This is a genomic window from Pseudomonas sp. MWU12-2345 (genome assembly GCF_023242385.1).
Lineage (GTDB): Bacteria > Pseudomonadota > Gammaproteobacteria > Pseudomonadales > Pseudomonadaceae > Aquipseudomonas > Aquipseudomonas gingeri_D.
This window is the reverse complement of record NZ_JALLJA010000002.1, coordinates 343505-457811: the sequence shown is the minus strand read 5'-3', so window position 1 is coordinate 457811 and position 114307 is coordinate 343505. Positions and strand designations below refer to the sequence as shown.

Annotated in this window: 101 protein-coding genes and 1 pseudogene (1 of these 102 only partly in view); 51 read left to right on the top strand and 51 right to left on the bottom strand. The window is 61.2% G+C overall.

Annotated features, from left to right (window positions below; genetic code table 11):
• Positions 1-35: 35 nt before the first annotated feature.
• The gene (locus tag M5C71_RS08410) at positions 36-638 is read right to left on the bottom strand and encodes a peroxiredoxin (RefSeq protein WP_103494166.1); all 603 of its coding nucleotides are present in this window, start codon (positions 636-638) and stop codon (positions 36-38) included.
• A 287-nt stretch (positions 639-925) separates the two neighbouring features.
• On the opposite strand from M5C71_RS08410, the gene M5C71_RS08405 reads away from it, so the two are divergent.
• Complete coding sequence (locus tag M5C71_RS08405) at positions 926-1144, top strand: bacterioferritin-associated ferredoxin (protein ID WP_103494167.1); 219 nt, start codon at positions 926-928, stop codon at positions 1142-1144.
• A gap of 200 nt (positions 1145-1344) precedes the next feature.
• A complete protein-coding gene (gene bfr / locus M5C71_RS08400; RefSeq protein ID WP_103494168.1) occupies positions 1345-1815 on the top strand; it encodes a bacterioferritin in 471 nt (156 codons plus the stop codon).
• Between the two features lie 184 nt (positions 1816-1999).
• On the opposite strand, the gene grxD is transcribed toward bfr, so the two are convergent.
• The 3 genes from grxD to M5C71_RS08385 form a co-directional block, all read right to left on the bottom strand.
• Entirely contained in the window at positions 2000-2341 is a 342-nt protein-coding gene (grxD, locus tag M5C71_RS08395) for a Grx4 family monothiol glutaredoxin (protein WP_103494169.1), read from the bottom strand.
• 109 nt (positions 2342-2450) lie between these two features.
• A complete protein-coding gene (locus tag M5C71_RS08390) occupies positions 2451-4556 on the bottom strand; it encodes a molybdopterin oxidoreductase family protein (protein WP_248767610.1) in 2106 nt (701 codons plus the stop codon).
• A 135-nt stretch (positions 4557-4691) separates the two neighbouring features.
• Complete coding sequence (locus M5C71_RS08385) at positions 4692-4982, bottom strand: hypothetical protein (protein WP_248767609.1); 291 nt, start codon at positions 4980-4982, stop codon at positions 4692-4694.
• 419 nt (positions 4983-5401) lie between these two features.
• Between M5C71_RS08385 and argF the strand changes: the two genes are divergently transcribed.
• Together argF and M5C71_RS08375 are read left to right on the top strand one after the other, a co-directional pair.
• A complete protein-coding gene (gene argF / locus M5C71_RS08380) occupies positions 5402-6322 on the top strand; it encodes an ornithine carbamoyltransferase (protein WP_248767608.1) in 921 nt (306 codons plus the stop codon).
• The gene (locus M5C71_RS08375; RefSeq protein WP_248767607.1) at positions 6319-7368 is read left to right on the top strand and encodes an ABC transporter ATP-binding protein; all 1050 of its coding nucleotides are present in this window, start codon (positions 6319-6321) and stop codon (positions 7366-7368) included. Before argF ends, M5C71_RS08375 begins: the two co-directional genes overlap by 4 nt.
• 13 nt (positions 7369-7381) lie before the next feature.
• Here M5C71_RS08375 and ybaK read toward each other — a convergent pair whose 3' ends face one another.
• Entirely contained in the window at positions 7382-7852 is a 471-nt protein-coding gene (ybaK, locus tag M5C71_RS08370; protein WP_103494173.1) for a Cys-tRNA(Pro) deacylase, read from the bottom strand.
• A 372-nt stretch (positions 7853-8224) separates the two neighbouring features.
• Here ybaK and M5C71_RS08365 point away from each other — a divergent pair, with 372 nt between their 5' ends.
• The 13 genes from M5C71_RS08365 to M5C71_RS08305 all read left to right on the top strand — a co-directional run bounded on the left by M5C71_RS08365 (position 8225) and on the right by M5C71_RS08305 (position 21986).
• Complete coding sequence (locus M5C71_RS08365) at positions 8225-9076, top strand: MIP/aquaporin family protein (protein ID WP_248767606.1); 852 nt, start codon at positions 8225-8227, stop codon at positions 9074-9076.
• 94 nt (positions 9077-9170) lie between these two features.
• On the top strand, positions 9171-10676 hold the full coding sequence (glpK, locus tag M5C71_RS08360) for a glycerol kinase GlpK (protein WP_103494175.1): 1506 nt from the start codon (positions 9171-9173) through the stop codon (positions 10674-10676).
• A gap of 289 nt (positions 10677-10965) precedes the next feature.
• The gene (locus M5C71_RS08355; protein ID WP_103494176.1) at positions 10966-11721 is read left to right on the top strand and encodes a DeoR/GlpR family transcriptional regulator; all 756 of its coding nucleotides are present in this window, start codon (positions 10966-10968) and stop codon (positions 11719-11721) included.
• Positions 11722-12020: 299 nt separating this feature from the next.
• A complete protein-coding gene (gene glpD / locus M5C71_RS08350) occupies positions 12021-13559 on the top strand; it encodes a glycerol-3-phosphate dehydrogenase (protein ID WP_103494177.1) in 1539 nt (512 codons plus the stop codon).
• A gap of 442 nt (positions 13560-14001) precedes the next feature.
• A complete protein-coding gene (locus tag M5C71_RS08345; RefSeq protein WP_103494178.1) occupies positions 14002-14916 on the top strand; it encodes a glutamate/aspartate ABC transporter substrate-binding protein in 915 nt (304 codons plus the stop codon).
• Between the two features lie 199 nt (positions 14917-15115).
• Positions 15116-15862, top strand: a complete 747-nt coding sequence (locus M5C71_RS08340) for an amino acid ABC transporter permease (protein ID WP_103494179.1) — start codon at positions 15116-15118, stop codon at positions 15860-15862.
• Complete coding sequence (locus M5C71_RS08335) at positions 15862-16533, top strand: ABC transporter permease subunit (protein ID WP_103494180.1); 672 nt, start codon at positions 15862-15864, stop codon at positions 16531-16533. The genes M5C71_RS08340 and M5C71_RS08335 overlap by 1 nt, the downstream gene beginning before the upstream one ends.
• Complete coding sequence (locus tag M5C71_RS08330; protein WP_103494181.1) at positions 16530-17264, top strand: amino acid ABC transporter ATP-binding protein; 735 nt, start codon at positions 16530-16532, stop codon at positions 17262-17264. The genes M5C71_RS08335 and M5C71_RS08330 overlap by 4 nt, the downstream gene beginning before the upstream one ends.
• A 172-nt stretch (positions 17265-17436) precedes the next feature.
• Positions 17437-19338 (top strand): cache domain-containing protein, encoded by a 1902-nt coding sequence (locus M5C71_RS08325; protein WP_248767605.1) that lies wholly within the window; start codon positions 17437-17439, stop codon positions 19336-19338.
• Positions 19335-20660 carry a sigma-54 dependent transcriptional regulator gene (locus tag M5C71_RS08320; protein WP_283093944.1) on the top strand — a complete coding sequence of 442 codons (1326 nt, stop codon included), beginning with the start codon at positions 19335-19337 and terminating at the stop codon, positions 20658-20660. Before M5C71_RS08325 ends, M5C71_RS08320 begins: the two co-directional genes overlap by 4 nt.
• A 20-nt stretch (positions 20661-20680) precedes the next feature.
• Entirely contained in the window at positions 20681-21010 is a 330-nt protein-coding gene (locus M5C71_RS08315; protein ID WP_177102831.1) for a GlpM family protein, read from the top strand.
• Positions 21011-21178: 168 nt separating this feature from the next.
• Entirely contained in the window at positions 21179-21553 is a 375-nt protein-coding gene (locus M5C71_RS08310; protein ID WP_103494185.1) for an EamA family transporter, read from the top strand.
• Between the two features lie 31 nt (positions 21554-21584).
• Positions 21585-21986 carry an EamA family transporter gene (locus tag M5C71_RS08305; RefSeq protein ID WP_103494186.1) on the top strand — a complete coding sequence of 134 codons (402 nt, stop codon included), beginning with the start codon at positions 21585-21587 and terminating at the stop codon, positions 21984-21986.
• Between the two features lie 178 nt (positions 21987-22164).
• Here M5C71_RS08305 and M5C71_RS08300 read toward each other — a convergent pair whose 3' ends face one another.
• Positions 22165-22938 (bottom strand): MipA/OmpV family protein, encoded by a 774-nt coding sequence (locus tag M5C71_RS08300; RefSeq protein WP_248767604.1) that lies wholly within the window; start codon positions 22936-22938, stop codon positions 22165-22167.
• 225 nt (positions 22939-23163) lie between these two features.
• Between M5C71_RS08300 and M5C71_RS08295 the strand changes: the two genes are divergently transcribed.
• Genes M5C71_RS08295 through M5C71_RS08270 form a run of 6 tightly spaced genes read left to right on the top strand, consistent with a single transcriptional unit; the run spans position 23164 to position 30430 of the window.
• The gene (locus M5C71_RS08295) at positions 23164-23868 is read left to right on the top strand and encodes an HAD-IB family phosphatase (RefSeq protein WP_100944506.1); all 705 of its coding nucleotides are present in this window, start codon (positions 23164-23166) and stop codon (positions 23866-23868) included.
• Positions 23861-25255, top strand: coding sequence for an aminotransferase class III-fold pyridoxal phosphate-dependent enzyme (locus M5C71_RS08290; protein ID WP_152740913.1), 1395 nt, complete (start codon positions 23861-23863; stop codon positions 25253-25255). The genes M5C71_RS08295 and M5C71_RS08290 overlap by 8 nt, the downstream gene beginning before the upstream one ends.
• Positions 25252-26118 (top strand): alpha/beta fold hydrolase, encoded by an 867-nt coding sequence (locus M5C71_RS08285; protein ID WP_177102781.1) that lies wholly within the window; start codon positions 25252-25254, stop codon positions 26116-26118. The genes M5C71_RS08290 and M5C71_RS08285 overlap by 4 nt, the downstream gene beginning before the upstream one ends.
• Positions 26119-26128: 10 nt before the next feature.
• Positions 26129-27253, top strand: a complete 1125-nt coding sequence (locus M5C71_RS08280; RefSeq protein ID WP_103494190.1) for a GNAT family N-acetyltransferase — start codon at positions 26129-26131, stop codon at positions 27251-27253.
• Positions 27253-29043, top strand: coding sequence for an ATP-binding protein (locus M5C71_RS08275; protein WP_247263210.1), 1791 nt, complete (start codon positions 27253-27255; stop codon positions 29041-29043). Before M5C71_RS08280 ends, M5C71_RS08275 begins: the two co-directional genes overlap by 1 nt.
• On the top strand, positions 29033-30430 hold the full coding sequence (locus M5C71_RS08270; protein ID WP_103499705.1) for a sigma-54 dependent transcriptional regulator: 1398 nt from the start codon (positions 29033-29035) through the stop codon (positions 30428-30430). The genes M5C71_RS08275 and M5C71_RS08270 overlap by 11 nt, the downstream gene beginning before the upstream one ends.
• A gap of 134 nt (positions 30431-30564) precedes the next feature.
• Here M5C71_RS08270 and M5C71_RS08265 read toward each other — a convergent pair whose 3' ends face one another.
• Entirely contained in the window at positions 30565-31557 is a 993-nt protein-coding gene (locus tag M5C71_RS08265; RefSeq protein ID WP_103499385.1) for an alpha/beta hydrolase, read from the bottom strand.
• 212 nt (positions 31558-31769) lie between these two features.
• Between M5C71_RS08265 and metR the strand changes: the two genes are divergently transcribed.
• On the top strand, positions 31770-32687 hold the full coding sequence (gene metR, locus M5C71_RS08260) for a transcriptional regulator MetR (RefSeq protein WP_103499384.1): 918 nt from the start codon (positions 31770-31772) through the stop codon (positions 32685-32687).
• A gap of 85 nt (positions 32688-32772) precedes the next feature.
• On the opposite strand, the gene M5C71_RS08255 is transcribed toward metR, so the two are convergent.
• Positions 32773-34128: an HD domain-containing phosphohydrolase gene (locus M5C71_RS08255; protein WP_103499383.1), complete on the bottom strand. Its 1356-nt coding sequence runs from the start codon at positions 34126-34128 to the stop codon at positions 32773-32775.
• 239 nt (positions 34129-34367) lie between these two features.
• Between M5C71_RS08255 and M5C71_RS08250 the strand changes: the two genes are divergently transcribed.
• The 5 genes from M5C71_RS08250 (at position 34368) to M5C71_RS08230 (ending at position 42724) form a co-directional block, all read left to right on the top strand.
• A complete protein-coding gene (locus M5C71_RS08250; protein ID WP_103499382.1) occupies positions 34368-36629 on the top strand; it encodes an EAL domain-containing protein in 2262 nt (753 codons plus the stop codon).
• Positions 36626-38500: a GGDEF and EAL domain-containing protein gene (locus tag M5C71_RS08245; RefSeq protein ID WP_103499381.1), complete on the top strand. Its 1875-nt coding sequence runs from the start codon at positions 36626-36628 to the stop codon at positions 38498-38500. Before M5C71_RS08250 ends, M5C71_RS08245 begins: the two co-directional genes overlap by 4 nt.
• An 89-nt stretch (positions 38501-38589) precedes the next feature.
• A complete protein-coding gene (locus tag M5C71_RS08240) occupies positions 38590-39510 on the top strand; it encodes a cytochrome c peroxidase (protein ID WP_247263219.1) in 921 nt (306 codons plus the stop codon).
• Positions 39507-41321 (top strand): DAHL domain-containing protein, encoded by a 1815-nt coding sequence (locus M5C71_RS08235; protein ID WP_103499380.1) that lies wholly within the window; start codon positions 39507-39509, stop codon positions 41319-41321. Before M5C71_RS08240 ends, M5C71_RS08235 begins: the two co-directional genes overlap by 4 nt.
• Positions 41318-42724, top strand: coding sequence for an ATP-binding protein (locus M5C71_RS08230; RefSeq protein WP_247263211.1), 1407 nt, complete (start codon positions 41318-41320; stop codon positions 42722-42724). Before M5C71_RS08235 ends, M5C71_RS08230 begins: the two co-directional genes overlap by 4 nt.
• 59 nt (positions 42725-42783) lie before the next feature.
• On the opposite strand, the gene M5C71_RS08225 is transcribed toward M5C71_RS08230, so the two are convergent.
• Both M5C71_RS08225 and M5C71_RS08220 read right to left on the bottom strand, forming a co-directional pair.
• Positions 42784-44109 (bottom strand): APC family permease, encoded by a 1326-nt coding sequence (locus tag M5C71_RS08225; protein ID WP_103498361.1) that lies wholly within the window; start codon positions 44107-44109, stop codon positions 42784-42786.
• Between the two features lie 226 nt (positions 44110-44335).
• Positions 44336-45157: a carbon-nitrogen hydrolase family protein gene (locus M5C71_RS08220; protein ID WP_103498362.1), complete on the bottom strand. Its 822-nt coding sequence runs from the start codon at positions 45155-45157 to the stop codon at positions 44336-44338.
• A gap of 152 nt (positions 45158-45309) precedes the next feature.
• On the opposite strand from M5C71_RS08220, the gene M5C71_RS08215 reads away from it, so the two are divergent.
• From M5C71_RS08215 to M5C71_RS08200, 4 genes are all read left to right on the top strand, one after another.
• Positions 45310-46110 (top strand): LuxR C-terminal-related transcriptional regulator, encoded by an 801-nt coding sequence (locus M5C71_RS08215; RefSeq protein WP_103498363.1) that lies wholly within the window; start codon positions 45310-45312, stop codon positions 46108-46110.
• Between the two features lie 356 nt (positions 46111-46466).
• Positions 46467-48026: a glucan biosynthesis protein D gene (locus tag M5C71_RS08210; protein WP_247263220.1), complete on the top strand. Its 1560-nt coding sequence runs from the start codon at positions 46467-46469 to the stop codon at positions 48024-48026.
• A gap of 5 nt (positions 48027-48031) precedes the next feature.
• Entirely contained in the window at positions 48032-50329 is a 2298-nt protein-coding gene (locus M5C71_RS08205) for a glycoside hydrolase family 3 N-terminal domain-containing protein (RefSeq protein ID WP_103498365.1), read from the top strand.
• 88 nt (positions 50330-50417) lie between these two features.
• Complete coding sequence (locus M5C71_RS08200; RefSeq protein ID WP_152740930.1) at positions 50418-52037, top strand: FMN-binding glutamate synthase family protein; 1620 nt, start codon at positions 50418-50420, stop codon at positions 52035-52037.
• A 39-nt stretch (positions 52038-52076) separates the two neighbouring features.
• Here M5C71_RS08200 and M5C71_RS08195 read toward each other — a convergent pair whose 3' ends face one another.
• The 3 genes from M5C71_RS08195 to M5C71_RS08185 are packed head-to-tail and all read right to left on the bottom strand — an operon-like array spanning position 52077 to position 54983.
• On the bottom strand, positions 52077-53642 hold the full coding sequence (locus M5C71_RS08195) for a glycosyltransferase family 39 protein (RefSeq protein ID WP_103498367.1): 1566 nt from the start codon (positions 53640-53642) through the stop codon (positions 52077-52079).
• 28 nt (positions 53643-53670) lie between these two features.
• On the bottom strand, positions 53671-54606 hold the full coding sequence (locus tag M5C71_RS08190; RefSeq protein WP_248767603.1) for a glycosyltransferase family 2 protein: 936 nt from the start codon (positions 54604-54606) through the stop codon (positions 53671-53673).
• A complete protein-coding gene (locus M5C71_RS08185) occupies positions 54603-54983 on the bottom strand; it encodes a GtrA family protein (protein ID WP_248767602.1) in 381 nt (126 codons plus the stop codon). Before M5C71_RS08185 ends, M5C71_RS08190 begins: the two co-directional genes overlap by 4 nt.
• 507 nt (positions 54984-55490) lie before the next feature.
• Here M5C71_RS08185 and M5C71_RS08180 point away from each other — a divergent pair.
• The gene (locus tag M5C71_RS08180; protein ID WP_103498370.1) at positions 55491-56615 is read left to right on the top strand and encodes an OpgC domain-containing protein; all 1125 of its coding nucleotides are present in this window, start codon (positions 55491-55493) and stop codon (positions 56613-56615) included.
• 146 nt (positions 56616-56761) lie between these two features.
• Positions 56762-59863, top strand: coding sequence for a transglycosylase domain-containing protein (locus M5C71_RS08175; protein WP_248767601.1), 3102 nt, complete (start codon positions 56762-56764; stop codon positions 59861-59863).
• A gap of 16 nt (positions 59864-59879) precedes the next feature.
• Here the strand turns inward: M5C71_RS08175 and M5C71_RS08170 are convergent, their stop codons facing one another.
• A complete protein-coding gene (locus M5C71_RS08170; RefSeq protein ID WP_103498372.1) occupies positions 59880-60401 on the bottom strand; it encodes a C40 family peptidase in 522 nt (173 codons plus the stop codon).
• A 233-nt stretch (positions 60402-60634) separates the two neighbouring features.
• On the opposite strand from M5C71_RS08170, the gene M5C71_RS08165 reads away from it, so the two are divergent.
• A complete protein-coding gene (locus tag M5C71_RS08165) occupies positions 60635-61225 on the top strand; it encodes a PadR family transcriptional regulator (protein ID WP_103498373.1) in 591 nt (196 codons plus the stop codon).
• On the top strand, positions 61222-62004 hold the full coding sequence (locus tag M5C71_RS08160) for a siderophore-interacting protein (RefSeq protein ID WP_103498374.1): 783 nt from the start codon (positions 61222-61224) through the stop codon (positions 62002-62004). The genes M5C71_RS08165 and M5C71_RS08160 overlap by 4 nt, the downstream gene beginning before the upstream one ends.
• Before the next feature lie 134 nt (positions 62005-62138).
• Here M5C71_RS08160 and M5C71_RS08155 read toward each other — a convergent pair whose 3' ends face one another.
• Positions 62139-62792 carry a Pr6Pr family membrane protein gene (locus M5C71_RS08155; RefSeq protein WP_103494372.1) on the bottom strand — a complete coding sequence of 218 codons (654 nt, stop codon included), beginning with the start codon at positions 62790-62792 and terminating at the stop codon, positions 62139-62141.
• A 17-nt stretch (positions 62793-62809) separates the two neighbouring features.
• Entirely contained in the window at positions 62810-63040 is a 231-nt protein-coding gene (locus M5C71_RS08150; protein WP_103494373.1) for a VF530 family protein, read from the bottom strand.
• A 321-nt stretch (positions 63041-63361) separates the two neighbouring features.
• On the opposite strand from M5C71_RS08150, the pseudogene M5C71_RS08145 reads away from it, so the two are divergent.
• A pseudogene (locus tag M5C71_RS08145) lies at positions 63362-63757 on the top strand (TonB-dependent receptor); the annotation flags it as partial.
• 80 nt (positions 63758-63837) lie between these two features.
• Here M5C71_RS08145 and M5C71_RS08140 read toward each other — a convergent pair.
• Complete coding sequence (locus M5C71_RS08140; RefSeq protein WP_103494374.1) at positions 63838-64491, bottom strand: Pr6Pr family membrane protein; 654 nt, start codon at positions 64489-64491, stop codon at positions 63838-63840.
• Between the two features lie 152 nt (positions 64492-64643).
• The gene (locus M5C71_RS08135) at positions 64644-65285 is read right to left on the bottom strand and encodes a Pr6Pr family membrane protein (protein WP_248767600.1); all 642 of its coding nucleotides are present in this window, start codon (positions 65283-65285) and stop codon (positions 64644-64646) included.
• 564 nt (positions 65286-65849) lie between these two features.
• On the opposite strand from M5C71_RS08135, the gene M5C71_RS08130 reads away from it, so the two are divergent.
• Entirely contained in the window at positions 65850-66188 is a 339-nt protein-coding gene (locus tag M5C71_RS08130) for a DUF3077 domain-containing protein (RefSeq protein ID WP_103494376.1), read from the top strand.
• Between the two features lie 170 nt (positions 66189-66358).
• Here M5C71_RS08130 and M5C71_RS08125 read toward each other — a convergent pair whose 3' ends face one another.
• Genes M5C71_RS08125 through M5C71_RS08110 form a run of 4 tightly spaced genes read right to left on the bottom strand, consistent with a single transcriptional unit; the run spans position 66359 to position 70677 of the window.
• Entirely contained in the window at positions 66359-66781 is a 423-nt protein-coding gene (locus M5C71_RS08125) for a group 1 truncated hemoglobin (protein WP_103494377.1), read from the bottom strand.
• On the bottom strand, positions 66781-67641 hold the full coding sequence (locus M5C71_RS08120) for a DUF3034 family protein (RefSeq protein ID WP_103494378.1): 861 nt from the start codon (positions 67639-67641) through the stop codon (positions 66781-66783). Before M5C71_RS08120 ends, M5C71_RS08125 begins: the two co-directional genes overlap by 1 nt.
• Positions 67642-67646: 5 nt before the next feature.
• Complete coding sequence (locus M5C71_RS08115) at positions 67647-70004, bottom strand: EAL domain-containing protein (RefSeq protein WP_103494379.1); 2358 nt, start codon at positions 70002-70004, stop codon at positions 67647-67649.
• Positions 69988-70677, bottom strand: a complete 690-nt coding sequence (locus tag M5C71_RS08110) for a methylamine utilization protein (protein WP_247263213.1) — start codon at positions 70675-70677, stop codon at positions 69988-69990. Before M5C71_RS08110 ends, M5C71_RS08115 begins: the two co-directional genes overlap by 17 nt.
• A gap of 297 nt (positions 70678-70974) precedes the next feature.
• Between M5C71_RS08110 and lon the strand changes: the two genes are divergently transcribed.
• The 5 genes from lon (at position 70975) to cmoB (ending at position 76676) form a co-directional block, all read left to right on the top strand.
• The gene (gene lon, locus M5C71_RS08105; protein ID WP_103494380.1) at positions 70975-73407 is read left to right on the top strand and encodes an endopeptidase La; all 2433 of its coding nucleotides are present in this window, start codon (positions 70975-70977) and stop codon (positions 73405-73407) included.
• A gap of 263 nt (positions 73408-73670) precedes the next feature.
• Positions 73671-74063 (top strand): protease inhibitor I42 family protein, encoded by a 393-nt coding sequence (locus M5C71_RS08100; RefSeq protein ID WP_103494381.1) that lies wholly within the window; start codon positions 73671-73673, stop codon positions 74061-74063.
• 1 nt (position 74064) lies between these two features.
• The gene (locus tag M5C71_RS08095) at positions 74065-74700 is read left to right on the top strand and encodes a lysoplasmalogenase (RefSeq protein ID WP_248767599.1); all 636 of its coding nucleotides are present in this window, start codon (positions 74065-74067) and stop codon (positions 74698-74700) included.
• Positions 74701-74946: 246 nt separating this feature from the next.
• Complete coding sequence (gene cmoA / locus M5C71_RS08090) at positions 74947-75723, top strand: carboxy-S-adenosyl-L-methionine synthase CmoA (protein WP_248767615.1); 777 nt, start codon at positions 74947-74949, stop codon at positions 75721-75723.
• Positions 75720-76676, top strand: a complete 957-nt coding sequence (gene cmoB / locus M5C71_RS08085) for a tRNA 5-methoxyuridine(34)/uridine 5-oxyacetic acid(34) synthase CmoB (protein ID WP_103498515.1) — start codon at positions 75720-75722, stop codon at positions 76674-76676. The genes cmoA and cmoB overlap by 4 nt, the downstream gene beginning before the upstream one ends.
• A gap of 12 nt (positions 76677-76688) precedes the next feature.
• Here the strand turns inward: cmoB and tadA are convergent, their stop codons facing one another.
• The 7 genes from tadA to treP form a co-directional block, all read right to left on the bottom strand.
• Positions 76689-77180, bottom strand: a complete 492-nt coding sequence (gene tadA, locus M5C71_RS08080) for a tRNA adenosine(34) deaminase TadA (protein ID WP_103498516.1) — start codon at positions 77178-77180, stop codon at positions 76689-76691.
• Complete coding sequence (locus tag M5C71_RS08075; protein WP_103498517.1) at positions 77180-78556, bottom strand: multicopper oxidase family protein; 1377 nt, start codon at positions 78554-78556, stop codon at positions 77180-77182. The genes tadA and M5C71_RS08075 overlap by 1 nt, the downstream gene beginning before the upstream one ends.
• A gap of 88 nt (positions 78557-78644) precedes the next feature.
• Complete coding sequence (locus tag M5C71_RS08070; RefSeq protein ID WP_152740950.1) at positions 78645-78935, bottom strand: PTS transporter subunit EIIB; 291 nt, start codon at positions 78933-78935, stop codon at positions 78645-78647.
• A 2-nt stretch (positions 78936-78937) separates the two neighbouring features.
• Positions 78938-81475 (bottom strand): phosphoenolpyruvate--protein phosphotransferase, encoded by a 2538-nt coding sequence (gene ptsP, locus M5C71_RS08065; protein WP_248767598.1) that lies wholly within the window; start codon positions 81473-81475, stop codon positions 78938-78940.
• A gap of 63 nt (positions 81476-81538) precedes the next feature.
• A complete protein-coding gene (locus M5C71_RS08060) occupies positions 81539-82762 on the bottom strand; it encodes a carbohydrate porin (protein ID WP_103498520.1) in 1224 nt (407 codons plus the stop codon).
• Between the two features lie 100 nt (positions 82763-82862).
• Complete coding sequence (gene treC / locus M5C71_RS08055; protein WP_248767597.1) at positions 82863-84512, bottom strand: alpha,alpha-phosphotrehalase; 1650 nt, start codon at positions 84510-84512, stop codon at positions 82863-82865.
• Between the two features lie 82 nt (positions 84513-84594).
• Positions 84595-86037, bottom strand: coding sequence for a PTS system trehalose-specific EIIBC component (treP, locus tag M5C71_RS08050; protein ID WP_152740953.1), 1443 nt, complete (start codon positions 86035-86037; stop codon positions 84595-84597).
• A 226-nt stretch (positions 86038-86263) separates the two neighbouring features.
• On the opposite strand from treP, the gene treR reads away from it, so the two are divergent.
• The gene (gene treR / locus M5C71_RS08045; protein ID WP_248767596.1) at positions 86264-86968 is read left to right on the top strand and encodes a trehalose operon repressor; all 705 of its coding nucleotides are present in this window, start codon (positions 86264-86266) and stop codon (positions 86966-86968) included.
• A 19-nt stretch (positions 86969-86987) separates the two neighbouring features.
• Here the strand turns inward: treR and M5C71_RS08040 are convergent, their stop codons facing one another.
• From M5C71_RS08040 to M5C71_RS08030, 3 genes are all read right to left on the bottom strand, one after another.
• Complete coding sequence (locus tag M5C71_RS08040) at positions 86988-87509, bottom strand: DNA-binding protein (RefSeq protein ID WP_248746302.1); 522 nt, start codon at positions 87507-87509, stop codon at positions 86988-86990.
• Positions 87510-87513: 4 nt separating this feature from the next.
• On the bottom strand, positions 87514-87792 hold the full coding sequence (locus tag M5C71_RS08035) for a hypothetical protein (protein ID WP_248746303.1): 279 nt from the start codon (positions 87790-87792) through the stop codon (positions 87514-87516).
• 196 nt (positions 87793-87988) lie between these two features.
• Entirely contained in the window at positions 87989-88954 is a 966-nt protein-coding gene (locus M5C71_RS08030) for a helix-turn-helix domain-containing protein (protein ID WP_248767614.1), read from the bottom strand.
• Between the two features lie 108 nt (positions 88955-89062).
• On the opposite strand from M5C71_RS08030, the gene M5C71_RS08025 reads away from it, so the two are divergent.
• Entirely contained in the window at positions 89063-89356 is a 294-nt protein-coding gene (locus M5C71_RS08025; protein WP_248746305.1) for a hypothetical protein, read from the top strand.
• A 137-nt stretch (positions 89357-89493) separates the two neighbouring features.
• On the top strand, positions 89494-90324 hold the full coding sequence (locus tag M5C71_RS08020; protein WP_248746306.1) for a class I SAM-dependent methyltransferase: 831 nt from the start codon (positions 89494-89496) through the stop codon (positions 90322-90324).
• A gap of 57 nt (positions 90325-90381) precedes the next feature.
• On the opposite strand, the gene M5C71_RS08015 is transcribed toward M5C71_RS08020, so the two are convergent.
• The 5 genes from M5C71_RS08015 to M5C71_RS07995 form a co-directional block, all read right to left on the bottom strand.
• The gene (locus M5C71_RS08015; protein WP_248746307.1) at positions 90382-91329 is read right to left on the bottom strand and encodes a hypothetical protein; all 948 of its coding nucleotides are present in this window, start codon (positions 91327-91329) and stop codon (positions 90382-90384) included.
• Between the two features lie 204 nt (positions 91330-91533).
• On the bottom strand, positions 91534-93111 hold the full coding sequence (guaA, locus tag M5C71_RS08010; protein WP_248767595.1) for a glutamine-hydrolyzing GMP synthase: 1578 nt from the start codon (positions 93109-93111) through the stop codon (positions 91534-91536).
• Positions 93112-93216: 105 nt separating this feature from the next.
• Positions 93217-94686: an IMP dehydrogenase gene (gene guaB / locus M5C71_RS08005; RefSeq protein WP_103498527.1), complete on the bottom strand. Its 1470-nt coding sequence runs from the start codon at positions 94684-94686 to the stop codon at positions 93217-93219.
• Between the two features lie 82 nt (positions 94687-94768).
• Entirely contained in the window at positions 94769-95317 is a 549-nt protein-coding gene (locus M5C71_RS08000; protein ID WP_103498528.1) for a sugar ABC transporter ATPase, read from the bottom strand.
• A gap of 54 nt (positions 95318-95371) precedes the next feature.
• Entirely contained in the window at positions 95372-96139 is a 768-nt protein-coding gene (locus M5C71_RS07995; protein ID WP_248767594.1) for a sulfite exporter TauE/SafE family protein, read from the bottom strand.
• Positions 96140-96239: 100 nt separating this feature from the next.
• On the opposite strand from M5C71_RS07995, the gene M5C71_RS07990 reads away from it, so the two are divergent.
• From M5C71_RS07990 to leuA, 4 genes are all read left to right on the top strand, one after another.
• The gene (locus M5C71_RS07990) at positions 96240-97139 is read left to right on the top strand and encodes a LysR substrate-binding domain-containing protein (protein ID WP_248767593.1); all 900 of its coding nucleotides are present in this window, start codon (positions 96240-96242) and stop codon (positions 97137-97139) included.
• A 187-nt stretch (positions 97140-97326) separates the two neighbouring features.
• The gene (gene xseA / locus M5C71_RS07985) at positions 97327-98706 is read left to right on the top strand and encodes an exodeoxyribonuclease VII large subunit (RefSeq protein ID WP_248767592.1); all 1380 of its coding nucleotides are present in this window, start codon (positions 97327-97329) and stop codon (positions 98704-98706) included.
• Between the two features lie 18 nt (positions 98707-98724).
• Positions 98725-99546, top strand: coding sequence for a peptidoglycan DD-metalloendopeptidase family protein (locus tag M5C71_RS07980; RefSeq protein WP_177099571.1), 822 nt, complete (start codon positions 98725-98727; stop codon positions 99544-99546).
• A gap of 496 nt (positions 99547-100042) precedes the next feature.
• Positions 100043-101725, top strand: coding sequence for a 2-isopropylmalate synthase (leuA, locus tag M5C71_RS07975; protein ID WP_103498533.1), 1683 nt, complete (start codon positions 100043-100045; stop codon positions 101723-101725).
• A gap of 177 nt (positions 101726-101902) precedes the next feature.
• On the opposite strand, the gene M5C71_RS07970 is transcribed toward leuA, so the two are convergent.
• The 14 genes from M5C71_RS07970 to hscA all read right to left on the bottom strand — a co-directional run.
• Complete coding sequence (locus tag M5C71_RS07970) at positions 101903-102697, bottom strand: amidohydrolase (protein WP_248767591.1); 795 nt, start codon at positions 102695-102697, stop codon at positions 101903-101905.
• Positions 102685-103833 (bottom strand): pyridoxal phosphate-dependent aminotransferase, encoded by a 1149-nt coding sequence (locus M5C71_RS07965; RefSeq protein WP_248767590.1) that lies wholly within the window; start codon positions 103831-103833, stop codon positions 102685-102687. Before M5C71_RS07965 ends, M5C71_RS07970 begins: the two co-directional genes overlap by 13 nt.
• A 113-nt stretch (positions 103834-103946) precedes the next feature.
• Positions 103947-105422, bottom strand: coding sequence for a ribosome biogenesis GTPase Der (der, locus tag M5C71_RS07960; RefSeq protein WP_103498536.1), 1476 nt, complete (start codon positions 105420-105422; stop codon positions 103947-103949).
• 267 nt (positions 105423-105689) lie between these two features.
• On the bottom strand, positions 105690-106841 hold the full coding sequence (gene bamB / locus M5C71_RS07955) for an outer membrane protein assembly factor BamB (protein ID WP_248767589.1): 1152 nt from the start codon (positions 106839-106841) through the stop codon (positions 105690-105692).
• Positions 106834-107475: a tetratricopeptide repeat protein gene (locus tag M5C71_RS07950; protein WP_103498538.1), complete on the bottom strand. Its 642-nt coding sequence runs from the start codon at positions 107473-107475 to the stop codon at positions 106834-106836. Before M5C71_RS07950 ends, bamB begins: the two co-directional genes overlap by 8 nt.
• Positions 107476-107515: 40 nt before the next feature.
• Positions 107516-108805 carry a histidine--tRNA ligase gene (gene hisS, locus M5C71_RS07945; RefSeq protein WP_103498539.1) on the bottom strand — a complete coding sequence of 430 codons (1290 nt, stop codon included), beginning with the start codon at positions 108803-108805 and terminating at the stop codon, positions 107516-107518.
• A 22-nt stretch (positions 108806-108827) separates the two neighbouring features.
• Positions 108828-109937, bottom strand: coding sequence for a flavodoxin-dependent (E)-4-hydroxy-3-methylbut-2-enyl-diphosphate synthase (gene ispG / locus M5C71_RS07940; RefSeq protein WP_100943102.1), 1110 nt, complete (start codon positions 109935-109937; stop codon positions 108828-108830).
• A gap of 3 nt (positions 109938-109940) precedes the next feature.
• Positions 109941-110933 (bottom strand): RodZ family helix-turn-helix domain-containing protein, encoded by a 993-nt coding sequence (locus M5C71_RS07935; protein ID WP_248746314.1) that lies wholly within the window; start codon positions 110931-110933, stop codon positions 109941-109943.
• Entirely contained in the window at positions 110930-111691 is a 762-nt protein-coding gene (gene pilW / locus M5C71_RS07930; RefSeq protein ID WP_103498541.1) for a type IV pilus biogenesis/stability protein PilW, read from the bottom strand. The genes M5C71_RS07935 and pilW overlap by 4 nt, the downstream gene beginning before the upstream one ends.
• Positions 111692-111703: 12 nt before the next feature.
• On the bottom strand, positions 111704-112852 hold the full coding sequence (gene rlmN / locus M5C71_RS07925) for a 23S rRNA (adenine(2503)-C(2))-methyltransferase RlmN (RefSeq protein ID WP_103498542.1): 1149 nt from the start codon (positions 112850-112852) through the stop codon (positions 111704-111706).
• Positions 112853-112880: 28 nt separating this feature from the next.
• Positions 112881-113306: a nucleoside-diphosphate kinase gene (ndk, locus tag M5C71_RS07920; protein ID WP_103498543.1), complete on the bottom strand. Its 426-nt coding sequence runs from the start codon at positions 113304-113306 to the stop codon at positions 112881-112883.
• 88 nt (positions 113307-113394) lie between these two features.
• A complete protein-coding gene (gene iscX, locus M5C71_RS07915) occupies positions 113395-113595 on the bottom strand; it encodes a Fe-S cluster assembly protein IscX (protein ID WP_103498544.1) in 201 nt (66 codons plus the stop codon).
• Between the two features lie 14 nt (positions 113596-113609).
• Positions 113610-113951, bottom strand: coding sequence for an ISC system 2Fe-2S type ferredoxin (gene fdx, locus M5C71_RS07910; protein ID WP_103498545.1), 342 nt, complete (start codon positions 113949-113951; stop codon positions 113610-113612).
• Positions 113952-113953: 2 nt separating this feature from the next.
• Positions 113954-114307: the 3' end of a Fe-S protein assembly chaperone HscA gene (gene hscA, locus M5C71_RS07905; protein WP_103498546.1), read on the bottom strand. 1509 nt of this gene lie beyond the right edge of the window; only the last 354 of its 1863 coding nucleotides appear in the window; its start codon lies beyond the right edge, outside the window; its stop codon occupies positions 113954-113956.

The window sequence follows — 114307 nt, the reverse complement described above, 5'->3', positions numbered from 1 at the left end:
ATCAAGACCGGTTTTTTTATGCATGAAGCTGGCGCTTACAGCTTGCCGGCGTTCTCGGTCAGGTACTTGGCAACGCCTTCTGGCGAAGCGTCCATGCCCTTGTCGCCTTTTTTCCAGTTGGCTGGGCAGACTTCGCCGTGCTCTTCGTGGAATTGCAGGGCGTCGACCAGACGAATCAGTTCTTCCATGTTACGGCCCAGCGGCAGGTCGTTGATGATCTGCGAGCGGACAACGCCCTTGTCGTCGATCAGGAACGCGCCACGGAAGGCCACGCCGCCTTCGGACTCAACGTCGTAGGCCTTGGCGATGTCGTGCTTCATGTCGGCAGCCATGGTGTATTTGACTTTGCCGATGCCGCCGTCATTGATGGCGGTGTTGCGCCAGGCGTTGTGGGTGAAGTGCGAGTCGATCGAAACGGCCACGACTTCAACGTTGCGCGCCTTGAAGTCGTCCATGCGGTGGTCCAGGGCGATCAGCTCGGACGGGCAGACGAAGGTGAAGTCCAGCGGGTAGAAGAACACCAGGCCGTATTTGCCTTTGATGGCCGAGGACAGGGTGAAGCTTTCAACGATTTCGCCATTGCCCAGTACGGCAGGGACGGTGAAGTCGGGGGCTTGTTTGCCTACGAGTACGCTCATTGGATATCTCCTGGTGTTGATGCGGTAAAGAACAAGGTCCAGCCCAGCCTGCCATAAGCAGACGACAAGACTGTGACGTGACCTACCTTCCTAAGGACCGACCATCATACACCGCGTTTTTCGACTGTCCCCAACGCTTTTTACAAACTCGCCCGCCAAGGCGGTGACACCGTTCGTCAGACAAGCAGCGCGCTGACAAAAGCTTTACCGAAAGCACTTTGACAATCATTCTCGTTAACATTAAGATCCAGCGCAATCGAGCCTTAATCAGCGATGGTTCTCACCTTATGTATGTCTGCCTCTGCACTGGCGTCACCGATGGGCAAATCCGCGAAGCGATTTATGAAGGTTGCTGCAGCTATCGCGAAGTGCGACAAGCCACCGGCGTGGCCAGCCAATGCGGCAAATGTGCGTGCCTGGCCAAGCAGGTGGTGCGCGAGACCCTGACCGAGCTGCAAAGCCAGCAGGCGGCGATCCCTTACCCGGTAGAATTTTCCGCCGCGTAAAGAACGAACTTTAAAAGAGCCGGACCTCGCGTCCGGTTTTTTTATGCCTGTAATTCAATCGCTTAGGACTAAGACGCGGAACACAAACATTCTTATTCCGATTAATTTTTATATATGATTCAACAACTTAGGTTTGACACTCGAAGTTGCCGGGATCAAACTCTGCCTTATAGTCAGTTATTACAGGACAGGTCCACACCATGAAAGGCGATATCACGGTCATCCAGCATCTCAACAAGATCCTTGCCAATGAGCTGGTCGCGATCAACCAATACTTCCTGCACGCACGCATGTATGAAGACTGGGGCCTGAACAAGCTGGGCAAGCACGAGTACCACGAGTCCATCGACGAGATGAAGCACGCGGACAAGCTGATCAAGCGCATCCTGTTCCTCGAGGGCCTGCCCAACGTGCAGGACCTGGGCAAGCTGCACATCGGCGAACACACCAAGGAAATGCTCGAGTGCGACCTGCGCATCGAACGTAGCGGCCATGCCGACCTGAAAGCGGCCATTGCCCACTGCGAAGCCATGGGCGACTTCGGCAGCCGCGAACTGCTGGAGGATATCCTCGAATCCGAGGAAGAGCATATCGACTGGCTGGAAACCCAACTGGGCCTGATCGACAAAGTCGGTCTCGAGAACTACCTGCAGTCGCAAATGGGCGAATAAACAGCGCCCATTAAAAAGCCCCGCCTTCTTGTTCAGAGTGCGGGGCTTTTTTACAGGTGCCGAATAAACAAACACCTATCCCTGTAGGCACTGGCTTGCCGGCGATGAGGCCCGTAAGTCTTGTATCGATCTTGCGGACGTCATCGCCGGCAAGCCGGCTCCTACAGGATTGCGTGCAATCGACTCAGGCTTCGGTCTTGGCCGCTGCCGCTTTGGTCGCTGCATCCTTGACCAGGGCCTGCAACTCACCGTTGGCGAACATTTCCGCCATGATGTCGCTGCCGCCGACCAGTTCGCCACCGACCCACAGTTGTGGGAACGTCGGCCAGTTGGCGTACTTCGGCAGGTTGGCGCGGATTTCCGGATTCTGCAGGATGTCCACGTAGGCGAACTTCTCGCCACAGCCCATCACGGCCTGCGCGGCCTTGGCGGAAAAGCCGCACTGTGGAGCATTCGGCGAGCCTTTCATGTAAAGCAGAATGGTGTTGTTGGCAATCTGCTCTTTAATCGTTTCGATGATATCCACAAGGCACCTCTTCTGAACTTTCCGACTCTGTTGTCGGCACGGTGAGGCATTGTAACGGAAAGCCGAGCGTGGTGCTCGGTCTGCCCGATATCCGCCACCATGGCCGTTGTCAGGCCGCCGCCACCGTGACTGGCACGCCGTTCAGCGCCGCGTTGCCAGACAAGACGTCCAATTGGCGTTCATCGGTCAGGTCGTTGGCGCTGGAGCCCGGCTGGCCACTGGCAATCGCCATCTTCACCCCGGGCCGCGCATGCCCCCAACCATGGGGCAGGCTCACCACGCCGGGCATCATCTCCAGGCTGGCGAGCACCTCCACCTCGATCATGCCGACCCGCGAGCTGACCTGCACCCGCTGCCCATCCTCGAGACTGCGGCTGGCCAGGTCATCGGGGTGCATCAGCAGTTGATGGCGCGGCTTGCCCTTCACCAGGCGGTGATAGTTGTGCATCCACGAATTATTGCTACGTACATGCCGGCGGCCGATCATCAGCAACTCCCCGACTTGTGGTGCCTGTTGCGCGGCGAAGCGAGCGAGGTCGGCGAGGATCACCGCCGGTGCCGCCTGGACCCGCTGCCCGGGCGTCTTGAGGCGTGGCGCCAGGTTCGGCTTGAGCGCGCCGAGATCGACGCCATGGGGAAAGTCCTCCAGGGTCTTGAGCGACAGCTGGTGCGACGAGGCATCGCCATACAGCCCCATGCGCAAGCCCATGTCGATCATCTGCGCCGGGGCCATGGTCGGCTTGAGCACCTGGCCGGTCAGGCTGGAAAACGCCTTGGCCAGGCCGACAAAAATCTCCCAGTCGTGCAACGCACCGGCAGGCTTGGCCAGGATCGCCTTGTTGAAACGGCTGATGTTACGCACCGCGAACATATTGAAGGTGGTGTCGTAGTGATCGTTTTCCAGGGCCGAGGTCGACGGCAGGATCAGGTCGGCATAACGGGTGGTTTCGTTGATGTACAGGTCGATACTGACCATGAACTCCAGGCCGTCCAGTGCCTGCTCCAGTTGCCGGCCATTGGGCGTGGACAACACCGGGTTGCCGGCGATCGTCACCAGGGCCCGCACCTGCCCTTCCCCTTCGCTGAGCATTTCCTCGGCCAGGGCCGACACCGGCAATTCGCCACTGTACTCCGGCAGCCCGGACACCCGGCTCTGCCAGCGATTGAAGTGGCCGCCGGAGGTCGAGGCCACCAGGTCCACCGCAGGCTCGGTGCACAAGGCCCCGCCGACCCGATCGAGATTGCCGGTCACCAGGTTGATCAACTGCACCAGCCAGTGACACAAGGTGCCGAACGACTGGGTCGAGACGCCCATCCGTCCATAGCAGACCGCCTTGTCCGCCGCGGCGAAGTCCCGGGCCAACTGGCGGATCTGCGCCGCCGGCACCGCACACAGCGGGCTCATGGATTCGGCGCTGAAACCGGCCACGGCCTGGCGCACTTCATCGAGGCCGTCCACCGGCAAATGGCTGGCACGCGTCAGCCCTTCAGCAAACAAGGTATTGAGCAGGCCGAACAGCAAGGCCGCATCCCCGCCCGGACGCACGAACAGGTGCTGGTCGGCCATGGCCGCCGTTTCGCTGCGCCGAGGATCGACCACCACGACTTTGCCGCCCCGGGCCTGGATCGCCTTCAGGCGCTTTTCCACATCCGGCACGGTCATGATGCTGCCGTTGGAAGCCAGTGGATTGCCGCCCAGGATCAACATGAAATCGGTGTGATCGATATCCGGAATCGGCAGCAACAGGCCATGGCCATACATCAGGTGGCTGCTCAGGTGGTGCGGCAATTGATCGACGGAGGTCGCGGAAAAACGATTGCGGGTTTTCAACAGGCCGAGAAAGTAGTTGCCGTGGGTCATCAACCCATAGTTGTGCACACTGGGGTTGCCCTGATAGATCGCCACGGCATTCTGGCCATGCCGGGCCTGGATCGCCGCCAGGCGTTCGGCCACCAGGGAAAAGGCCTCATCCCACTCGATCGGCAACCATTCGCTGCCCACTCGACGCATCGGCTGGCGCAGACGATCCGGATCGTTCTGGATATCCTGCAGCGCCACCGCCTTGGGACAGATATGCCCGCGACTGAAGGTATCGAGCGGATCGCCCTTGATCGAGGTGATCTGCACCGACGCTTCGGTGGTGGTGGTTTCGATGGTCAGGCCGCAGATGGCCTCGCACAGGTGGCAGGCACGGTGGTGGAGAGTCTTGGTCATGGCCAGTCTCTGTCTTGTTCAAGGCAACCCGGATCGGTTGCGAGAACAAAACTATGGCCCTACGCCGGGCAGCATGCCAGCGACGTTCATCTTGTGAATCGGGGGGCATCAGGCCTGCCGATGGCAGCCCTGAAATCAGGCCGAGGGCAGCATGGGAGCAGGTTGCAACTGGATCTCCTCAATCGTCTCGAGCTGCTCCTGGCCCATATGGACCCCGGTCAGCTCGCCGATCAGGCGCCAATGCTCGTCGAGACCGGAACTGATGGTCGCCATGCGATCGATCATCCGACGACCGGCCGCCCGGGTCACGTCATCTTCGCTACGCAACAACTCGAACGACATCGAGGTCACGGAGGCGGTCATATGGGTCAGTGCCTGCGCCGTCAGCTTCAGCAATTCCATCAATTGTTGCTCTTTCGATTCCATTCCAAAGCCTCCATGTGTCCGCGGTGACACATTTTACAACCTAGCAGATTAGTTTAGGAAATGTTTCCACACCTGCCATCTTGCACGCCAATACCCCGCCCGGACAGTCAGAAAGCGACCAGGACCCGCCTGCGCCCGTCGCCCTCGATTGCCAAGGGTTCCGGGCACAGTGTACAAAGACCCGCTGTCGCCAGTGGGCCGGCGTGTATCGGACAGGGAAAAGGTCATGCCCAGCAGGACGATGCAGACCTCAATCGCCCTGAAACCAAGCCTCCTATTGGTAACACGCGACATTTTCTTATACGATCGCGTCTCCCCCTATTTCGTCGCCCCGTGCGGCTTACGCCGCAGGTCTCGCCCGTTTTTCCGTAAAACCCGGCTTTGAGTATCTGCGGTCTGTTGCAAAAAGGTAGTTAATGATGAGCGCAAGGCACTTTCTCTCCCTGATGGATTGCACGCCCGAAGAGCTGGTCAGCGTGATTCGTCGAGGCATCGAGCTGAAGGACCTGCGTGACCGCGGCGTACTCTTCGAGCCACTCAAGGGTCGGATTCTCGGGATGATTTTCGAGAAATCCTCGACGCGCACCCGCGTCTCCTTCGAAGCCGGCATGATCCAGCTGGGCGGCCAGGCGATTTTCCTCTCGCCGCGCGACACCCAACTGGGCCGGGGCGAGCCGATCGGCGACAGCGCCATCGTCCTGTCGCGCATGCTCGATGTGGTCATGCTCCGCACCTTCAAGCACAGCACCCTGACCGAGTTCGCCGCCAACTCCCGGGTCCCGGTGATCAACGGCCTGTCCGATGACCTGCACCCCTGCCAGTTGCTCGCCGACATGCAGACGTTCCTCGAACATCGCGGCTCGATCCAGGGCAAGACCGTGACCTGGATCGGCGACGGCAACAACATGTGCAACAGCTATATCGAGGCGGCCATCCAGTTCGACTTCCAGCTGCGGGTCAGTTGCCCCGAAGGTTATGACCCCAGCCCGGCGCTGCTGGCCCAGGCCGGCGAGCGGGTCCGAATGGTCCGCGATCCACGTGAAGCGGTACGCGGCGCGCACCTGGTGAGCACCGATGTCTGGACCTCCATGGGCCAGGAAGAAGAAACCGCCAAGCGCCTGGCCCTGTTCGCGCCCCTGCAAGTCACCCGCGAACTGCTCGACCTGGCCGCGCCCGAGGTGCTGTTCCTGCACTGCCTGCCGGCCCACCGGGGTGAGGAAATCAGCCTCGACCTGCTCGACGACCCGCGTTCGGTCGCCTGGGACCAGGCCGAGAACCGCCTGCATGCACAAAAGGCCCTGCTTGAATTCCTGGTTGCGCCGGCGTATCGCCCTGCATGAGTCATTCGCCGCTGTTGAACCTGCATGACCTGGCCTGCGGCTATCAAGCGCAACGGGTCGTGCAGAACCTCAACCTGCACCTCAACAGCGGGGACATCGGTTGCCTGCTCGGCGCGTCCGGGTGCGGCAAGACCACCACCCTGCGAGCCATTGCCGGTTTCGAGCCGGTGCACGAGGGCGAAATCCAGCTGGCGGGCGACGTCATCTCCCGCGCCGGTTTCACCCTCGCGCCGGAGAAACGCCGGATCGGCATGGTGTTCCAGGACTACGCGCTGTTTCCGCACCTGAGCGTCGCCGACAACATCGCCTTCGGCATTCGCCTGCACCCGCGCAAGACTCGGATCACCGAGGACATGCTCGAGCTGGTCAACCTCAAGGGACTGGGCAAGCGTTATCCCCATGAACTCTCCGGCGGCCAGCAGCAACGGGTGGCCCTGGCCCGCGCCCTGGCGCCGGAGCCGCAACTGCTGTTGCTCGACGAGCCGTTTTCCAACCTCGACGTCGAGCTGCGGCGCAAGCTCAGCCAGGAAGTCCGGGACATCCTCAAGCAGCGCGGCACCAGCGCGATCCTGGTGACCCACGACCAGGAAGAAGCCTTCGCCGTCAGCGACCAGGTCGGTGTGTTCAAGGAGGGCCGTCTGGAACAGTGGGATACGCCCTACAACCTTTATCACCAACCGCAGACGCCTTTCGTCGCGAGCTTTATCGGCCAGGGCTACTTCATTCGTGGGCAACTGAGCAGCCAGGAGTCAGTGCAGACCGAACTGGGCGTGCTGCGCGGCAATCGGGCCTACGCCTGGCCGCTGGGCGGTGCAGTGGATGTGCTGCTACGACCGGATGACATCGTCCATGCCCCAGACAGCGCGCTGAAGGCCACGGTCCTCGGCAAGACCTTCCTCGGTGCCTCGACCCTGTATCGCCTGCAACTGCCCAGCGGCAGCCAGCTGGAATCGATTTTCCCCAGTCACGTCGATCACCTGCCGGGAACATCGGTAGGTATTCGCGTGACAGCCGAGCATCTGGTGCTGTTCCTGCCCGCCGCGTAGACCGTGAGCGGGATCAGGCGCGGCCGATATCGGCGAACTTCGCCTGGGTATGCTCGGCCAGCACCGCCGGCGCCAACTCCACTTCCAGGCCACGACGGCCGGCACTGACGAAAATACTTGCGAAGGGCTGCGCGCTCTGGTCGATAAACGTGCGCAAGCGCTTCTTCTGCCCGAGCGGGCTGATCCCACCCAGCAGATAGCCGGTGGCCCGCTGGGCCGCCGCCGGATCCGCCATCTCGACCTTCTTGGCCCCCGCCGCCTGGGCCAGTGCCTTCAGGTCCAGACTTCCGACGACCGGCACTACCGCCACCAGCAATTCGGCCTTTTCCGTACTGGCGAGCAGCGTCTTGAACACCTGCGCCGGAGCCAATCCCAGTTTTTCCGCGGCCTCCAGACCATAAGAAGCGGCTTTCGGATCGTGTTCATAACTGTGTACGCGATGTTCGGCACGAACTTTTTTCAGCAGGTCCAATGCGGGGGTCATGGCAGGTCCAGTCGGCTCGAAAGACAGGCGTGGATTTTAGGCTATTCGCAACGAAAAGGCTCTATGACAAGCCAAGCCTCAAGATTTTCCTAGGCTCACCAGAGCCAATAAATGCGTAAAAAACACCTTGATCCTACATACAAATCATCCTCATTTACGCAGCCATTCCCCAAAAAGTGGACTATCGTTCATTTTCGACCTTTGACATCAGCGTTTCTTGTCTATATTTTTTCGAAACTGAAGATTACAGTCCTACACTCAGCAGCAACGAGCGGTAAGCCGAAATCAGAGATGGGGATTCCTGAGCTTCGGTGCAAGTCCACGTCCGTCATTGGGACGGACGTCTAACAACAACAAAAATCGAGGTGTCCAATGAGTACCGCTTTGAAACAACCATCGCTCTCGGGCCAATGCATCGCCGAATTCCTCGGCACCGCGCTGTTGATCTTTTTCGGCACCGGCTGTGTTGCCGCGCTCAAGGTCGCGGGTGCCACCTTTGGTCTGTGGGAAATCAGCATCATCTGGGGCATGGGCGTGAGCATGGCGATCTACCTGACCGCCGGCGTTTCCGGCGCTCACCTGAACCCGGCCGTGAGCATTGCGCTGTGCCTGTTCGCCGATTTCGATAAACGCAAACTGCCGTTCTACATCCTTGCCCAGGTCGCCGGGGCCTTCTGTGCCGCCGCGTTGGTTTACACGCTCTACAGCAACCTGTTCTTCGATTTCGAACAAACCCACCATATGATCCGCGGCTCCCAGGCCAGCCTGGAACTGGCATCGGTGTTTTCCACCTACCCCAACCCGGCCCTGAGCACTGCCCAGGCGTTCCTGGTGGAAGTGGTGATCACCGCGATCCTGATGGGTGTGATCATGTCCCTGACCGACGACAACAACGGCCTGCCCAATGGCCCGCTGGCCCCACTGCTGATCGGCCTGCTGATCGCCGTGATCGGCAGCGCGATGGGTCCGTTGACCGGTTTTGCGATGAACCCTGCGCGGGACTTCGGCCCCAAGCTGATGACCTTCCTCTTCGGCTGGGGTGATATCGCCTTCACCGGCGGACGCGACATTCCGTACTTCCTGATTCCGATTTTTGCACCGATTGTCGGTGCCTGCCTGGGCGCCGTGCTGTATCGCGGGATGATTGCCCGCCATCTGCCCAGCGCCCAACCCGCACTACAGGAAGAAGCCGCGACCGCTGCCAAAAAGGTCCAGGCCTCCTGAAACACCTGCAAGACGCCACTCCCTGTGAGCGCCCTTCTCCCTGAGGGCACTCATCCCGGCACTTTTTTCCCTATATTCATCAAGGCAATCGAAAATGACCGACACTCAGAATAAGAACTACATCATTGCCCTCGATCAGGGTACGACCAGCTCGCGGGCGATCATCTTCGATCGCGACGCCAATGTGGTCGGCACCGCCCAGCGCGAATTCCAGCAGCACTATCCACAAGCCGGCTGGGTCGAACACGACCCGATGGAAATCTTCGCCACCCAGAGCGCGGTCATGGTTGAAGCCCTGGCGCAAGCCGGCCTGCACCACGACCAGGTCGCCGCCATCGGCATCACCAACCAGCGTGAAACCACCGTGGTCTGGGACAAGGTCAGCGGCCGTCCGATCTACAACGCCATCGTCTGGCAGTGCCGCCGCAGCACCGAGATCTGCCAACAGCTCAAGCGCGACGGTCACGAAGAGTACATCCGCGAAACCACCGGCCTGGTCACCGACCCGTACTTCTCCGGCACCAAGCTGAAGTGGATCCTCGACAACGTCGAAGGCAGCCGTGAACGCGCACGCAGCGGCGAGCTGCTGTTCGGCACCATCGACAGCTGGCTGATCTGGAAATTCACCGGCGGCAAGACCCACGTCACCGACTACACCAACGCCTCGCGCACCATGCTCTTCAACATCCACTCCCTGGAATGGGATGCGAAGATGCTGGAGATCCTCGACATTCCCCGGGAAATGCTTCCGGAAGTGAAGTCGTCCTCGGAAATCTACGGCCACACCAAGAGCGGCATCGCCATCGGCGGTATCGCCGGCGACCAGCAAGCGGCCCTGTTCGGCCAGATGTGCGTGGAACCGGGCCAGGCGAAAAACACCTACGGCACTGGCTGCTTCCTGCTGATGAACACCGGCACCAAGGCCGTCCGCTCCAAGCACGGCATGCTCACCACCATCGCCTGCGGCCCTCGCGGCGAAGTCGCTTACGCCCTGGAAGGCGCGGTATTCAACGGTGGCTCGACCATCCAGTGGCTGCGTGACGAACTGAAGCTGATCAACGACGCCTTCGATACCGAATACTTCGCCAGCAAGGTCAAGGACAGCAACGGCGTGTACCTGGTACCAGCCTTCACCGGCCTGGGCGCTCCATACTGGGACCCCTATGCCCGTGGCGCACTGTTCGGCCTGACCCGTGGGGTGAAGGTGGATCACATCATTCGTGCCGCCCTGGAGTCGATCGCCTACCAGACCCGCGACGTGCTGGACGCCATGCAACAGGACTCGGGCGAACGCCTCAAGGCCCTGCGCGTGGACGGCGGCGCGGTGGCCAACAACTTCCTGATGCAGTTCCAGGCCGACATTCTCGGGACCCAGGTCGAGCGCCCGCAAATGCGCGAAACCACGGCACTCGGCGCGGCCTACCTGGCCGGCCTGGCGTGCGGTTTCTGGGGCAGCCTGGAAGAACTGCGGGGCAAGGCGGTGATCGAGCGCGAGTTCGAGCCGCAGCGTCCTGAGGCCGAGAAGGAAAAACTCTACGCCGGCTGGCAGAAAGCGGTTAGCCGTACCCGCGATTGGGAACCGCACGAAGAAAGCAACTAAGCCGAACGCTGTTCATTAGGCTGAACACGGCCCTGTAGGAGCAGGGCTTGCCCGCGAAGGCGTCCTTGAAGACGCCAAAAGCTTCGCTGGCAAGCCAAGCTCCTACAGGTTTTGTGGCGCTCCCGAGATCGGACGACGCTCAACAGGCCGCAGAAACAAGAGCGACCTCAACAGCAACAACGTACGACACCCCCACCGCACATCCGCGATTGATTGGCCCCGCAAGTGGCAGACAGGTCCTTCCTGCGGCATGATGGAAGAATTTGTACGGCAGCCCAAAGGACGCCCAATGAATCTGCCTCCCCGCCAGCAACAAATCCTCGAACTGGTCCGCGAACGCGGTTATGTCAGCATCGAGGAAATGGCCCAGCTTTTTGTCGTGACCCCGCAAACCATCCGCCGCGATATCAACCAACTGGCGGACTCCAATCTGCTCCGTCGCTACCACGGTGGCGCGGCCTACGACTCCAGCGTGGAAAACACCGCCTACGCCATGCGCGCCGACCAGATGCGCGATGAAAAACAACGCATAGCCGAAGCCATCGCCGCCCATATCCCCGATCATGCCTCGCTGTTCATCAATATCGGCACCACCACCGAATCCATCGCCCGGGCGCTGCTCAATCACAACCATTTGAAGATCATCACCAACAACCTGCACGTGGCGTCGATCCTCAGCGCCAAGGATGATTTCGAAGTCCAGCTGGCCGGCGGTAACGTGCGCCGTGACGGCGGTGTAGTGGGCCAGGCCAGCGTCGACTTCATCAACCAGTTCAAGGTCGACTTTGCCCTGGTGGGCATCAGCGGCATCGACGAAGACGGCAGCCTGCTGGACTTCGATTACCAGGAAGTGCGGGTTTCCCAGGCGATCATCGCCAATGCGCGCAAGGTCATCCTGGCCGCGGACTCCAGCAAGTTCGGGCGCAATGCCATGGTTCGCCTGGGGCCCATCACCCTGATCGACGCCCTGGTGACCGACCAGGCGCCCGTACCGGCGCTGGCCCAACTGCTGCAGCAGCACAAGATCCGCCTGGAAGTGGTCTGACCCCCTTGTAGGAGCGAGCTTGCTCGCGATGGACGTAAAGGCACCGCGATTATTCAGATACCCCGCGTTGGCGTTGGCGACCATCACGAGCAATCGAGCGTCGACCGGCTGCTCCTACAGTAACAAGGGCGCACCACCTCTCTCGCCCTACAATGTTCGATAATTTTCCTTTCCACCTATCCTGATGGATTTTTTCAATCAGGGTTGACTGGTCGTGAGCACGTTTATCCGCTACTATTTTCGAAAGTGAACATTAATGTTCGAATTCAAATATAGAGAAGACCCTGCGAGGCTCACCGATGAACCCCAGCACCTTGCCTGCCCCACCCCTTGCCGAGCTCTATGACATCGCCGTGATTGGCGGTGGTATCAATGGTGTCGGGATTGCCGCGGACGCAGCCGGTCGCGGTCTCTCGGTGTTCCTTTGCGAAAAGGACGACCTGGCCAGCCACACCTCCTCGGCCAGCAGCAAGCTGATCCACGGTGGCCTGCGTTACCTGGAACACTACGAATTCCGTCTGGTGCGCGAAGCCCTGGCCGAACGTGAGGTGCTGCTCGCCAAGGCCCCGCATATCGTCAAGCCGATGCGTTTCGTCCTGCCCCATCGTCCGCACCTGCGTCCTGCCTGGATGATTCGTGCCGGCCTGTTCCTGTATGACCACCTAGGCAAGCGCGAGAAGCTCGCCGGTTCGAAAAGCCTGAAGTTCGGCGCCGACAGCGCGCTCAAGGCGGAAATCACCAAGGGTTTCGAATACTCCGATTGCTGGGTCGACGACGCGCGCCTGGTAGTGCTCAATGCCATGGCCGCGCGGGAGAACGGCGCCCATGTACACACCCGCACCCGCTGCGTCAGCGCCCGTCGCGGCAATGGCCTGTGGCATCTGGAGATGGAACACGGCAATGGCGTGCGTTTCTCGATCCAGGCCAAGGCCCTGGTCAACGCGGCCGGCCCCTGGGTCGCCAAGTTCATCAAGGACGACCTGAAGCTGGAATCGCCCTACGGCATCCGCCTGATCCAGGGCAGCCACCTGATCGTGCCCCGGTTGTACGAAGGCGAACACGCGCACATCCTGCAGAACGAGGACCAGCGCATCGTCTTCACCATTCCGTATCTGGACCGTTTCACCCTGATCGGCACCACCGACCGCGAATACCAGGGCGACCCGGCCAAGGTCAGTATCACCGAAGCCGAAACCGACTACCTGCTCAAGGTGGTCAACGCACACTTCAAGAAGCAGCTGGCCCGCAGCGATATCCTGCACAGCTATTCCGGCGTCCGTCCGCTGTGCAACGACGAGTCCGACAACCCTTCGGCGGTGACTCGCGATTACACCCTGGCGCTCTCCGGCGGCAACGATGAAGCCCCGCTGCTGTCGGTGTTCGGCGGCAAGCTGACCACCTACCGCAAGCTCGCCGAATCGGCGCTGGCCCAGCTGGCACCGTTCTTCAAGAACATGAAACCGAGCTGGACCGCCACCTCGACCTTGCCCGGCGGCGAAGACATGACCACGCGCCAGGCCCTGAGCCACGAGATCCGTACCCGCTTCGACTGGATTCCAACCGAGATCGCCCGGCGTTGGGCGAGCACCTACGGCAGCCGCACCTGGCGCCTGCTGGAGGGCGTGCAGAACCTGAGCGACCTGGGCGAACACCTGGGTGGCGGCCTCTATACCCGCGAAGTCGATTACCTGTGCAGCGAAGAGTGGGCCTGCGCGGCCGTGGATATCCTGTGGCGGCGCAGCAAGCTGGGCCTGTTCACCACGGCGGCCGAGCAGCAACAGTTGCAGCACTATCTGGACAAGGTCGAGCAGCACCGCGGCAAGATCGAAGCGGCCTGATTTCGGGCACGTCTCAAAGCCGCCAAGAGCTTCGTCGGAACGCCGCCCGGACCAAGCCCTGCTCCTACAGTTCATCGTCGTTCACCCATTTTGTGTACGACACCACATTGTAGGAGCAGGGCTTGCCCGCGAAGAGGCCCTTGCGATCACCAACCCCCTCAAAAACAAGCCCCTTCCTACAGCCCCTTCCCATTCGGTTTTCCGAACAGCCCTTCGCCAACCATTCGGCAAACCGGACGCCAGACGCTCCGAAACCTCTCGAAACAATCAGATTCCCCTTTAAAATCAATGACTAAAACCTCACCCCCAAGCCTGGCATGAGTCGTGCTCTACACTCGATACCGAATGCTCAGGCCGCCCTTGGGGTCGGATGAGCGCTTCGAAGTACCCGAGAGTCGGCTGACCGACTCCATAAGAAAAACAATCTCGAGGAAACCATCTGATGCGCATCGTTCCCCAGCTTCTGGGCGCAGCTATCGCTGTTGCTCTGATCAGTACTCCAGTTTTCGCCGCTGAACTGACCGGCACCCTGAAGAAGATCAAAGAGTCCGGCACCATCACCCTCGGGCATCGCGACAGCTCCATTCCGTTCTCCTACATCGCGGATGCGTCCGGCAAGCCAGTGGGCTACTCCCACGATATCCAGCTGGCCATCGTCGAAGGCATCAAGAAAGACCTCGACATGCCAGACCTCAAGGTCAAGTACAACCTGGTCACTTCCCAGACCCGTATCCCGCTGGTGCAGAACGGCACCGTCGACGTCGAGTGTGGTTCCACCACCAACAACGCCGAACGCGGCCAGCAAGTGGACTTCTCGGTCGGCATCTTCGAAATCGGCACCCGCCTGCTGTCGAAGAAAGACTCCACCTACAAGGACTTCGCCGACCTCAAGGGCAAGAACGTCGTGACCACCGCCGGCACCACGTCCGAGCGCATCATCAAGGCGATGAACGCCGACAAGCAGATGGGCATGAACGTCATCTCCGCCAAGGACCATGGCGAAGCCTTCAACATGCTCGAAAGCGGCCGCGCCGTAGCCTTCATGATGGACGACGCCCTGCTCGCCGGGGAAATGGCCAAGGCCAAGAAGCCTGATGACTGGGCCGTGACCGGCACCCCGCAATCCTACGAAATCTATGGCTGCATGGTCCGCAAGGACGACCCGGCCTTCAAGAAAGCCGTGGATGACGCCATCGTCGCAACCTACAAGTCCGGCGAGATCAACAAGATCTACGCCAAGTGGTTCACCCAGCCGATTCCACCAAAAGGCCTGAACCTGAACTTCCCGATGAGCGACGAGCTCAAGGCCCTGCTGGCCAATCCGAACGACAAGCCTGCACCGGACAAAAAGATCTGATGCACCTCTGAGCGAACTCCCGGTGGCACGAACGCATATCCGGGAGTTTGTTGATATCTGCTGTACTGGCTTCTTCTATTGAGATGGGAAAGACACTCGGACCGCGAGCGGAACGTGTGTGCCTGACGAAGCACGTCAGGCGGGGCGGAGTCCCGGGAAGCACGTGCGTGACCACTGATTGATCCGAGGGGAGACCCGAATGAATTACAACTGGGACTGGGGCGTGTTCTTCAAGTCCACCGGTGTGGGCAGCGAGACCTATCTCGACTGGTTCATCTCCGGACTGGGCTGGACCATCGCCATCGCCGTGGTGGCCTGGATCGTTGCACTGATCCTCGGCTCGCTGCTGGGCGTGATGCGTACCGTACCGAACCGCGTGGTATCGGGCATTGCCACGATCTACGTGGAAATCTTCCGCAACGTGCCGCTGCTGGTGCAACTGTTCATCTGGTACTTCCTGATACCCGATCTGCTGCCGCAAAACCTGCAGGACTGGTACAAACAGGACCTCAATCCGACCACCTCGGCCTACCTGAGCGTCGTCGTCTGCCTGGGCCTGTTCACCGCCGCCCGGGTCTGCGAACAAGTCCGCACCGGCATCCAGGCGCTGCCCCGCGGCCAGGAATCGGCGGCCCGCGCCATGGGCTTCAAGCTGCCGCAGATCTACTGGAACGTGCTGCTGCCGCAAGCCTACCGGATCATCATTCCGCCGCTGACCTCGGAATTCCTCAACGTCTTCAAGAACTCCTCCGTGGCCTCGCTGATCGGCTTGATGGAACTGCTCGCGCAGACCAAGCAGACCGCCGAGTTCTCCGCCAACCTGTTCGAAGCCTTCACCCTGGCGACGCTGATCTACTTCACCCTGAACATGAGCCTGATGTTGCTGATGCGCCTGGTCGAGAAGAAAGTCGCGGTGCCCGGCCTGATCTCCGTGGGGGGTAAATAATGGACTTCGATTTCAGTGGCATCGTCCCGGCCATTCCGGGTCTCTGGAACGGCATGCTGATGACCCTGCAGCTGATGGTGCTGGGTGTCGTCGGCGGCCTGGTCATCGGTACGCTCCTGGCCTTGATGCGCTTGTCTTCGAACAAACTGCTGGCCAACGTCGCCGGTGCCTACGTCAACTACTTCCGCTCGATCCCGCTGCTGCTGGTGATCACCTGGTTCTACCTGGCGGTACCCTTCGTCCTGCGCTGGATCACCGGAGAAGACACGCCGATCGGCGCGTTCGCCTCCTGCATCGTGGCCTTCATGATGTTCGAAGCGGCGTACTTCTGCGAAATCGTCCGCGCCGGCGTGCAGTCGATCGCCAAGGGCCAGATGGGCGCCGCCCAGGCCCTGGGCATGAGCTATGGCCAGACCATGCGCCTGATCATCCTGCCCCAGGCGTTCCGCAAGATGACCCCGCTGCTGTTGCAGCAGAGCATCATCCTGTTCCAGGACACGTCGCTGGTCTACACCGTGGGCCTGGTGGATTTCCTCAACGCCTCGCGCTCGAGCGGCGACATCATCGGCCGTTCCAATGAATTCCTGATCTTCGCAGGTCTGGTCTACTTCACAATCAGCTTTGCCGCCTCGCTGCTGGTCAAGCGTCTGCAAAAAAGGTTTGCCGTATGATCTCTATCAAGAACATCAACAAGTGGTATGGCGACTTCCAGGTGCTGACCGATTGCAGCACCGAGGTCAGCAAGGGTGAAGTGGTGGTGGTCTGCGGTCCTTCGGGCTCGGGCAAGTCCACCCTGATCAAATGCGTGAACGCCCTGGAACCCTTCCAGAAAGGCGACATCGTGGTCGACGGCACCTCCATCGCCGACCCGAAGACCAACCTGCCGAAGCTGCGTTCGCGGGTCGGCATGGTGTTCCAGCATTTCGAGCTGTTCCCGCACCTGACCATCACCGAAAACCTGACCATCGCGCAGATCAAGGTCCTCGGCCGCAGCAAGGAAGAAGCGACCAGCAAAGGCCTGCAACTGCTGGATCGCGTCGGTCTGTCGGCCCACGCCCACAAGCACCCGGGGCAACTCTCCGGCGGCCAGCAACAGCGTGTGGCGATTGCCCGTGCCCTGGCGATGGACCCGGTGGTGATGCTGTTCGACGAACCGACCTCGGCCCTCGACCCGGAAATGGTCAACGAAGTGCTCGACGTGATGGTGCAACTGGCCCAGGAAGGCATGACCATGATGTGCGTGACCCACGAAATGGGCTTTGCCCGCAAGGTCGCCAGCCGTGTGATCTTCATGGACCAGGGCAAGATCATCGAGGACTGCAACAAGGACGAGTTCTTCGGCGACATCAGTGCCCGTTCGGAACGTGCGCAGCATTTCCTCGAGAAGATCCTGCAGCACTAAAACCCCAGGCTCCCCCTGTAGGAGTCGAGCTTGCTCGCGATGGACGTCAACGATAACACGGGGTACCTGATGCCCCAAGGCGCCTGCTCCACCATCGCGAGCAAGCTCGCTCCTACAGGGTTCAGGTGATGGCCGTGCAGACACGCGGTCTGGTTGACCCAAGGCAAACGTGATGAAATGCGACCCCAACCTCTATCGCGCGACGCCGCCCTCATTCGCCGTGAAACCCCGCCTGATCCGCCAACTGTTCCTGCCGCCCCTGATCATCCTGCTGATGATCGGCCTGGGCTACGCCGGCTATCGCATCAGCGAACACTATGGCATCCGCACCCTCAGCGAAAACGGCGAACGCCAGCTGGAGCTGCACGCCCGCACCGTCGAAAGCGAGATCAGCAAGTACACCTACCTGCCCAGCCTGCTGGAGCTTGAATCCAGCGTCTCGGCCCTGCTCAAGGAGCCCGACGCCGAACACCGCCAGGCGGTCAACGCCTACCTCGAAGGCCTGAACCGGCGCAGCCGCAGTCGGGCCATCTATGTCATGGACACCAGCGGTCGGGTATTGGCCACCAGCAACTGGCGCGATGCCGACAGTTACCTCGGTGAAGACCTGTCCTTTCGCGCCTATTTCCAGGACGCCGTGCGCGGTCTGCCGGGGCGTTTCTACGGGATCGGCAGCACCAGCGGCGAACCCGGCTATTACCTGGCCCACGGCCTGGAAGAACAAGGCAAGATCATCGGCGTAGCCGTGATCAAGGTCCGTCTCGAAGCCCTTGAAGAGCGCTGGCAACGGGCCCGCCTGGAAGCTTTTGTCACGGACGAGAACGGCATCATCATCCTCTCCAGCGACCCGGCCCGACGCCTCAAGTCCGTGCGCCCGCTGACCCCGGAGATCAAGGAACGCCTGGCCCGCAGCCTGCAATATTACTGGTGGCCGCTGAACGAACTGCAACCCCTGGCCCGCGAACGCCTGGCCGAGGGCGTCGAAACCCTGACCTTCCCGGCCAACACCGAGCTGGCCAAGGACGGCGACAGCGTCAGCTACCTGGCCCAGACCCGGCGCCTGAGCGACACGCCCTGGCATCTCACCCTGCTCACCCCCTTGCAGGACCTGCGCCGCGAAGCCGCCAACCAGGGCATGCTGGTGGCCGTGGCCTTTGCCCTGGTGGCCTTCCTGCTGATCGCCTGGAACGAACGGCGCAAGGTCATCGCCACCCGCCTGGCCGCCCGCGAAGCCCTGCAGGAAGCCAACAGCCAGCTGGAACGACGGATCGCCGAGCGCACGGTCGACCTGCGCGCCAGCAATGATCGGCTCAAGGACCAGATCCGCGAACGGCGCCAGGCCGAGGAAACCCTGCGCCGCGCCCAGGACGAACTGGTCCAGGCCGGCAAGCTGGCCGCCATCGGCCAGATGTCCACCAGCATCGCCCATGAACTCAACCAGCCGCTGGCCGCGTTGCGCACCCTGTCCGGCAATACCGTGCGTTTCCTCGAACGCGGCGAACTGGACACCGCCAGCACCAACCTGCGCACCATCAACGACCTGATCGACCGCATGGGCCGGATCACCGCCAGCCTGCGCGCCTTTGCCCGGCGCGGCGACGACAAGGGCGAGTCGAGCCTGGCCAAGGCCATCGACGCCGCCCTGCAGGTCCTCGGCAGCCGGGTCGAAACCCTGCATCTGGAAGTCCATCGCGACTTCGACGACGTGCAACTGGCCATCGACCAGACCCGCCTGGAGCAGATCCTGGTCAACCTGGTCGGCAACGCCCTCGACGCCATGCAGGCCCAACCGCTGCCGGAACTGTGGCTGGAAGGCGACTTCGTCGAAGGCAAATACCGCCTGCTGGTACGCGACAACGGCCACGGCATCGAGCCTAAGGCGCGCAAGCACCTGTTCGAACCCTTCTTCACCACCAAGCCGGGAGAACAGGGCCTGGGCCTCGGCCTGACCCTCTCCGCCAGCCTCGCGGCGGCGGCCGGCGGCCACCTCGGGGTCGAACACCCCCTCACGGGCGGTACCGCCTTCGTCCTCACTTTACCGCGGGTCAACCCTGCCAAGGCCGAGCCGATATGAATAACGACCTCACTGTCCTGATTGTCGAGGACGACCCCCATGTCCTGCTCGGCTGCCAGCAGGCGCTGTCCCTGGAAGATATCCCCAGCGAAGGCGTCGGCAGTGCCGAGGAAGCCCTGGCACGGATCGGCGACAACTTCCCCGGAATCGTCATCAGCGACATCCGCCTGCCGGGCATCGACGGCCTGGAGCTGTTGACCCGGCTCAAGGCTCGCGACAGCAGCCTGCCGGTGGTGCTGATTACCGGCCACGGCGATATCTCCATGGCTGTCGGCGCCATGCGCAACGGCGCCTATGACTTCATGGAAAAGCCCTTTTCCCCCGAGCGCCTGGTGGACGTCGCCCGCCGAGCCCTGGAGCAACGCGGCCTGGCCCGGGAAGTCTGGTCGTTGCGCCGGCAACTGGCCGAGCGCGACTCGCTGGAGGGCCGGATCATCGGCCGCTCGCCGGCCATGCAGAACCTGCGGGAACTGATCGCCAATGTCGCCGATACCTCGGCCAACGTGCTGATCGAAGGCGAGACCGGCACCGGCAAGGAACTGGTCGCCCGCTGCCTGCATGACTTCAGCCGGCGCAAGTCGCAACAGTTCGTCGCGCTCAACTGCGGCGGGCTGCCGGAAAACCTGTTCGAGAGCGAGATCTTCGGCCATGAGGCCAATGCCTTTACCGGCGCCGGCAAACGCCGAATCGGCAAGATCGAACACGCCCACGGCGGTACGCTGTTCCTCGACGAAGTGGAAAGCATGCCGATCCCCATGCAGATCAAACTGCTGCGGGTCTTGCAGGAGCGCACCCTGGAACGCCTGGGCTCGAACCAGAGCGTGGCCGTCGATTGCCGGGTCATCGCCGCCACCAAGTTCGACCTCGATGAAATGGGCCGCGCCGGCGAATTTCGCAGCGACCTCTATTACCGTCTGAACGTGGTGACCCTGGAACTGCCGCCCCTGCGCGAGCGGCGCGAAGACATCCTGCAATTGTTCGAGCACTTCCTGCAGCAGTCCTCCCTGCGCTTCGACCGTATCGCCCCGGAACTGGACAACCAGACCCTGTCCAGTCTCATGAGCCACGACTGGCCGGGCAATGTGCGCGAACTGCGCAACGTCGCCGAGCGCTTCGCCCTGGGCCTGCCACCCTTCAAGAAAGCCGGTGCGCAAAGCGGCGGCGGGCTGGGCTTTGCCGAAGCGGTGGAAGCCTTCGAGCGTAACCTGCTCAACGAGGCCCTGCAGCGCAGCGGCGGCAACCTGAGCCAGGCCAGCCACGAACTCGGCATGGCCAAGACCACCTTGTTCGACAAGGTCAAGAAGTACGGTTTGAGTCACTGACGGCGGGCAAGATGGATTTACTGTTGAAGGCCGCCCTCGGCGCCCTGGTCGTGGTGCTGCTCGCCGCCCTGTCGAAAACCCGCAATTACTACATTGCCGGGCTGGTACCGTTGTTCCCGACCTTTGCCCTGATCGCGCACTACATCGTCGGCAAGGGTCGTTCGATCGATGATCTGAAAACCACCATCCTGTTCGGCATGTGGTCGATCATTCCCTACTTCATCTACCTGGCGACCCTGTATGTGCTGGTGGACCGGCTGCGCCTGGAGACATCGCTGGCCCTGGCGGTACTCGCCTGGTTGCTGGCGGCCAGTGTGCTGGTCAGCCTTTGGCTGCGTTTTCACGGCTGATCCACCACCGTCGCCCGGCGCCCCGTCCGCTTTGTGCTGGCCTGTCCTTTGCATTTGCCGGCAAAGCCCTTACGCTGTGCGCCTTCATGGACGCTGCAGCGAAGCCAAGCGACTGTGCAATCCGGCGCGCGATAAAGCGTTGACCCTGCTGTTCTAGGAGCTGTTTCCGTGACCCTTGGCGTTTTTTTGCTGGTACTTTTTTCCGTTGTCCTGGACGTGATCGGCCAGCTCTGTTTCAAGATGGGCCTGGACCGTCTGCCGGAGCTGGAGGGTGGCTTCAGGCTGAAAGCCTTCTGGGGCCAGGTGTTCAACGCCCCCCTGCTGTGGTGCGGGATCGGTTCTTATGTCATCGAGTTTTTTGTCTGGATCGAAGCCCTGTCCCGGGCACCCTTGAGCCTGGTGTTTCCCATCGGGGCCCTGGCCTATTGCGGCGTGGTGCTGGCCGGCAAGATGGTGCTGGGCGAAACCGTCAGCCGCCGCCGCTGGCTCGGCACGCTGGTGATCACCGCCGGCGTGATGCTGGTGGCCATTTCCGGCGCTTGAGGGCTCCATTCATGTTCGAAGGAAATTGTTGATGAGCGGTTCAAAACACATTGATTGGCTGCACGGGCGCTTCGGCACCATCGTGCTCTGGGCCTTGCTGATCGCTTGCGAAAGCGGCGGACAGATCGCCACCAAAGTCGGCGGCGATCAACTCGGGCAGACCGATTTCAGTTTGCAATGGCTGCACGCGGTACTGCTCAACCCGGGTGTCTGGGTGGCGGTAGCCTGTTATATCGGGGCGTTTTTCGTCTGGATGCTGATTCTGCGACGCAGCACGCTGTCGTTGGCGTTTCCGCTGAGTTCGCTGGTGTTTGTCGCGGTGCTGCTGGCGTCCTGGCTGGGGCTGAACGAGCAGATCAGCCTGCTGCACTGGATCGGTGTGGCGGTGATTATCGGCGGGATTGCGTTGCTGGCAGAAGGCGAGAAGAACTAGCCGGCGATGGCGGTGAATGTCGCAGCGCTATCGCCAGCAAGCTGGCTCCTACAGATCCGAGTCACGCCGCATATTATCGTCGTGCCCAAAACCCTGTAGGAGCCAGCTTGCTGGCGATGGCGTCATTGAATATGACATCGCCATCCCGGCGCCAGTGCCTACAAAAGAAGGTCAGGCCTCAGAACTTGTAGCTGATCGCCGTCTGGATCTGCCCCTGGTCGCTGTCGCCCTTCTGCTTGACGATGCTGCTGTCGGCCGCCGAGCCCACCAGGTGAATCCAGCTGGCACTGGTCATCAGCGACCAGTTACCGCCCAGGGGGATGGCAAAGCTCTGGGTCAGGGTCAGGTTCTGGAAACCACCGCCGGCATGATACTGGCGGATCCCCGAGTCCTGTGCCTCCTGGGCACTCACACCGAAGAACGTCTGTGCCTGGCGCTCATCGGCATAGTGCGCGGTGAAATTGCTCCGGCCGATAATCCCCATGCCCAACGGATAGCCCAGCTCTCCACCCAAACGCCCGAGCAGGCCGCCCTGCCCGCTACCGCCGCCGACGGCACTGCCCAGCTCGGCGAACAACCGCCAGAAGTCGGCCGGCGCGTATTCCACGAAACCACCCACCACGCCCATGTCCGGCACATCGCGCAAACCGCGCAACGAGCCGTTGGAGTTGCGCCCGGGCACATAATTGGCGAAAGGCCCGATGCTGAAACCGTTGGCCTTGAACGCGTCCCAGGTCAGGCCGTCATCGCCACTGAGGCTGACATTGCCCCAGTCCAGGTCCACATAAGGCAGTGGCGTCACTTCATAACGGCTGCCCGACGGATCATAGGGCTGATAGCCCACCCCAGCCCCCACTTGCCCGGTCGGACCTTCATCAGCCAGGGCCGCATGGCTCCAGCCAGCCAGGGAAAAAAGGCCGGCCAGCAGCAATGGGGAGGAGAGACGAATCATGAAAGTGTCCTTGTAGATACATGCCTTCGCGTTCACAAACACGACTTTTTGTAGGCGAGCACTGATGTTTTTTGTAGGAAGCTACAATTTTTGTAGCTCCATGTACGAAACCCGATACATATAACGGATATATTCCACGAGAATACCGGATTTGAGCACTTGGCACACTCCGTGCTCTGCGTAGGGCATGCGCAGTGTGCGCTCTTATTCAACAGGTACAAGCAGATGATGCACTGGCATATCGTGTGTGATTTCGATGGGACCATCTCCCGCACCGACGCGATCGACAACATCCTTGAGCGTTTCGCCGACCCGAGCTGGGAAAGCATCGAGCAAGAGTGGCTGGACGGTCATATCGGTTCGCGTGAATGCCTCAGCCGCCAACTGGCGCTGGTCAAGGCTTCGCCGGCTGACTTGCTGGCTTACTTCGACACCATCGATATCGACCCGGACTTCCCGGACTTCGTCGATCATGTCATGGGCCTGGGCGCTTCCATCGAAGTGGTCAGCGACGGCATCGAACAAGGCATCGCGCGGATCCTCTCGCGCAACTACGTGACCTTGCTGCCGATCCTCGCCAACCGCCTGCGCCAGGTCGACCACAATAGCTGGCGCATCGATTTCCCGTATTCCAGCGACGCCTGCCGCGCCGCCTCCGGCAACTGCAAATGCAAGTCCGCGCCCAAGGGCAAACGCATCCTGGTGATCGGTGACGGTCAATCGGACATGTGCGTGGCCGGCACCGCCGACTTCGTTTTCGCCAAGGGCCGCCTGGCCGAGCATTGCGAACGCAACAACATTCCTTACGCGCGCTTCGACTCCTTCGCCGAGCTGCCGGCCATGCTGGCCCTGCTGCCGAACGACATCGCGGCGAACGCCGGCAACTACTCTATCGATCTTGAACAACAGGAACTCTTCCACCATGTCTGATATTCGTATCGCTACAGCCGAAGACCAGGTGCTTCTGGAAAAAGAAGCCAAATATTGCTCCTACGGCGATACAGTTCACTACATCGAACCACCGCGCATTTTCAGCCGCTGCGAAGGTTCCTACGTCTGGGACACCGAAGACCAAGCTTACCTCGACCTGCAAATGTGGTACTCGGCGGTCAACTTCGGCTACGCCAACCCACGTCTGAACAACGCCCTGAAAAAGCAGATCGACACCCTGCCGCAGATCGCCAGCCAGTACTTGCACAAAGGCAAGATCGAACTGTCGGAAATGATCGCGGTCGACGCCAAGAACAAGTTCGGCCTCGACGGTCGCGTGCACTTCAACGTCGGTGGTTCGCAGTCCATCGAAGACTCGCTGAAAGTCGTGCGTAACGCCACCAACGGCAAGAGCCTGATGTTCGCCTTCGAAGGCGGCTACCACGGCCGGACCCTGGGCGCGTCCTCGATCACTTCGAGCTACCGCTACCGTCGCCGCTACGGCCACTTCGGAGAGCGCGCACAGTTCATCCCGTTCCCGTACCACTTCCGCGGCCCGAAAGGCATGACCAAGGAAGAATACGGCAGCCACTGCGTGCAGCAGTTCGCCCGCCTGTTCGAAACCGAATACAACGGTGTCTGGGACCCTAAAGTCGGTACCAGCGAATACGCCGCATTCTACGTCGAGCCGATCCAGGGCACCGGCGGCTACGTGATCCCGCCGATGAACTTCTACAGCGAGCTGAAGCAGGTCCTCGACCAGCACGGCATCCTGATGGTCGTCGACGAAATCCAGATGGGCTTCTGGCGTACCGGCAAGCTGTGGTCGATTGAACACTTCGACGTCAAGCCGGACGTGATCGTCTTCGGCAAGGCGCTGACCAACGGCCTGAACCCGCTGGGCGGCATCTGGGCCCGTGAAGAGCTGATCAACCCGAAGATCTTCCCACCAGGCTCCACCCACTCCACCTTCGCCTCGAACCCACTGGGTACGGCCGTTGGCCTGGAAATGTTCAAAATGACCAGCGAAGTCGACTACGGCGCGATGGTCATGGCCAAGGGCAAGTACTTCCTCGAAGGCCTGCAAGAGCTGCAGAAACGCTTCCCGATCATCGGCGACGTCGATGGCCTGGGCCTGGCCCTGCGCTGCGAAATCTGCACCACCGACGGCTTCACCCCGGACAAGGCCACCCTGGACTACATGGTCGAGGAAGGCATGAAGGGCGACATGGTGGTTGACGGTCAGAAACTCGGCCTGATCCTCGACGTCGGCGGCTACTACAAGAACGTGATCACCCTGGCACCGTCGCTGGAAATCAGCTACCCGGAAATCGACCTGGGTCTGAAACTGCTCGAACAACTGCTGAACCGAGCCATGAAGCGGTGAACATGACACCTATCGATCTGGGCGAAGGCGATGCTGGCTTCGTACTCGGCTCGGGTCCGGTCGGGATCTTGTTGATCCACGGCCTGACCGGCACCCCGACGGAACTCCGTCGGGTGGCCCAGGGCCTGGCCAAGAAGGGCAACTGCACGGTTTACGTGCCGACCCTGGCCGGGCACTGCGGCGGTAACGAAGACCTGCAGGCCACCGGCTGGCTGGACTGGTATGAAGGCGTACGCAAGACATTCGTGGCGGTGAAAGAGCGCCACGAACAGGTTTTCGTCGGCGGTCTGTCCATGGGCGCGGTGATGTCCATGTACATGGCCTCCGAACACCCGGGCCAGATCGCCGGGCTGCTGATGTACTCGACGACCCTGCGCTACGACGGCTGGAGCATTCACAAGCTGGCATTCCTGACGCCATTGCTGATGAAGATTCCGTTCGGCGTGCACATCTGCCGTTTCGAGGAAAAGCCGCCCTATGGCATCAAGAACGAACGCCTGCGGGCCATCGTCGAGCGCCAGATGAAAGCCGGCCAGAGCAGCGATGCCGGGCTGTTGACCATGGAAGGCATCACCGTGCGCGAACTGCACCGGATGAACGCCGTGGTCATGCGCCGCATGCCGTCGATCAAGACCCCGGCCCTGGTGATCCACTCCATCGAGGACGACATCACCAGCCCATGGAACGCCGACTACGTCGAGCGTCACCTGGGCGGTCCGGTGACCAAGGTCATGCTCGACAACTGCTATCACATGATCACCGTCGATCTGCAATACAAGGAAGTGATCGAGCTGAGCGCCGACTACGTCGAGCGTTTGAGCGGCATCTCGAGCGAGCCTGAAGCACAGCGGCAACAGGCCTAAGGAAAGACCCGTGATCAGCGCCCAAGCCTTCTCGACCATCGAGGCTATCGACCGTAACGCCTGGAACGATTGCTTTGTCGGCGTCCTGGAGAATTGGGAGTATTACCTGGCGGTGGAGAAAGCCGGCATCGAAGACTTTGAATGGCGCTACCTGGCGCTGTTCGAAGACGACCGTTTGCTGGCCGTCGCCCCCGCCTTCCTGACTTCCTACAAACTCGACACCACGGTGCAGGGTTTGGTTAAACGCATCACCGGCTGGATCAATCGATTCCTGCCGGGATTGCTGAAATTTCCGCTCTACGCCATCGGCTCGCCGGTGGCGGAGCGCTGCACGGCCGGAACGGCCAGCCATGTACCGCCGGCACGGCGCCAGGCCCTGCTCGAACAGCTGCTCGCCCTGGCCCACGCTGACGCCCGGCAATTGGGTATCCGCCTGATCGCCGTCAAGGACGCCCCCAGCGACGACAACGACTGGCGCCGCAGCTGCAAGGCCGCCGGCTACCAGGCCATGCCCAGCCTGCCCAACGCGCTGCTGCCGATCCCGTTCGGCTCCATCGACGCCTACCTGGGGACCCTGGACAAGGCAACCCGCAAGGACCTGCGGCGCAAACTGCGGGCGCCCGGACCGCGAATCGAATGGCGACACAATATCGACGATGTGCTGCCACGGATCATGGAGCTGTACCAGGCCACGTTGGCGCGCAGCGAGTTGCAATTCGAGCGGCTGCCGGCGGGTTACTTCACCCATGTACTCGAACACATGGACGAACGCGCGGCCTGTGTCCTGTACTGGGCCGGCGAGCGCCTCGTGGCGTTCAACCTGGTGCTGTTCGACGGCGAACGCCTGATCGACAAATTTTTCGGTCATGAGGTGAACCAAAGCCGCGAACCCAATCTCTATTTCCGCAATTGGCTGGCCAATGTCGATTACTGCATTCGCCACCAGATCCCGGTCTACGAGTCCGGGCAAGCCGGTTATGCCAGCAAGATTCGCCTGGGCTGCTGCTTCCAGGGCAATAATATGTTTTTCCATCATCGCAACTGGCTGGTCAACAATGTCCTCAGAGGGGTCAAACTGTTGGTTCGCCCGGATCGATTCGACCCTGCCATGTCTGCTGCGATAAGCGAAACCTGATGACCAACACGCCAGAACGCCGCCGAAAACGACGCCCCCTCTCGATCTCGCGCTGGAGCGTGCAACGCAAGTTGCTGCTGGCGTTCTGGCTGGTCAGCGTAGTGCCGACCATGATTGCCGCGGAACTGGCGGCCACGACGCTGTCGCAGATTTTCGACAGTAACGTGCGCATCTGGCTGCAAGAGTCGACCAAGGTGGTCAAGGACGAGATCAGCGAGATCAAGCGTTCCAACGCCCGCGTCGCGCAGTTGTTCCTGCTCTACACCCGGCCGCCCAGCTCGCACCGCGCCGCCAAGCACGACAAGCTGACCGCCGACATCGCCGACGCCATGGGCATCGACCTGGTGGCGCTGGTGCGCAACCAGGACCACAAGGTGGTCTTCACCACCCAGCCGGATGATATCGTCTCGCAGATCAGTACCGCGCCCAACGCGGTGTTGCAGACCATTCAGATCGCCGGCGTGACCACCGGCGTGGTGGTCTCGACCTTCGACACCACCCAGGACGGCGTCGACTACCAGATGGTCATCGCCACCTACCTGGACAGCAGTTTCCTCAACAGCGTCGCCGATGTGCACTCCCTGGATCTGCGCCTGTACCTGGCCAACCCCCAGGGTTTTTCCGAGATATTCTCCACCCAGCGCTTCGAAGATCACCCCAGTAACGTGCCTGACAGCATCACCGACGTTCTGCGCGACACCCGCCAGCCCAGTGAAGTCTTCACCAACCGCTACAGCGGCCTGTACTGGCCGATCTTCAACGACACCGGCGACCTGCAGGGGGTGATTTTCAGCGGCCTGCTGCGCCACACCAGCCTGGTGGGCCTGGTCAACCAGAGCAACCTGTTCATCCTGATCTTCATGCTGGGTTCGGTGCTGTCGCTGAGTGTCGGCTGGCTGGTCTCGCGGCGCCTGACCCTGCCCTTGCGCGGCCTGGCCGAAGGCGTCAGCGCGGTGATTTCCGGCGACTACAGCAAGCGTATCCCGGTGACCGGCAGCGACGAGCTGTCGGAACTGAGCAACACCTTCAACCACATGACCGAACGCCTGGGCGAGCTGCATCACCTCGAAGCCCAGCTGCGCCGCCGCGACCGCTTGCACGCCCTGGGCGAAGTCGCCATGGGCCTGGCCCACGAAATCCGCAACCCGCTGGGCATCATCAAGACCGCCACGCAGTTGCTGCACCGCCGCGCCAACCTGCCGGACACCGACAAGCGGCACCTGGAATACGTGATCAGCGAGGTCTCGCGGATCAACGACCTGATCACCGAATTCCTCGATTTCGCCAAGCCCAGCGCACCGATTCGCGCGCTCTACCCGGCCCGCGAGCTGGCCGAGGAAATCCTCGGTTTCTGCGCTCCGGAACTGGCGATCCACAATATCGACGCGCAGATCGACGACCAGGCGCCCGGCGCCACCTTGTATGCCGACTCCCGGCAGTTGAAACAGGCCTGCCTGAACCTGATCCTCAATGCCATCGACGCCATGCCCAAGGGCGGGCGCCTGACCATTGGCATTGCCAAGGACACGCGCTATACCATCATCAGTGTCACCGATACCGGGCAGGGCATCGAGCCGGACATGATCGAGCGCATTTTCACGCCATTCGTCACCACCAAGGCCTCGGGCACCGGCCTGGGCCTGGCGAAGGTCTATTCGATCATGGAGAACCATGACGGGCGCATCGAGTGCATCAGCGAAAAAGATGCCGGCGCGACCTTCAACCTGTACATTCCGGCCCATGGTGGCGACCTGGACCACGAGGATGAGGAAGAAGACGATGACGCATAACGTCCTGGTGGTCGATGACGAGCCCAAACTCTGCGATCTGCTGAGCTCGGCACTGAGCCAGAACGATATCCGGGTCTTCACCGCCGGCAACGGCCTGGAAGCCCTGGTAGTGCTGGAACAGGAAGAAATCGACCTGGTCATCAGCGACTGGCGCATGCCCGGCATGGACGGACCGCAATTGCTCTCGGAGGTCAAGCTGCGTTTCCCGCAGTTGCCGGTCATCGTGATGACCGCCTACAGCACCGTGAAGAATGCCGTGCAATCGATGCGCAACGGCGCCTTCGACTATATCGCCAAGCCGTTCGACATCGACGAGCTGGACATCACCGTCAACAAGGCCCTGCAATTTCGCGACATCCTGCGGGACAATGCGCGCCTGCGCGCCGAGCTCGACGAACACCAGCAGATCGACAGCCTGGTGGGCGACAGCCCGACCTTCCGCCGGGTCCTGCAAGCCGTGGACTCGGTGCGCGAAAGCAACGCCACGATCCTGCTGACCGGCGAAAGCGGCACCGGCAAGGAAATGGTCGCCCGGGCCATCCACAAGCATGGCAACCGCGCCGATATGCCGTTTGTCGCGGTCAACTGCGCGGCGATTCCCGAAGGCTTGCTGGAAAGCGAGATGTTCGGCCATCGCAAGGGCGCCTTTACCGGGGCCGTCGCGGACCGTGTCGGACGTTTTATGCAGGCCGACAAGGGCACGCTGTTTCTCGATGAGATCGGCGATATGCCGCTGGCGTTGCAAGCCAAGATCCTCCGTGCGCTGCAAGAGCGGATCATCGAGCCGGTGGGTGATCCGCGCGAGCGCAAGGTCGACGTGCGGGTGATTGCCGCAACCAACAAGAACCTGCTGCAAGCGGTGGCCGACAAGGAGTTTCGCGAAGACCTGTATTACCGCCTGAACGTCTTCCCGATTCCCCTGCCCGCCCTGCGTGACCGGGTCGAGGACATCGCCCCGCTGGCCCGGCATTTCGCCCATACCCTGGGCGCCACGGCCGGCAAGCGCATCGACGGTTTCAGCGCGCAAGCCTTGCAGGCGATGCTCAACTACCCGTGGCCAGGGAATATCCGCGAACTGCAGAACTGTGTGGAGCGAGCGACCATCGTCGCGGCCGGGCACGTGATCGAAGAGAGTGACCTGCCGGCTTACCTGTTCGAGTCGACGCCGCCCCAGAGCAGCGCCAGCCCGCTACCCGGCATTGCCCCCGGCCTGCCGAAAGACCTCGACGCGGCCCTGGCGGACGTGGAGAAGGCTTATATCCTCGCGGCCCTGCAGGAAAGCAATGGCGTGCAGGCGGCCGCGGCGCAGTTGATCGGGATTTCCGAACGCAGCTTCTGGTATCGCCTGAAGAAGCTGGCGATCCACGTCGACAAGATCATCCGCTGAAGCGGGTTCGGAAAACCCTGCATAACCTGTAGGAGCGTGGCTTGCCCGCGAAGAGGCCCTTGAGACCGCTAAAAGCTTCGCGGGCAAGCCACGCTCCTACAGGACGGGGTTGGCCGCGATAACGATGAGTTCCCTCAGAGCTGCGCCCAACGACTGACATCCGCCTGATGCAGACGCAGGTACGGCAGCACCGCCGCCAGCAACGGCGCCTTGAACGCCTCCTGGAAACGATGGGCCATCCCAGGCACCAACACCAGTCGACTGCCCTGGATATGCGCCGCCAGGTGCACCCCGTGCATCACCGGCAGCAACGGATCGGCCGTGCCATGGACCACCAGGGTCGGCACCCGCAGTTGATTGAGCAACGGCACCCGGCTCGGCTCGGCGAGAATCGCCATGATCTGGCGCTTCACCCCTTCCGGATTGAAGGCACGGTCATAGGAGGCCGCCGCCTGCTGCAACAGCTTGTTGCGGTCGTCACGCACCTCCGGGCTGCCCAGGGCCGCCAGCAGATCGGCCTGCTGCTCGATCGCCACCTCACGGTTCGGCGCGCTGCGCCGCGAGAGCAACTGCACCAGCGCCGCACTGGGCGCCGGCAAGCCCTCGGCACCGGAACTGCTCATCACCAGGGTCAGGCTCTCGACCCGTTCCGGCGCCATCGCCGCCACGTGCTGGGCGATCATGCCGCCCATGCTCGCACCGAGCACATGGAACTGCTGGATCTGCAACGCATCCATCAGGCCCAGGGCATCGCCGGCCATGTCGGTCAGGGTATAAGGCGCCGCCACCGGCAAGCCGAGCTTGTAGCGCAGCACCTCGAAGGTCAGGTTGGCGCTGGCCGGCGCCTGGCGCCAGGTGGACAGGCCGACATCGCGATTGTCATAGCGAATCACCCGGAACCCCTGCTGACAGAGCGCGACCACCACCTCGTCCGGCCAGTGGATCAGTTGCCCGCCCAGCCCCATCACCAGCAGCAAGGCCGGATCCGAGGCACGCCCGATACTCTGGTAGGCCAGGCTGACCTTTTCCAGTTCGACCTGTTGGGTCGGAACATTGACATCACATCTTGAAGCCGCAAAAGACGGCAGGCCGAACAGTAGTGCGGCCAGGAAAATTACTACACGCATGAAAACACCGAAACGCAGAACCCCATTGAGGCGCGAGTTTGATGTTATTTGTTCAACGGCGCTGCCACAGTTCAGTGACAGTTTGATGAAGATTGCCGAGTGACACCCGAAGGTAGGCTTACCGGCGACAGCGCTCCTGTCGACAGCCAGGGCAACATGAGACAAACTCATACCCTTCCCGTCACTCACAAAATCTACTCATGGAGTCCCAGGTGCTGGAAATCCGTCACTTGAAAACCCTTCACGCGCTGCGCGAAGCCGACAGCCTGGTAGAGGCCGCCGAACGCCTGCACCTGACCCAGTCGGCCCTGTCCCACCAGTTCAAGGAACTGGAAGAGCGCCTGGGCATGCCGTTGTTCGTGCGCAAGACCAAACCGGTGCGCTTCACCAGCGCCGGACTGCGCCTGCTGCAACTGGCCGACGCCACCCTGCCGCTGCTGCGCGGGGCGGAGCGGGATATCGCGCGCCTGGCCGGCGGCACCGCCGGCCGCCTGCACATGGCGATCGAATGCCATAGTTGTTTCCAGTGGCTGATGCCGACCATCGACCAGTTCCGCGATGCCTGGCCGGAAGTGGAACTGGACCTGGCCTCGGGATTTTCCTTCGCCCCGTTGCCGGCCCTGGCCCGTGGCGACCTGGACCTGGTGGTGACCTCCGATCCGCTGGAACTGGCGGGCATCACCTACGTGCCACTGTTCACCTACGAAGCCATGCTGGCGGTGGCCAACCAGCATGCCCTGGCCAACAAACCCTATATCGTGCCCGAGGACCTGCTCAAGGAAACCCTGATCACCTACCCGGTGGAACGCGATCGGCTGGATATCTTCACCCGCTTCCTGGAACCGGCCGACGTCGAGCCGGCGCAGGTGCGCACCTCCGAGCTGACGGTGATGATGATGCAATTGGTGGCCAGCGGCCGTGGTGTCTGCGGCATGCCGCACTGGGCGCTGCACGAATACAGCTCGCGGGGCTACGTCAAGGCCAAGCGGCTGGGGGAGAAAGGCCTGTTTGCCACGCTGTATGCGGCGGTCCGCACCGACATGCTCGATGCGCCCTACATGCGCGACTTCCTGCTGACAGCCAAGGACACCTCGTTCTCGACCCTCGATGGGGTCAGCGCGGTACGCTGAAGCCCCGCAGCGTCATCGGCGCTCGCGCGTCTGCGCTGCGGCGCTGTTTCAGCCGCCGCAAGGCCACAGAACAAAGTCAGAGGGGCTACTCGCTCTGCTCCAGCAGCGCCAGGATTTCTTCCGGAATCTTGACGAACACGCTGTACTTGGCGCCCTCCATGGATTCGAAGGCAATCAGCTTGTCCACCAGCGCCGCGCTGAGGAGCTTGCCGGCGTTGAGCAGCAGCATGCCGTTGTCGGCATTGAGGTTGCGCGCCAGGATCATCCCGGCCACCAGCTCGCGGGTGCTCAGGACCTTGACCGACGGGTCGCCCAAGGTCACATCGCTCAGGTACTCGGCACAGACCTTGACGAAGTCCTCGACCAGGCCCGGGTCATAGAGTTTGCCGGCGTACTTGCGAATAAAGAGCAGTGCCTCGTCGCTGTTCATCTGCCGTTCGAGAATCAGGCCACGCTGCAACTCGATAAAGTCCACCGCCAGCTTCAACACTCGCGACCCGAGGGGAATAGCCTCGCCCCTGAGGTGGTCGGGAAACCCCGTGCCATCCCAGCGCTCCTGATGATGCAGAATCAGCCGGGCCGCATCCTGCATCGGCTCCAGGGTCATCAGCAGCGACTCGCTCTGCTTCGGATAACCGCGATAACGCTCGCGATCGGTGTGGTGCAACAGGTCGGCCGGCGCGCCCATCATGCTGTCGGTCCAACTCATCTTGCCGATATTGTGCAGAGCCGCGGCCATGGCCAGGTCGCGGCTGGTCGCCTCATTCATGACATGGACCTTGCAGTAGACCTTGACCAGATCGATGATCGCCCGGTTGGTCTGCTTGTCCTTGGGCAGGCGCCACTCGACCATCCGCGAGAACACCTCGGCCGTGACGGCGTAGCTGCGCTTGAGTTCTTCATAGGCCAGGTCAAGCATGTCGGCGGTCTGCTGGACTTCGCTGGTGCGCGCGATCACGCGCTTTTCCAGGGTCGAGTTGAGCGACTGCAGTTGCCGGTTCTGCTCGTGGACCAACAGTTGCAGGCGCTGGCGCTCACGCTCCGAATGCTGGAAGGCCAGGCCCTGGGTGAGGGTCATCAACAGCTCTTCATCGTTCCAGGGTTTACTCAGGTAACGGTAGATCCGCCCTTCGTTGATCGCCTTGGCGATCATGTCCAGGTCGGCATAACCGGTCAGCAGGATCCGCAGGCAGGCCGGATACAGCTCATGAATCCGCGCCAGCAGGGTGGCACCGTCCATGTTCGGCATGCGCGCATCGCTGATCACCAGGTCGATGGGCTGCTCGGCCATGATTTCCAGGGCACGGGCGCCGCTGTCGGCAAGGAACAGTTCATAACCCTGGCTGCGCAGCAAACGGCGCAGGCTGTTGAGAATCGACTCTTCATCGTCGACCAGCAGGACACGGGGTTTGATCACGACTTCAACTGCGGATTCATCCATGGAGCACCTCATGTCTGCGTGTGGCTTCTATCCAGGGCCCCTTGAACAGCCGACGGTCCCTGTCTTTTGCGCTAAGGGTAGATGTTCGACCATCAATTGGCATCATGTTTATCAGCAAATCAGCTCAGGCCGATCTATGCTGCAAGCAATCCAGCGCGCCACAAGCCAGCGTGGTTATCAGGAAAGGAACTCCGCATGAACTCGGTACATCCTGCTGTCAATGTGTCCGGAGCCTTGCGATGAGCAGCCCCGGGGGGGGCGCCAATCGCCGCATCCTGATCATCGACGACACGCCGTCGATCCACGAAGACTTTCGCAAGACCCTCTGCCCGGAAGAAGTCGAAGACCATTTGCAAATGGCTGAGCAAGCCTTGTTCGGCGACGCCGTCGCCCGCAAGGTCGAGTGTTTCGAGCTCGATTCTGCCTTCCAGGGCCAGGAAGGCCTGGCCAAGGTCGAGCAGGCCCTGCTGCAAGGGCAGCCTTACGCCATGGCTTTTATCGACATGCGCATGCCGCCGGGCTGGGACGGCCTGCAAACCCTCGAACGGCTCTGGCAGGTCGACCCCAAGTTGCAAGTCGCGCTGTGCACCGCCTATTCCGATTATTCCCTGGAAGAGATGAACGAGCGGGTCGACATGGGCGATCGCCTGCTGATCCTGAAGAAACCTTTCGATGCCATCGAGATTCGCCAACTGGCCAGCACCCTGACCGTCAAATGGCAGATGACCGAAGACGCCGCGCTGAAAATGGACCAGCTCGAACAGGCCGTCGAAGAACGCACCCGCGAGCTGTCCGACGCCAACATCATCGTGCAGAACAGCCCGACCCTGCTCTATCGCCTGCGCGGCGAGCCGTCGTTCCCGCTGATGTACATCTCCCACAACATCACCAAGTTCGGGCATTCGGCCGAAGGCCTGCTGGCCTCGGCCGACTGGGCCGCGGAGTTGATCCACGCCGACGACCAGGAGAAGGTCGACGCGGCCATGGCCAAGGTCCTCGACAAGGACGCCGAGGGCGCCTCCATCGAGTTTCGCCTGCGCACCGGTGACGGTCAGTTGCGCTGGGTGGAAAACCGCTACGTACCGGTCCGCGACCCGGAAGGACGCCTGCTGGAAGTCGAAGGCATCATCATCGACATCACTGAACACAAGCTCGCCGAAGAGAAAATCGCCCTGCTCGCCCGCACCGACGGACTCACCGGGCTGGCCAACCGCTCGACCCTGATCGAGCGCCTGCACCAGAGTTTTGCCGGCGCCCGGCGTGGCGCCTCGTCGTTCGCGGTGTTCTACCTGGACCTGGATCACTTCAAGCGCATCAACGACACCCTCGGACATCCGGTGGGCGACCTGCTGCTGCAGGAAGTCTCTCGACGCATCCTGGCCTGCACCCGGGAAAACGATGTGGTGGCGCGCCTGGGTGGCGATGAGTTCGCGGTGTTGCAGATGGAAATGCTCGACCCGGCGCAATCCGGCGCCCTGGCGAGCAAGATCCTCAAGGCCCTGGTGGAGCCTTACCAACTGGAAGGCAATGAAGTGCGGATTTCGGCCAGCGTCGGCATCAGCACCTATGCCCAGGACAGCGAAAGCGCCGACAGCATGCTGGTCCAGGCCGACATGGCGCTGTATCGCTCCAAGGACAGCGGGCGCAACCAGTACCATTTCCATTCCGAGGAGATCAACCAGGAAGTCATCGACCGGATCGCCATCACCCAGGACCTGAAAAAGGCCATCGAACAGAACGAACTGGAACTGCACTACCTGCCGGAAGTCGATCTGGGCAGCGGCAAGATCCTCGGCATGGAGGCGCTGGTGCGCTGGAACCACCCCGAGCGCGGCATACTCGGCGCCGACCAGTTCATCCCCGCCGCGGAAAAAACCGGCACCATTGTCGCCTTGGGGCGCTGGGTACTGGAACAGGCTTGCCGGCAGATGCACCAATGGCGCAGGGACGGCATGGCACCGCCGGTGATTGCCATCAACCTGTCGCTGGCCCAGCTCAAAAGTGGCGGCGAACTGATTCGGGACGTGCTCGAGACCACCGGCAAATGGGGGTTGTCGCCCGCGGACCTGCAGTTCGACGTCACCGAAGCGACCCTGGCCCACACCAAATGGACAAAGAACGACGTACTGCCCAAGCTGCGCGAACTCGGCGTGAAGATCGCCATCGACGATTTCGGCACCGACTACTCGTCCTTCGACTACCTCAAGACCTACCGCGTCAACCACCTGAAGCTGGCCCAGTCGCTGATCAACCACGCGAGCCAGGACGTGGAAAGCGCTACCACCTTGCGGGCAATCATCAACTTTGCCCGCGAAGTGGGGATCGGCATCATCGCCGAAGGCGTGGAAACCCAGGAGCAACGCCATTCATTGATGGCCGCCGGCTCACCGATGACGGCCCAGGGCTATTACTTCAGCAAGGCCGTCGATAGCCAACGTGCCAGCGAGCTGCTGCACGCCGGTCATATCGCTCCTCGCCCAATGCCGGAGATCCGCCTATGAACCGTGCAGCCGGTGCCGCCAACAAGCGCATCCTGATCATCGACGATACCGCGTCGATCCATCAGGACTTTCGCAAGATCCTCGGGCCCGAGCAGGAGGACGAACTGAGCCTGGACTCTACCGAACACCTGCTGTTCGGCACCACTCGCCCGCAGCGTCAAAGCTTCGAGATCGACTCGGCCTACCAGGGGCAGGAGGCGCTGGAGCTGGTGAAGCTGGCCCTGGCCGCCGAGAAGCCCTATGCCATGGCCTTTCTCGACATGCGCATGCCGCCGGGCTGGGACGGACTGGAAACCATCGAACAGCTGTGGGCCGTCGACCCGGAGTTGCAAATCGCCCTGTGCACCGCCTACTCGGACTACTCCTGGGAGTCCATGGACGAACGCGTTGCCTTCGGCGATCAACTGCTGATCCTGAAAAAGCCTTTCGATGCCCTGGAAATTCGCCAGATGGCCAGTGCCCTGACCTGGAAATGGCAACTGGCGCGGGACATCGCCTCGAAGATGGCGCATCTGGAGCGAACCGTCGAGGAGCGGGTCCAGGAATTGCTGCAGGTCTCCCGGCTGCTGCAATTCGATGTGCTCACCGAACTGCCCAACAGCACCCTGCTCGGCGACCGCCTGGGCCAGGCCATCGCCCTGGCCAAACGACACGGCGAACAGGTGGCGGTGATGTTTATCGGGCTGGATCGCTTCAAACGCATCAACAATGCCCTGGGCTATCCGGCGGGCGATGAAATGCTCAAACACGTGGCCGGCTGCCTGGTGGGCGCCTTGCGCCAATCGGACTCGGTGTTTCGTTACCGCTCCGATGAGTTTGTCCTGGTGCTGCCCGAGTTCCTCCATCCGCAACAGACCCGTGGTACCGCCGAGAAAGTCCTCGCGGCAGTCAATACGCCCCATGAAGTCGCCGGGCATGGCCTGCGCGTGACCGCGAGCCTGGGTATCAGCCTCTACCCCGACGATGGCGAGGACCCGCTGGTACTGGTCAAGAAAGCCGAAGCCGCCATGCGCAACGTCAAGGAACAGGGCGCCAACAACTTCGGCTTTTTCATCGAGGACCTGAACCTACGGGCCCGCGAGCATCAATCCATCGAGTCCGGCATTCGCCTGGCCCTGGAGCGTAACGAGTTCGTGCTGCACTACCAACCCAAGCTGGACCTAAAGACCGGCAAGGTGGTCGGTGCCGAGGCGCTGATCCGCTGGCAGCATCCAGAACGCGGCCTGCTCTACCCCGCGGATTTCATCCCGGTGGCCGAAGACAGTGGGCTGATCGTCCAACTGAGCCATTGGGTATTGCGCCAGGTCTGCCTGCAAGGTCGGGCCTGGCAGGAGCAGATCAGCGAACCGCTGACCCTGTCGCTCAATATCTCGGCAATGGACTTCCGCCAGCGCGATTTCCTCGACAGCATCCGCCAGATACTGGAAGAAACCGGCATGGAGCCGACCCGGCTGGAGTTGGAAATCACCGAAAGCGTGTTGATGCAGAATGTCGACCACACTATTGAAACCCTGAAAGCCATCAAGACCCTGGGTATCCGCCTGGCCATCGACGATTTCGGCACCGGCTATTCGAGCCTCAGCTACCTGCAACGTTTCCCCATCGATGTACTGAAGATCGACCAGTCGTTCGTCCGCGATCTCAATGGCGACAGCAACGACGCCGCGCTGGTGAGCGCGATCATCAGCCTGGGCAAGAGCCTGCACCTGAACGTCATCGCCGAAGGCGTGGAAACCCAGGACCAGTTGTCCTTCCTCAAGGCCCATGACTGCGAGGAAGGCCAGGGTTACTACTTCAGCAAGGCGGTCGAAGCCGAGACTTTCCTGAGCCTGTTGCAGGACAAGCGCTTCGAACGACCGGCACAGACCTGATCCCGGAACCCGCCTCTTTTGCCAAGGACCTGCTCATGATGCCTCGCGCACCGCTGTCGTTGCTGGCGAGATCGCTCGCCTGCTGCGGGATGTTGCTCTGCACACCCCTGGTCGCCGCGCCGCTGGACGAACCGCTCAAGCCATTGCCGGATATCCCGGTACAGGATCCGCGCAAAGTCGAGCTGGGGCGCCAGTTGTTCAATGAAAAGCAACTGTCGATCAATAACACCACGTCCTGCGCCACTTGCCATCGCCTGGAGCAAGGCGGGGCGGACGACAAACCCTTTTCCATCGGTTTCCAGGGCGGCAGCCTGGGCATCAACACCCCGACCGTGCTCAACGCCGCGCTGAACTTCAAACAGTTCTGGAACGGTCGCTCCGAGACCCTGGAGGCGCAGATCGAGGAGGTGGTGAAAAGCCCGATAGAAATGGGCAACACCTGGCCCCATGTGGTCGAGACCCTCAACCAGACCCAGAGTTACAAGGAGGCCTTCAGCGAGGCCTATAAGGATGGCGTGACCATCGCCAACGTGCAGAATGCCCTGGCCAGCTACGAGCGCAGCCTGCTGACCCCCAACTCGCGCTTCGACCAGTACCTCAAGGGCAACACCGACATCCTGACCCTAGACGAAAAATACGGTTACCAGCGCTTCAAGGACTACGGCTGCATCGCCTGCCACCAGGGGGTCAATATCGGCGGCAACATGTTCCAGAAGTTCGGCGTGATGGGCGACTACTTCAAGGCCCGGGGCAACCCTACCGAGGCCGACCTGGGGCGCTTCCTGGCAACCGGGGCAGAAGACGACCGCAACGTGTTCAAGGTCCCCAGCCTGCGCAACGTCGCACTGACCGCGCCGTATTTTCACGATGCCTCGGCCAAGACCCTGGAAGACGCCGTCCATATCATGTTCACTTACCAACTGGGACGTGTCCCGTCCACCGAGGACATCCGCCTGATCGTGCTGTTTCTCAAGACCCTGACCGGCGAACTGGGAGGTAAACCGCTATGACGCAGACCAGCGGCTTCCTGAACCGGGTCCTCCTGCCGCGCCTGGCCCTTCTGCTCGTGGCGATGCTGGGGCTTCTATACATCATGGCCGACACCGACGCGACCCTGGACTATGCCCGTTGCCGTGACCTGATCAGCCGGGTCAAACAGTTGGATGCACAATGGGACGCCGAAATCCTCAAGGCCCGGATCGCGGTGGCGCGTAATTACGATCCGCTGGTCAAACCCCCGCAGGAAATGCGCCAACTCCTGCAAACATTCACGCCCATCGATCCCGGCCAGGAACATAAAGCCGCCGACGCCTGGAAGGACCGCCGGGACACCCTGACCCAGGCGCTCGACGAAAAAGCCCGACTGGTCGAACAGTTCAAATCCCGCAATGCGATACTGCGCAACTCCCTGGCCTTCCTGCCGACCGCCGAAGACGATATCCAGCACCAGCTCAGCGCCCTTCAGGATCAGGACAAACTGATGCTCCAGGACATGTCCAACGACATCTACGACCTGCTGCTCAGCGCCCTGGAGTTCGCCCAGACCACCACCGATGAACGCGCCCACAGTATCGAACTGGGGCTCAATCAAGTGATGATCGACGCACAACGCCTGCCGCCCTCGTTCAATGAGCCGGTGCAAATCCTGCTCAACCACGTCAACCTGATCCTGCGCGAACAACCCAAGGTCAACACACTGATTGAAGAGATCGACGCCGTGCCGGTCTCCGAAAGCCTGGACGCCATCACCGACCAACTGAACCAGGAGCAGCAAAAGGCCGATCAGATCAACCAGCGCCATCATTTGTACCTGTTGATTTTCTCGGCCCTGCTGCTCGTCCTGCTGCTGTATCTCGCCAGCCGCCTGATCCGCAGTTATGCCGAAATCAACCGGGTCAACCGCGCCCTGCAAGTCGCCAACACCGATCTTGAGCAACGCGTCGAGCGACGTACCCAAAGCCTGCGCGAGGCCCAGAGCGAACTGATGGAAAGCGCGCGCCTGGCCGGCATGGCCGAGATCGCCACCAACGTGCTGCACAACGTCGGCAACGTGCTCAACAGCGTGAACATCTCCGCCGACCTGGTGGCGCGCAAGTTGCGCAGCAGCAAAACCCAGGGCCTGGCCAAGGCGGTGACGATGATCAACGAGCACAAGCACGATCTAGGCGAGTTCATTACCAGCGACGAACGTGGCAAGCTGTTGCCCGGGTATCTCAACCAACTGGTCGAGGTCATTGCCGCGGAACAACAGAGCATGAGCGACGAACTGACCCAGTTGAGCAAGAGCGTCGACCATATCAAGGACATCGTCTCGACCCAGCAATCCTATGCCGGTGTCTCGACCATGGAGGAGCCGCTGCATATCCGCGATCTGCTCGAGGACGCGCTGCGCATGAACTCCGGAGCCCTGAGCCGGCATAACGTCACGGTGATCCGAGAATACGAGGACGTGCCCCGGGTGATGGCCGACAAGCACCGCTTGCTGCTGATCCTGATCAACCTGATCAGCAACGCCAAGCAGGCCATGGCCAACCTCGCCGACCGTCCGCGGGAAATCACCCTGCAAGTCCGGGCGATCGAGGACAACACCTTGCGCATCAGCGTCAAGGACGCCGGCGAAGGTATCCTGCCGGAAAACATGACGCGGATCTTTGCCCATGGCTTCACCACCCGCAAGGACGGCCATGGCTTCGGCCTGCACAGCTGTGCCCTGGCCGCGATCGAAATGAAAGGGCACCTGACCGCCCACAGCGACGGCCCCGGAAAAGGCGCCGTCTTTACCCTCGAATTGCCCTTGAAAACCGCCGTGGGGGCTGTATGAACACACTCCGCAACCGCCGTATCCTGCTGGTCGACGACACCCCGTCGATCCACGAGGACTTTCGCAAGATTCTCACCCCCCTGGTCGACGAGTCGCCGGACCTGGACCTGATGGAAGCCGCGCTGTTCGGCCAGGAGGTCAAGACCAGCAGCGTCCTGCCGTTCGAACTCGACTCGGCCTATCAGGGCCAGGAAGGCCTGCAGAAGGTCGAGCAGTCGGTGGCTTGTGGAAAGCCCTACGCCCTGGCCTTCGTCGACATGCGCATGCCCCAGGGCTGGGACGGTGCCGAAACCATCGAACACCTGTGGCAGGTCGACCCCAACCTGCAAGTGGTGGTCTGCACCGCCTACACCGACTATTCGTGGGACGAGCTGCTGGAACGCCTGCACGGTCACGACCGGCTGGTGATCCTGAAAAAGCCCTTCGACAATATCGAAGTCCAGCAATTGGCCAATACCCTGACCAATAAATGGGAAATGACCGAGCGCGCCAACCTGCAGATGCACCGGCTGGAAGAGTTGGTCGAGCAACGCACCCTGGCGCTCAAGCAGACCAGCCTGGCCTTGCAGCATGAAATCGACGAACGCAAGCAGTTGGAAGGACAGCTGGTGCAATCGGAAAAACTCGCCTCCCTCGGCCAACTGGCCGCCGGCGTCGCCCACGAAATCAACAATCCCATCGGCTTCATTTCCTCGAACCTGGGGACCCTGGAGGGCTATTTCGGCAAGCTGCTGGAAATGCTCCAGGCCTATCAGAACGCCGAGGAAGGGGTCGCCGCCCCCGAGTTGCGGGCACGCTTGAAGGACCTGCGCGAACGGGTCGAGCTGGATTTCCTCGAAGAGGATATTCCGTTGCTGATCAAGGAATCCAAGGAAGGCATCGGCCGGGTCGGGCAGATCGTCAAGGACCTGAAGAACTTCTCCCGGGTCGATTCGAACCAGGAGTGGCAATGGAGCAATCTGCAACAGGGCATCGAATCGACCCTGAACATTGTCGCCAACGAACTCAAGTACAAGGCCGATGTGGTCAAGGACTACGCCGCACTGCCGGAGATCGAGTGCCTGGCGTCGCAGATCAACCAGGTGATCATGAACCTGGTGGTCAACGCCGCCCAGGCCATGGGGCCTGAGCGCGGCACCATCACCCTGCGGGGCGGCAGCCTCGGCGAAAGGATCTGGCTGGAAGTGGCCGACACCGGCTCGGGCATGGCGCCCGAGACCGTGCAGAAGATCTTCGACCCGTTCTTCACCACCAAACCCATCGGCCAGGGCACGGGCCTGGGCTTGTCACTGTCCTATGGCATCGTGCAGAAGCATGCAGGGCAGATCACCGTGCGCAGCGAGGTGGGCGTGGGCACCACGTTCAGGATCGAATTGCCGATCCGCCAGAACAAGGCTGCTTGACCTGTAGGAGCCGGCTTGCTGGCGATAGCGTCCGCTCGGCCAACGCAGCCCTCAAGGCATCAGGCCGCTTCCTGGAAATCCATTTCCGGCGGCTGTTTGCGGAAACCACCGGTCAGGAAGCCCAGGTACACCAGGCCGGCCGCCAGCCAGCTCAGGCCCAGGTAGATCGCCAGGTGATCGAGGCTGATCATCAGCCACAGATCCGCCACCAGGCCGATCAGCGGGCACACCAGGAACAGCAGCAGCTCACGCGGTCCACGTTTTTCGCCACCGATCCAGTAGTGGAAAATCACCGACAGGTTCACCAGGCTGAAGGCCAGGAACGCACCGAAGTTGATGAACGAGGTGGAGGTGGTCACGTCCAGTTTCAGCGCCAGCAAGGCCACCACCGCACACAGCAGGATGCTGTTGACCGGCGTACCGAAACGCTCATGCAAGGTGCCGAAGAACGACTTCGGCAACACCCCGTCACGGCCCATCGCATACAGCAGGCGCGAACCGCTGGCCTGGGCCGACAGACCCGAAGCGAACTGACCGACGATCAGGCCGATCAGGAAGATCGTGACAAACAGATCGCCACCGATATTGCGGGCGATTTCATAGGCAGCCGAATCGACGTTGTCGAACACGAACGACGGATGAGCCAACTGCACGAAGTACGACACCCCAACGAAGATCAGGCCGCCGATCAGGGTGATCAGCATGATCGCCCGCGGAATGGTCCGGCGCGGATCGCGGGTTTCTTCGGTCAGGGTACTCACCGCATCGAAGCCCAGGAATGAATAGCAGGCAATCGCCGCGCCGCTCATGATCAGGGGCATCTGCATATCGCCGCTGAGAAACGGTGCCATCGTCCACAACGGCTCGCTGGCGTCACCGCCGATGTAGTGGATCGCCAGGGCGACAAAGGCCACCAGCACCAGGAACTGCACCAGCATCAGCAAGGCATTGATACCGTTGGCCAGGCGCAGGCCGACGATATTGATCACGCTGGTGATGCCGATAAAGGCCAGCACCCAGACCGCTTGCGGCACCGATGGGAATGCCGAATTGAGGTACGCCGCACCGATCAACCAGATCGCCATGGGCAGGAACAGGTAGTCGAGCAACACCGCCCAGCCGGCAATAAAGCCCAGCTTGGGGCTGATGGCCTTGCGCACATAGCTGTAGGCCGAGCCCGCCACCGGAAAGGCCGCGGCCATGCGCCCGTAGCTCATGGCGGTGAAGAACATCGCCACCAGCGCGGCGAGATAAGCGGCCGGAACCATGCCGGCCGTGGACTGGGCAAGAATGCCGAAAGTGCCGAGGACAATGATCGGCGTCATATAGGCGATGCCGAACAGCACCACCGACCCCAGTGAAAGGGTGCGTTGCAAACGAGCCATGAGGCGACTACTCCGAATGTTATTGGATTTATGGCAGAGCCGAGTTCGGCAAGGTTGGAGCGGTACTACGAAATTCTTGTTTTGAAAAAACCCCTGAGAACACCGGGAACCTGTAGGAGCAGGGCTTGCCCGCGAAGCTTTTAGCGGTCTCAAGGGCCTCTTCGCGAGCAAGCTCTGCTCCTACAGTCCTATGCGCCTGGAAGTCCGGATTTCCAGGCGGAGTCAGTCAATCCTTGGGAATCAGCAACTCCCTCGCCCCGTTGGCATGCTCGATGACCTCGCCCGGCAAACGCAGGCGCTGGTCATCCAGGTAGCGATAGTCACGCCGCGCCGCCGCCAGTTGGCTCAGGTCCAATTGCACCGTGAATTGCCCTTCCTCACGTCCGGCTTCGAACAGCAGGCTGCCAAACGGATCCACCAGCGCGCTGCCACCGGCGAACAACAAGCCGCCGTCGCCCTCCTCCACCCGGTTGACCATCAGCGCGAACGCCTGGTTTTCCTGGGCACGGGCCATGATCGCGGTGCGGTGGGTCGGGCCGTAGGGGTCCATGTTGCCGTTGGTGACGATCAACAACTCGGCGCCCAATTGCGCCAGGGCCCGGGCGGTTTCCGGGAACTCGATGTCGTAGCAGATCAACAGGCCGACGCGGATGCCGTTCCACTCAGTGGTGACGTAGCGATCGCCAGCGGTGAACACGCCACGATCCGAGGCCCACAGATGGGTCTTGCGATAGCGCAGGGCAATGCCTTCGGGGGTGATCAGCAAGGTGCTGTTGTAGAACTGCCCGGCGTCGCTCTCGGCGATGCCAATCACCACGGCCAGGTTGCGTTCCCGAGCGGCCTGCTGCACGGCCTGGACGGTCGGGCCATCCAGCGACTCGGCGACAGCGGCCACGGTCTCGGCGGACGGAAAGCCCATCAGGTGGGTTTCCGGGAACACGATCAGCTGCGTATCGGCGGCGCAGGCCGCGATGGCCGCCAGTGCCCGCCCGAGGTTGTAGGCGGTATCGTTGTCCCGGCCCGCAAGCTGGGCAAATTCGACCTTCATGGATTTTTCCTTGTTTTCTATAGCCGGCCAGGCTCAATGACGGCGCCGAGCTGGCAGAATGAGTGCCCGGCCATTGTGTGTGGGTCCAGTATGCGCACCGGGGGTGGGCCGTGGGAATTACGCGGCCGGGGTAACCTGATAGGGGTAGATGAATGACACTGATCCTGGACGACATCGCCTGGCACCGTGCGATGGGGCAAATGATCGAGGCCCTCGACAGGCCGAATTTCTGGACGCAACTGGTGCGCCTGCTCGACCAGTACGTGACCTTCGACAGCTGGGTGGTGCTGCTGTTCAGCAACGGCCGGCACCCGGAAGTGTTCGCCGAATGCCCGGGCGAGGATGGCGGCCCGGATCAGTTGTTCCAGGATTACCTGCGTGGCCTGTACCTGCTCGATCCCTTCTACATCGCCAGCCGCGAACAGCAACGCACCGGCCTGTACCGCCTGCCGGAGGTCGCGCCGGAGCATTTCGAACTGACCGAGTACTACCAGCGCTACTTCCGCCTGAATGTGGTGGCCGATGAAATCCAGTTCAACTGCCAGCTCGACGGCGACCGTACCTTGTGCCTGTCGCTGGGTTCCACCACGCCTTTCAGCGCCGAGCAGATCGCCCTGCTCTCCTTGATCCAGCCCTGGGTCCTGGCGCTGCTGCGCCAACGCCTGCCCTACGAAACCCACGAAGCCGTGACCCAACCGAACACCGGCGGGCAAGTCGACTGGCGCACACAACTGGAAGCCTCGGTGCAACAGCTCAAGGGCGCGCAACTGACTGCCCGTGAGCTGGATGTCGGGCGGTTGATGCTCAGCGGTTGTTCAAGCAAGGAAATCGCCCGCAAGCTGGAAATTTCCATCGAGACCGTCAAGGTCCACAAGAAGCACATGTACAGCAAATTGGGGATCAAATCCCAGTCGGAGCTGTTCTCGATATTCCTGCAGGCCCAGCGGGCCTGAGCCATCCAATAGCTCAATGCCTGGATAACCGCCGGTCAGAAATGATCACGACCTGTCATTTCTGACAGTAGACAACCGGCCGGTCCTGATCGAACACTTCCCTCACGAACTGATGGAGTTGCTGTACGCCGACTGCTTGCCTGTACGAAAGGAAAAGACGCCAGGACCGAACCCCATGGGAGCGGTCCCCGCCAGGGACAGGGGAGCCAGTGAATTCGAGCGTTGACGCTTGCGTTTTCACTGATCATTGTCGGCGGGCCACCATGTTTACACGTCGCTCTTTCCTGGCATTTGCAGCACTTTCCCCCTTGTTCGCCGCACTGGGTCCACGACAGTCGGCATTGGCCGATGAACCGCTGAAATTGGGCGACCCGGCCCCCTTCTCCTTCGACAGCCTGATCAAACGCGCCGAAGAAACCGCCCTGAAACCTTATGTACTGACACCCACGGTGCCGGAACAACTGCTGTCCAGAATCGACTACGAAGCCCACGGCAAAATCAGATTCAATCCGGACCATGCGCTGTTTGCCCGCGGCCCCGGACAATTTCCAGTGACCTTCTTCCACCTGGGGACGTTTTTTCGTTTTCCCGTGCGGATGCACCTCGTCAAGCAAGGCAACGCACAGGAAATCCTCTACGACGAAGCGTATTTCGATATGCCCGCCGACAGCCCGGCGCGACAGCTCCCGGCCAACAGCGGGTTTGCCGGCTTTCGTATCCAGGAAAGCCGGCTGGGTCATGAGAAAAACCTCGACTGGCAACAGAACGATTGGCTGGCATTTCTGGGCGCCTCGTATTTCCGCGCGATTGGCGAGTTGTACCAATACGGCCTTTCGGCGCGCGGCATCGCGCTGGAGGTCGCACAGGCCAGTACTGCCGAAGAATTTCCCAACTTCTCGAATATCTGGTTCGAGTCCCCAAGCGATGACCACAGCCGGAGCATGACCCTTTACGCGCTGCTCGAGGGCCCGAGCATTTGCGGCGCGTATCGGTTCGTGATCCAGCGCGACAAAGGAGTGGTCATGGATATCGAGACGGCGCTGTTCCTGCGCCAGAACGTCGGCCGCTTCGGTATCGCCCCGTTGACCTCCATGCACTGGTTCAGCGAAGCCGCCAAACCGACCGCCGCCGACTGGCGCCCCGAAGTCCATGACTCCGACGGCCTCGCGCTCTGGACCGGCAGCGGCGAGCGTATCTGGCGCCCGCTGAACAATCCGCCGCGCACCATGGCCTCGGCCTTCAGCGACCAGCACCCCAAGGGCTTCGGCCTGCTCCAGCGCGACCGCAACTTCGACCACTATCTGGACGGCGTGCATTACGAGCGGCGCCCCAGCCTTTGGGTCGAACCGCTCGGCGACTGGGGCGAGGGCAGCGTACAACTGGTGGAGATCCCCACCGACGACGAGATTCACGACAATATCGTTGCCATGTGGGTCCCCAAGGAGCCTGCCGAGGCGGGTAATCGCTACCGTTTGAGCTATCGCCTGCACTGGCTGGCGGACGAACCCTATCCCTCCCCCCTCGCCCGGTGTGTGGCGACGCGCCTGGGCAACGGCGGTCAGCCCGGTCAACCGCGACCCAAGGGTGTGCGCAAATTCGTCGTCGAGTTCAAGGGCGCGCCGTTGGAAAAACTGGCTTCGGGAGTCAAGCCCGAAGCCGTGCTCGGATCATCGAGAGGGACCTTTTCCAATGTGTTCACCGAAGCGGTGCCGGATGGCGTGATCGGCCACTGGCGGGCCGAGTTCGATTTGAGCGTCGAAGGGCAGGACCCGGTGGAAATGCGCCTGTTCCTGCGCCTGGACGACAAGACACTGTCGGAAACCTGGCTCTATCAGTACCACCCGTTCGACTCCCGGCCCGGGGCGATTGCCCGACAGGCGTCGGGAATCACGGCACTGCCCGGGCACAGGGTCTGAATGTCATGAGTCTCTTTCGCTTGATCCTGGCAGCGCTGTCAGTAGCCTGCATCGTGGGCGCTTATGCGCGGGCCGAGTCGTTGTCCGACAAGCAGCAGTTTATTGAACAATTGCTCACGCAGATGACACTCGAAGAAAAAGCCGGGCAACTCACCCAACTGGGCGTACAGAAACACCCCACCGGCCCGGTCGTGGAAGACGGCGGCGAAGAGGCGATACGCAGTCCCGGGGTCGGTTCCCTGCTCGGGGCCTACGGCGTGCGGGACACCCGCCAGTTACAACGCCTGGCCGTGGAACAATCGCGCCTGCATATCCCCCTGTTGTTCACATTCGATGTGATCCATGGTTTTCGCACGATTTTCCCCGTGCCGCTGGCCGAAGCCTCGGCCTGGGACCCGGATCTGGCACAACGCACCGCCCGTGCCGCCGCCATTGAAGCCAGTGCCAGCGGCGTACACTGGACCTACGCCCCCATGGTCGATATTGCCCGAGATCCCCGTTGGGGACGAGTCGTGGAAGGGGCCGGAGAAGACCCCTTCCTCGGTGCCGCACTGGCCGTTGCACGGGTGCGCGGCTTTCACGGGAACGGGCCACCCGACCCGTCCACCTTGCTGAGCACCGCCAAGCATTTCGTCGGTTACGGTGCCGCCGAGGGCGGGCGAGACTACAACACCAGCGATCTCTCAGAACGCACCCTGCTCGAAACCTACCTCCCACCCTTTCGCGCCGCCGTGCAAGCCGGGGTGGACGCCATCATGCCTGGATTCAACGAGTTGGCCGGCGTCCCCATGCACGCCAATGGTCCCTTGCTCAAGGACAGGCTACGTGAGCAGTGGGGCTTTAACGGCATCGTGGTCAGCGACTTCACCGGTGTGCGGGAACTGATGCAGCACGGTATCGCCGCCACACCGACCGCGGCGGTCAGGCTCGCCTTCGCGGCCACGGTGGATATCGATATGGTCAGCGGTCTCTACGCCCAGGAGTTACCGGCCATGGTGCGCAGCGGCCAAATCCCGCAACGTGCCCTGGACGATGCCGTACGCCGTGTACTGGAGGCCAAGCAACGGCTTGGGTTGTTCGAGGATCCTTATCGTTACAGCAATGCAGATCGTGAAAAAGCCAGTCTGCTGACCCCCTCAACACGCGCCCTGGCCAGGGAGGCCGCCCAGAAATCCATGGTGCTGTTGAAAAACGACGGGGCCTTGTTGCCCTTGCACAAGGACCTGGCAAAACTCCTGGTGGTAGGCGCGCTTGCCGACGACAGACTCTCCACCCTCGGCCCCTGGTCAGGAGATGGGCGCGCCGAAGAATCGATCAGTATTCTGCAAGGCATCAAACAGGCGGTTTCGCCCGCCACGCGGGTGGTCTACCTGCCGGGGGCGTCGCCCGATGACGCCGACCTCTCAGGCATCGACAAGGCGCAGCAAGCGGCCGCCGATGCCGATGTGGTGATTGCCGTGCTCGGCGAGCACGCGGACATGAGCGGAGAAGCCCACAGCCGCTCCTCCCTCGGTTTACCCGGGGCCCAGGATGCCCTGCTGGCCCAACTGGTCGAAACCGGCAAGCCCTTGGTGGTCATCCTCGTGAACGGTCGCCCGCTGGCCATTCCCAGGATGGATGCACAGGTCCCGGCGATTCTCGAGGCCTGGTTCCTGGGCAGCGAAATGGGCAATGCCGTGGCCGATGTCCTGTTCGGCGACGTCAACCCCAGCGGCAAACTGCCCATCACCTTTCCACGCACGGTAGGACAAGTACCCATCTACTACGGCCACAAGAATACCGGACGACCACCAAGTGACGAAGAGCCCTACACATCGACCTATATTGACCAGTCCTGGAAACCGCTCTATCCCTTCGGTCATGGACTGAGCTACACGAGCTTCGCCTACGACCCACCCCAGCTCAGCAGCACCCGACTGACCGCCGATGACACCTTGCAAGTCAAGGTCACGGTCCATAACACCGGGGAGCGCGAGGGTGAAGAAATTGTGCAACTCTACCTGCGCGACAATGTCGCCAGCGTGACCCGCCCGGTACGCGCCCTGCGCGGCTTTACCCGGGTGAAACTGAAGCCGGGCGAGGCCCGTACACTGGACTTCCTGCTCGACAAGGACGACTTTGCCTTTCTGGACAACTACTATCTGCGACGGGTGGAGCCTGGTACGTTTACCGTCTACATCGGGGGCAGTTCCGCCACCGACAATCAGGCAAGCTTCGAAGTGACCCGCCTGGCCCGGGTGGTCGGCCTCGGCTCGGCTATCCCGCGCATGCTGCGCACACCCGCGAACACACCCCACGAGTGACAGGGATTTCGGTGACACACTTTGTATCGCTTTCCCGAGAGGTGCAGAATGCCAGACCTCCCGACGAGTCCGAACCAAAGGAAACCGTATGAGCCTGTCCCTTCTGAGCCGCTACGCCTTCTTTGCCGGTTGTGTGATCTTCACCCTCGCCAGCTTGCCGTTCCTGGCGTATGACTGGCTGTGGCCGTTCACCCTGCTGACCGGCTGCCTGAGCCTGCTGGGCCTGTTTGACCTGCTGCAAAGTCCCCACGCGGTACGCCGCAACTACCCGATCCTGGGCAATATCCGTTACCTGGTGGAAGGCATCCGCCCGGAAATCCGCCAGTACCTGCTGGAATCCGACAGCGATGCCCTGCCCTTCTCCCGTTCCCAACGCTCGCTGGTGTATTCGCGGGCCAAGAACGAAAGCGCCGACAAGCCCTTCGGCACCCTGATCGACGTGTACCAGGGCGGTTTCGAATTTATCGGCCACTCCATGCGCCCGGCGCCGCTGAGCGACCCGAGCGGCTTTCGCGTCATCGTCGGCGGCCCGCAGTGCAAGCAACCGTACTCGGCCTCGGTGTTCAATATCTCGGCGATGAGCTTCGGCTCCCTGAGCGCCAACGCGATTCGCGCCCTGAACCAGGGTGCCAAGCTCGGTAACTTCGCCCATGATACCGGCGAAGGCAGCATCAGCCCCTACCACCGCGAGAATGGCGGCGACTTGACCTGGGAACTGGGCAGCGGTTATTTCGGCTGCCGCACCGCGGACGGTCGTTTCGACCCGGAACGCTTCGCCGCCCAGGCACAGAGCCCCCAGGTGCGGATGATCGAAATCAAGATGAGCCAGGGCGCTAAGCCCGGCCACGGCGGCATCCTGCCCAAGCACAAGGTGACCAAGGAAATCGCTGAAACCCGCGGCATCATGATGGGCGAAGACTGCGTATCGCCATCACGGCACAGTGCGTTTTCCACGCCGGTCGAGATGATGCACTTCATCGCCCAGCTGCGTGAGCTGTCCGGCGGCAAGCCGGTGGGCTTCAAGTTCTGCCTGGGCCATCCGTGGGAATTCATGGGCATTGCCAAGGCCATGCTGGAAACCGGCATCCTTCCGGACTTTATCGTGGTCGACGGCAAGGAAGGCGGTACCGGCGCGGCACCGGTGGAGTTCACCGACCATATCGGCGTACCGATGCGCGACGGCCTGCTGTTCGTCCACAACACCCTGGTGGGCCTGAACCTGCGGGACAAGATCAAGCTCGGCGCCAGCGGCAAGATCGTCAGCGCCTTCGATATCGCCAGCGTGCTGGCCATCGGCGCCGACTGGGCCAACTCGGCGCGGGGCTTCATGTTCGCCATCGGCTGCATCCAGTCGCAAAGCTGCCATACCAACAAGTGCCCGACCGGCGTGGCGACCCAGGACACCTTGCGCCAACGCGCCCTGGTGGTGCCGGACAAGGCCCAGCGGGTGTTCAACTTCCACCGCAATACCTTGAAGGCGCTGGCCGAAATGCTCGCGGCGGCGGGGCTCGATCACCCCGCGCAGTTGGAGGCCAAGCACTTGGTACGGCGGATGTCGGCGACCGAGATCAAGCTGTTCTCGCAGTTGCATGTGTTCCTCAAGCCGGGTGAATTGCTCACTGGAGAGGTGAACGGCGAGTTCTATTCACGTATGTGGCAGATGGCGCGGGCCGATAGCTTCGAACCCAATGAAATGGCCGTCGCGTAAAAAGAGTAAAAGCGCCTGGCCGCCAAGAGCCAGGCGCCTTCATTCACACCTGACGGGGTTATCGCCTGGCACACTCCCACAAATCTCATACAACCCCAGAACATTATCGCCCATCACTGTTTGCGTGATCGAATGCCAGCGACGGGGAAGATCAACCTCGTCACCCGGCTTTTTATACGCGTAGTCCAGCCACCATACTCGACCTGTTGCCGTTTCAAGACGATCGAGAGACTCAACATAAGTGTCATCGCCATATTTCATCATCGGGGCAGAAAAGCCTGACGCGATGGGCCGATGGCCTGATGACGACGAAAAGTGCAACAACAGCTTCCGGTGTTTATCGTTGTAAAAATGCCCAGCGTAAAAGAGATAGGCATCGCTCACCACCAATACATCACCACTCATTGACTGGACGTTAAAATCCTCCATCAGCTCAGCCAGCCTATCGTCAGCCATCCGGTAAGGGTTGTTCATTGTATGCTGTTGACTATAAACATGGCTCAAGCCAAAAACCTCTACCGCTGACAATACGCCCACCGCGATGACAACCCCCCATCCATTACGCAACTTATCCAGTGCTATCGCCACAAGAAGAGGCATCATCACCGCAGAAAAAAACAAATAGCGCTCTACAAACACAGGGATATAGAAAGAGAATAAAAAAACGACAATCACCGTTAAAAAACCACATATGACAATCAGCGTTTGCACGGCGTACCGACTGCGGTCTTGCCACACCACTATAGCTCCGGTCAGCACATACACGATCGGTACCAGCCAGTAAATAAACGAATTGCAACCACGCCCATCGTTAACGATCAAGAATTTCCATATCGCCGATGGCAGGCTATAACCGGAAACGGGCTGAATCCAACCCACGCCAAAGGTGTTCAACTGGGTAAAAACACTCGACAACCATGGCAAGTAAAGCAGGACAATCACCCCGTTCGCCAGCCACCACTGGGGCCTCTCTATGCCTCGATGCCGCCCATAAGCCGGCAGACGGATCAACAGCAGGTACAGCCAATGGGAAAACGCGCAGAAAATCGAAAAATAATGGGTATAAAGTCCACTCACCATCAATAAAACATACATCACCAGGTAGCTGCTTTTTTGCGGTTTGAGCACCCAGTACACCAGCGCAAGGGTGGCGCCCGTCAGTTCGACCCCCATCAGCGCATACATGCGCACATCCTGGCTGTAGCGAACCGCGATAGGTAACAACGCCAGCAACAAGCCCGCCGTTATTGCCGCTCGCGGTGTTGAAACCATCCGCACCAGCCAAATGCCGAACCCGACGTTGACGACGCCAAGCACGGCACTGAAACCTCTCGTCCACATCAACGCATTGCTGTCGGTCAGTGCGACCAGCCCATGCAGGAGCATATAAAAAAGCGGAGGATGTACATCGCGGCCGCTTAACGTCCAGATATCAGCCAGCGGATAGGCAATCAACTCCAGGCTAAAACCTTCGTCAGACCATATGGAGGCGTGGGTCAACAAGTAAAAGCGCACCCCTGACGACAAGCCGATAATCGCGACAACCCACCACCCCATGGCGCGTGAACGCGTGGCCGTCACGGCAGTTGATGCGACGTCACTCATTGCGCTCCCACTCCCGGATCGACGGCTGTCATTTTTCCCGTCGGGTAGAAATAATGTCCTTTACCACATACCTGGGCCGATGCTTGGCCTCCATATAAATCCGTCCCACATACTCGCCCAATATCCCGATTCCGATCAGTTGTATCCCGCCTAAAAACAATATGGCCGTCATCAGTGATGGATACCCTGGTACTTCGTTACCAAAGAGTAGTTTGTCGATCACCATGTACCCGGCATACAGCAGCGCGAATAATGAGATCCCGCCGCCGATGTAGCTCCACAGGCGCAACGGCAGGGTACTGAACGAGGTGACCCCTTCGAGCGCCAGGTTCCATAATTTCCACGCATTGAACTTGCTCCGGCCACCGACACGGGATGCACGGTCGTATTCAATAATGGCGACCGTGAAACCGGCCCACGACAGTACGCCCTTCATGAACAACTGCTGTTCCGGCAAAACCTTGATGACATCCACCACCTTACGATCCATCAGGCGGAAGTCACCTACATTTTCCTCAATGTGGGTGTAGGCAATGTGCTTGAGCAGACGATAGAAGAGAGAGGCACTGTGACGCTTCAGGTAACCGTCACTGGAACGATCCCGGCGCTTGGCCAACACCACATCAGCGCCGTTTTGCCAGGCCTGGAGCAATAGGGGGACGACCTTGATCGGATCCTGCAGGTCAACATCGATGGGAATGACCGCCTCACCGCTGGCAAACTCAAGGCCGGCGAACAACGCCGGCTCTTTACCGAAGTTTCGTGAAAAATTGACCAGCACTACATTGTCATCCATCAGTGTCAACGCACGAGCGATGTTTTCCGTAGCATCTAAACTGCCGTCATTGATAAAAACAATTTCGACCTGGTAATGATTCAATCCAGGCTCTTGTCTGACGGTCTGGTAAAAAAGCTCAATGGTCTGCTCTTCATTGAACAGCGGAACCACCAAGGAAACTTTCACGTCGGCGTGCTCCGAAAGACCACGTAGCAGGCATAAAAGTAGCCCACCACCAAGCTGACGCCTGAAAAGAGGAACAATGTCACGATGCCAGGCATGGCCAACTCATCCCCAAGCCAGCCGATTGCCAGACTCAAAAAAGCCATGAAACCGATAAACGACAGATAGCGCGCCCAGGATGCAGCGCGCTTGAAGTTATATCGCGAGTTGGCATAAAAGGAGAAGGTCGTTGCCACGGCAAAGGCACAGACATTACTGACAAGCTGACCAACCGACAGGACGCTGTGCAGCGTCAGGAAGACGCCCCAGTGGATCAACGTATTAAGAACGCCAATATAAACGTAGATCGAAAAATGCTTGGGCAACACACACACGGCCATGTCCTTGATTCCGCAGCCGGAAAGAAATACCCGCCCGATAAGAGCCGAGGGGCGCTTCCACGTACAACGAAACGCCAGCGTGGTGATAGTTCAACACTAGGCCGCCTCAACAGGTCTGTCTACTGTCAGAAATCACAGGTACAAGCGAGTCCCCTTATGGCCTGAGCACTGCGCCGCCACTTCCGACCCGTACACACCTGTTATTTCTGACAGTAGGCAGGTCTGTCGGGACACTCTAGTGTCAAGTTCCTGCCCCGTGGATATCCGTTGCCAGGAAAACATGGACGCCAAGAAGCGGCATGAGGAAGCTCCTTCCCGCCTGCTCTGCCTGTCTGAAAAACAGCTCTGCTGGCAGGCAACCCTCGACACAAAATTGTGACATTCAGTAATACCCCCGCCTTTGCAATTCCCTCCGACTCACGCCAACCTGCACGCCGCCGCTGTGCGCATGCAATTTCTTACAGCAATAACAGCCCTATTCAACATTCGCCCAAGAGTTTTCCCGTGATGTCCAATGGACGCGATCATCGCATCGACTTTTTCCGCGGGTTGGCGCTGATCTTCATTTTCTGGGATCACGTGCCGCAGAACCCTCTCGCCAATCTCACCGTGCGCAATTTCGGTTTCAGCGACGCGGCGGAGATCTTTGTCTTTCTCGCCGGTTACGCCGCGATACTGGCCTACGGCAAGATCGCCCGCCGCGACGGTTTTCTGGTGGCCAGCGTGCGCATCCTGCGCCGGGCCTGGGTGCTTTATGTGGTGCATATCTTCCTGCTGGCGTTGCTGATGGGCATCGTGTTCTTTGCCAACAGCCAGGTGGAAACCCGTGACCTGGTGCAGGAAATGGGCTTGCAGTACTTCCTCACACACCCACAACAGGCGCTGGTGGACGAACTGCTACTGCGCTTCAAACCCAACCTGATGGACCCCCTGCCGCTGTATATCCTGTTGCTGCTCGGCCTGCCGCTGATCCTGCCGATGCTGCTGCGCAAAGCCGAATACGTGGTCGGGGTGTCGGTGCTGCTGTACCTGCTGGCGCCCTGGTTCCAGTGGAACCTGGCCGCCCAGGAGGGTGGCGTGTGGTTCTTCAACCCCATGGCCTGGCAGCTGCTGTTCGTGCTCGGTGGCGCGGCGGCGATCCATGGACAGCGGGAAAAGCGCCCGGAACTCCGCCCGCTGTCGCGGCAGCCGTTGTTCGTCACCTCGGCGGCCTATCTGCTGGCCTGCGCGGTGATCGCCTTGTCATGGAAATGGCCGCAGATACACGAAGCCTTCATGCCCAAGCTGTTGGGCGAGTGGCTCTACCCGATCAGCAAGACCAATCTGTCGCCGGCGCGCCTCCTGCATTTCCTGGCGCTGGCCTATGTGGTCTCGAAGCTGTTGCCCAATGGACGCTGGCTGAATCACTGGCTGCCCCGGCAGAGTTGCCGGATGGGCCGTTACTCGCTGGAGGTGTTCTGCTTTGGCGTGCTGCTGGCGCCGCTGGCGGACATGCTCAATGCCCAGGCTGGGGATGGCTGGCCGGTGCGGGTATTCAGTGCACTGCTGGGCGTGGCGTTGATGGCGGCGCTGGCGGGATGGCTGGACCTCAACAAGCGCCTGGGCCGGCCCGCGCCAGTAGCGATCGCCTGATACGAATCATTCGTCATTACAGCAGCCATGCCCCCCTGATGACCTGCCAGAAAAACCTGACCCACTTCACATATTTTTCGCCGCCTCCAAGCAGCGTCTAAGCTTCAGGCAAGTGCGATCAATCTGCGTGAATGGATGAATCGACTATGGGCGCTTTATGGCAATCCGATTCGAGCAACACTGTGGCGCCAGCCAACAGGGAGGATGAAGCGCCTTTACCGAAAAAACCGCGTAAGCGCAGGCTGTGGTGGCGGCTGTTCTGGCTCGTGCTGCTGATTGCCCTGGGATTGCTGGGGTTTGCCGCCTCGCGGGAAATGCGCAGCTCCAAGATCCAGGCACGGGAGTTCAGCCGTCTCGCCGCCGACCTCGGTTATTCGCTGGAGCCCGGGCCCAGTGACTCGATTCTCTATCCCGGCGACGGGCCTTTCGACAAGCGTCTGGGCTACAGCGCCCTCGGTGAATTCCTGCCGCGCCTGTTGAAACGCAATTATCGGATCGAGGCCCAGGCCCGCTTCTCCCCGGCACTGCTGGACTACAGCCAGGAAGGCTTTTTCGTACCATACAAGGAGAAAATCCAGGCCGGACTCTCGATCACCGATTGCCGCGGGGGCGATGTCTACCATTACGACTACCCACAACAACTCTATGCCAGCTTCGAAGCCATTCCGCCGTTGGTGGTCAATAGCCTGCTGTTTATCGAGAACCGTGACCTGCTCGACCCGAAGCAGCCCCAGGCCAACCCCGCCGTTGACTGGCCACGCTTCGGCAAGGCGGTGCTGTCGCAGATTGCCAAGGTCCTGCACATGGGCGGCCAGACCGCCGGCGGCAGCACCCTGGCGACCCAATTGGAAAAATACCGGCACTCGCCGGACGGCCTGACCCTCTCCGGCGGTGAAAAAATCCGCCAGATGATTTCCGCCAGCGTGCGCGCCTACCAGGGCGGGCCGCAAACCCTGGAAGCGCGCAAGGATGTGGTCCGCGACTACCTCAACAGCGTGCCGTTGTCCGCCGTGCCCGGGCATGGCGAAGTGCATGGCATGGCGGAAGGCTTGCGGGTCTGGTACGGCGCGGATTTCGCCCAGGTCAACGCCCGCCTGAACAGCGTGGCCAGCGATCCCCTGAGCCTGTCCCAACGCGGCCTGGCCCTGCGTGAAGTGCTGTCGCTGATGATTGCCCAACGCCGGCCCTCCCATTACCTGGCCCGCGGCCGCGACGAATTGGCCGAACTGACCGACAGCCATATCCGCCTGCTGGCCCAGAACGCGGTGATCGACGGTCCCCTGGCGGCCGCCGCGCTGGCCAGTAAAGTGACCTATCGCGACTGGCAGCAGGAACCGACGATCCAGCCGGTGGAGTCGAACAAGGGCATCAGCGTGGCCCGCAGCCGCCTGTCGGCCATGCTCGACCGCCCACTCTACGACCTCGACCGCCTTGATCTCTCGGCCACCAGCACCTTGCAATCGGACCTGCAAAGCCAGGCCAGCGACTACCTCAAGCGCCTGGCCGACCCTGAGTTCGCCAAGTCCCTGGGACTGTTGGGCGAACACCTGCTGACCCCCACCAGCACGCAACAGGTGCGCTACAGCTTCACCCTCTTCGAACTCACCCCCGACAGCGCGCGGGTGCGAGTGCAGACCGACAGCACCGACCAGCCCTTCGACATCAACGAAGGCAGCAAGCTCGAACTGGGCTCCACCGCGAAACTGAGGGTGCTGACCAGCTACCTGCAGATCATTTCCGAACTGCACGACCGTTATGGCAACCAGTCACCCGCCGAACTGAAAAAAGTGGCGAATGACGCCCAGGACCCGATCACCCTCTGGGCGGTGGACTACCTGGCGCAAAACAGCGATCGCTCCTTGCCGAAAATGCTCGACGCGGCCCTCAGCCGGCAATACTCGGCCAACCCCGGCGAAAGCTTCTTCACCGGCGGCGGTTTGCATCACTTCCATAACTTCCGCAAGGAAGACAACGGCCGCAGCCCGACCTTGCGCGAAGCCCTGCGCGAGTCGATCAACCTGCCGTTTATCCGCCTGATGCGCGACCTGGTGCGCTACAGCACCTACCAGGGCCCGAACAACAGCGCCGAATTGCTCAAGGACGACAACGAGCCACGTCGCCAGGAATACCTGGCGCGCTTTGCCGACCGCGAGGGCACGGCCTTTATGCTGCGCTTTTGGAAGAAGTACCAGAACAAGACGTCCCAGGAGCGCCTGGACACCTTCCTCGACGGCATGCACCCGACGCCGATTCGCCTCGCCGCCGTGCATCGCTACCTGCTGCCGAACGCTCCGCAAGCGGTTTTCAATACCTTTGTCCGGGCCCACCTGAAAACCGAGAAAGTCACCGACGAACGCCTGGCCAAACTCTACAAGACCTACGGCCCCGGCACCTTCGACCTGCCCGACCAAGGCTTTATCGCCAAGGTTCACCCGCTGGACCTGTGGTTGCTCGGCTACCTGTTGAATAACCCCCAGGCGCACTTCAGCCAGGTGGTGGCCGCCAGCGAATTCGAACGCCAGGAAGTCTATGGCTGGCTGTTCAAGAGCAAGCACAAGAGTGCCCGCGACAGCCGGATCCGGGTGATGCTGGAGATCGAAGCCTTCCTCGATATCCATCAGCGCTGGCAACAGGTCGGCTACCCCTTCGATCACCTGGTACCGTCGCTGGCCACCGCCATCGGCAGTTCCGGCGACCGTCCGGCGGCGCTGGCCGAACTGGTGGGGATCATCCTCAACGACGGCGTGCGCATGCCGACCCTGCGTATCGACAGCCTGCACTTCGCCGCCGGTACACCTTACGAAACCCGCCTGGTCAACGACCCGGACAAAGGCAAACGGGTGATGCCGTCAGAGGTCGCCACGGCCCTGCGCGAAGCCTTGTCACAAGTGGTGGATGCGGGCACCGCACGACGGGTTTCCGGCAGCTTCAAACAGCCGGACGGCACACCGCTGGCCATGGGTGGGAAAACCGGTACCGGCGACAACCGCATCGAAGCCATCGGTGCCGGCGGGCGGGTCTTGAGTTCGAAGTCGATCAACCGCACGGCGACCTTTGTGTTCTACATCGGCGATCATCACTTCGGCACCCTGACCGCGTTCGTGCCGGGGCGCTCGGCCGAGTCGTTCAAGTTCACCTCGGCGTTGCCGGTACAGGTGCTCAAGGGCATGGCGCCGATCCTGACGCCTTACCTGCAACCGGGCAGCAACACCTTGTGCACCGCACAGAAGGTCGCGCAAACGCCCTGACGACAGGAGAAAAACCTCAGCGGGTCGTGTGAAATCGCTTGGCGAGGGTGTAGCTCTTTTTCCAGTAGCTATTGCTCAGCGAATCGATGCGTACCGTCTTGCCGCTGCGCGGCGAGTGAATGAATTTGTCTCCGCCAATATAGAGCCCGACATGATTGACGGTGTTCTGCCCATTGCGCCGGAAGAACACCGCATCGCCGGGCTTGAGGTTTTTCCGTTCGATGGTCTTGGCGTTGGAGCGGCGCATGGCAACGGTGGTGCGCGGCAGCTTGATATCGGCTTCCTGCTGAAACAGATAGACCAGCAAGCCGCTGCAATCAAAGCCGTTGACCGACATCCCGCCCCACCGATAGGGCGTGCCGATCAACTCATGGGCACGGCCCACGACATTGTCGATGGGCGCTGGCGCGGCCTTGGGCCGCAGCCCCTTCAGGACCTTGGCCGATGAAACAGGTTTCGCCACATCGAGGGTGGCGTGAGCCGACAGGAACAGGCCCGGTGACACCCACAGCAGCGCGCCGAACAAGAAACTGGGCATGATAAATCCCGCCTTTTTGACACAAGACGGCATGGTAAAGAGCTGTTCCAGCCTTGCTTAGAGTGCTTTTCTCCAATTGGCGTAGGGAAAAACTCCAAGTCGACACAGAAAACACAAGCACCCCCTGAGAGACGTATAAGCACAAACGGGCCGCGCGTCCGTTCGTCACTTTTTCTTGCCGAGCGTTTAAGATATATCTTAAGGTATATCTTAACTAGACAGGAGAAAGAGAAATGAGAGAGGAACATCCCCACCATCGTCACCATCCCCGGGAATTCGGCGATGGCCATGACGGTTTCGAACGTCGCCCCGGTCGCGAACGCGGCGGCCGCGGCCCCCGGGTCTTCGCCCCCGGCGACCTGAAGCTGTTGCTGCTGGCGTTGATTGCCGAACAGCCGTGCCACGGCTACGACCTGATCCGCCAGATCGAAGGCATGTTCGACGGTGCCTACAGCCCGAGCCCCGGCGTGATCTACCCGACCCTGACCTTCCTCGAAGAAAGCGAAATGATCCTCGGCGACGCGGCTGCCGGGAAAAAGAGCTACAGCGTGACCGACGCCGGACGTCAGTCCCTGATCGAACAGGCCGTGGCCCTCGATGGCGTACGCATGCGCATCGATGTCAGCAAGCGTTCGCTGCGCGGCCATGAACGGCCGCTGGAAATCCACGAGGCGGTGCACAACCTGCGCCACGCCCTGCAACTGCACAACGGTCGCTGGAGCCCGGAAGAAATCCTTCGGGTTCGCGACCTGCTGAACAACACCGCCAAGGCCATCGTCGATGGGCCAGCATCCGCTCCATCCTGCTCGGAGAAACCGGAATGAATGCAGTCAATCAACAAGGGATTCACCGTGTCATGCACGAGATCAAACGACGCCGCCTGGAAGTGTTGCGGGTCGTCGACCTCACCCCGCGCATGCGCCGCATCACCCTGGGCGGGCCGGAGCTGGCGGGTTTTATCAGCCTGGGCACGGACGACCATGTAAAGGTGTTTTTCCCACAGAACGCCGCCGAACAGGCCGCGCTGGAAACGATGGTGCTGGGGGCCAAGGACAACGGCCCGATGCCGGCCATGCGTGACTACACCCCACGGCGTTATGACCTGGAAAGCGGCGAACTGGATATCGACTTCGTGCTGCACGGCGACGGCCCCGCCGCGACCTGGGCGGCCCAGGCGGCGCCCGGTCAGTTCCTCAATATCGGCGGCCCTCGGGGTTCGATGGTGGTCCCGGATATCTTCGACAGCTACCTGCTGATCGGCGATGAAACCGCGTTGCCAGCCATTGCTCGGCGCCTGGAAGGGCTGGCGGCCAATCGACGGGCTCGGGTGGTGATCGAGGTGGAGAATGCCGGGGAACAGCAGGTGCTGCAGAGCCCGGCACAGGTCGAGGTGACCTGGGTACGACGCGATGCGCCGGAGCAGGATCTGCTGCGCACCGTCGAACAGCTGAATATCCCCGAAGGCAGCCTGTATGCCTGGGTGGCGACCGAAGCGGCGCTGTCGCGCAAGATCCGCAAGGTGCTACTGGGCAGCCATGGTTTGAACGAGGAATTCCTCAAGGCGGTCGGCTACTGGAAACTGGACGACAGCGCCGAGGAGTAATTCGTCGCTAGGGAGGGCCTCTTCGCGGGCAAGCCCTGCTCCTACAGGGTTGTGTCGTACACAAGGTCAGCGGACGCCGCGAAACTGTAGGAGCAGGGCTTGCCCGCGAAGGCGTCAACCCGGACACCACAGCTCTACCTGCCACCCCGCCACCGATCCACCCCGATCAACACCCCCGACACCAACAAAAAACCCAGCAGAATCTGCCCGGCATTGATAAACACCTGTGGATAACCCAACTTATCCACATCAAAAAAGGGATACGGGTACACCCCGATCAGATGCCCGCGCAGCAGCACATAAGCGAAATAGACCACGGGATAGATCGCCCAGGGCACTCCATCCCACAACCGCAAAGTGCCCTTCCTCACGCAACACCACCAATAGACCACAAACAGCACCGGCATCACGTCGTGCATCAACTCATCGGCCAACCACTGAAACCCCTGGGGATGCCACAGATGGCGCAACAACAGGTTGTAGGCCAGCCCGACCACCACGATGCTCGCCGTCACCCCCGTCTGCACCGCCGGTTTGAGAAACCAGCGCCTGCCCGCTGAATCCCGCGAAGTCACCGCACAGGTCAGCACCGTCGCCGCCAGGGTATTGGTCAGCACGGTGAAAAAACTGAAGAAGGTCACCACCCCGCCGATCAGGCTGGCCTCCACCTGCCAGCGAAAAATCAGCAGCAGATAGAGCTGGATCGCCAGTCCGCCCCAGCCCAGGAACGCCGCGCCCAGCAACAGCAGCCGACGCAAACCGCCCGAGGTTTGCACTGCGCCATGCATCGCTGCGCTTTCCGTATTCACAGCTCGCGCTTGGTACGCGCCAGCTTGATATAGAGAGCCTCGACCTTCTCCCGCGCCCAGGGGGTCTTGCGCAGGAACGTCAGGCTCGACTTGATGCTCGGGTCACTCTTGAAGCAACGGATATCGATGCGTTGCGCCAACCCTTCCCATTCGTAATGGGTCACCAGGGCCGTGAGGATCTGCTCCAGGGTCACGCCGTGCAAAGGGTTGTTGTTCGATGCCGTCATGCCAGGCCTTCAGGTCAGGAAATGGAAGAAGCCGCGCACCTTAGCCGAGCCTTGGGGCGGGGGGAAGAGCCACGGGCGAAGACAAGGCGTCCCGTATCTGAAATGACTGTAAGACCACTCTGATGTAGCACGCGAATTGCGCTCGAGCGACAGTCCTGTAGGAGCCAGCTTGCTGGCGATCAAACGCAAGAACGCCTCCTGCTTCAAGTCTAGCGCTGCAATCGGAAACACCTGGGGTTTTGTTTTCCTGACTCTACGAGCTGTACGCCAAAGGTGCCCACGTGGCGATCGGCACCGGTGAACTGGGCGATGCCAACCTGCCTTGGCGAAAGCACCTACGGCAAATTTGCCTTGGAACTGTCCGGGGACTACACCCGAACCACCAACCTCGACACCGGCGAAGCGCTGCCACGGATCGCCCCGTTGCGCCTGAACAGCGGCCTGCTGTGGGAACTGGATCGCTGGCAGGCGCGGATCGATGTCGAGCATGCGACGGGACAGGGACGAGTGCTGGCCAACGAAACCGGGGCCTCGGGGTACACCACGTTCGGTGCCAGAGCCAGTTATCACTTCGACATCTGCAGCAGCCAGTGGCTGGCCTTCGTCAAGGGCGACAACCTGACCAACCAGACCGTGCGCTACGCCAGTTCGATCCTGCGGGATATCGCCCCGGCGCCGGGAAGCAGTGTCGAGTTCGGGTTGCGGACCACGTTCTGACCTTCCTTGCGAAGGCGGTGCCTGTGAACAAGACGGCCGCCTCTCGGTGGCCGTCTTTTTTACCCGCCTCGTGTGCAGGATCAGCGATTGCCTTTCCAGCGATCCACGGCAATCACCACCAGCGATATCACCACAAACGCCACCAGCACCATCACAGCATTGATAAACACCTGTGGATAACCCAACTGATCCACGTCGATAAAAGGATAGGGATAGGAGCCGACAAAGTAGCCACGCACCAGGGCGTAAACGAAGTAGACCGCCGGATAGATCAGCCACGGCCAGAAATCCCGCCATTGCAGGGTGCCCTTGGGCACGCAGAACCACCAATAGATCACAAACAGCACCGGCATCACGTCGTGCAGCAACTCATCGGCCACCCACTGCAGGCCCTGGGGGTTCCACGTATGGCGCAACAACAGGTTGTACGCCAGCCCGACCAGCACGATGGCGGCGGTCACACCGCCCTGGACCTTGGGGTTGAGAAAGAACCGCCGAAACGGCGAATCCCCTGATGTGGCCGCGCAGGTCAGCACGATCGCCACCAGGATATTGGTCAGCACCGTGAAATAGCTGAAAAAGATATCCACACCGCCCAACAGGCTTTTGTCGCCCTGCCAGCGCGACATCAGGATTAGATAGAGCTGGAGGGCCAATGCAAACCATCCCAGCAGTGCCGCGATTTTCACGGCAATGCCCCCCGTGCTCTGCGTTAACACCATTTCGTTGCTCATAACCTATCTCCTGGCTACGCGGCACCTGCGACGGCAAAGCCCCAATCGATTGGACGCTTATAAACAGGCTGTCTATTGAGCAAGACCCTAGAAGAAAGCGGGACAAGGCTCTACTGTCAGAAATGACAGTCCTGACCAGCGGTCATCGTCGTTCAACGCTGGCCTCGCCAGCGATCCACGGCTATCAGCAGCACCGACAGCAGCACGAATACCAACACCACCAGCCCGGCATTGATAAACATCCGGGGATAACCCAGCTCCCCCACATCGATGAAGTCATAAGGGTAGGCACCAATCAGGTATCCGCGCACCAGAAGGTAAACGCAGTAGACCAGCAGATAGATCAGCCACGGCAGCGCATCCCGCCATAACAAGCGACCCCTTGGCGCACAGAACCACCAATAGAGCAAAAACAGTATCGGCATCACGTCGTGCATCAACTCATCGGGGACCCACTGGAACTCTTGAAAACTCGACGGAACTCGCAACAGCAGGTTGTACGCCAGGGCGACCAGAATCATGCCGACCGCCGCGCCCCCTTGAACCGAGGGCTGGAGAAAGAAACGCCGCAGGGTCGAATCTCCCGAGGTTGCCACGCAGGTCAACACCAGCGCCGCCAGGATATTGATAAGCACCGTGAGATAACTGAAGAAGTCATCCAGTCCACCCAACAGGCTCCCCGCATCCTGACAGTTCTGGTAGAACTGGATGCCCAATGTCACCCAGCCCAGAAGCGCAACGCCCTTCAGGACAATCCCGCTCCAGCCTGGCGTCCAAACCCTGTCATCGCTCATGAGCTTGGTTCCTGACTCTCGCAACCTCTGCGATCCCAAAGATCCCCGTCGGTCGAGCACTCGATACAACACAGTGCCTTTGAGCATGACCCTAGAAGAACGCGAGATAAGGCTCTACTGTCAGAAATGACAGTCCTGACCAACGGCAGACCCGCTCGCAGGTGTTTTGGAAAAGCGCTACCGACTGATGAGGCTGGTGCGGCGCGTTAGCGGTCCCTGGAAGGCTTGATGGATCAACCCCGAATGCGACTTTGCTCTTTCATTCGTATGAAGTTTCCTAGAAAATCCTGACCGCTTGCGCCTGCCAAAACACGTGGCTAGTCTTCGTTCGTCACTGCCAATTCAGTGATCGGGTTTAGTAGCCCGCGTGAGCTTTAGGCGCATGGTGTCATCGTGCTGTCAGGTCCTTTTATTGCCTGAACATTATGGTGGCTGTGCGCAGGGCGCCTTCGGGTGCACCGGTTCCTTAGCTCGCCGGCCTACTAACCTGCGTACAGCTGCCACCCTCCAATCGTTTAGTAGCGACGCGGTAGCAGCTCAACCTACGTTGAGAGAGCTAAATCAATGTCGAAGATTACCCCCGATCCACCCGTCAACCCGCTGTACAAGCACGACAAGACCAGCGACCGGATATTCGCCCATTACAACCTGCCGCCGCTTGAACCGCCTGAGCCTTACAAACTGCCGGAGAGCCTGTACCGGATCCGCACCGATGTGCGCTCGGAAGAGTCGCTGACCGCCGCCTATGAGCTGCTGGAGTCGGCAGCGGCGACGGCCTATGAATCCGTGGAAAACCTGAGCGGCGCCAATCGCAAGGTGGTGCTGGGCGTGGTGCACCTGATCGAGTTGGCGAAGGCGTTGGTGGATTCGGCGTTGAATGAGCGCGGAGGAGAACACCTCTAGGTTTTGTGGTGCCTGGGCCGACGCATTCGCGGGCAAGCCCTGCTCCTACAGTTTTGCGTCGATCACAGGTTTTGCGCACGACACAAATTTGTAGGAGCAGGGCTTGCCCGCGAAGAGGCCAGTAGCCGTTATGCAAACCCCCAGGCAAACGCTTACAGGCGTTATTCAACCTAATGCTGAATAACCTCACCCCGCATCGGCGCCAGCCGGGCAATCAAACGATTCTGCACCGGCACCGGAATGCCCTGGGTATCCATCGCCGCAATCAGGTCTTCCACCAGCGCATTAAAATCGCTGCGGCTGACGTTCTGACCCTTGTGGCTCTCGGCCATGGTGTCGCCGGTGTACACGCAGGGCCCACCCGCCTCGACGCAGAACTGCTCGACCAACTTGTCCCGCAAACGCTGGATATCGATCTTGCGAAAACGCTCGACGATCCGCGGATCGTGGGCAATGTTCAACAGCATGCCCTCGACAATCCGGGTAATCCCCGCCCGCTCGCCCAGGTCACGATAGAGGCTGTCATCCTTGGGTGGCTGCTGGGCACAACCGGCCAGCAGCAGAACCACCAGCAGCAGTTTCAGGCCACGCATCAGAAACTCCCCTGCACGGACAGATAGGTGCCGTTCTGGTTATCCAGGGTCGCGATTTCTCCGAGCTTGGCGTAAGCCAGGACAAAGGACACATGCTTGTTGGGGAAGTAGCCGATAAACAGGTCAGCCCAATCGCTCTCACCGGAAAACGACAGGTTGTCCGGCTTCTGCCGATACTCCACGCCCATGGCCCAGCGCGGGTTGAACAGCACCGCCACCGAGCCTTCCTTGAGCAGGCTGCGGGTATCGCGCCGATCGCCGCCGAAGCCCATCAGCCCCAGCTCGTTGGCCCGACTGTAGCGCACGCCGCCGTTGACCAGCAGGTTGTAACCGAAGGCCGCGCCCATGAACAGGCGGCTGACGGCCAGGTAGCCCTCCACATCCTGGTCACGCTTGGCGCCCACCAGTTGCGGAATCTCGAAGTTGGTCTGGTGCTTGTACTCAAGCCCCAGGGACACCTGGGGCAAGCGGTCGTAGATCACATCACCGAACAGGCGCACCTTAAGGCCAAGGATGTCCTGCCCCAGATGATCTTCCGGCAGGCTCAGCTTGCTGACCAGCGACCCGAGGTCGAAGCGCTGGCGGGCAAAGGAAACCTCCACGCGGTTGTCGTAGGACGACGCGACCCCGGCCACATCGAGCCGATAATCCGGGAGATTGACCGTGGTGGCGAACGCGGTGGCGCTCCACTCGTTCTGCTCGCCATAGCCGGTCAGCACCGCCCAGGGCGTGATCCCGCCGCCCGCCGGGCCTTCGAGGCTGCTGGCCCCGCCCGTGGCGATCAAACGGCCGTTGTCGGCCAGAACCGGTTGCGCTCCCAGGCAGGCCAGGCCGCAGAGCAAGAGAGATAAACGCTTCATGGCCGTCAATGAACCACAACGGACGGTGAACCCAAAGGTAAGGCAACCCAGGCCTCGAACGCTGCCGCGGTCAACGGGCGGCTGATCAGGTAACCCTGGGCGGTGTCGCAATGCCAGCGCTCCAGCAGACGCAAGCTATGTGCATATTCGACGCCCTCGGCGACCACCTTCAGCCCCAGGTTGTGGCTCATTTCGATGGTCGAACGGACGATCACCGCATCCTCGCTGGTTTCATCCAGGTCGCGGACAAAGGATTGGTCGATCTTCAGTTCCTGCACCGGCAGACGCTTGAGGTGGGCCAGCGACGAGTAACCGGTGCCGAAGTCATCCACCGACAGGCTGATGCCGCACTCGCGCAGCCGGTGCAGGACCTTCAAGGCCTGCTCGGGCTCGCGCATCACGGCGCTTTCGGTGATCTCGAAAATCAATTGTTCGGCCGGCAGCCGGTATTGCTTGAGCAACGCCGAAACCCGGTCGGTCAGGTCGGGGCCGAGCAGGTCCTCCGCCGAAATATTCAACGACAATTGCAGGCGCAGGCCACGCTGGTTCCACTCCGACAACTGGCGTATGCCCTCCTCGATCACCCAGTGGGTGAGGATCTGGATGCTGCCGGTGCGTTCGGCCAGGACGATGAACTCCGCCGGCGAAACCATGCCGAACTGCGGGTGTTGCCAGCGCAACAGGGCTTCGGCCTGACGCACGCGACCCTCACGGATATCCAGCTTGGGTTGATAATGCAACAGCAGCTCGCCGTTGGCGGCGGCATGGCGCAGGTCGCGAATCAGGGTGACCTGGCGGCGATGCGCGAGGTCGCGCCCCTGTTCGTAGATCTGGATGCGGCCGGGAATCTGCTCGGCATCTTTCATGGCGATGGCGGCGCGGCTGAGCAGCTCTTCGGCGGACAGGCCATCCCCCGGGAAGGCGGCAATCCCTATCCGGCAATCCAGGGCCACTTCATGCCCGGCAATCCGCTGGGGCTTGAGCAACAGCTGCTGGAGCTTGTCCGCGGTGGCGACCGCGCCGTCGCTGGCGGTACCCTGCAACAGCAGCAGGAACTCGCCGCCGATCAGGTGCGCGACGGTATCGCCGGCACGCAGGGCGCCCAGCAGGCGCTGGCCGACCTGTTGCAGCATCAGGTCCACCGCGTCGGGACCACCGGCTTCGCCGATCGCCCGCAGGTTGTCGATCTCCAGGTAGACCAGGGCCACCGACCGCCCGGCGCTGATCGCACTGCCCAGGCGTTCCATGGCCAGCGCCCGGTTGGGCAGCCCGGTGAGCCCGTCGTGCAAGGCATTGTGCGCCAGTTGCTGCTCGCGCTCGGCAATGCCGCTTTGCATGGAGTTGAAGGCGGTGGCCAGGAGTCCCAGCTCGTCACTGCGCTTGAGCGGCACCGGGGTCTGGTAATCGCCCTGGCCGATCCGTTCCGCCGCCTGGGCCAGCGCCCGCACCGGTTGCGAAACGCTGCGCGCCAGCAACAAGGCACCGGCCAGGGACGCCACGAGCGAGATCAGGGCGATCAGCAGAATGTTCTGGTCGAGGGGCGCGAATGCCTGCATCGCCGCATCCAGTGGACTTTGCAACAAGGCGATGACCTGGTTGTCATTTTCATCGGCGGTGCTGGCCAGCATCAGCGTCTTGCTCAGGAAACTGTGCTGCTCATATTCGGTCAGTTGCTGGATGTGTTTATCGGCGCTGGCGAGCATCAAGTGTTCAATGCTCTGCGCCATGGCCGGCGGCTGGGTGCTCACCAATTGCCCGGGCTGCTGCATATCCACGGTCAGGAACGACACTTCCAGGTTGCTCAACGAACGCAGCTCGCGGGCAAACTCGGTGTCCATGGAAAAGCCCATCACTACCCGGGCGATCGGCAAGGGCGCCAGCACCGTTGCTTCCACCAGCAGGTGCGGATGGCCCTGCAACGGCACGATCAGGGTCGACTGCTTGGCCCGCCGCGCTTCGCGCAACGCGTGGTCATAACGGAACTGCGAACCTTCTGGCATATCGTCCAGGGTACTGGCGAGGACCTTGCCGTCCATGCTCAGGAGGATCATGTCAGTGGCGTTGATGCGCTTGCCGTGGTTGATCAGCACCGAGCGGATGGTCGCCGAATCGCCGCTGGCCACGGCATCGCGAAAGCCGAAGTCCGACGCCAACAGTTGCACGCCATCGCTCAGGCGTCGGCTCTGGACATCCAGCAGGCGTTCGAACACCCGGGTACCGAGCTGCAATTGTTCGCCAGCCTGGCTGCGGATCGCGCTGTTGGTGGCGGCCTTGACGCTGAAATACAGCGCGCCGACCACCACCAGCAACAGCAGGATCAGGACGCAGGCGACCCGCGCCTGAAAGCTACTTCGCAGTTTCACTGACAGCTTTATTGAAGGCATCGCCGAAAGCACTCGGAGCCGGCGCCGCGGGTGCATCCGGCGACAGGGGTTGGATCGACAGGCTGAAGCGTTGCTTCAGGTCCGTGGCGGACACACCGATTTCGCCTCCTGGCTGCGGCAGCATATCGGCCACCTGGGGATGCCAGAGCGTTATGTGGTAGCGGCCGGCCGGCAGTTTGTCGAAGCGGATCAAGCCCTTTTTATCACTGACCGCAAACCAGGGATCGTCGGTCACATAGACATAGCCAAGCATCCAGTCATGGATGTTGCAACCCAACACCACGATACCCGGCTTGTCGAACAGCACCGGGTCCGACGGCGTGCCTTCGTAAAGACGCAGCTCGAAGCGCTTGGGCGCCGAGAAGGAATAGACCTGATGGCGGATATTGTCACTGTTGGGAAAGCGGATCTGGGTGCCGGTATGTACCGCCAGTACATGGGGGGCGTACTGTTTGTCGCGCTGGTCCATATCGGCCTTGAGGCTGAAGATCGGCGGCGGCACATCGCCCTGCAAGGTCAAGACCGCGTTCGGCAAGGGCTTGCCGTCCTGATCGACGATCTCGGCCTGGAAACCGGCGGCCACACCCAGGCCGCTCGACAGCAGACATGCAACAAACAGAAACAATCCGGTCAACGAAGTTGGGCGGGCCATGCAGCAACTACTCATCAGTGTGTGATCGTGGGGGCCGACCTTGGCATGAAAATGTTCCGCGAATGCAGATTACCGGGGGTTGCAGAGAAGAGCACGCGGCAAATACGGCCATTAGCCACTATCCTGGCACAGCCGACGACCAACCGCTTGATCGGCAAAACCTTTACATGCAAAACACTTCTGTACAACGCTTATTGATCAACTATCGGCCGACTTTCGCAAAGCTATACTCCCGGCCATTGAAACCACCGGCGGCTCGCCCCATCTAACTGGCATATATCACTGTGCAGGTGCCCCATGAGCGAGCAGCAGGAATTCCCTGAACATCCGACCCTAGAGGCCGACACCGAACACACCCTTGACGACGCCAACGCCGCGAGCGCCTCCGGCACCGGCCTGGCCCTGCCCGGGCAGAACCTGCCGGACAAGGTCTATATCATCCCGATCCACAACCGCCCGTTCTTCCCGGCCCAGGTGCTGCCGGTGATCGTCAACGAAGAACCCTGGGCCGAAACCCTGGAACTGGTGAGCAAATCCGATCACCACTCCCTGGCGCTGTTCTTCATGGACACGCCCAGCGAAGACACCCGCCATTTCGACACCAAGGCCCTGCCCGAGTATGGCACTCTGGTGAAAGTCCACCACGCCAGTCGCGAAGGCGGCAAATTGCAGTTTGTCGCCCAGGGCCTGACCCGGGTGCGCATCCGCACCTGGCTCAAGCACCATCGCCCACCGTACCTGGTGGAAGTCGAATACCCGCACCAGCCGAGCGAGCCGACCGATGAGGTCAAGGCCTACGGCATGGCCCTGATCAATGCGATCAAGGAGCTCTTGCCGCTCAACCCGCTGTACAGCGAAGAGCTGAAGAATTATCTCAACCGTTTCAGCCCCAACGACCCGTCGCCGCTGACCGACTTCGCCGCCGCCCTGACTTCGGCCACCGGTAACGAGTTGCAGGAAGTGCTCGACTGCGTACCGATGCTCAAGCGCATGGAAAAAGTCCTGCCGATGCTGCGCAAGGAAGTCGAAGTCGCGCGGCTGCAAAAGGAAATCTCCGCCGAGGTGAACCGCAAGATCGGCGAGCACCAGCGCGAGTTCTTCCTCAAGGAGCAGCTCAAGGTCATCCAGCAGGAGCTGGGCCTGACCAAGGACGACCGCAGCGCCGACGTCGAGCAGTTCGAACAGCGCTTGCAGGGCAAGGTCCTGCCGGCCCAGGCGCAAAAGCGCATCACCGAGGAAATGAACAAGCTGTCGATCCTCGAGACCGGCTCGCCGGAGTACGCCGTCACCCGCAATTACCTGGAGTGGGCCACCGCCCTGCCCTGGGGCGTGTATGGCGAAGACAAGCTCGACCTCAAGCACGCGCGCAAGGTCCTCGACCAGCACCATGCCGGCCTGGATGACATCAAGGCGCGGATCCTCGAATTCCTCGCGGTCGGCGCCTACAAGGGCGAGATCAGCGGTTCCATCGTGCTGTTGGTGGGGCCGCCGGGGGTGGGCAAGACCAGCGTCGGCAAATCCATCGCCGAATCCCTCGGGCGGCCGTTCTATCGCTTCAGCGTCGGCGGCATGCGCGATGAAGCCGAGATCAAGGGCCACCGCCGCACCTATATCGGCGCCCAGCCGGGCAAGCTGGTGCAGGCCTTGAAAGAGGTCGAGGTGATGAACCCGGTGATCATGCTCGACGAGATCGACAAGATGGGCCAGAGCTTCCAGGGCGACCCGGCCTCGGCGCTGCTGGAAACCCTCGACCCGGAACAGAACGTCGACTTCCTCGACCACTATCTGGACCTGCGCCTGGACCTGTCGAAAGTGCTGTTCATCTGCACCGCCAACACCCTGGATTCGATCCCGGGTCCGTTGCTGGACCGGATGGAAGTGATTCGCCTGTCGGGCTATATCACCGAGGAAAAAATCGCCATCGCCAAGCGCCACCTGTGGCCCAAGCAGCTGGAAAAAGCCGGTGTCAGCAAAAGCAGCCTGAGCATCAGCGACGGTGCCTTGCGGGCGGTGATCGACGGCTACGCCCGGGAAGCCGGGGTCCGTCAGTTGGAGAAACAACTGGGCAAACTGGTGCGCAAGGCGGTGGTCAAGTTGCTGGACGCGCCGGACACGGCGATCAAGATCGGCAACAAGGACCTTGAAGCCTCGCTGGGCATGCCGGTGTTCCGTAACGAGCAGGTGCTCTCCGGGGTCGGTGTGATCACGGGGCTGGCCTGGACCAGCATGGGTGGCGCCACCTTGCCGATTGAAGCGACTCGCATTCATACGCTCAACCGGGGGTTCAAGCTCACCGGGCAACTGGGTGAGGTGATGAAGGAGTCGGCGGAGATCGCCTACAGCTACGTCAGTTCGCATCTGAAGCAGTTTGGTGGCGATCCGGAGTTTTTCGATAAAGCCTTTGTGCATTTGCATGTGCCAGAGGGCGCAACGCCGAAAGACGGTCCGAGTGCCGGGGTGACCATGGCCAGTGCGTTGCTGTCCCTGGCGCGCAACCAGCCGCCGAAAAAGGGCGTGGCCATGACCGGTGAGCTGACGCTGACCGGGCATGTGCTGCCGATTGGCGGGGTGCGGGAAAAGGTGATTGCGGCGCGGCGGCAGAAGCTGTTCGAGTTGATCCTGCCGGAAGCCAACCGTGGGCATTTCGAGGAGTTGCCGGATTACTTGAAGGAAGGCATTACCGTGCATTTCGCCAAACGTTTCTCGGATGCGGCGAAGATTTTGTTCTAATTCTAAGCAGCAGGCATCTGGCTCGCCCGTGAGATTTCCAGCGTTCTCACGGGCCTCTTCGCGGGCAAGCCCTGCTCCTACAGGATTATGTCGTGCACAAGTTTTGCGTTCGACGATGAACTGTAGGAGCAGGGCTTGCCCGCGAAGCTTTTGGCGGCAATTACCGCCCCTACAGGATCATATTCGGTCTTGTTTCACAGGCATTAGTGCAACCCCAGCTCCACAGGTTATGCTCGGTCATCGCTGTAACAACTGGAGACACTATGACCCCGACTCGCCTGCTGCTGCCGTTAAGCCTCGCCTTGCTCGCCGCCTGTGCCCAGCAACCGCGCCAGAACGTGACGCTGGAAAAACAAAGTGACTGCCCGATGCAACTCAAGACCGGGCAGAACATGATCCTCAGCCTGCCCAGCAACCCCACCACCGGTTTTCGCTGGGCCATCCAGGACTCGGCGGGCGGCGTGCTGAAAAGCCTCGGCCCGGAGGTCTACCACAATCCCGACGACAACGGCCTGGTGGGCAGCGGCGGACAATCGACCTGGCGCTTCCAGGCCTTCGCCGCCGGCACCGGGCGCCTGCGCCTGACCTACCAGCAACCCTGGGAACCGGAAGCCACGCCGGCACAAAGCTTCGACTGCCCGATCACGGTGAACTGACATGCCTTGGCTGATCCTCGCCCTGATGGGGGCTGCCGCGTTCCTCTATGGCGTGAGCATCGAGCTGCCGATGCTGTGCCTGCTGACCAAGCCGGTGCCGGTGTTGGTCCTGCTCGGCTGGTTGCACGATGCGCCGGTGACCGATTATCGCCGCTGGATCGGCCTGGGTTTGATCTTTTCCCTGCTGGGAGACGTGCTGCTGGCCTGGCCGGGCGATCTGTTCGTGTTCGGCCTGGGCGCGTTTCTCGTCGCGCACCTGGCTTATCTCAAGGCTTACCTGGGCGACTGCCGTCGGTTGGCGCCATTGCCCTTGTTGCTGGCCCTGCTGATCGGCGTCGGGTTGCTCGGCATCCTGATGTCCAAGGGCCTGGGCGACCTGCTGATCCCGGTCACGGTTTACGCACTGGCCATCAGCGCCATGCTCTGGCGCGCCCTGGCCCGACTGGGTACCGATGTGCCCAAGCGCTCCGCGCTGTTGGCGGCGGCCGGCGCCCTGACCTTCGCCTTCTCCGACAGCCTGATCGGTATTGATCGCTTCGTGGTCAAGTTCGCTGCCGCGCCCTACCTGATCATCATTGCCTACTGGCTGGGACAATGGGGCATTGCGGCCTCGGCCTTCAGCCAGAAGCCGCGCTGAACGCAGCCTGCTCCTCTGTTCCTCTGCTCCTCTACTCCTCTACTCCTCTACTCTTCTGCCCTTCTGCCCTTCTGTAGGAGCGAGCTTGCTCGCGATGAACGCAAGGACACCACTGGCATCCAGATACCCCGCGTTATCGTTGACGCCCATCGCGAGCAAGCTCGCTCCTACAGTTTTAGTTTTCGGGGCGTGCAGGCTTGGCGTTTTATCCGACAAAGCGCGCATCGCGGCGCCAACTTGGCTAAAATGCCGGCCTTTTCAGCATCCGCCGGAACCGTCGTGAGCAAAGAACCCGATCGCCTTTTCGCCCAGCCCCTGGCCCAGGTGCCGGACTTCGTCTTCAACGAAGACGTGGTGCGGGTCTTCCCGGACATGATCAAGCGCTCGGTGCCCGGCTACCCGACCATTGTCGAGAACCTCGGCGTGCTCGCCGCGCAGTTCGCCCAGCCCCACAGCGTGCTCTACGATCTGGGCAGCTCCCTCGGCGCAGTGACCCAGGCCCTGCGCCGTCACGTACGCAGCGACGGTTGCCGGGTTATTGCTGTGGATAACTCCGCGGCCATGGTCGAACGCTGCCGCCAATACCTCAACGGCCAGGACTCGATGTTCCAGGAGCTGCTGCCGGTGGACGTGATCGAGGGCGATATCCTCGCCCTGGAATTCCAGCCGACCTCGGTGGTGGCGCTGAACTTCACCCTGCAATTTATCGCTCCCGAACAGCGCCAGGCCCTGCTCGGGCGTATCCGCCAGGCCTTGCTGCCCGGCGGCGCGCTGATTCTCTCGGAGAAACTGCGCTTCAATGATCCCGAAGAACACGCGCTGCTCACCGACCTGCACGTCGCCTTCAAGCGCGCCAATGGCTACAGCGAACTGGAAATTGCCCAGAAGCGCAGCGCCATCGAAAACGTCATGAAACCCGACAGCCTCGAAGAGCACCGCGAACGCCTGCTGGCCGCAGGTTTCTCGAAAGTCGTGCCCTGGTTCCAATGCCTTAACTTTGCCTCGTTGATTGCCCTGCCATGATCGATCTGTCTCCCCTCGCCCGCCGTCTGGCTGGCACCCCTTTGGCCGAATGGGCCAACGGCCTGCAAGCGCAACTCGATGCCCGCATGGAAAAAGGTCATGGCGACCTGGAACGCTGGCAGAGTGCGCTCGATGCGCTGCCGAAGATCCAGCCGACCCAGGTCGATCTGCTCAACGGCCTGACCCTGGACACGGATTGCGACGAAGCCACCCGCGCGCAGATGCGCACGGCACTGATGGGCTTGTGCCCGTGGCGCAAAGGCCCGTTCGATCTGTTCGGCGTGCATGTCGACACCGAATGGCGCTCGGACTGGAAGTGGTCGCGGGTCGCCCCGCACCTGGACCTCAAGGGCAAGCGCATTCTCGATGTCGGTTGCGGCAACGGCTACTACATGTGGCGCATGCTCGGGGCCGGCGCGGACACGGTGATCGGCGTCGATCCGAACTGGCTGTTCTTCTGCCAGTTCCAGGCGGTGCAACGCTATTTGTCGGAGCCGTCGGCCTGGCACCTGCCGTTCCCATTCGAGGACCTGCCGGCCGAGCTGGAAGGCTTCGACACGGTGTTTTCCATGGGCGTGTTCTACCATCGGCGCTCGCCCATCGAGCATTTGCTGGCGCTCAAGGATTGCCTGGTCAAGGGCGGCGAACTGGTGCTGGAAACCCTGGTGGTGGAAGGTGACGAGCATCAGGTGCTGATGCCGGAGGATCGTTATGCGCAGATGCGCAATGTCTGGTTCCTGCCGTCGGTGCCGGCGCTGGAGCGCTGGCTGCGCCGCGCCGGGTTCAGCGATGTGCGCTGTGTCGATGTGAGCGTGACCACGGTGCAGGAACAGCGCGGGACCGAGTGGATGAAGTATCAGTCGTTGAGTGACTTCCTGGATCCGGAGGATCACAGCAAGACCATCGAAGGGCTGCCGGCGCCGATGCGGGCAGTGATGGTCGCCCGCAAGTAAGGCAGGCCCGACTCAGGACTTGCTTCTGCGCGCCTTGAAGAACTCGCTGAGGATCGCCCCGCACTCCTCGGCCAGTACCCCTCCTTCGAACAACACCCGGTGATTGAGAAAGTCCTGGGTAAAGAACTGCCCCTGGCTCTGCACGATCCCGGCCTTGGGTTCCAGTGCGCCATAGACCACCCGTGCAATCCGCGAATGCACGATCAACCCGGCGCACATGCTGCACGGCTCCAGGGTCACGTACAGCGTACTGCCCGGCAGCCGGTAGTTGTCGAGCGCCTGGGCGGCGGCGCGGATGGCGACCATCTCGGCATGGGCGCTCGGATCGCTGCCGCTGATCGGGCAATTGAAGCCACGTCCGATGATCTCGCCGTCCTGCACCAGTACCGCACCCACCGGCACCTCGCCCAACAAGGCACCTTGGGCAGCCAGCGCCAGGGCTTCACGCATGAAGTCCTGGTCGCGGCTGCGGTCGATGATCGGCGCCGGCCGTATCTGACGCATCAGGCCACCTCGATGGCGGCCATCAGGCCGGTTTCCATATGGTCGATCACATGGCAATGGAACATCCACACCCCCGGGTTATCCGCGACCAACGCCACCCGCGCCCGCTCGTTCTTGCCCAGCAGGTAGGTGTCGGTGAAGTACGGCGTGATCGCCTTGCGGTTCGAGGCGATGACCTTGAAGCTCATGCCGTGCAAGTGGATCGGGTGCTGATACTGGGTCATGTTCTTCAATTCGAAAATATAGCTCTTGCCCTTCACCAGCTTGGCGATGGGTCGGTCGGCGCAGGTCTTGTCGGTGATGTCCCAGGCCTTGCCATTGATCTGCCAGAGACTCGGCGGCTGGCCATTATCGACGTTCACCGAAACCGAGCCAACCCATTCGAAATTGAAGTTGAGCTTTTCTGCGTTCGCCAGGTCCGGCTCGGCTATCGGATTGGCCGGCAAGGCCTTCGGCCAGTCGGTCGCCATGCCGCTGTCGGCCACCGAACGAAAGGTCGCCAGACGCACCGGACCGTTACGCAGCGATAGCTCTTCACCAGCCGCCGGCGCCTTGATCGCCAGGCAGATGCGCATCCCCGGTCCCAGCCAGTATTCCTTGCCCAACGGACGCGGCTCCACCGGATTGCCGTCCAGCGCATAGATCTGCGCCTCGACACCGGGGATATTGAGCCGATAGGTCAGGGTGTTGTCGAGGTTGAGCAGGCGAACCCGAGTGATCTGTCCGGCCGGTAAGTCGACCACGGCTTGCGACACGCCATTGACGGTCGACAGGCGCCCCGCCGTGCCCCCACGCGCGGCTTCACGGGGAATGCTGAAAGGCACGAAGGCGCCGGCTTCATCGACGTGCCAGCTTTTCAGGCTCAAGGTGCGTTCGTGCTGGAAACCGCTGGGCTCGCGCTCTTCGACGATCAGCGGGCCGACCAGCCCGCGCCCCAGTTCCTCACTGCTGTTGACGTGGGGGTGATACCAGTAGCTGCCGGCGTCCGGGACGCGGAACTTGTAGTCGAAGTATTCACCGGGCAATACCGGCAGTTGCGACACGTAGGGCACGCCGTCCATTTCCAGCGGCAGGCGGATACCGTGCCAGTGAATGGTGGTGGCCACCGGCAGGTGGTTGATAAAGCGCACCCGCAGCCACTCGCCCTGACGCACCCGCAACTCGGTGCCCGGTGCCGATGGGCCGAAGGCCCAGGCCGGGGTTTGATGCCCGGCCACCAGCTCGACGTCCAGGGGCGCGGCGATCAGCTCATAGTCATGGCCGGCATCGGCATCGGCCATTTTCCCCAACCAGTAACGCGATGCACCGCCGGCGCCAACGCCCACCACTGCAAGACCGGCCAGTCCACCGAGTATCTGTCGACGGGTAAAGGACATGAACGCAACCACCTCACCTATTCAGCCGCGCACCAGGGCGCGCAAAAGGCGAATACGATACACCCGCAGTTGCGAAATCGTAAGAAAATCAGTCCAGGCCCAGCAACAAATGGGTCACGCCACCGGCCAATATCATCACCCCGGCGACACCCGCCGCCCGCAATGCCGACTGATCGATCCGGGCACTGTCATTCAAGGCCACACGCAGGCGGGTCAGGGCCACGCGCTGGTGGGACTTGAGATTGCCTTCGCCACCCAGGGCCGCGACGATCTCCGGGCGCAACGCCTCTTCTGCCGTGGCAACCGGCGTACTCGGTTGATCCGCCACCAGGTCCGGTGTCAGGGCTTTCCAGAATGCCCGTTGAAATTTCTCGAACATGTTCAGTTCTCCAGGACCCGCGGCTGCAGCGCCGTGGTGTGTTGATGATCGAGCAGGGCTTCACGCACCTGCCCGGCGTTTTCCAGGCCAAGAATTCGTTGGGCCAACACTTGGCACTCCGTCAACTCGACCTCGCGGACCGCCGCCTTGATCGCCGGAATCAGCGGTACGCTGACCGACAGTTCATCCACGCCCAAGCCCAGCAACACCGGCACCGCCAGGGCCTCGGAGGCCAGCGCGCCACACACGCTGACCGGCTTGCCATGGGCATGGGCGGCTTTCACGGTGGTGGCGATCAGGCGCAATACCGCCGGGTGCAGGCTGTCGGCCTGGCTCGCCAGTTGCGGGTGATCACGGTCCATGGCCAGGGTGTATTGGGTCAGGTCATTGGTGCCGATGGAAAAGAAGTCCACCTCCGGGGCGAACAGATCGGCCATCAGGGCCGCCGCCGGCACTTCGATCATGATCCCCAGTTTCGGCAACGCCTTGAGGCCCAGGGCCAGGGCTTCATCCTCGAGGAACTGGCGTGCCTGCCGCAACTCGGACAGTTGGGTAATCATCGGCAGCATGATGTGCAACTGGGTCAGGCCGGCACAGGCGAGAATCCCCCGCAATTGCTGACGCAGCAGTTCCGGGCGTTGCAGGCACAACCGAATCCCGCGCATGCCGAGGAAGGGGTTGGCTTCAGTGTCCATCGGCACATAGGCCAGGGGTTTGTCGCCACCGACGTCAAGGGTCCGTACCACCAGATTGCGCTGGGGCCCCAGGGCCCGGGCAATGGCCGAATAGGTCGCGGCCTGCTCCTCGACACTCGGCGCGCTCTGACGCTCCAGATAGAGAAACTCGGAACGCAGCAAGCCGACCCCCTCACCGCCCAGGGTCAACGACTGCTCCACCTCTTGCAGCGAGGCGACGTTGGCGGTCACCTCGAAATGGTGACCGTCACGGGTACGCGCCGCCTCGGACGCCTGCTCCTTCTCGCGCTGGTGGCGCTGGTGTTGCTGCTGGCGCTTGACCAACAGGCGTTGCACATCCGCCTCTTCCGGCATCAGATGCAGGCGCCCGAGGTCGGCATCGAGCAGCACCTGGGTACCGGCGGGCACCTTCAGGACCTCGGCGGGCAAACCGCAGAGCGCCGGCAAACCGAATGCCCGGGCCAGGATCGCCACATGGCTGGTCGCCCCACCACCGACGGTGACGAAGCCGAGGACCCGACGGGTATCGAGTGCGGCCGTTTGCGACGGGGTCAGTTGCTCGGCAATCAGGATGGCGTCGTCCGGCATCTCGGTGACCCGCTCCTCGACCCCGAGAATCAGCCGCAGCACGCGCTGGCCGACGTCCTTCAAATCCAGCGCGCGCTCCGCCAGCAAGCTGCTGCCCAGGCGTTCGAACAGCGCGCAGGTGTCCTCGGTGACCTGGCGCCAGGCGAACGCCGCGCTTTTACCCTGGGCGAGCAGGACCCGGGCCTGCTCCAGCAGGCTCGGGTCTTCCAGCAATTCCTGATGCGCGCGGAAAATCTGCGCCTGGGCGCTGCCCTCGGTGTTGTCCCGCAGCCGCTGCAAGGCCTGGGTCGCCTCGTCCAGAGCCCGTTCGAGCGATGCGCGCTCATGGGGCTCGTCGGAACCGAATTCCGGAACTTCCAGCCGCTGTTCGGCCACCTGCACCACCCGACCGAACGCCGAACCCGGCGAAGCACAAACGCCGCGCAACAGGCTCGGCGAAGACGCCTCGACCACCACGGGAATATCGATCACCGCCGCAGGCTCGACCGACTCACCACACCCCTCGGCCAGCAAGGCCGCCAACGCGTCGATGGCGGCCTGGGCATCCTCGCCCACCGCACTGACCTGCAACACATCGCCACGCACCGTCTGCAAGGCCATGATCGCCACCAGGGACTTGGCATTCGCGCTGTCCTGGCGCCGATGCACCACGATGCTCGCGGCAAAACCCTTGGCCGCCTGGGCCAGCACCGCCGCCGGACGGGCGTGCAGACCGTTGGCGTTGGGCAAGGTCACCGGGCTTGAGAACAACGCCTCGCCTTCCTCTTCCACCACCGGGCCCGCCGATGCGCCGTTGTGCTCGATCCGCAACAGTGGCGCGCCGCTTTCAATCAAACCACTGGCCGGAGCCAGCCGGGTGAACGTCTCGCCACTGACCACCAACACCAGGGTCAACAGACTGCGGGCGTGCAAGGCGATGTAGTCGACATCGAACTCGATCAACGCCTGCCCGGCCGTCACCCGCTCACCTTCGCGGACCAGGGCGGTGAAGCCCTTGCCCTGAAGCTGCACGGTGTCCAGGCCGATATGCATCAGCACCTGCACACCCTGGTCGTCGGTAATGCTGATGGCATGGCCGCTGGCCTGGACATTGCTCACCACCCCGGCCAACGGTGCGCAGAGCACCGAAGACGTCGGGTCGATGCACAGGCCATCGCCGATCATGCGACTGGAGAACACCGGATCAGGCACCTGATCCAGTTCGATCAGCACCCCGGACAGGGGCGCGAGCAGTTCCAGGGAAGGGGTTGCGGTCATGACATCACCTTTATCATTGTTCTTTGAAGCGCCGGCGCGGCGAAGGCCACGCCAGCATAGGACTTATTCCCACCAATACTCGACCTGCACACCGAAATTGGAGCCATGCAGGGCGCTGCCGAAACTACCGGTATCGGACAACGCCGACCCCGCATCGAACTGATTGGCCGCACGCTGGGCCGCCGCATTCCAGCTGGCATAGGTGTAGTAGAGGCGTATCTCCGGCCGAGTCCAGAAATCCGGACCTCTGGGTGACCAGGTAGGGGCGAAGGTAAACTTGCTGAGCTTGCGGGTACCGCCCGGCGCCTCGATCTGGTCATGGCCCAGTTCGGTCACCAACTTGAACTGCTCGGTAATGGCGTAGGTCGGACGTACCCCCAGGGAGATCCAGTTCTGGCCCTGGCCGTCGGGACGAATGTCCTTCTGGTACACGGCCTCGATCTGCCCGCCGAATTGTCGGGTGATCTGCCAGTCGAAAAACTCGACCGCGCGGTAGCTCTTGTTGCTGGTGTCCAGGGTCGGATCGCCGGTGTAGCCCAGCCCGGTACCCGGCCCCTCGCCGTATTGCAGGGCGAACTTGTTCTTGCCGCCGAGGAAGTTCTTCTGCACATGCTGCGCGGTGATGGCCCAACCCTGATGGGTATCGCGGCGATTCGGTGCATCAAGGTAACTGGCACCGAGCTCCACTTCGCCATCGGTATTGGTCTTGAAGCCGGCGACGTTGAAGTCGTGACGATTGATATAGTCCTTCTGGTACAGGTTGTCCTTGCGCGAGAAGGCATAGCTGTATTTCAGGTCGCCGATCTTCACATTCTCGATACCACCGCCCGTGGCGCTCTGGTTCCAGTAGTAGAAGTCGGAGATATGGATGTCGTTACGCTTGTAGTAACGCCGCCCGGCCCACACCGAGCCGCCATTGAGCGAGGGCAGGTTCGACCACTTGGCGAACATCTGCGGCATCCGCACCGTGCCGTTGTCACCGTCAAAACTGGGATTGTGATCGTACTTGTTGTACAGCGACGCCATCCCGTCGACGCTGACCACCGACCCGTCATCGAGTTTCAGCACGTCCTGGCGCAACTCAAGTTCCCCGTACTGTTCACACTCGTTACCCAGGCGATACTTGGATTGCGCACCAGGCAAATGGAAACAGCTTTGCGAGCCGCCGCCGGTCGAACCGCCCAGGCCGCTACGCAAGTAACCGGCGAACTCCAGGGCCTGGGCCGAGAATGGCAACCCCAGGCATACACAAGACACCACAAGACCGCGATTTATTGTTGTTTTCATTGGCTCCCCCATTATTTTTATTGTGTAGTGCTTGTTGATTATCGGGCGCGGCTCTCCCGCGCACGATTTGATGCGAACGGCATTTAATGAATGAAACGTCTTACTTTTCTGACAGGTGCAATACAAAAGATTCGTAAGGTTTCAGCGACAGATATCGGCTACGCGGCACGTCGTCGATGTAGTTGCCGATCACCAGACGCTGGCTCTGGCCGTCGATGAAAACGCCTTCGGGCAACGCCACTTCGCAAGGCTCGGCATAGAAGTTGTTCACCACCAGCAATCGCTCGCCCTGCCCTTCCCGCACATAGGCCCAGACCCGTGGATGATCGGGCAACAACTGGCGGTAGACGCCGTCCACCATCAGCGCTTCGCTGCGCCGCAAACCGACCAGGGCGCGGTAGTGATGCAGCACCGAGCCGCTATCGTCGAACTGTTTGTCGACGTTGATCCAGGCCGCATTCGGCGGCACATCGATCCAGGGTTGGGCCGTGCTGAAACCGGCATTCGGCTGCGCATTCCATTGCATCGGCGTGCGACTGTTGTCGCGGGATTTCTGCATGATCGCCGCCATGCTCCGGGCTTCGGACTCGCCGGCCTCGCGCTTGAGCCGGTAGATGTTCAGGGTCTCGACATCGCGGTACTGCTCGATGGACTCGAAGCCCGGATTGGTCATGCCCAGCTCTTCGCCTTGATAGATGTACGGCGTGCCCTGGAGAAAATGCAATGCGGTGGCGAGCATCTTCGCCGACACGTCCCGGTATTCACCGTCATGACCGAAGCGCGAGACCACCCGCGGCTGGTCGTGGTTACACCAGAACAACGCATTCCAGCCACCACCGGCCTGCATGCCGGTCTGCCAGTCGGAGAGGATGCGCTTGAGTTCGAGGAAATCGAAATCGGCGCGAACCCATTTCTCCATGTTCGGATAATCGACCTTCAGGTGATGGAAATTGAAGGTCATCGACAGCTCGCGGGACTGCGGATGCGAATAGCGGATGCAGTGCGCAAGGCTGGTGGAGGACATTTCGCCGACATTGATCAGGTCATGGCCTTCGAAGACTTCGCGATGCATTTCCTGCAGGTAGTCGTGCACGTTCGGACCGTCGGTGTAGAAACGGCGGCCGTCGCTGGCGTCCTCGGGAAAGTCGGCGGGCTTGGAGATCAGGTTGATCACATCCAGGCGGAAACCACCGACACCCTTGTCGCGCCAGAAGCGCATCATCTTGAACACTTCCTGGCGCACCTGGGGATTGTCCCAGTTCAGGTCGGCCTGGGTGTGGTCGAACAGGTGCAGGTAGTACTGGCCGGTCTGGGCCTCATACTCCCAGGCATTGCCGCCGAACTTCGACTCCCAGTTGTTCGGCTGGTCGCGCCAGATGTAGAAGTCCCGGTACGGGTTGTCGAGGCTGCTGCGGGCCTGGCGGAACCATTCGTGCTCGATGGAGGTGTGGTTGACCACGATATCGAGCATCAGCGTGATGCCACGCTTGTCGGCTTCGGCGATCAGCAGGTCGCAGTCGGCCATGGTCCCATAGCTCGGGTCGATGGCGTAGTAGTCGCTGATGTCGTAGCCGTTGTCACGTTGCGGCGAACGCAGGAACGGCGTGATCCACAGGCAATCGACGCCCAGCCACTTGAGGTAGTCGAGCTTGTCGACCACCCCCAGCAGATCGCCGGTGGCCTGGCCTGAGTGGCTGTAGAAACTTTTCGGGTAGATCTGGTAGATCACCGAACGCTGCCAGTCTTGCATGGGGATTCCTTGGTAGTGCCAGTGGTAGCTGTGTGGTGTTTTGCGGCGTCAGCGCGAGCACCCTCGCGCTGACGCTGCCGGATCAGGCGACGCGGTAGCCGGGCCGGACGATTTTCAGGCTCAACCCGCAGGTCAGCACGAACGGCACGACCATGGCGATGACCATGCCGACGATAAACATCGGGATGTATTGCGGAATGATCGAGATAAAGCCCGGCAGGCCACCCACGCCGATGGCCGAGGCCTGGACCTTGTTCAGCGAGAGGAAGATGCTGCCCAGCGCCGAACCGATCAGCGCGGCATAGAACGGAAACTTGTAGCGCAGGTTGACGCCGAACATCGCCGGCTCCGTGATACCGAAGTAGGCGGAAATCGCCGAGGTCGACGCCATGCTGCGGTCCCGTGCATTGCGGCTCATATAGAACACCGCCAGTGCCGCGCTGCCCTGGGCCAGGTTGGACATGACGATCATCGGCCAGATGAAGGTGCCACCCTGGGTGGCGATCAGTTGCAGGTCCACCGCGAGGAACATGTGGTGCATGCCGGTGATCACCAGTGGCGCGTAGAGCAGGCCGAAGATCGCGCCGCCGAGCACCGGGGCCACATCGAACAGCATGACCACGCCTTCGGTGATCAGGATGCCCAGGTGACGGGTCACCGGACCGATGACCGCCAGCGCCAGCACGCCGGTCACGACGATGGTGGTAATAGGCACCACCAGCAGTTGAATGGCATTCGGCACCCGCGCCCGCAGCCATTTCTCGATGACGCTCATGACATAGGCAGCCATCAGGATCGGCAGGATCTGCCCTTGGTAGCCAACCTTCTCGATCCGGAACCAGCCGAAGATGTTGAAGTACGGCAGGCTCTGGCCGTCCAGGCCGGCAACCGCCTTGCCGTAGTTCCAGGCATTGAGCAGGTCGGGGTGCACCAGCATCAGGCCGAGCACGATGCCGAGGATTTCACTGCCGCCAAACCGCTTGGCCGCCGACCAGCCGACCAGGGCCGGGAGGAACACGAAGGAGGTGTTGGCCATCAGATTGATCAGGCTCCACACGCCATCCAGGGACGGGTAGGCCTCCAGCAGGGTCTTGCCGTCGATGAACATGCCCTTGGCGCCCATGAGGTTGTTCACCCCCATCAGCAGGCCGGCAATGATCAGCGCCGGCAGGATCGGCATGAACACATCGGAGAACACCCGCACCAGACGCTGTACCGCGTTGATCTTGTCGGCGCTCTTCTGCTTGACGTCGGCGATGGTCGAGGCGGCCAGCCCGGTGATTTCCCGCAGGGCGGCGTAGACCCGCTCCACTTCCCCCGGACCGATGACGATCTGGAACAAGCCGCCGGTGAAAAAGGTGCCTTTCACCAGGTCGATATTGGACAACGCGGCCTTGTCGACCAGGCTCGGGTCCTTGAGGGCCAGACGCAGACGGGTGACACAGTGAGCGGCCTGCTCGAGGTTTTCAGCGCCACCGAGGCCTTGCAGCAGCTCGCGGGCGATATTCGGATAGTCGTGGCTCATGCTTTTCTTCCACTGTTTCTTGTTATTGGAGGGTGTTGGCAGCACACAGGAATGAAAAATACTCGTCTGTACGAGTTAAAGCAACAACTCGTACAGACGAGCTATGGGTTTATCGGTAAAAGATCCGACAAATGGACAAAGTTTCGGCCTGCCCTTAAGGTTCAGGATCACAGCACATAGCGTCGGCTACCCTGTTGGCGAGTACTTTCGATCCAGAGCGACCAGCATGAGTAAATACAACCAGATCTACAGTGATCTGCTTGCCAGCATTACCACAGAGCAATTGGAAAAAGGCGCCCGACTGCCGTCGGAAACCGAACTGATGGACAGCTACCAGGCCAGCCGCGGCACCGTGCGCAAGGCCATCGAGCAACTGCAGGAACGCGGTTTCGCCCAGAAGATCCATGGCAAGGGCACCTTCGTGCTGTCACGCAGCCCGATCGAGTTTCAATTGGGCGGCATCGTCAGTTTCCAGGAGGCCCACTCCAGTCTTGGCAGCAATATTGGCACCGAAGTGGTGGAGTTCAGCGAGATCCCCCTTGAAGGCCCGCTTCAGGAGCGCCTGGACGCCGAGCCGGGCAGTTCGGTGATTCGCATCAAGCGGGTGCGGCGGATCGACGGCAAGCGGATCATCCTCGACATCAACTATTTCGTCGCCGACCTGATCCCCGGCCTGACCCGGGAGATCGCCGAACAGTCGATCTATGCCTATATCGAGAAAACCCTGCAACTAAGCATCAGCTTCGCCCAGCGCACCATCGAGGCGGCCCGTTGCAGCCGGGACGATGTGCTACACCTGGACCTGGATGGGGCCAGCCATGTGATCGTGGTGAAGAACCAGACGTTTTTGCACGATGGCCGGCAGTTCGAATACACCGAGTCGCGGCACACCCTGGACAAGTTCTACTTTTCGGATGTGGCAAGGCGCTGAGCCGTTGATGTCGGGCGATTCATAGCACCAGCGCCAGCCACTCGGGGTTCACCGAGCCGAGCTTGCTGGTAGCTTTCGTGAGGTTGATATCCTGGGCCGCCTGCGCGGTTTCAATCATCAAGGGCTGAAGGTCATAGCCGCGGCCTTCGAGCCAGCCCAAGACTTCCGCCAGGTGCCAGACCGAAGCGCTGCCTTCGTGGACCGCCAACGGAAATGACGCGCCATGACTGAGCATGAGCTTGCGCATATTCTGCCGCGAAACGCCGACGATATCGGCGATATCCGAAAGGCCGACCAGATCCGGCACGACCTCGATAAGTCGAGCATCGGGGATAGCGCGCTTGACGTCTTGCAAAGCACTGAGCAGTGCCTGAGCGGCGCTGTCGGCATCCCGAGAGAACATCAGCGCCAGCCTTCCGGGGATTCCGGAGCCGATCAGCGAATCATCGCAACCGTTCTCCAGCAAAAGCTCGATTAACACATCATGATCGCGGTTTTGCTCTGAGAGCTGGTATCTCAAAGTGAACTCATACTCCTCCATGCTTCTACTCCTTAAACGTTTCAATCAGAGGGTCATCACTGGCGCGGTTCAGATCACAGTTATCAACAACCAGCCGCAATTTACGGACATGCTTGTATACGTTACGTGGAGTGCTATACACGCTCGTCATGCAAAACTCGCCGCATCGACACAACTCACTATTGAGCGGGCAGTACATCCGGCCCCAGGCATGCGAACCACCCACTGTGATTCGCCAACCCAATGCCTCTGCATGACGCAGTACGTTCTCGATCTCCTTGATCGGGTGTCTTGTTCTAGCCATCCATAGCCTCCAGTCTTGCGCCATGCGCAATGGTTGTCAACTGACAACCAAATCCATTTATCGACAAAAAATGACACTCCCGGCACTTCAATTCAGTGCCGGTTTCTTGAGTGTAGGGAGGGATGGCGTCGAGGCTCAGCGAGGTATTTACGAGGTGTTGCGAGGGCTGGATGAACGCTGTTTCGTATACGGGCCGTCAGCGCAAATCAGCACGCAGCTCACGCACGCCGCGCCCGAGTCGTCGGCGCAAGAGCGTACGTAGCGTGGCTCCGTCTTCGTAACCGACTTCGGTGGCAATCGCTTCAATGTCGAGCCCACTGCCATGCAGCAGCGATTGCGCGCGTTCGACCCGCAGATCCTGAAAATAGGCCAGCGGTGACTTGCCCAGCACTTCCTGGCAACGGCGCTGCAACGTCCGCGTGCTGACCGCCAGCGCACTCGCCGCTTCCTGCAACGAAAATCCGGCCCTCAGATGATCGCGGGCCCAGCGTTCGAACAGCTGGATCAACGGATCGGCCTGGGCCAGATGGTTGGGGATGATGTAGGGCGCCTGGAGGGAACGAATATCGGCCAGCAGGTAGCGCGAAACCAGGGCCGACAATTCCGGGCTCGCCGAGCGGATCAACCAGAGGACCAGGTCGAGATGGCCCATTGCGGCGCCAGCGGTCACACCGATGTCCGTGGGCACGAGCATACGCGACTCGTCGAGCAGCACCCGCGGATAACGTTGCCGAAACAGCGGCGCCAGCGACCAGGTCGTCGTCGCCTGCCGATCATCGAGCAGACCGGCCTCCGCCAGCAGGAAGGTACCGATACAGGCAGCAGCAATCCGTACGCCTTCGCCGTGCCAGGTGCGCAGTTGCGCCATGGCCCGTTTCACATCGGCCCGATCAAGGGCGGGGATCAGCCGATCCGGAGTGATCGTATTCAGTGCCGGCACGATTACCCAATCCGGCTTCAGGTCCGACGTGATGGCCTGTACGGGAATCGTGAAGCCCTGGCCGGAACGCACCCTTTTGTTCACACCGACGGTTGAGACCTCGAAACGTGGTGCTCCGCCAGCCAGGAGGGATGCGAGCCCATTCGCCGCCCGGAGCGAATCGAGCGTCACCGCCAGCCCGGTATCGAATAATCCATCAAGAGCGAGCACTGAAATTCGCATGGCGTAAATGACCATAAAGTTGTCATTTGTGATGATAAGGTTTTCGGTCGGCGAGGACTACTGTGCTCTCCATTGCGCAACGCAATAAACCTCAATCAGGAGAGTCACATGAAAGTCCTAGCCATCGCCTCGATCAACCAGCCACTCACCCCGGAACAGCGCCAACAGATCATGCCCAGTGAAGTACCGGCTACGCTCAAGCTCTATCTCGACGGCAAGATCGAACAATTCTGGTTCCGCCAGGACAAGCCCGGGGTGATTTTCCTCATGAACGTCGAAACCCTCGAAGAGGCCAAAGCGGCGGTGGAATCGCTGCCACTGACGGCAGGCGGCTTTGCCGAGTATGAGTTGATGCACGTCGGTCCACTCGCCCCGCTCGGCTTGTTGCTGCAGGGCCGCTAAGCGCAGGCGGCGCCGAATTTTTCGAAAACCACGGGGCGCGTCCGGTAGCCGGCCGCCCCGTCACCGGCCACCATGGCAGGCGCTTCTCACTCAGGGGCGAGTCAGCCCGAAGAGATGGCATCAGGAGGAATTGGAAGATGGCCGAAACAACAGAGATCACACAGCATTACGGGCAGGCGAGCTTGATCGAACGCCTGCAGATTGCGCTGAAAGCCGATGGGCTCGACAAGAAACCACTCTCTTGCGAGGATCTTGCTTCGCTGGATCAATTTCACTCCCGTGGCCTGGCAGCCACGGTAGAACTGGCGAGTGCGCTTGAGATCGACAGCACAATGCAGGTTCTCGATATTGGCTCGGGCCTCGGCGGGCCGTCGCGTTATCTCGCGGCCACCTATGGCTGCTCAGTGCAGGGCATAGACCTCAGCCGGTCGTTTGTCGATGCGGCAACCTTTCTCGCGCAGCGATGCTCCCTGGCGGACAAAGTCACCTATCAACAAGGGGACGCCCTCGCCCTGCCATTCGCTACGGGTACTTTCGACGTGGCCTGGACCCAGCACGTCGCCATGAACATTGCCGACCGCAACACACTGTATGCCGAGGCGTTTCGGGTGTTGCGGCCCGGTGGCCGCCTGGCTATTTACGATGTCGTGGCAGCGTCCGATGCGCCCTTGCACTACCCGGTGCCCTGGGCATCCGGTCCACAGATGAGTTTCCTCGTCATGGCAGACGAAATGCGCAGTGTCTTGATCGAACAAGGTTTCCGGATCACCTCCTGGATCGACTGCACAGAAGCCGGCGCGGCCTGGTTTGCAGAACGGAAGAAGGTCCAGATGCAGTCACCCGCATCGCCAGCGCTTGGACTGCATGTCGTGATGGGTTCGGATTTCGGCACGATGAGCAACAATCTCACGCGCAATTTGCGCGAGGGGCGCGCGGGGCTTATACAAGCGGTCGTTGAAAGGGCTTGATGTGGGCGATCATTTTGCTACTCAGCGCTTGCTCAGCAACATTGGAGGTCGCTCACATCACCGACGAGGCGTTTCGGCACCTGGAATCAGCACGGCGCGATGCCAGTTGCGATGCCAGGCTATGAATTTATCGGTTTGCGCATCCGCCCATCCAGGATGCGTTGCTTTCATGGTCGCATACCAGTCGTAAAACTGGAGTAGCTCTTCTTTATCCATCATCGATGACCAGGGTGGCAGCTTCAGTGTCCTTTCACACGCATCCGATGGCGCGGCGTCTGCCGTGTGCGGCAAGCCCAAGGACTCGATAGTGTCGATGCGCTTGATATCTAGCTGCGCCTGGTCCGCGTACTCGCTACGAAATTGATAATCTTTGGGCGCCACTACGCTATACCAGCCGATACGGTTTTTTACTTTGTCGAGCGGGGCTTCGAGAATGACAAGTTGATGCTCTTCCACGGCTGGCGGCGCCGTCTGCCAAGGCGGGCGAAATCCTGGATGGCGCCATTTGAAGTATCCGTCTGGATGCTGACCGAGCAGTTCCATTCCCACGTAGACATGGCCCTTCCTGACCATGACGAATTGGGTGATCTGCCCCTGTGGAAATCCTCTCACTTCCTGGACGAAGTGCCTGCCGCCATCAGTCGAAAAAACCAGTTGCTCATAACCACCAGCCACTATCGCCAGTACCACGTCTGGATCGTCGCTGGAGAAAGTAATCCTGGGCACTTGCGAGCGACCAACATAGGTATCAATGCCGTTTCTCTCGTCGACAAATCTTATCGGGCCGATGCAACGGTGGTCCAACTCCGCCGTGAACCAGCGATTGCTGTCCCATTGCCAGGCTTTTTGTGGCGGAGCGGTGATGCCATCTGCTTCGTCAAGTTGACGGGTGTACGGAGCCGGTGCGGTGGGTGCCGGAATCTCTGGATGTGTCGCACAAGCGGAGAGGAAAATGACGAGAGAAATCAACCCGAGTTGACGATATGGAAATCGAATCGCTGCCATGGGGCTCTTCAATAAATAGAACAGAGCAGAAGAGATTAGCAGGCCAAAGCCTTATGACGCCGTCAGCGCTGGCACGCCCCTGGCAAGCATCCCTCTGACGAACTATTAGGAATCCCCTAATAGTTGCGTCAGTCTGGATTTCCCGGCAAAGAAAAGGGCGCCGAAGCGCCCCTTTGCATCCCTCAGAAACAAGGAATCAGTTCATCATTCCCACTCAATCGTCGCCGGCGGCTTGCTCGACACGTCGTAGGTGACACGGGAGATGCCTTCGATCTCGTTGATGATCCGGCCGCTGACGGTTTCCAGCAGCTCGTAAGGCAGGTGCGCCCAACGGGCGGTCATGAAGTCGATGGTTTCCACCGCACGCAGGGCCACGACCCAGGCGTAACGACGACCATCACCGACCACACCCACCGATTTCACCGGCTGGAACACCACGAACGCCTGGCTGACCTTGTGGTACCAGTCAGCCTTGCGCAGTTCTTCGATAAAGATATGGTCGGCGCGACGCAGCAGGTCGGCGTATTCCTTCTTCACTTCACCGAGAATCCGCACGCCCAGGCCCGGGCCCGGGAACGGGTGACGGTAGACCATGTCGTACGGCAGGCCGAGCTCCAGACCAAGGCGACGGACCTCGTCCTTGAACAGCTCGCGCAGCGGCTCGACCAGCTTGAGGTTCATCTCTTCCGGCAGGCCACCGACGTTGTGGTGGGACTTGATCACATGGGCCTTGCCGCTTTTCGCGCCAGCCGACTCGATCACGTCCGGGTAGATGGTGCCCTGGGCCAGGTACTTGATGTTGTCCAGTTTGTTGGACTGGGCATCAAACACGTCGATAAAGGTACGACCGATGATCTTGCGCTTCTTCTCCGGGTCCGACTCGCCGGCCAGGTTGTTCAGGAACTGCTCTTCGGCGTTGGCACGGATCACCTTGACGCCCATGTTCTCGGCGAACATGGCCATCACTTGCTCGCCTTCGTGCAGGCGCAGCAGGCCGTTGTCGACGAAGACGCAGGTCAGCTGGTCGCCGATGGCCTTGTGCAGCAGCGCCGCAACCACCGAGGAGTCAACACCGCCGGACAGGCCCAGCAGGACGTTGTCGGTGCCGACCTGGGCACGAACGCTGGCGATGGCGTCTTCAGCGATTTTCGATGGCGTCCACAGTGCTTCGCAGCCGCAGATATCGAGGATGAAGCGCGACAGGATGCGACCGCCCTGCTTGGTGTGGGTCACTTCCGGGTGGAACTGCACGCCGTAGTAACGCAGGTCGTCGTTGAACATGCCGGCAATCGGGCAGCTCGGAGTGCTGGCCAGGATGTGGAAGTCTTCCGGCATCCGGGTGACCTTGTCGCCGTGGCTCATCCAGACGTCGAGGCCGAACAGGCCGTCGGCGTCGACGTGGTCTTCGATACCCTCGAGCAGGAGGCTCTTGCCGACCACATCAACGCGGGCATAACCGAATTCACGCAGCTCGGAACCTTCGACCTTGCCGCCCAACTGCTCGGCCATGGTCTGCATGCCGTAGCAGATACCGAAGACCGGAACGCCCAGGTCAAACACGGCTTGCGGGCAGCGAGGGCTGTTGGCTTCGTGCACGGACTCGGGACCGCCGGCGAGGATGACGCCTTTGGGAGCGAATTCGCGAATCGCTTCGTCGTCCATGTCGAACGGATGCAGTTCGCAGTACACGCCGATTTCACGCACGCGGCGGGCAATCAGCTGGGTGTACTGGGAACCGAAGTCGAGGATCAGGATGCGGTGGGCGTGAATGTCGAGGGCCATGAGTCATTCTCGTCAGTGAAATCAGAAACAACACGGGGCTGTCATCAACAGCCCCGGTTCAAATTCGTCAATCGCCTCCTGACCTCGGCCAGGAGGCGATCACTATCAACCTACGCGATAGTTTGGAGCTTCCTTGGTGATCTGCACGTCGTGAACGTGAGATTCGGCCATGCCGGCGCCGGTGATACGCACGAATTCAGGCTTGGTGCGCATTTCTTCGATATCGGCGCTACCGGTGTAGCCCATCGAGGAGCGCAGGCCGCCCATCAGTTGATGGACGATGGCGCTCAGGCTGCCCTTGTAGGGGACGCGCCCTTCGATGCCTTCCGGTACCAGCTTCTCGGCACCCGCGGAGGAGTCCTGGAAGTAGCGGTCGGAAGAACCCTGGGACTGCGACATCGCACCCAGCGAACCCATGCCGCGATAAGCCTTGTAGGAACGGCCCTGGAACAGTTCGATTTCGCCCGGCGCCTCTTCGGTACCGGCGAACATCGAACCCATCATCACGCAGGAAGCACCGGCAACGATGGCCTTGGACAGGTCACCGGAGAAACGGATGCCGCCGTCGGCGATCAAGGGTACGCCGGTGCCTTCAAGGGCGGCGGCGACGTTGGCGATGGCACTGATTTGCGGTACACCGACACCGGCGACGATACGGGTGGTGCAGATAGAGCCCGGGCCGATACCGACCTTGACCGCATCCGCGCCCGCTTCGGCGAGGGCCTTGGCGGCGGCGCCGGTGGCGATGTTGCCGCCGATCACCTGGACTTCAGGGAAGTTCTGCTTGACCCAGCGAACACGGTCGATCACGCCTTTGGAGTGACCGTGGGCGGTGTCGACCACCACTACGTCGACACCGGCATGAACCAGTGCGGCAACACGATCGGCGGTGTCTTTACCGGTGCCGACTGCGGCGCCGACACGCAGACGACCCTGGTCGTCCTTGCTGGCCAGCGGGTAGGCCTTGGATTTTTCGATGTCCTTGACGGTCATCATGCCCTTGAGGGCGAACTTGTCGTCGACGATCAGGACTTTTTCCAGACGGTGCTTGTGCAGCAACTCGCGGACTTCGTTCTTGTTGGCGCCTTCGCGGACGGTGACCAGACGCTCTTTGGGCGTCATCACTTCGCGAACCGGGACATCCATGCGGGTTTCGAAACGCACGTCACGGGAAGTGACGATACCGACCAGGTCGCCGTCATGCAGCACCGGCACGCCGGAGATGTTGTGCATGCGGGTCAGTTCGAGCAGTTCACGCACCGTAGCATCGGCCTCGATGGTGATCGGGTCCTTGACCACACCGGCTTCGAACTTCTTGACCTTGCGCACTTCGGCAGCTTGCTGCTCGATGGTCATGTTCTTGTGGATGATACCGATACCGCCTTCCTGGGCCATGGCAATGGCCAGACGGGCTTCGGTCACGGTATCCATGGCGGCGGAAACCAGCGGAATATTCAGCTCGATGCCACGGGTAAGGCGGGTCTTGAGACTGACTTCGTTAGGGAGTACCTCGGAATAACCGGGCACTAGGAGAATGTCGTCGAAGGTCAGAGCTTCTTGGCTGATACGCAGCATCGCGGGGGCTCCCGAGCGGGAAAATGGAAGCGCGCCATTATACTCAGATGGACCCTTGGGCTCAATGTAAACCTTGGCTTATTTAAAGCTCCACTTTTACCCAGGCGACGGGCTGATCCAGCCAGTCGGCGAACTCGTCGAGAAAGCTCTGCTTGAAGCCGGCTTCAGCCCAGTTATTGAAGATAAATCCGAGGTTGGAAAAGGCGCATTCCTGCAGGAACAGGAAACCGTTGATATCGTCTTCATGGCCGCACAGCGGGCAGATGAAGTTCTCGGTGCGCCCCGGCATCCACTCTTCGAGGCTGTCGAACAACGCCTCGCCGACTTCCTTGCGGCACTCGGCGCAGCCCGCCTCTTCGAGAAAGCCCTTGGCCGGGGTATAGATGCAGCGCTTGGTGACGATCTCCAGACCGTTGATCGGCTCATTGAACGGCAGCGCGTCGGGGTGCAGGACCACGCTGGCGGCGCCCGGGGCTATGGCATGGGCCATGCGGTTGCCGGTGCGACCGCAGGTGCTCAGTTGCTCCTCGATGATGTTCTTGCGCACCAGCCAGCGCACGACGGCCCGGGCCCGGGGTTCATGGACCGGCAAGGTGGAAATCTTCGGGACGATGATGCTTTGCGAATTCATGGGGACGGCCTGGAGCGTTTGCGACCCGGCAGCTTAATCCCTGAAACCCCGAGGTCAAGTGCTGAAGTAACGGGTGATCAGGGCAATTCCACTGGCCAGCACCAACCAGGTCACCAGGCGCACGAAGGCCTCACGCGATAGCCGGCGGGTCAAACGCCTGCCGATCCAGAGACCCAGCGCCATTGCCGGCAGCAAACAGACCGCCAACATCAATAAGGGTAGCTCGGCATAGACCCCGGCGATCACGAATAGCGACAGACGCACCACCGTGCTGCAACTGATCAGCGCACTTTGGGTGGCGCGGGCCGCGTCCTTGGGCAAGCGGCTGTTGAGGTAGATCGCATAAAGAAAGCCGCCGCTGCCAAACAGCGCGCCGAACATTCCGCCCACCGTGCCCATGGGCACCGCCCAACCCGCCGCCAGTTGGCTCGGTCGCGCCTTGACCGACAGGCTGTAGACCGCATAGGCGCTGATAAACAAGCCCATCAGCAGCAACAGGATGTCGGACTTGAGATTCAACAGGAAGATCACCCCCAGGGTGCAGCCCACCGCCATGCACGGCAACAACCGCAGCAACTCGGGTTTGGCGACATCCTTGCGCGACGGCAGCAGATTGCCAAAGGCCGCGACGAAATCCAGCAGCACCAGCAAGGGCACGATTTTCGACAGCGGCATAAACAGGATCAGGATCGGCCCCGCCACCAGCGCCGTGCCAAAACCGGCCACGCCGAAAACGATATAGGCCAAGGCCACGCCCAGCTCCACCACCAGCCAATCGGTGGCACTGAACGGCCACTGGTTCAATAGGGCAACAAGACTCATGAAGAACACTTCCACAATGGGTTCGATTGACTTTAGCCAGTGGCGAGCCTTGCGACTAATATATTCAAAGCCCGTCACCCATCTCGAAAAGGCATGACTCTTGATTTCCACCCGCCAACTGCGCTACTTCGTTGAAATCGCCGAATCCGGCAGTTTCAGCGCCGCCGCCGAACGCCTGTTTATCGCGCAGTCGGCCTTGAGCCGGCAGATCAAGGAACTGGAAAATCATTTGCAGACGCCCTTGTTCGAACGTACGGCGCGCCAGCCAAGACTGACCGCGGCAGGCGAGGCGTTTTATCCGCGGGCAAGAAATCTGTTGAGCGAACTGAACAAGGCCAGCGAGTTGGCGACCCAGGTGGGCAAAGGACAACTGGGAACCTTGCGTCTGAGTCATTCCAGCACGGTGCCGATGAGCGGTCGATTGCTACGGGCGATCAGTCATTTTCTGGAGCAGAGTCCGGGGGCGTCGATGGATATCGTCAAGCTGTCCTCAGAAGCCCAACTCGAAGAACTGGCCGAGGGGCGACTGGATATCGGCCTGCTGCGCCTGCCGGTACTGCGCCAGCGCGAGGGTGTGCAGATCCTGCCGCTGTTCAGCGAGCGCCTGCTGCTGGCGGTGCCGCCGAATCATCCGTTGGCGGGCTCGACCGAGGGCATCGACCTGGCGGTGCTGAAGGACGAAGCCTTTATTTCCATTCCGCATCCGCAGCGGGGTGGCTTGAGTTATCTCTCGGCCGAGCTGTGCATGCGCCAGGGTTTCTTTCCCCGGGCGGCGCGGGTGGTGTCGCGCAAGACCACTCAATTGCAGTTGATCCAGGCTGGGTTCGGTATCGCGCTGCTGCCCGAGTCGATGCAGGACATCGCACCGACGAATATCCATTTCCTGCCCCTCAAGGACCCGGATTGTCAGAGCACCCTGGCCTTGGCCTGCCGCCAGGAGCCGACGCCGCTGGTGGCGCAGTTTGTCGAGCGGTTCAGCGAAGATCTGCGACGCCCTTGAAAACACCGCGAAACTCATAGGAGCAGGGCTTGTGTGGGAGCGGAGCTTGCCCGCGAAGCTTTTAGCGCCCTCGCGGCCGCCTTCGCGAGCAAGCTCTGCTCCCACATTAGATTCGGGCAGGAGACAAAATCTGCGTTCGACGACATAACGTAGAGATTGCCGGTCGAATGCCTTTATCATGCCCCCCATGATTAAAGATCCCTTTTCACGCCTGGGCCTCGACCACGAAGTCCTCACTGTCAGCCAGCTCAACGGCCGCGCCCGGGTGCTGCTCGAAGACGTGTTCAGCAATATCTGGGTCGAAGGCGAAATCTCCAACCTCGCCCGCCCGGCGTCCGGCCATATCTATTTCACCCTCAAGGACAGCGGCGCCCAGGTGCGTTGCGCACTGTTCCGGCAGAACGCCGCCCGGGTGCGCCAGGCGCTGAAGGACGGTTTGGCGGTCAAGGTCCGGGGCAAGGTCTCGCTGTTCGAAGGCCGTGGCGACTACCAACTGATCCTCGACACCGTGGAGCCGGCCGGCGATGGCGCCCTGCGCCTGGCCTTCGATGCCCTGAAGGAAAAACTCAGCGCCGAAGGCCTGTTCAGCGCCGAGCGCAAGGTCCCGTTGCCCGCCCATCCGCAACGCATCGGCATTATCAGTTCGCCCACCGGTGCGGTGATCCGCGACATTATCAGTGTCTTTCGCCGCCGAGCTCCGCAGGTCGAACTGACGCTGATCCCCACCGCCGTGCAGGGCCGCGAAGCCATCACGCAAATCGTCCGGGCGCTGAAGCTGGCCGATGCCAAGGGCTTCGATGCGCTGATCCTGGCCCGTGGCGGCGGCTCGCTGGAAGACCTCTGGTGCTTCAACGAAGAAGCCGTGGCCCGGGCGGTGGACGCCTGTATCACGCCCATCGTCAGCGCCATCGGCCATGAAACCGATGTGTCCATCAGCGATTTTGTCGCCGACGTCCGCGCCCCCACTCCCTCCGCCGCCGCAGAACTGCTGGCCCCGGACTCCAGCGACCTGCAACGCCGGGTCGAGAGCCTGCACCGGCGCCTGGTGATGCGTATCCGCGACCGCCTGATGCACGACCGCCTGCGCCTCGACGGCCTGGCCCGACGCCTGCGCCACCCCGGTGAACGTCTGCGCCAACAGGCCCAACGCCTGGATGACCTGGACATGCGCATGCGCCGGGCGTTCGAGCGCCAGCTCAATACCCGCCGGGAAAAACTGATCCGCCTGGAAACCCGCCTCGCCGGGCAACATCCGGGGCGGCAACTGGCGCTTCTGCGTCAACGTCTGGACAGTCTCTCCGAACGCCTGCCCCGGGCCATGCGCGAGGGCCTGAAAGCCCGGCGCCTGCAACTGCAAAGCCAGATGCAGACACTTCATGTAGTAAGTCCCCTGGCCACCTTGGGCCGTGGCTACAGTATCCTGCTGGACGAACGCGGCCAGGCGATCCGCAGTGCCGAGCAGACCCACACCGGCCAACGCCTGAAGGCGAAACTCGGTGAAGGGGAATTGCAGGTACGGGTCGAGGACAATCATCTGACGCCCGTCACCCTTTCTTTACTGGACTGATTTTCAAGGGATCCGAGCATGCCCCGTTTTCTTGGTGCCCTGCTGTTGCTGGGCCTCGCCTTCAACGCCCACGCCGACAGCTATCTCACCCGCCTGCTGAACAAGCCGGTGCCCGGCGGCGTGGCCGTGGTCGATCTCGGAGCAAACGCCCAGGCGCCCAAGGCCAGTTACCAGGGCAAGCCGGTGCTGGTGGTCAAGGAACAGAATAGTTGGTTGGCGATTGTCGGTATTCCCCTCAGCGTGAAACCCGGCAGCCAGCAAATCAACTCGGCGGGGCGCAACCTGAGTTTCAACGTTACTAGCAAGAAATACCCGGAACAGCACATCACCTTGAAAAACACCCGCCAGGTCAACCCGAATCCGGCCGACCTCAAGCGCATCGATGAAGAACTGGCGGTGCAGATTCGGGCCTATCGCAGCTTCAGCCCCGGTACGCCGAGCAACCTGCTGTTGGACAAGCCGGTCAACGGGCCACTGTCGAGCCGCTTCGGCGTGCGTCGGTTCTTCAACGGCGAGGAGCGCAACCCACACGCCGGGCTGGACTTCGCGGTGCCAGCAGGTACGCCGATCAAGACCCCGGCAGCGGGCAAGGTGATTCTGATCGGCAATTACTTCTTCAATGGCAATACGGTGTTCGTCGACCACGGCCAGGGCTTTATCAGCATGTTCTGCCATATGTCGAAGATCGACGTGCAGGTGGGCCAGTCACTGGCCCGTGGTGCGGTGGTGGGCAAGGTCGGCTCCACAGGGCGGGCGACCGGCCCCCATATGCACTGGAACGTCAGCCTGAATGACGCGCGGGTCGATCCGGCGATCTTTATCGGCGCGTTCCAACCCTGATCCCCGGAACACCACCGCCCCCCCCTGTAGGAGCGAGCTTGCTCGCGATGGTAGTCCAGGCACCACTGGGTATCAGGTGCCCCCGCGTTATCGTTGACGTCCATCGCGAGCAAGCTCGCTCCTACAAGGACCTCGTTCAGTCTGGGCGACCGATGTTGCAGCCAACCATCCCAGCGGCAAAGATTGCGCAGGTCCAAAATAGTGCGCAATTGTTCTAGATTTTCAGTCGATCAAGCAGAATAAAATCTCGGAAAAGCCGATTTTCCGAGTATTTCTCTCAATTTTTCCCACAGGCTTGCCATCTTTCACCCCAATGGTTAGGGTTGAAACATGAAAACTTCTCACACCCTCATCCAGCGACGTCAACATCGCAGCCTCTGCCTCGTCAGCGCACGACTGCCAGGCTGAATCGAACGACCTCGTCCGCGGTTTTCTCCCTGATAACGCATTACCGGCTGGCCGCCTTTTTTCGGCCCTGACCCCAAGGAATTTCCCCATGAGCATGCTCAAAGACCCGTCTTCGAAGTACCGCGCGTTTCCGACCATCGATCTCCCTGATCGCACCTGGCCGTCGAAAACCATCACCAGCGCGCCGATCTGGTGCAGCTCCGACCTGCGCGACGGTAACCAGTCGCTGATCGAGCCGATGGACGCGGTGAAAAAACTGCGCTTCTGGAAAACCCTGGTCAGCGTCGGCGTGAAGGAAATCGAAGCCTCGTTCCCCGCCGCTTCGCAAACCGACTTCGACTTCGTCCGCACCCTGATCGAAGACAACCACATCCCCGAGGACACCACCATCCAGGTGCTGACCCAGGGCCGTGAAGACTTGATCGAGCGCACCTTCGAATCCCTGCGCGGGGCGAAGAAAGCCATCGTTCACCTGTACAACGCCACCTCGCCGTCCTTCCGCCGCATTGTCTTCAACCAGGACAAGGACGGGATCAAGGCCATCGCGGTCAACGCCGCCAAGCTGTTCGTCAAATACGCCGCCCAGCAGCCGGACACCCAGTGGCAGTTCGAGTACTCCCCGGAAACCTTCAGCGCCACTGAGCTTGAGTTCGCCAAGGAAGTCTGCGACGCGGTCATCGAAGTCTGGAACCCGACGCCCGAGCACAAGGTGATCCTCAACCTGCCCGCCACGGTCGAGTGCGCCACCCCGAACATCTATGCCGACCAGATCGAGTGGTTCGGTCGCCATATCAACCGTCGTGACAGCGTGATCATCAGCCTGCACACCCACAACGACCGTGGCACCGGCGTGGCCGCCACCGAACTGGGCCTGATGGCCGGCGCCGACCGTGTCGAAGGCTGCCTGTTCGGCAACGGCGAGCGTACCGGTAACGTCGACCTGGTCACCGTGGCCCTGAACATGTACACCCAGGGTCTCGACCCGCAGCTGGACTTCTCCGATATCGACGGCGTGCGCAAGGTGGTCGAGGAGTGCAACCAGATCCCGGTGCACCCACGTCACCCCTATGTCGGCGACCTGGTCCATACCGCCTTCTCCGGCTCCCACCAGGATGCGATCCGCAAGGGCTTCGCCCAGCAGCAAGCCGACGCCCTGTGGGAAGTGCCGTACCTGCCGATCGACCCGGCCGATATCGGCCGCAGCTACGAGGCAGTGATCCGCGTCAACAGCCAGTCGGGCAAGGGCGGTATCGCCTACCTGCTGGAGCAGGAATACGGCATCAGCCTGCCGCGTCGCATGCAGATCGAGTTCAGCCAGGTGGTACAGCGTGAAACCGACCGCCTCGGCCTGGAAATGACCGCGCAGCAGATTCATGCCCTGCTGCACAGCGAGTACCTGCAAGCCAACACCCCCTATGCGCTGGTCAGCCATCGCCTGCAGGAAGAAAACGGCAACAGCGCCGTGGAAGTGGAAGTGTCCGGCAAAGGCCAGGGCGAGACCAATCTGCACTGGCGCGGCAAGGGCAACGGCGCCCTGGAAGCACTGGTGGCCGGCCTGCCGATACCGGTGGAAATCATGGACTACAACGAGCACGCCATCGGTGCCGGGACCAATGCCAAGGCTGCGGCCTATATCGAGCTGCGGGTGAACGGTGAACGTGCGGTGCACGGCGTGGGGATCGATGAAAACATCACCACCGCCAGCTTCAAGGCACTGTTCAGCGCGCTGAACCGCTCGCTGAGCCAGCTGGATACCAGCAAGGCGGCGTAAGCGTCGGCAGAAATAAAAAGGCCCCGGCGGTGTGAACCCCCGGGGCCTTTTTGTGCGTCTGAGTACGCCATCGCCAGCAAGCCGGCTCCCACAGGAGAGCATGCCAAACCGCAGATTTGCGTGCGCCACAAATCCCTTGTGGGAGCCGGCTTGCTGGCGATGAACGATAACGCGGTGTTACTGATTCAACTCAAAGCTGTCGGCATCCAGGTAAGCCGGAAACCGCGTCCGATAGGCCGCCAGTTCCGCCGCACTCAAGGTGACCTGGAACACACCGTCGGCCTCCCCTGCCCCCAGCAACGACTCGCCCTGGAAATCCAGCACCTGGCTGTCGCCGGTATAGGCGAAACCCTTGCCATCGGTGCCGACCCGATTCACCGCCGCCACATAACACAGGTTTTCAATTGCCCGCGCCGGCAACAATCGGTTCCAGTGCAAGCGCCGCGCGCCCGGCCAGTTGGCGGTGTACAGCAGCAGGTCGGTGTCCTGGGCATCGCGGCTCCACACCGGAAAACGCAGGTCGTAGCAGATCAGCGGACGCACTCGCCAGCCCTTGAGCTCGAACTGCATCTGGCGCTCGCCCGGGGTGTAGTGGTTATGCTCGCCGGCCATGCGGAACAGGTGGCGCTTGTCGTAGTGCAACACCTCGCCATCCGGCCGCGCCCACAACAGACGATTGCGGTGACTGCCATCGGCGGCGCGGACGATCACGCTGCCGGTGATCACCGCATCGAGCTTTTTCGCCTGCCCGCGCAGCCAGACACTGGTCGGGCCGTTTTCGGCTTCGGCCAGGGTCTGCGACTCCATGGAAAAACCGGTGGTGAACATCTCCGGCAGGATCACCAGATCAGCCCCCGCGGCCTGCTCCAGCAGCACGTCGAAGTGCTCCAGGTTGGCCTGACGGTCATGCCAGGCCAGGGTGGTCTGCACCAACGCGACCTTCAGGTCCGGCAACGCACTCAGATCACGCATAGTTTTGCCGCTGCTTCACGCAGCGTCTCCTCGCGCTTGGCAAAACACAGGCGCACCAGGCGCTGTCCTTCCGGCGGGTTCTGGTAGAAGACCGACACCGGAATGCTTGCCACGCCATGTTCGCGGGTCATCCACACGGCCATGTCGACGTCGTTCAGGTCCGGGCGGATCTGCGAGTAGTCGACCAGCTGGAAATAGGTCCCCGCCGCCCGTTTGAAGCTGAATCGCGACTCGCCCAGCAGGTCGCAGAACAGATCGCGCTTCTCCTGATAGAACGCCGGCAGTTCCTCGACATGCTCCGGACGCATCGCCATAAAGTCGGCCAGTGCATACTGCAATGGCGTCACGCCGCAGAAGCTGACGTACTGGTGCACTTTGCGCAGTTCGGCGGTGAGGGCCGGCGGCGCCACCACATAGCCAGTTTTCCAGCCGGTGACGTGGTAGGTCTTGCCGAACGAGCTGACCACGAACGCACGCTGATACAGCGCCTCATGGGCCAAGACACTTGCATGGGGCACGCCGTCGAACACCAGGTGTTCGTAGACTTCGTCGCTGACCAGATAGATGTCGCGGTCGGCGATCAGTTTTGCCAGTTGGTCCAGTTCGCCATGACTGATCAGCGCACCGCTGGGATTGTGCGGGCTGTTGAGGATGATCATGCGGGTGCGCGGGCTCAGCGCGTCGGTGAGCTTCTGCCAATCGATGGAGAAGTCTTCCAACCCGAGCTGCACATGCACGCAACGCCCACCGGCCAACTCCACCGAAGGTTCATAACTGTCGTAGCAAGGGTCGAAAACGATCACCTCGTCGCCGGGGTGGATCACCGCCTGGATAGCACAGAAGATCGCCTGGGTCGCGCCGGGGGTGATGGTGATCTCGGCATCGACGTTCACGTGCACGCCGTAGCTGCGGGCGATTTTCGTCGCCACCTGCTGGCGCAGGGCCGGCAGCCCGGTCATGGGCGCGTACTGGTTATGGCCGTTGTTCACATGCCGGCAAACCGCATCACGCAGGGCCTGCGGGCCCTCGAAATCCGGGAAGCCCTGGGACAGGTTGAGCGCACCGGTTTCCACCGCAAGCGCAGACATACGGGTAAAGATGGTGGTGCCGACATTCGGCAACTTACTGCTGATCATGGGGGCGTTTTCCCTGCTGAACATCCGGCTCTACGGGGCACGGGAGCGTTCGAGGATAACGTAAACGCCAGGCATGAAAAAGGGCGCCGAGGCGCCCGTTTTCCTGACCTGTATCAGCGTTTCTTGTCGCGACGCTTTTTATCGGCCTGCTTGTGGTGCGACATCATCCGGCGCTTCTTGTTGACCTGACGGTCAGTCAGCGCGGTCTTCTTGCCTTCGTACGGGTTCTCGCCGCCCTTGAATTCGATGCGGATCGGCGTCCCCACCAACTTCAGTACACGGCGATAGGTGTTTTCCAGGTAGCGGACATAGGACTTCGGCACCTTCTCCACCTGGTTACCGTGGATCACGATCAGCGGCGGGTTGGCCCCGCCCAAGTGCGCGTAGCGCAGCTTGATCCGACGGCTGTTGACCATCGGAGGCGCGTGCTCGGTCACCGCATCTTCGAGGATCTGGGTCAGGCGGCTGGTCGGCCAGCGGGTTACCGCCGACTTGAAGGAGTTCTGTACCGACTGGTACAGGTTACCCACGCCGGTGCCGTGCAAGGCCGAGATAAAGTGGATGTCGGCGAAGTCGACGAAGAACAACCGGCGCTCCAGCTCGATCTTGACGAAATCACGTTCGCCAGGGGTCATGCCGTCCCATTTGTTCAGGGCGATCACCAGCGCGCGACCCGACTCCAGGGCAAACCCGAGCAGGTTGAGGTCGTGGTCGACTACCCCTTCGCGGGCGTCCATGACGAAGATCACGACGTTGGCGTCCTTGATCGCCTGCAAGGTTTTCACCACGGAGAACTTTTCGACTTCCTCGTGGATCTTGCCGCGCTTACGCACACCGGCGGTGTCGATCAGCGTGTACTTCTCGTCGTTACGCTCGAACGGGATGTAGATACTGTCGCGGGTGGTGCCCGGCTCGTCATAGACGATCACCCGGTCTTCACCGAGCATGCGGTTGACCAGGGTCGACTTGCCGACGTTCGGACGACCGATGATGGCGATCTTGATGCCATCTTTTTCGCTCGGGCCGGGAATACGCTTGGCTTCTTCACCTTCGGCAACGTCTTCGATCTCGCCGTCTTCCGGCTCGTCTTCGTCGTCTTTCGGGAAGTCGCTCAGGGCGATTTCCAGCATCTGGGTGATGCCGCGACCGTGGGCACCGGCGATCGGGATCGCATCGCCCAGGCCCATCGGGCTGAATTCGGCGCGGGCCATATCCGGGTCGATGTTATCGACCTTGTTCGCCACCACGTAGGAACGCTTGTTACGTTTGCGCAGGTGCTCGCCGATCATCTGGTCAGCGGCGGTGAAGCCGGCTTTGGCATCCACCAGGAACAGCACGACATCGGCTTCTTCAATGGCCAGCAGCGACTGCTCGGCCATTTTTTCGTCCATGCCATGCTCGTCGCCGGAAATACCGCCGGTGTCGATCAGGATATAGGTGCGCCCTTGCCACTTAGCCTCACCGTATTGGCGATCACGGGTCAGACCGGACAAGTCGCCGACAATGGCGTCGCGAGTCCTGGTCAGGCGGTTGAACAGGGTGGATTTACCGACGTTCGGTCGGCCCACCAGGGCGATTACGGGAACCATGCGGCTCTCCACTTCGTTATTTCAGAAAATACAAAAGCCGCTGCAAGGCAGCGGCTGGTGCTCGGGGCAGCACCGGGAGGTGCCGCAAACCTCATGAAACGAGGCCGCCTGTGGGATCAACGCCGAACCTGTAGGAGCAAGCTTGCTCGCGATGGTCGTTAACGATAACGCGGGGCACCGGTTCTCTCGCGGTGCCCTTACGTTCATCGCGAGCAAGCTCGCTCCTACAAGTGATGCGTTGGGGTACCCCCAAGCATAGTCAAACCTTTACTTGATGGTCAGGGCTTCCAGTTTGCCGCTGTTGCCATACACGTAAATCATGTCACCCATCACCAGCGGACGTGCGCGCAGGCCGTCGCTGTCAATGCGCTCGCGACCGACGAAGCGACCGTCCACCTGGCTCAGCAGGTGCAGGTAGCCTTCGAAGTCGCCGACCGCGACGTAGCTGGAGAACACTTCCGGTGCCGACAGCTGGCGACGAGCCAGGGCGTCATTGCTCCAGATCGCCGTGGTGGAACGTTCGTCAACGCCTTCAACCGTGCCGGACGCCAAGGCGACATAAACACTGCCGAAGCCCTGGGCAACGCCCGAGTAGCTGGAAGCATCACGCTGCCAGAGCACTCGACCGCTTTCCAGCTCCAGTGCCGCCATGCGGCCCTGGTAGCTGGCGACATAGAGGTTGCCGCCGGACAACAGCAGGCCGCCGTCGATGTCGACGATGCGCTCCAGCTCCGAACGCCCTTGCGGAATGGCCACGCGGGTTTCCCACGCCGGCACGCCGCTATGGGTATCCAGGGCGACCACCTTACCGCTGGACAGACCCGCCACCGCCAGGTGGTTGGTCACGATCGGCGCACCGGTGCCACGCAGGGTCAGAACCGCCGGGGTGCTGTCGTACAACCAGCGCTGGTTGCCGGTGTCGGCATCGAGACCGATCACGCGGTCGTCCTGGGTCTGCACAACCACCACGTCACCGTTGGTGGCCGGCGGAGCCAGCACTTCGCTGGTCACCTGGGCGCGCCACTTCTGCTCGCCGCTGCTGGCATCCAGGGCAATCACTTCGCCCTTGAGGGTGCCCATCAACACCAGGCCGTAGCCGACGCCGATGGCGCCGGAAACCGGCACTTCCAGGTCTTTCTTCCACTTCACGTCGCCGTTCATGCGATCCATCGCGATCACGACGCCAGTGTCATCGGCCGCGTAGATGGTATCGCCGTCAATCGCCGGCACCAGCATGTTGTAGATCTTGCCCTGGCCGTCACCGATGGAACGGCTCCACTCTTTGTGCAGAACCACTTCTTCCTTGAAGGAGGTCAGTTCGGCCGGTGGCAGTTCTTTCTTGCTGTTGCTGCTGCAACCCGCGGCCAGAATGGCCAGAGCCAGCAATGCTGCATGTTTCCAACGGATCACGTCACGCATCCCCTTTGGCCAGGTCGTCCAGCTTGATTTGTAAGCCACCGACCGCTGCTTCATCAGACAGCGCCGCTTTGGCCTTTTGGTACGCGGCATGAGCTTCATCGGTCCGACCCAGTTGAACCAACAGGTCCCCCTTGAGTTCTTCGCGACTGGCCAGGAACGCCTTGTCAGCATCGCCATCGAGCAGTTTCAGTGCGTCGTCGACTTTGTTCTGTGCCGCCAGCACCTGGGCCAGGCGCTGACGCGCGACTTCGCCGAGGGTGATGTTGGCTGGTTTGTCGGTAATGGCTTTCAGCTCACGCGCGGCGTCGTCCAGTTTACCGGTATCGACCGCAACTTTCGCTACGAACAGACTGCCGTACTGCGCATAGGCGCTGCCGGCGAAATCGGTGTTGAGCTTGTTGGCCAGGTCCGCCACACGTCCAGGGTCGGGCTTGCCGTCCGGCGTCAGCGTGGTTTCCAGCAGTTGCTGATAAAGCATCGAGGCGCCCTGCGCCTGGTTGCTCTGGTATTTGTGCCAGGCCTGCCAGCCGAACACCACCACCAGGGCCAGCAAGCCGCCAGTGACCAAGGGTTTGCCGTTACGCTGCCACCAGTCCTTCAACTCCGCCAACTGATCATCTTCGGTACTCGACACCCCAATACTCCTTATTCTCTAAATCGGCTGTTTTACAGCTTCAACCCTGCACGACGCAGGTGGCCAAGTGCTCGGAAAGAGCCTCCCAGGCAATGCTTTGTTGCTCGCCCTGGCCACGCAGGGGTTTGAAACCTACCACTTGCTGAGCCAATTCGTCGTCACCGAGAATCAAGGCGTACAGCGCACCGCTTTTGTCAGCTTTCTTGAACTGGCTCTTGAAGCTGCCGGCACCGGCGTTGACCTGCAAACGCAGGTTCGGCAGCTGGTCACGGACCTTCTCGCTCAGGGCCAGGGCCGCGAGTTCCGCGGCCTCGCCGAAGGCGCACAGGTAGACGTCGACCTGACGGGCGATTTCTTCCGGGACCTGCTCCAGGGTTTCCAGCAGCAGGATCAACCGCTCGATACCCATGGCAAAACCCACGCCGGGAGTCGGCTTGCCGCCCATCTGCTCCACCAGGCCATCGTAGCGACCACCGGCACAGACGGTGCCCTGGGCGCCCAACTGGTCGGTGACCCATTCGAAAACGGTCTTGCTGTAGTAATCCAGCCCGCGCACCAGCTTGGGATTGATCACGTACGGGATACCGGCCGCATCGAGACGGGCCTTGAGGCCTTCGAAGTGCAGGCGCGATTCCTCGTCGAGGTAATCGGCGAGTTTCGGCGCATCCACCAGCGCGGCCTGGGTGTCCGGGTTCTTGGTGTCGAGCACCCGCAGCGGGTTGGTCTTCAGGCGGCGCTGGCTGTCTTCGTCCAACAGCTCGAGACGTGCGCTGAGGAACTCCACCAGGGCCTCGCGATAACGGCCACGGGACTCGCTGGTGCCCAGGCTGTTGAGCTCGAGCTTGACCGCGCCGCGGATGCCCAGCAGGCCCCACAGGCGCCAGGTCAGCACGATCAGCTCGGCGTCGATGTCCGGGCCGTCGATATTGAAGACTTCGCAGCCGATCTGGTGGAACTGGCGATAACGGCCTTTCTGCGGACGCTCGTGGCGGAACATCGGGCCGATGTACCAGAGCTTCTGCGGCTGACCACCACCGGTGATGCCGTGTTCCAGCACGGCGCGCACGCAGGCCGCGGTACCTTCCGGACGCAGGGTCAGGGAATCGCCGTTGCGGTCCTCGAAGGTGTACATCTCTTTTTCGACGATGTCGGTCACTTCACCGATGGAGCGTTTGAACAGCTCGGTGAACTCGACGATCGGCATGCGGATCTGCTTGTAGCCGTAGTTATCCAGCAGACGCGCGACAGTGCCCTCGAAATAGCGCCACAGGGGCGTCTGCTCGGGCAGGATGTCGTTCATGCCACGAATGGCTTGCAAAGACTTGCTCACAAAATATCCTTAAATTCTTCGATCAGCCGCGGGCGATCAGCGCCGCGTCGGCTTCGACCTTTTCGGCCGCCTTCTGCCGGATCAGCCTTTCGAGCTCATCCACCAGATTGTCATTCGTCAGTTTCTGCGCCGGCTTGCCGTCGATGTAGATCAGGTTCGGCGTGCCACCGGTGAGGCCGATATGAGCCTCTTTGGCCTCACCCGGTCCGTTGACCACACAACCGATCACAGCCACGTCCAGCGGCACCAGCAGATCTTCCAGGCGCCCTTCCAGCTCGTTCATGGTCTTGACCACATCGAAGTTCTGCCGCGAGCAGCTCGGGCAGGCGATGAAGTTGATGCCACGGGAACGCAGGTGCAGGGACTTGAGGATGTCGTAGCCGACTTTCACTTCCTCGACCGGGTCGGCCGCCAACGAGATGCGAATAGTATCGCCAATCCCTTCGGCCAGCAGCATACCGAGGCCGACGGCGGATTTCACTGTGCCTGAACGCAAACCACCGGCTTCGGTGATCCCAAGGTGCAGCGGCTGGACGATTTCCTTGGCCAGCAGGCGGTAGGCGGCTACCGCCATGAACACGTCGGAAGCCTTTACGCTGACCTTGAAGTCCTGGAAGTTCAGGCGCTCCAGGTGCTCGACATGGCGCAGGGCAGACTCCACCAGGGCCTCTGGCGTAGGCTCGCCGTACTTTTTCTGCAGGTCTTTTTCCAGGGAACCGGCGTTGACACCGATGCGGATCGGGATACCACGATCCCGGGCGGCATCGACCACCGCGCGCACGCGGTCTTCGCGACCGATATTGCCCGGGTTGATCCGCAGGCAGTCGACACCCAGTTCGGCCACGCGCAGGGCGATCTTGTAGTCGAAGTGGATATCGGCGACCAGCGGTACCTTGACCAACTGCTTGATCCGACCGAAGGCCTCGGCGGCGTCCATGTCCGGCACGGAAATGCGCACGATATCGACGCCCGCGGCTTCCAGGCGATTGATCTGCGCCACGGTGGCCGCGACGTCATTGGTGTCGCTGTTGGTCATGCTCTGCACCGCGATCGGTGCATCACCGCCTACGGGTACCGAGCCGACCCAGATTTTACGGGACTCGCGACGCTTGATAGGAGATTGGCCGTGCATGACTTATTGACCTAGCTTCAGGCGAGCGGTCTCGCCACTGGTGAACGGGGCGATATCGACCGGCTGACCGTTGTATGTGATCTGGGCACCGCGGGCATAGCCCAGGCGCACGGCAAACGGCGGCTTGCCGCTGAGCTCAAGGTTCTCGCCCTTGCGCTTGAGGCCGCTGACCAGCACCTTGCCGTTGCCGTCGGTGACCTGGGTCCAGCAATCGGCGACGAAGGTCAGGTGGACCTGGCCAGCGCCGGCCACGGGCTCGGCGGCAGCGGGTGCACCGCTGACCGGAGCGCCTGGCGCGACTGTCGACACCGGGGCTGGGGCTTGCGTCGGGGCCACCACCAGGGTCTGCGCCGAATGCGGCACAGGCACCACAGCCGGGGTCGCCGGAGTACTGGCCGCAGCCGCCGGGGCCGCAGGCTGGGCCTCGGCCGCACCTTCAGGTGCCGGCGCCTCGGAGGCCGCCTGGTTCTCGGTCACGGCCTGGTCTTCCGGCTCGTCGATCGGGTGAATCTGCGTGGTGCCGTCGGCGCTTTCGACTTCGACGTGCTCCATATTGACCGCCGCCTGATCCTTGGAGCGCAGGCTGGCCTGGTCTTGCCACCAGACGAAGCCGCCGCCGATCACGGCGATCAGCAACAGCAGGCTGACAATACGCAACAGGGTGTGGGAAAACCGCACAGGCTCTTCGATCCGCCCCAGGGCCTGGACACTGCTGCCCTGGGAATCGGTGCCGGTGCTCTGGTCGAACTGCTGGACCAGGACGGCCTGGTCCATGCCGAGCAACTTGGCGTAGGCGCGGATATAACCCCGGGCAAAGGTATGCCCCGGCAGCTTGTCGAAGGCACCGGCTTCCAGGTTGCTCAAGGACGACACCGTGAGGTTGAGCTTCACGGCCACCTCGGCCAGCGTCCAACCATTGCTTTCGCGGGCCTGACGCAGGGTCTCACCGGGGTTGACGCGAGTCGCTGCTACAAATTCGGGTTGCGCCGCTTTCATCTTTGCTCCGACAGGTATTGCTGATATTCCGGCGTACCGGGATAGAGTCGTTTTAGTTGCAAGCCGTAACTGGCGGCCTTGTCACGATCTTCGTAGATTTTCGCCAGGCGGATACCGAGCAATAGACTACGTGCATTTTGCTCGCTCAGCAGGCTGAAGCGCGCGTAATAATCGCGTGCGGGCACATAATGCCTGTCTTCGTAAGACAACTCAGCCATTTCCAGCAAAGCACGTGGCTGTTGGCGGTTCAGGCGCAGGGATTTGTCGAAATGCTGCAGGGCCAGATCGCGCTGGCCAAGGGCCAGCGCCGTCAGGCCGAGGTTTTCGAAAACCCGCGAACGTTCGGTATAGAGGCTGTCGTTGGCGGCCTGTTCAAAACGCTCGTAGGCGTCCTTGTAACGCTTGAGTTCGAACAGGAAGCTGCCGTAATTGTTGAGCGTGCGCGCATCGTTCGGACGCGAGGACAGGGCCTTGTGGAAATGCTCCTCGGCCAGTTGCGTTTCGCCTTCGGCCTGGAACACCAGCGCCAGGGCGCCGTTGGCATCCGGATCGGAGCTGTCCATCTCCAGGGCTTTCTTGAGCGGCACCTTGGCCTGCTCGGTCTGGCCTTGCTGCAGATAGCCGATGCCCAGTTGCACATAGGCCGTGCGCGCTTCATCGCGCCCCTTGCTGGTACTCAGCGGGTCGACATTACCCGTTGAAACGCAGCCGGCCAGCAGGCCGACGAATACGACAAGGAGCGCAGCGCGCAGGGTCATGGAGGTCCTCTCTCAGTTTCGGTTCGCGGCGCTTTGCCCACTTTCGGCATCGGCGCTCAGCTCACGTACGGCAATGTAGCGTTCGCTGCGACGGGTGCGATCCAGCACCTGCCCCACCAGTTGACCACAAGCCGCGTCGATGTCTTCACCGCGGGTGGTGCGTACCGTGACGTTATAGCCGGCCTGATGCAACAGATCCTGGAAACGCCGGATCGCATTGTTGCTCGGGCGCTCGTAGCCCGAATGCGGGAACGGGTTGAACGGAATCAGGTTGATCTTGCACGGCGTGTCCTTGAGCAGCTCGATCATCTCGACGGCATGCTCGACCTGGTCGTTGACATCCTTGAGCAGGGTGTACTCGATGGTCAGGACGCGCTTCTCGCCGAGGGTCGCCATGTAGCGACGGCACGACTCGAGCAACATCTTAAGCGGATACTTCTTGTTGATCGGCACCAATTGGTTACGCAATGCGTCATTCGGTGCGTGCAGCGACAGCGCCAGGGATACGTCGATGTGCTCGGCGAGCACGTCGATCATCGGAACCACGCCGGAGGTCGACAGGGTCACGCGGCGCTTGGAGATGCCGTAGCCCAGGTCGTCCATCATCAGGTGCATGGCCGCGATGACGTTGTCGAAGTTCAGCAGCGGCTCACCCATGCCCATCATCACCACGTTGGTGATGGCACGGTCGACGGTCGCCGGGACGCTGCCAAAGGATTTGTTGGCAATCCACACCTGGCCGATGACTTCGGCGGCGGTGAGGTTGCTGTTGAAGCCTTGCTTGCCGGTGGAGCAGAAACTGCAGTCCAGGGCACAGCCCGCCTGGGACGAAACGCACAAGGTGCCACGTTTGCCCTGGGGAATGTAGACGGTCTCGACGCAGCTGCCGGACGCCACGCGCACCACCCATTTACGGGTGCCGTCGGTGGAAATGTCCTCGCTGACGACTTCAGGACCGCGTACTTCAGCAACAGTCTTGAGCTTTTCACGCAAGGCCTTGCTGACGTTCGTCATGGCGTCGAAATCATCGACGCCAAAGTGGTGAATCCACTTCATGACCTGACCGGCACGGAAACGCTTCTCCCCGATTGAGTCGAAGAATTTTTCCATTTCCGGCTGAGTCAGACCCAACAGGTTTATTTTGCCGATTGATACAGTCATGGATTCACCCTCACTCGAAAGCCTTTGCTTAGCGAGCGGTTACTTCGGTAGCTGCGAAGAAGTACGAGATTTCGCGAGCGGCAGCGGCTTCGGAGTCCGAACCGTGTACAGCGTTGGCGTCGATGGAGTCAGCGAAGTCAGCACGGATGGTGCCGGCAGCGGCTTCTTTAGGGTTGGTAGCGCCCATCAGCTCACGGTTCAGAGCGATAGCGTTTTCGCCTTCCAGAACCTGGACAACAACCGGGCCGGAGATCATGAAGGCAACCAGGTCGCCGAAGAAACCACGAGCGCTGTGCTCAGCGTAGAAGCCTTCGGCTTCGGCTTTGGACAGTTGCTTCATTTTCGAAGCAACAACGCGCAGGCCGGCGTCTTCGAAACGGGAAACGATCTTGCCGATCACGTTTTTTGCAACGGCGTCAGGCTTGATGATGGAGAAAGTGCGTTGAACAGCCATGGTGTAACTCCAGAAACAGTGATTTGCCAAAAATTAAACCCGCGAATTATACGCGGGTTCCCAAGTATTGCCTAACCTGCCGCGCTGCTCAGTCGCGTTCTTCGATCCACTGGGCCTGAATGGCCTCCAGAATCTTCTCGCCGCAGTGCTCAGGCTTGTCGTCGAACTCGGGCAATTCCATCACCCACTTGCGTAGATCGACGAAGTTGACCGACATTGGATCGACTTCCGGCTTGCTTTCAGCCAGTTGAATTGCGATCTCCAGCACATCAACCCATTTCAGACTCATGATAATTCCTTGAATCAATGCGGCGCTTCGGCGGCGTGGTTGAGCGAGTACTTCGGAATCTCGACGGTCAGGTCCTCGGTCCCGACTTTGGCCTGACAGGCCAGGCGCGACTGGGCTTCCAGCCCCCAAGCCTTGTCAAGGTAGTCCTCTTCCAGCTCATCGGCCTCTTCCAGCGAGTCGAAACCTTCGCGAATCAGGCAATGGCAAGTGGTGCAGGCGCAGACACCGCCACAGGCACTTTCCATTTCAATATGGTGCTCATGGGCCAATTCGAGGATCGAGATCCCCGTTTCTGCCTCCACGACCAAGCCCTCAGGACAAAACTTCTCGTGAGGCAGAAAAATCACCTGCGGCATCGTTATTCCCCAATCTCATTCAGGTTGCGCCCCGCCAGCGCGGCTTTCACCGTCGAATCCAGGCGGCGGGCAGCAAAAGCATCGGTCACTTGCGACAGACGCTTGGTCTGCTGCTCGATGGCGTAACCATCGGTGCCTTTCATCAGTTCGGTCAGTTCCTGCACCTGCAGGTCGATGACCATGCGCTCATCGGCATCCAGCAAGCGTTCGCCATCGGCCTCCAAAGCCGCTTGCACGGCTTCGACCAGGCGCTGGGCATCGACCTGCTGCTCGCGCAGCACGCGAGCGACCTTGTCGTCACCGGCATACTGGAACGAATCCTTGAGCATCCTGGCGATTTCGCCGTCGGTCAGGCC

What these genes read in the sequence shown, in the direction of transcription:
- M5C71_RS08410 (WP_103494166.1), bottom strand. Translation starts at nt 638, where the DNA reads ATGAGCGTACTCGTAGGCAAACAAGCCCCCGACTTCACCGTCCCTGCC.
- M5C71_RS08405 (WP_103494167.1), top strand. Translation starts at nt 926, where the DNA reads ATGTATGTCTGCCTCTGCACTGGCGTCACCGATGGGCAAATCCGCGAA.
- bfr (WP_103494168.1), top strand. Translation starts at nt 1,345, where the DNA reads ATGAAAGGCGATATCACGGTCATCCAGCATCTCAACAAGATCCTTGCC.
- M5C71_RS08390 (WP_248767610.1), bottom strand. Translation starts at nt 4,556, where the DNA reads ATGACCAAGACTCTCCACCACCGTGCCTGCCACCTGTGCGAGGCCATC.
- M5C71_RS08385 (WP_248767609.1), bottom strand. Translation starts at nt 4,982, where the DNA reads ATGGAATCGAAAGAGCAACAATTGATGGAATTGCTGAAGCTGACGGCG.
- argF (WP_248767608.1), top strand. Translation starts at nt 5,402, where the DNA reads ATGAGCGCAAGGCACTTTCTCTCCCTGATGGATTGCACGCCCGAAGAG.
- M5C71_RS08375 (WP_248767607.1), top strand. Translation starts at nt 6,319, where the DNA reads ATGAGTCATTCGCCGCTGTTGAACCTGCATGACCTGGCCTGCGGCTAT.
- ybaK (WP_103494173.1), bottom strand. Translation starts at nt 7,852, where the DNA reads ATGACCCCCGCATTGGACCTGCTGAAAAAAGTTCGTGCCGAACATCGC.
- M5C71_RS08365 (WP_248767606.1), top strand. Translation starts at nt 8,225, where the DNA reads ATGAGTACCGCTTTGAAACAACCATCGCTCTCGGGCCAATGCATCGCC.
- glpK (WP_103494175.1), top strand. Translation starts at nt 9,171, where the DNA reads ATGACCGACACTCAGAATAAGAACTACATCATTGCCCTCGATCAGGGT.
- M5C71_RS08355 (WP_103494176.1), top strand. Translation starts at nt 10,966, where the DNA reads ATGAATCTGCCTCCCCGCCAGCAACAAATCCTCGAACTGGTCCGCGAA.
- glpD (WP_103494177.1), top strand. Translation starts at nt 12,021, where the DNA reads ATGAACCCCAGCACCTTGCCTGCCCCACCCCTTGCCGAGCTCTATGAC.
- M5C71_RS08345 (WP_103494178.1), top strand. Translation starts at nt 14,002, where the DNA reads ATGCGCATCGTTCCCCAGCTTCTGGGCGCAGCTATCGCTGTTGCTCTG.
- M5C71_RS08340 (WP_103494179.1), top strand. Translation starts at nt 15,116, where the DNA reads ATGAATTACAACTGGGACTGGGGCGTGTTCTTCAAGTCCACCGGTGTG.
- M5C71_RS08335 (WP_103494180.1), top strand. Translation starts at nt 15,862, where the DNA reads ATGGACTTCGATTTCAGTGGCATCGTCCCGGCCATTCCGGGTCTCTGG.
- M5C71_RS08330 (WP_103494181.1), top strand. Translation starts at nt 16,530, where the DNA reads ATGATCTCTATCAAGAACATCAACAAGTGGTATGGCGACTTCCAGGTG.
- M5C71_RS08325 (WP_248767605.1), top strand. Translation starts at nt 17,437, where the DNA reads ATGAAATGCGACCCCAACCTCTATCGCGCGACGCCGCCCTCATTCGCC.
- M5C71_RS08320 (WP_283093944.1), top strand. Translation starts at nt 19,335, where the DNA reads ATGAATAACGACCTCACTGTCCTGATTGTCGAGGACGACCCCCATGTC.
- M5C71_RS08305 (WP_103494186.1), top strand. Translation starts at nt 21,585, where the DNA reads ATGAGCGGTTCAAAACACATTGATTGGCTGCACGGGCGCTTCGGCACC.
- M5C71_RS08300 (WP_248767604.1), bottom strand. Translation starts at nt 22,938, where the DNA reads ATGATTCGTCTCTCCTCCCCATTGCTGCTGGCCGGCCTTTTTTCCCTG.
- M5C71_RS08295 (WP_100944506.1), top strand. Translation starts at nt 23,164, where the DNA reads ATGATGCACTGGCATATCGTGTGTGATTTCGATGGGACCATCTCCCGC.
- M5C71_RS08290 (WP_152740913.1), top strand. Translation starts at nt 23,861, where the DNA reads ATGTCTGATATTCGTATCGCTACAGCCGAAGACCAGGTGCTTCTGGAA.
- M5C71_RS08275 (WP_247263210.1), top strand. Translation starts at nt 27,253, where the DNA reads ATGACCAACACGCCAGAACGCCGCCGAAAACGACGCCCCCTCTCGATC.
- M5C71_RS08270 (WP_103499705.1), top strand. Translation starts at nt 29,033, where the DNA reads ATGACGCATAACGTCCTGGTGGTCGATGACGAGCCCAAACTCTGCGAT.
- M5C71_RS08265 (WP_103499385.1), bottom strand. Translation starts at nt 31,557, where the DNA reads ATGCGTGTAGTAATTTTCCTGGCCGCACTACTGTTCGGCCTGCCGTCT.
- M5C71_RS08255 (WP_103499383.1), bottom strand. Translation starts at nt 34,128, where the DNA reads ATGGATGAATCCGCAGTTGAAGTCGTGATCAAACCCCGTGTCCTGCTG.
- M5C71_RS08250 (WP_103499382.1), top strand. Translation starts at nt 34,368, where the DNA reads ATGAGCAGCCCCGGGGGGGGCGCCAATCGCCGCATCCTGATCATCGAC.
- M5C71_RS08245 (WP_103499381.1), top strand. Translation starts at nt 36,626, where the DNA reads ATGAACCGTGCAGCCGGTGCCGCCAACAAGCGCATCCTGATCATCGAC.
- M5C71_RS08240 (WP_247263219.1), top strand. Translation starts at nt 38,590, where the DNA reads ATGTTGCTCTGCACACCCCTGGTCGCCGCGCCGCTGGACGAACCGCTC.
- M5C71_RS08235 (WP_103499380.1), top strand. Translation starts at nt 39,507, where the DNA reads ATGACGCAGACCAGCGGCTTCCTGAACCGGGTCCTCCTGCCGCGCCTG.
- M5C71_RS08230 (WP_247263211.1), top strand. Translation starts at nt 41,318, where the DNA reads ATGAACACACTCCGCAACCGCCGTATCCTGCTGGTCGACGACACCCCG.
- M5C71_RS08225 (WP_103498361.1), bottom strand. Translation starts at nt 44,109, where the DNA reads ATGGCTCGTTTGCAACGCACCCTTTCACTGGGGTCGGTGGTGCTGTTC.
- M5C71_RS08220 (WP_103498362.1), bottom strand. Translation starts at nt 45,157, where the DNA reads ATGAAGGTCGAATTTGCCCAGCTTGCGGGCCGGGACAACGATACCGCC.
- M5C71_RS08215 (WP_103498363.1), top strand. Translation starts at nt 45,310, where the DNA reads ATGACACTGATCCTGGACGACATCGCCTGGCACCGTGCGATGGGGCAA.
- M5C71_RS08205 (WP_103498365.1), top strand. Translation starts at nt 48,032, where the DNA reads ATGAGTCTCTTTCGCTTGATCCTGGCAGCGCTGTCAGTAGCCTGCATC.
- M5C71_RS08200 (WP_152740930.1), top strand. Translation starts at nt 50,418, where the DNA reads ATGAGCCTGTCCCTTCTGAGCCGCTACGCCTTCTTTGCCGGTTGTGTG.
- M5C71_RS08195 (WP_103498367.1), bottom strand. Translation starts at nt 53,642, where the DNA reads ATGAGTGACGTCGCATCAACTGCCGTGACGGCCACGCGTTCACGCGCC.
- M5C71_RS08185 (WP_248767602.1), bottom strand. Translation starts at nt 54,983, where the DNA reads ATGGCCGTGTGTGTGTTGCCCAAGCATTTTTCGATCTACGTTTATATT.
- M5C71_RS08180 (WP_103498370.1), top strand. Translation starts at nt 55,491, where the DNA reads ATGTCCAATGGACGCGATCATCGCATCGACTTTTTCCGCGGGTTGGCG.
- M5C71_RS08175 (WP_248767601.1), top strand. Translation starts at nt 56,762, where the DNA reads ATGGGCGCTTTATGGCAATCCGATTCGAGCAACACTGTGGCGCCAGCC.
- M5C71_RS08170 (WP_103498372.1), bottom strand. Translation starts at nt 60,401, where the DNA reads ATGCCCAGTTTCTTGTTCGGCGCGCTGCTGTGGGTGTCACCGGGCCTG.
- M5C71_RS08165 (WP_103498373.1), top strand. Translation starts at nt 60,635, where the DNA reads ATGAGAGAGGAACATCCCCACCATCGTCACCATCCCCGGGAATTCGGC.
- M5C71_RS08160 (WP_103498374.1), top strand. Translation starts at nt 61,222, where the DNA reads ATGAATGCAGTCAATCAACAAGGGATTCACCGTGTCATGCACGAGATC.
- M5C71_RS08155 (WP_103494372.1), bottom strand. Translation starts at nt 62,792, where the DNA reads ATGCATGGCGCAGTGCAAACCTCGGGCGGTTTGCGTCGGCTGCTGTTG.
- M5C71_RS08150 (WP_103494373.1), bottom strand. Translation starts at nt 63,040, where the DNA reads ATGACGGCATCGAACAACAACCCTTTGCACGGCGTGACCCTGGAGCAG.
- M5C71_RS08140 (WP_103494374.1), bottom strand. Translation starts at nt 64,491, where the DNA reads ATGAGCAACGAAATGGTGTTAACGCAGAGCACGGGGGGCATTGCCGTG.
- M5C71_RS08135 (WP_248767600.1), bottom strand. Translation starts at nt 65,285, where the DNA reads ATGAGCGATGACAGGGTTTGGACGCCAGGCTGGAGCGGGATTGTCCTG.
- M5C71_RS08130 (WP_103494376.1), top strand. Translation starts at nt 65,850, where the DNA reads ATGTCGAAGATTACCCCCGATCCACCCGTCAACCCGCTGTACAAGCAC.
- M5C71_RS08125 (WP_103494377.1), bottom strand. Translation starts at nt 66,781, where the DNA reads ATGCGTGGCCTGAAACTGCTGCTGGTGGTTCTGCTGCTGGCCGGTTGT.
- M5C71_RS08120 (WP_103494378.1), bottom strand. Translation starts at nt 67,641, where the DNA reads ATGAAGCGTTTATCTCTCTTGCTCTGCGGCCTGGCCTGCCTGGGAGCG.
- M5C71_RS08110 (WP_247263213.1), bottom strand. Translation starts at nt 70,677, where the DNA reads ATGGCCCGCCCAACTTCGTTGACCGGATTGTTTCTGTTTGTTGCATGT.
- lon (WP_103494380.1), top strand. Translation starts at nt 70,975, where the DNA reads ATGAGCGAGCAGCAGGAATTCCCTGAACATCCGACCCTAGAGGCCGAC.
- M5C71_RS08100 (WP_103494381.1), top strand. Translation starts at nt 73,671, where the DNA reads ATGACCCCGACTCGCCTGCTGCTGCCGTTAAGCCTCGCCTTGCTCGCC.
- M5C71_RS08095 (WP_248767599.1), top strand. Translation starts at nt 74,065, where the DNA reads ATGCCTTGGCTGATCCTCGCCCTGATGGGGGCTGCCGCGTTCCTCTAT.
- cmoA (WP_248767615.1), top strand. Translation starts at nt 74,947, where the DNA reads ATGCCGGCCTTTTCAGCATCCGCCGGAACCGTCGTGAGCAAAGAACCC.
- cmoB (WP_103498515.1), top strand. Translation starts at nt 75,720, where the DNA reads ATGATCGATCTGTCTCCCCTCGCCCGCCGTCTGGCTGGCACCCCTTTG.
- tadA (WP_103498516.1), bottom strand. Translation starts at nt 77,180, where the DNA reads ATGCGTCAGATACGGCCGGCGCCGATCATCGACCGCAGCCGCGACCAG.
- M5C71_RS08075 (WP_103498517.1), bottom strand. Translation starts at nt 78,556, where the DNA reads ATGTCCTTTACCCGTCGACAGATACTCGGTGGACTGGCCGGTCTTGCA.
- M5C71_RS08070 (WP_152740950.1), bottom strand. Translation starts at nt 78,935, where the DNA reads ATGTTCGAGAAATTTCAACGGGCATTCTGGAAAGCCCTGACACCGGAC.
- ptsP (WP_248767598.1), bottom strand. Translation starts at nt 81,475, where the DNA reads ATGACCGCAACCCCTTCCCTGGAACTGCTCGCGCCCCTGTCCGGGGTG.
- M5C71_RS08060 (WP_103498520.1), bottom strand. Translation starts at nt 82,762, where the DNA reads ATGAAAACAACAATAAATCGCGGTCTTGTGGTGTCTTGTGTATGCCTG.
- treC (WP_248767597.1), bottom strand. Translation starts at nt 84,512, where the DNA reads ATGCAAGACTGGCAGCGTTCGGTGATCTACCAGATCTACCCGAAAAGT.
- treP (WP_152740953.1), bottom strand. Translation starts at nt 86,037, where the DNA reads ATGAGCCACGACTATCCGAATATCGCCCGCGAGCTGCTGCAAGGCCTC.
- treR (WP_248767596.1), top strand. Translation starts at nt 86,264, where the DNA reads ATGAGTAAATACAACCAGATCTACAGTGATCTGCTTGCCAGCATTACC.
- M5C71_RS08040 (WP_248746302.1), bottom strand. Translation starts at nt 87,509, where the DNA reads ATGGAGGAGTATGAGTTCACTTTGAGATACCAGCTCTCAGAGCAAAAC.
- M5C71_RS08035 (WP_248746303.1), bottom strand. Translation starts at nt 87,792, where the DNA reads ATGGCTAGAACAAGACACCCGATCAAGGAGATCGAGAACGTACTGCGT.
- M5C71_RS08030 (WP_248767614.1), bottom strand. Translation starts at nt 88,954, where the DNA reads ATGCGAATTTCAGTGCTCGCTCTTGATGGATTATTCGATACCGGGCTG.
- M5C71_RS08025 (WP_248746305.1), top strand. Translation starts at nt 89,063, where the DNA reads ATGAAAGTCCTAGCCATCGCCTCGATCAACCAGCCACTCACCCCGGAA.
- M5C71_RS08020 (WP_248746306.1), top strand. Translation starts at nt 89,494, where the DNA reads ATGGCCGAAACAACAGAGATCACACAGCATTACGGGCAGGCGAGCTTG.
- M5C71_RS08015 (WP_248746307.1), bottom strand. Translation starts at nt 91,329, where the DNA reads ATGGCAGCGATTCGATTTCCATATCGTCAACTCGGGTTGATTTCTCTC.
- guaA (WP_248767595.1), bottom strand. Translation starts at nt 93,111, where the DNA reads ATGGCCCTCGACATTCACGCCCACCGCATCCTGATCCTCGACTTCGGT.
- guaB (WP_103498527.1), bottom strand. Translation starts at nt 94,686, where the DNA reads ATGCTGCGTATCAGCCAAGAAGCTCTGACCTTCGACGACATTCTCCTA.
- M5C71_RS08000 (WP_103498528.1), bottom strand. Translation starts at nt 95,317, where the DNA reads ATGAATTCGCAAAGCATCATCGTCCCGAAGATTTCCACCTTGCCGGTC.
- M5C71_RS07995 (WP_248767594.1), bottom strand. Translation starts at nt 96,139, where the DNA reads ATGAGTCTTGTTGCCCTATTGAACCAGTGGCCGTTCAGTGCCACCGAT.
- xseA (WP_248767592.1), top strand. Translation starts at nt 97,327, where the DNA reads ATGATTAAAGATCCCTTTTCACGCCTGGGCCTCGACCACGAAGTCCTC.
- M5C71_RS07980 (WP_177099571.1), top strand. Translation starts at nt 98,725, where the DNA reads ATGCCCCGTTTTCTTGGTGCCCTGCTGTTGCTGGGCCTCGCCTTCAAC.
- leuA (WP_103498533.1), top strand. Translation starts at nt 100,043, where the DNA reads ATGAGCATGCTCAAAGACCCGTCTTCGAAGTACCGCGCGTTTCCGACC.
- M5C71_RS07970 (WP_248767591.1), bottom strand. Translation starts at nt 102,697, where the DNA reads ATGCGTGATCTGAGTGCGTTGCCGGACCTGAAGGTCGCGTTGGTGCAG.
- M5C71_RS07965 (WP_248767590.1), bottom strand. Translation starts at nt 103,833, where the DNA reads ATGATCAGCAGTAAGTTGCCGAATGTCGGCACCACCATCTTTACCCGT.
- der (WP_103498536.1), bottom strand. Translation starts at nt 105,422, where the DNA reads ATGGTTCCCGTAATCGCCCTGGTGGGCCGACCGAACGTCGGTAAATCC.
- bamB (WP_248767589.1), bottom strand. Translation starts at nt 106,841, where the DNA reads ATGCGTGACGTGATCCGTTGGAAACATGCAGCATTGCTGGCTCTGGCC.
- ispG (WP_100943102.1), bottom strand. Translation starts at nt 109,937, where the DNA reads ATGCACGGCCAATCTCCTATCAAGCGTCGCGAGTCCCGTAAAATCTGG.
- M5C71_RS07935 (WP_248746314.1), bottom strand. Translation starts at nt 110,933, where the DNA reads ATGAAAGCGGCGCAACCCGAATTTGTAGCAGCGACTCGCGTCAACCCC.
- pilW (WP_103498541.1), bottom strand. Translation starts at nt 111,691, where the DNA reads ATGACCCTGCGCGCTGCGCTCCTTGTCGTATTCGTCGGCCTGCTGGCC.
- rlmN (WP_103498542.1), bottom strand. Translation starts at nt 112,852, where the DNA reads ATGACTGTATCAATCGGCAAAATAAACCTGTTGGGTCTGACTCAGCCG.
- ndk (WP_103498543.1), bottom strand. Translation starts at nt 113,306, where the DNA reads ATGGCTGTTCAACGCACTTTCTCCATCATCAAGCCTGACGCCGTTGCA.
- iscX (WP_103498544.1), bottom strand. Translation starts at nt 113,595, where the DNA reads ATGAGTCTGAAATGGGTTGATGTGCTGGAGATCGCAATTCAACTGGCT.
- fdx (WP_103498545.1), bottom strand. Translation starts at nt 113,951, where the DNA reads ATGCCGCAGGTGATTTTTCTGCCTCACGAGAAGTTTTGTCCTGAGGGC.